Source organism: Pedobacter sp. SL55, from assembly GCF_026625705.1.
Lineage (GTDB): Bacteria > Bacteroidota > Bacteroidia > Sphingobacteriales > Sphingobacteriaceae > Pedobacter.
This window is the reverse complement of sequence record NZ_CP113059.1, coordinates 2,362,421-2,477,763: the sequence shown is the minus strand read 5'-3', so window position 1 is coordinate 2,477,763 and position 115,343 is coordinate 2,362,421. Positions and strand designations below refer to the sequence as shown.

Sequence of the window (115,343 nt, the reverse complement as noted above, 5' to 3'; positions counted from 1 at the left end):
CGTACAAACAGACGCAAGTGGAAATTACAGCATCAGTGCGCCAGGTAATGGTACTTTGGTATTTTCTTTCATTGGTTTCAACAACCAAGAACTACCAATTAGCAACAAAACAACAATTAATGTAACCTTACTGGCCTCTACTAATGATTTGCAACAAGTAGTAGTTGTGGGTTATGGTACGCAAAGAAAAAGGGATGTTACAGGTACAATTGCCAGTGTTAAAGGCGAAGAAATTGAAAAGCTTACAGCAACTAACCCTATCAACGCCCTGCAAGGAAAAGTACCTGGCTTAACTATTTCCAACAACGGAGCGCCTGGCGCTGCCCCTACTGTACGTATTAGAGGTATCAATAGTACTGGTGGCGGCGCTGTAAACCCTCTTTATATTGTAGATGGCCAGATGCAAGAAAACATCGACTATTTAAACCCTAATGACATTGAGAGCATTGATGTTTTAAAAGATGCCTCTTCTGTAGCTATTTATGGTTTAAAAGGTGCAAATGGTGTAATTGCAGTAACTACCAAAAGAGCTGCTAAAGGAAAAACCACAGTAAATCTAACCAGTGCAGTAGGTTTACAGCAGATTAATGATAGAATTGATATGGTAGATGCTGACGGTTTCAAAAAACTATACTCAGCACAGCTCGCTAATATTAATGCGGCACCGTTTGATTATACTAACTATAATGCAAATACCGATTGGCAAGATTTAATCTTCAGAAGTGCTGTAATTAATACTAATAGCTTAAGTATTTCAAATACTGGCGAGAAAAGCACTACTTTAATTAACCTAGGTTACAATGATCAAGATGGAGTAATGAAGTACAGCAATTATAAGAAGTTTATTGCTCGTTTAAATGAAGAGATCAGAGTAACCGATAAAATTAAAATTGGTGCTAACTTAACTGGATTTCACTGGAGAAATGAGCCTAATACATCGGGTATTACCAACGCTCTGTGGGCAGCACCTATTGTTCCTGTACAAACTAATGGCCTATACAACACCATGCCATCTTTCCAAAGAGCACAAGTGGGTAACCCTGTATACGCTATGGAACGAAATAGAAATACTTCGATACAAAGAGGTTATAGAGTTAGCGGAAATTTATTTGCGGAAATTAGATTTCTGAAAGATTTTACGCTTAATTCTACCGTTTATACCGATTTAGGTTTCAACAACTCTAGAGGCTACTCGCCTCTTCCGTTCAGAACTGTTAATTTGGGCGAAGGAGCTGCACCTACGGAAACAGTTATAGACAATTCGGTAAGAACTAGTGTTAACCAACGTGCAGACGAATATAGAAAATACCAACAAGATCATACCATTACTTATAACAAGGAATTAGCTGGCGGTCATAAAATTACAGCGGTTGGAGGTTTCAACTCGGTTTACGAGTCTTTCACTAGGCTTAGTGGGAGCCGTAGAGATACCACCATTAATGTTCCAAACAATCCAAACTTATGGTATCTAAACGTAATTAACCAGAATAATCCACTAGCCAACAGCGGCGATGGAGAGGAAGAATCTAACGCTGGTGTGTTTTTTAGAACAAGTTATTCTTATAAGGACAAATATCTTTTTAATGGTACGATCAGAAGAGATGGAAACTCCAAGCTAGCTAACCAAAATAGATGGAAAACATTCGGAAGTATTGGTTTAGGTTGGGTAGCTAGTGAAGAAACTTTCTTTAAAGAAAACATTAAAGGAATTAACTTCTTAAAAATCAGAGGTGCTTATGGTTCACTTGGAAACGGTGGAAACATTCCTAACAATCTCTTCGAAGTTGGTCTGACCACTTCAAGTAATGCAGTTTTTGGCGATCAAATTTACACTGCTTTAGATAGAGCATATCGCGTTAATCCGAATTTACGCTACGAAACCATACAAGGCTTGGATTTAGGCTTGGATTTAAAAGCTTTAAACAACAAGTTGAGTGCAGAAGTAACCTATTTCGATAAAAAAACGAAAGATTTGCTTACTACATACACACAGTTGGGTGAAACTGGCTCCTATACATTCTATGATAACTTAGGTACCGTTACCAATAAAGGTGTGGAAATAGCACTAGGCTGGAATGATCAAATAGGAAAAGATTTCAGCTATAGTATTAATCCAAACTTCAGTTATACTGCAAATAAAGTAGTTGCGATAGGAAATACAGTCAATTTCCAAATTACCAACGGAATAAACGTAACTGAAACGGGGAAATCTATTGGATACTTTAGAGGTTACAAACAAGTTGGAATTTATCAATCGGCAGCAGACATGGAAAAAATGCCAGTGATGGCAGGTTCACAAATTGGTGATATCGCTTATGCAGACATCAATGGCGACGGTGTAATCAACACCGATGACAGAACTTACTTAGGTTCTCCTTTCCCTCCTTATGCTTACGGTTTAAGCATTACACTTAATTATAAAGGTTTCGATGCTACAATTGATGGACAAGGGTTTGCTGGGCATAAAATCTACACACAACGTAGAACACAGGTTTTTGCAACCTTAAACTACGAAGCAAACAGATTGAATGCATGGACAGCTCCAGGTTCAACCAATATTGAGCCTATTTTAGACAATACTAGGGCTAACAACTTTTTATTTAGTGACTACTACGTTGAACCAGGTGATTATTTCCGTTTGAGAAACGTACAATTAGGCTACACGTTTAACCGAGAACTTTTGAGTAAAATTGGAGTGTCTAAATTAAGATTGTTCATGAGTGGCCAAAATTTAAAAACTTGGAGCAAAACAACAGGTTATTCTCCCGAAGCTATTCTTGGCAACCCGACTACTTCTGGTGCAGATAACGGGCTTTACCCAATTACCGCAGTTTACACTTTTGGCTTAAATGTTACTTTTTAATTAAACCTTTATAATTATAATTAGAATGAAAATATTTGTTAAAAAAACTAGAAATTTCTCACTCGTAGTGGGAGCATTTACACTAGCCATTATAGGCTCGGGTTGTAAAAAATTCCTAGATACGCAAAAACAAGGAACATATTCTACAGAGACCTATCCTTTCTCTACTGGAGTTGGCGACAACCCTTACGACCAGTATATTTTTAGTGCCTATAATGAGCTAAGAAGCTATAATGTTCATGTTGATGGATTTTTAGTAGCCACCAGTATTAGAAGTGATGATGCTGACAAAGGCAGTACCCCTACTGATGGTGGAGCTGATGTGATTGGCATGGACAACTTTACAATCGTACCAACTAACGGTAGGGCAAATGCCTTATGGACGGGTTATTTTAGCTTAATTTCAAAAGCTAACTTAATTTTGGATCAGGTAGAAAATAACAAAGAAATAATTGCCACCGATGCTGCAAAAATACAAGCACAAGCAGAAGCAAGATTTATGAGAGGCTATGCTTATTTTATGCTAGTGAGATTTTTTGGACGTGTGCCTATTGTTGAAAAATTTACAGGCGGCCCTGCTAGTACCAATACACCACAAAGCACGCCTGCTCAGGTTTACACGTTTATCGAAGCAGACTTGCAATTTGCTGCAGCTAACTTACCCGTTTCATGGCCATCTAAATTTGTTGGACGTTTAACCAAAGGTGCTGCAAATGGCATCTTAGCAAAGGTCTACCTTACCCAGCAAAAATGGGCTCCAGCAATGGCTGCCGCTAATATGGTAATGACATCAGGCCAATACGACCTATCTGTTTCTTATGATGTGGTTTTCAGAGAAACTGGCGAAAATAGTAAAGAGTCGGTTTTTGAAGTTCAAGCCACTGCGAGTGCGCAGGTGCAAACTGCAAACGGAATACAGACTACTAGTCACCAAGGAATTAGAGGTAGTGGAATTTGGAACTTAGGCTGGGGATGGAATACCCCAAGTACGATGTTAGAAGCTGCCTACGAGCCAAACGACCCTCGTAAAGCCAGAACCATTTTGTACACCAGTACAGCAGGAGATATTCGTCAAACCATATATGGAGAAACACTTCCTGTAGGCTTACCAAATCCAAGATATAACAACAAAGCTTATACTAACCCTGCAATTAGAGCCTCTGTTGGACACAATTTCGGTTATTGGATGAACGTTCGTATCCTTCGTTACGCAGATGTGGTATTAATGTATGCAGAAGCGGCCAACGAAGTTGGTGGTGCAGCAAATACAACAGCAGCATTAGCAGCATTAAACAGTGTAAGAGAAAGAGCTAGACGTGGAGCACCAACAGGTACGCTACCTAACGTTACCGTTACAGATCAAACTTTGTTGAGAAATGCGATACAACACGAAAGACGTATTGAGTTAGCTATGGAATACGATCGCTTCTTCGATTTGATTAGATGGGGATCTACCGTAGCTGGTGCCGCAATGACAGCCGCTGGAAAAACAGCTTTTAATTACGATAGAGATAAATATTTACCTATTCCTCAAGCACAGATAGATTTGAGTAAAGGTGTATTAACCCAAAATTTTGGATATAATTAATAATTTTTGATATGAAATTTATTAAATTAAATAAAAATAAACTAGCTATTCTGCTTGCATCAAGTTTAATAGTTAGTGCGTGTAAAAAAGACGGCAATCCAAACAACCTACCAGATGTAGATGCTGCTGGGTATGCTGGAAAAATTGACGGCTATGCTAATGCAGATGAGGTTTATTCTAGCAATTTGGTGGCCTATTGGTCTTTTGACGATACCAATAACGAACTAAAATCAAATTCGGCACCTACAACAGCTGCTAATGCTACCTATATTACAGGAGTAAAAGGCAAGGCCATAAAATTTGCCGCTGGCTATTTGTACTATGCTAAACAGTTTGATGCACTGAAAACAGACGCACTAAAAAGTTTTACCATTAGTTCTTGGGTTCAAATTGCTAATAATGGTTCTAAAAAAACCATGTTGATGACAATTGCTCGTCCCTCAACGTTTTTAGGAAGCTTAGATTATAGATTGAATACAAACTCAAGTTCAACAACTATGTTGGGTATTGGCCCAAGATTTACAACCTTAGGTGGTGGTAGCCAAGACAACTTGAACCAAAACTTATCTCCTGCATTTGGAGCTAGTGTATGGACACATCTTGTATTAACATATAACGGTACCACTGGTATTTTTAAAATATGGGCCGACGGCAGAGATATTGGTTCTTACAATAGCCGTGGTACTGGAAATAATGTTTTCAAGGCTTACGAACCTGGAGAACTCATAATAGGTGCTCATTACAACAACATCCCAGGTAAAGAAATTGCTGGTTCTGCGGCTGATTTTGTTGCTATGACTGGAAGTATAGACGAACTGAGAATTTACAATACAGTTCTTCAAGATGCGAGTATCAAAGCCCTTTACAACTTAGGTAAAGCTGGCAAGTAATTCTTACGACAAATATTAAAGGCACAGCCATAGACTGTGCCTTTTTCTCACCTTCAAAACCATAAGTAATGAAGTTTCCTTTGTGCTCTTTTAAAATAAAAACTTGCCTATTATTTGTTTCACTAATCGTAGTTTTAACCTCGTGTAAGAAAAACAATACCGATTCTCCAGTAAGTACAGACACTTCATTATACTTTACAGTTAATGGCACCAACAATGGTAGCTTAAAATACACTAACCTAACCGGTAAACCAGTTATCAAATTTACTTTCACTGAACCTGTAAATACCGCAACGATAACCAGCGGTATTTTGTTAAAAGACGAAACCGGAGCAACAATTACAACTACCCCTACTTACGAAAATGGTAATAAAATCATCAACGTAAGTCCACAAAATAACCTTGCCTCTTTTACTACTTACACGCTTTCAGTTAACGAGCAACTTAAATCTGCCTCAGGTGGAAGATTGATTAACCCCGTAATTATCACATTAATGTCGGGCATAGACGATACCGACAAATTTCCCCGCATAAGCGACGAAGAACTCCTAACCTTAGTTCAAAAACAAACCTTTAAATACTTTTGGGACTTTGGCCACCCTGCAAGTGGCATGGCCAGAGAAAGAAATACCTCGGGCAACACTGTTACTTCTGGCGGTTCGGGCTTCGGCGCAATGGCAATCGTAGCTGGTATTCATCGCAATTTTATAAGCAGAGCTGATGGACTAGCCCGAGTACAACAAATGGTAAACTTCCTAAAAACTGCCGACCGTTTCCATGGTGCATACTCGCATTGGATTAACGGCAACACTGGAAAAGCTATTGCATTTAGCGCAAAAGACAATGGCGGCGATTTGGTAGAAACTTCGCTACTGATGGCCGGCTTGCTTACTGCTCGTCAATATTTTGATGGTGCTACTACAGCAGAAACTAATTTAAGAAACGACATCACTACACTATATAATCAAGTAGAATGGAGCTGGTACCGCAATGGAGCCAATTCACTTACTTGGCATTGGAGCCCAGATTTTAATTGGGACATCAACTTAAAAATACAAGGTTGGAACGAATGCTTGATTACCTACGTTCTGGCAGCTTCATCTCCTACTTACACTATACCAAAATTAGTTTACGACGAAGGTTGGGCAAGAAACGGAGCCATGAGAAATGGAAACACTTATTATGGTGTGCAATTACCTTTGGGCAGTGCCAATGGCGGCCCTTTATTCCTGTCACACTATTCGTTCTTAGGCATCAACCCAAATGGATTGACTGATGCTTACGCCAATTACGAAACTCAAAATAAAGCCCATGCCATGATTAACTACAATTACTGCGTGGCTAATCCCGCAAAACACAATGGTTACAGTGCCGATTGTTGGGGCTTAACCGCAAGCGATATCCCTGGTGGCTACACAGCCAGTTCGCCATCTAACGATAGAGGCGTAATTGCACCAACAGCAGCTTTGGCCTCGTTTCCATACACGCCAACACAATCTATGGCAGCTTTAAAGTTCTTTTATTATAAACTTGGAGACAAAATTTGGAAAGAATATGGATTTGTAGATGCATTTAATCTTAACGACCCTTGGTTTGCTACTTCGCACTTAGCGATAGACCAAGGTCCAATCATCATCATGATAGAAAACCACAGAAGCAAATTACTTTGGAATTTGTTAATGAGCGCACCAGAAATTAAAACAGGAATGGCGAAACTTGGTTTCTCAAGTCCTAACCTATAACACAACACCACACACACATGAACCCGAAATGATACAATTAAAGCCAAAAACTTTAATAATCTTGAGGCTCCATTTAACAACTGAAAATAAAACATACACAAATGAACCTTAAATTATTAATCCCTCTTCTTGCCCTATTAGGAAGCTGCTCTGTCAATAAAACTACTGACAAAATAAAAAAGTTAAGCGATGACGAGCTGTTAACCGAAGTGCAACGTCAAACCTACAAATACTTTTACGAAGGTGCAGAACCAGTATCGGGCTTATCAAGAGAGCGTTACCATAGCGATAACGTTTATCCGCAAAACGATAAAGATATTATTGCTACCGGAGCAAGCGGCTTTGGCATTATGGGAACTATTGTAGCTATAGAACGTAAATTTATTACTAGGGAACAAGGTTATCAGCATTTAAAAAAGGGAATAGATTTTTTGGCAAAGGCCGATCGCTTTCATGGTGTTTGGGCACATTGGATGTATCCTTCTGGCAAAGCAAAGCCCTTTAGCAAAGGCGATGATGCCGGAGATTTGGTAGAGACTTCCTTTCTAGCTCAAGCCTTGGTAACACTAAGACAGTACTATACCACTGGCAATGCCGAAGAAAAAGCACTAGCGCAAAAAGCAGATGAGCTTTGGAAAGGCATCGATTGGAACTTTTACAGGAAAAATAACGAAAATGTATTGTACTGGCATTGGTCGCCAACTGTTGGCTGGAAAATGAACTTTGCCATTACCGGTTACAACGAATGCTTAATTACCTACATCATGGCGGCCTGCTCCCCTACCCATGGCGTGCCAGCCGAAGTTTACCACCAAGGCTGGGCAAAAAGTGGCAAAATCAACACAGATATTAACTTATATGGTCATCCTATTAAACTAAAACACAATGTAGTGGGCGAAAGTGTTGGACCACTGTTTTGGGCGCACTATTCTTACCTCGGCTTAAACCCGAAAGGCTTAAAAGACAAATACGCCGATTATTGGCAAGAAAACAGAAACCAAACCTTAATTAATTACGATTATGCCATTGCCAACCCAAAAGGCTATAAAGGCTATGGCAAAAACTCGTGGGGAATGACGGCGAGCTACTCGGTAAAAGGCTACAAAGCGCACATGCCGGACGAAGATTTCGGGGTAATTAGTCCAACAGCGGCACTTTCATCTTATCCGTATACGCCAAAGGAAAGCATGCAAGTGATCAGAAACTTGTATGAAAACATGAACGATAAGGTTTGGGGCGAATTTGGATTTTACGATGCTTATAGTGAAACTGAAAATTGGTATCCTAAACGCTATATTGGCATTGATCAAGGACCAATTGTAGTGATGATAGAAAACGGACGCACTGGACTGCTTTGGAACCTTTTCATGAGCGCACCAGAAATACAACAAGGATTAACAAAACTAGGTTTTACCTACTCAAAATAGATATACATGAAGAGAATATTCGTAGCATTTACCTTAGCTTTAACTTTGCCCGCTTTTGCACAGAAAAAAGCGGCGCCAACTGAAAAACAAAAGATGGACAGTTTCATCAACAACCTTTTGTCTAAAATGACGGTTGATGAGAAAATTGGGCAGTTAAACTTGGTTACTGGTGGCGAAGCTACCACTGGTTCGGCGGTTAGTACCGGTGTAGAAGCTAAAATTGCCAAAGGCGATGTAGGAGGTATCTTCAGTTTAACTACGCCGCAAAAAATCCGCAAGGCACAAGAGATCGCTATGCGCAGCCGTTTAAAAATCCCGATGATTTTTGGTCAGGATGTGATACATGGCTACAAAACCACCTTCCCTATTCCACTGGCTTTGGCCGCCAGTTGGGATCTGCCAATGATAGAAAAAACTGCTAGAATTGCTGCGCAAGAGGCAACTGCAGATGGTTTAAACTGGACTTTCTCGCCCATGGTCGATCTGGCCCGCGACCCACGTTGGGGACGTGTAGCCGAAGGTAGTGGCGAAGATCCATTCTTGGGCTCAGAAATTGCAAAAGTAATGGTAAAAGGTTATCAAGGCAATGATTTAAAAGCCATTAACACCATGATGGCTTGCGTAAAACATTTAGCTTTATATGGCGCAGCCGAAGGCGGTAGAGATTACAACACTACCGATATGAGCTTCGACAGAATGTACAACGAATATCTACCACCTTACAAAGCAGCAATTGATGCAGGTGCTGGTAGTGTAATGGTTTCTTTTAATGATATCAATGGTGTTCCAGCAACGGCAAACAAATGGTTATTAACTGATTTACTACGTAAAGAATGGGGTTTTAAAGGCTTTGTAGCCTCAGATTATACTGGCGTAAGCGAGCTTATTGCTCATGGTTTAGGTGACTTGAAAACTGTATCTGGCTTGGCGCTAAAAGCAGGGACAGACATGGATATGGTAAGTGAAGGTTTTTTAACTACCTTAAAACAAAATCTTAACGAAGGCAAGGTAACCATCGCTCAAATTAATTCGGCTTGTCGCTTAATTTTAGAAGCCAAATACAAGTTAGGCTTATTTGATGATCCTTTTAAATATTGCAGCGAGGAAAGAGCAGCTAAAGAAATTTTAACAGCCGAAAATCTGAAGTTTGCCCGCCAAGCCGCAACTAAAACCTTTGTATTGTTAAAAAACGACAATCAAACTTTACCTCTACAAAGAAAAGGAACTATTGCTTTAGTTGGCCCATTAGCCAACACTGCCAGTAACATGCCCGGCACGTGGAGCGTAAACGCTGATATGTCTAAAGTACCTACACTATTGCAAGGTTTAACCCAAGTAGCTGGCGATAAAGTGAAAATTGTACACGCACTAGGTTCAAACTTAATTGGCGACCCCAACCAACAAATTTGGGGAACGGCACATGGTAGAGATATCCCTCGTGACAATAGACCTGAAAGCGAAATCATTGCCGAGGCGGTAAAAGTTGCAGAAAAAGCTGATGTAGTGGTTGCAGCCTTAGGCGAGGCTTCTGAAATGAGTGGAGAAAGCTCTAGCCGTACCGATATTGGCATTCCAGACACGCAGAAGAGGTTATTAGAAGCTTTATTGAAAACTGGAAAACCTGTGGTTTTGGTGTTGTTTGCTGGCCGACCAATGACGTTAACTTGGGAGCAAGCCAACGTTCCAGCAATCTTAAATGTATGGTTCGGTGGTGTAGAAGCTGCAAAAGCAATAGGCGATGTTTTGTTTGGCGATGTAAACCCATCGGGTAAAATCACTATGACTTTTCCGCAAAACGTAGGGCAAATTCCATTATATTATGCACATAAAATGACTGGCCGACCGCTTGGCGACAAACCTTGGTTTACCAGATTTTGGTCTAATTATTTAGATGTAACTAACGACCCTTTATATCCTTTTGGCTTTGGTTTAAGCTATACTACTTTTACTTATGGCGATGTAAAAATTAGCAGTAGTACGTTAAAACCCGGACAAAAAATTAACATAACTACAACGATAACCAATAGCGGCTCTATTGCCGGAGAAGAAGTGGTACAGCTTTACATCCGCGACTTAGTTGGTACCAGTACCCGTCCCGTAAAAGAGTTAAAAGGTTTCCAAAAAATTAATTTACAGCCCGGCGAAACCAAAACCGTTACCTTTGCAATATCAGAAGAGATGTTGAGGTTTTACAACAGTCAATTGAAATTTGTATCAGAAGCTGGAGATTTTAAAGCTTTTGTAGGCACAAATTCTAGAGATGTAAAAGCGGTAGATTTTAAATTGGTAAAGTAATTTAAGCACGCCGTCATCTCGACCGTAGTGAAGAGATCTTAATTTGCGATTAACTCCGTCCTTTCGACGAAGAATGAGGAGAAATCTAACATGAGACTAGATTTCTCGCTATGCTCGAAAGGACGGATGAGTTTACAAAAAATTATCATCATGAAAAGAACAAGCATATTCCTCGTATTATTCTTCCTAAGCATTACCGCCTTTGCTCAAGATCTTTCTCTTTACAAAAAAGATGAATTTGTTACCAACGGCGATACACTAAAGTACAGAATTCTGTATCCAGAAAACTTTGATGCGAGTAAGCAATATCCAGTAATCTTATTTCTTCATGGTAGAGGAGAGAGTGGTAACGACAACCAGAAACAACTGGCTAATGGCGGAAAACTATTCTTGAATGAGAATTTTAGGAACAGCAATGAAGTGATTACTATTTTCCCTCAATGCAGCCAAGATAGTTATTGGGCTAACGTAGAGATTGAAACAGTAAGCAATAAACGTTTTTTCACGTTTGTAAAAGGTGGTAAGCCTACAAAGGCGATGGATTTGTTAGTTCAGTTTACAGATCAGTTTTTTAAAAATACATTTGTAGATCCAAACAGAATTTATGTAGGTGGCTTATCGATGGGCGGCATGGGCACATTCGAAATTTTAAGAAGAAAACCAAAAACATTTGCCGCAGCTTTTGCGATTTGTGGCGGCGATAACCCTGCAAATACAAAAAAATACAAGCACGTTCCACTTTGGATTTTTCACGGTGGCTTAGACGATGTGGTTACCCCTCAGTTTTCGTATGGCATTTACCGAGAAAGAAAAAAATTAGGCAACGAAGCTAAGTTTACACTATATTTAAAGGCAAATCACAACAGCTGGGATAGTGCTTTTGCAGAACCAGAACTGCTGCCTTGGCTGTTGTCAAATAAAAAATAGCGAAACTATGCTGTAAAGACGCATTATTATGCGTCTCCACCATGTATGGACTCAACAAAAAATATGGATCTACCTAATATCTTTGCAAAAGAAGTCACCGAAGGTGTAATAGAAAGAATAAACAAGCTAACTCCAAATTCGCAACCCTTATGGGGCAAAATGAATGTTGCACAAATGTTAGCGCATTGTAATGTCACTTACGAGATGGTTTATACCGATCAACATCCTAAGCCAGGCTTTTTAATGGGCTTTATCTTAAAAAATTTTGTAAAAAGACTAGTGGTAAGTGCAAAGCCCTATCCAAAAAACAACAAAACTGCGCCTGCATTTTTAATTACCGAAGAGAAAGCCTTTGAAGTAGAAAAACAACGCTTAATTGATTATATCCTCGAAACAGAGGTGCTGGGTTCTTATATTTTTGATGGAAAAATGTCGCACTCTTTTGGCCCATTGAGCGCTAACGAATGGAATAATATGTTTTACAAGCATTTAGATCATCATTTGAAGCAATTTGGTGTTTAATATTTAAAACAAAGTTTATAAAACCGCACTGACATAGGGTTGTCACAAGTGTGATTTAAGTTTGCTCCGTATTCAATTATAAAATAAGAACATGAGCAATCAAATTATTCAGAAGTTTTACGTTATCGGTATTTCTATTAGAACAACCAACGAAAATGGCCAATCTGCCAAAGATATTGAAAAGTTATGGGGCAAATTTTGGGAACAAGAAATTCAAAAGCAAATCCCTAACAAACTGAACGAAGACATTTACGCTGTTTACACAGCTTACGAAACAGATTTCACCAAACCTTACACTACTGTTATAGGGGCTGCAGTAAGTTCATTAGAAAATATTCCGAGCGGTTTTGTTGGCATTACCATTGAAACTACAGCCTACCAAAAGTTCATTTCTAAAGGAAAAATGCCTGAAGCTGTTTTTAACACTTGGCTAGAAATATGGGGCGATGATGAACTAAACCTGCAACGTTCTTACAAAGCTGACTTTACCATCCACGGTAAAAAATACTACGATGGAGATCACGCAGAAGTAGAAACCTATATTGCTGTGAAAGAATAAAGATAGATAATAGCACAATCTACTCTAGGGACTTTCGGCGAAAGGGTTTTTACACGTTAACGGGCACGCCAACATAGCAAATCTCCAGGGTTGGCGTGTGCCCGCCAAAGCTTGAAACTTATATTAGTGTAAAAGCATAAACGGCAGCACATGATTTGCCAAATTAGCCCTGATAGTAGCGAGCATCCCGACGCTAGATCGGGATAAAGCGGAAAGCGGGACTTTCGGAACCGATGAGTACAGGCCTTGCGCTTCAAAAAATATTAAGACATAAAAATGCCTCGTAAATTTAAAACCTACGAGGCGCATTTGTTATTTGCTAAAGGTAATTACTCGGCCATGTTATGATAAACCGCTTGAACGTCATCGTCCTCTTCCAGCTTATCAATCAGTTTCATCACATCCGCAGCTTGCTCTTCAGTTACTTCGTGGTGAGATAAAGCGATACGCTCTAATTTAGAACTTTTCAATTCCAGACCTTTTTCTTCCAAAGCTTTTTGTAGCGAACCAAAGTTTTCGAAAGCACCTTGTGCCACTACCACATCGTTACCTTCTTCGTCAGCTTCTACGTAAAGCTCTTCTAAGCCTGCGTCAATTAATTCGAACTCTAATTCTTCTAAGTCAAGCTCGTCTGTTGGGGCAAACCTAAAAATAGATTTACGGTTAAAAACAAAATCTAGAGAACCGGTTTTGCCCAAAGAACCGTTAGTTTTGTTGAAATAACTACGCACGTTAGCCACGGTACGGTTAGTATTATCGGTTGCAGTTTCAATTAAAACAGCTACGCCGTGTGGTGCGTAACCTTCGTACACAATTTCTTCGTAATTGGCCAAAGTTTTATCGGTAGCACGCTTAATTGCCGCTTCTACCCTATCTTTTGGCATATTTACGGCCTTGGCATTTTGCATGGCAGTACGCAAGCGAGAGTTGGTTTCTGGGTTTGGCCCAGACTCTTTAACCGCCATTACAATATCTTTACCAATACGTGTAAACTGCACGGCCATTTTAGACCAACGCTTAAATTTTCTTTCTTTTCTAAATTCGAATGCTCTTCCCATTTTATTAGTATTGAGATGTGAGATATGAGATATGAGACCTTATGCCTTAAACCCTAAACCTCAAACCTTATTTATTTCTTTAAATTCATTAACATATCTGCTGTCAGTTTTGCAATGTCAAACTCAGGTTTCCAGCCCCATTCATTTCTTGCAAAACTATCATCTATAGATTTTGGCCAACTATTTGCAATATCCTGCCTTGGATCATTTTCTGCGTAAGTTAATTTAAAATCGGGAATGTGTTTCCTAATTTCTGCAGCTAAAACTTCTGGTGTAAAACTTACTCCGCCAAAATTATAACTAGAACGAATGCTTAACTGATCTGCTGGAGCATCCATTAACTCAATCGTACCTCTAATGGCATCGTCCATGTACATCATTGGTAATTCTGTTTCTGCCGATAAAAATGATGAGTAACTTCCTTTTTTCAAAGCTTCGTGGAAAATATGAATGGCATAATCCGTAGTTCCACCGCCTGGCGCTGCTTTCCAGCTTATTAAACCAGGATAACGGATACTTCTCACATCCAAACCGTATTTCTGATGATAATACTCGCACCAACGCTCGCCTGCCAATTTACTAATGCCATAAACCGTATTTGGATCCATGGTGCAAAACTGTGGCGTTTTATTTTTCGGAGAGTTTGGACCGAAAACAGCGATAGAACTTGGCCAGTAAACTTTTGCAGTTTTGTAAACCAATGCCAAGTCTAGTACATTTAGCAGGCCGTTCATGTTCAAATCCCAAGCTAATTTTGGATTTTGCTCTCCGGTTGCTGAAAGTAAAGCCGCTAACAAATAAACTTGTGTAGGTTTATATTTCTCGAAAATGGTCTTTAATATGTCTTTATCTAATACGTTCACAAACTCAAACGGACCAGCATTTTTAATTTCGTAATCTGGTCTGCGAATATCGCAAGCTACTACGTTATCGCTACCATAAGTAACGCGAAGTGCGGTTACCAATTCGGTACCTATCTGACCATTTGAGCCTAAAACCAGTATTTTATCAGTCATCTGTAAATTAAAATTTGACAAAGGTAAAAAAATGAATGCAACCTAGAAATTTCCGAACAACGGATATTTATCTATTAAAAATTATTTTGCAATAAGGTCGCTAAACACTCTTAATTGCTATAGCTTTACACTAACCAAATAACAAAACAAACGGATGTCAATTGATAAAGAAGGTTAGACCCAGACTTTCTTCGTTTAAAAGCAGATGATGTGCTTGCCTATGAGCTTATTTATAATAAATATGCCAAGCTTTTATTGCGCCATGCTTTTAGCAAAACAGCTGATAAAATTGTTGCGGAAGAATTGGTTCAGAATATCTTTATCTCTCTTTGGGAAAATAGACAAAAATTAGAAGTAGTTAATGGGCAGAGCTATTTGTTTACTGCATTAAAATTCAGCATCATCAATCATTATCGTTCTTTGGTAGTGCAAAACAAGTATGAAGACTATCTTAAAGTAAACGCACCAATAACCGAAGATACCGCCCTACAAAACTTTGAAGAGAAAGAACTTTCGCAACAAGTTGAACTTGCTTTAAACCACCTCCCAGAAAAAACACAAGAGGTTTTTAGGCTAAGTAGAATGCAACACCATAGCAATAAAGAGATTTCCTCTAAGCTTAACATATCAGAAAAAGCGGTAGAATATCACATTACCCAATCTTTAAAATGGCTACGCCAATTCCTAAAAAAAGGTGTGCTTTCTATTTTTTTTTATAACTGAATATCAGCTATTTAAAAATTATTTTAATTTTCCTTTAGGGATATACCCTGTTTAAGTGACTTACTTTATATAACCAAATATTATGAGCAAAACATCATTTTTAAATTTGCTTAGTAGATATCAATCTAACACCTGTACCGAAACCGAAAAGAAAATGGTGGAGGAGTGGTATGATATGCTTGGTCAGGATTATGATCAACAGCTTTCTGATCTGGAGCTTAACGCCATGCACAATCGCATTTGGGAAAATGTTACACCGCAGGTAAAAACTGTTAAGCTTTCTTCGAGATGGAAATACATCAGCATTGCTGCTTCTATTATTATTTTATTGGTTAGTGGCATTCTATTCTTAGCAAATTATAACAACAGCGAGAGGTATTTCAAAAAAGCAGTTTCTTACTCTTCTTTATCAACTTATAAAAACAATACAGATAAAACGGTAGAATTAGTATTAAGCGATTTGTCTGTAGTTACGCTTAACCCAGGTGCAAGGATCGAATACCCAAGCCATTTTGCTGGTGCTAAAAGAGAAGTTTTTTTAAATGGCGATGCTTTCTTTAAAATCTCTCATAACCCACAAAAACCTTTTTACGTTCACAATAAAGATATCATTGTAAAAGTATTTGGCACTAGTTTCTACATTAAAGAAACTGAAAAATCTGCCGAAGTAGCCGTGAAAAATGGAAAGGTAATGGTAAAAGAGAATATTCACGCCTCGTTGCTTGGTCAGAAGACGAATTATCCCAAAGTTTTAATTACTGCCAACCAAATGGTAGCTTTTGATAAAGAAGATAAAAAATTACAAACTTCAATTATAGAAAAACCTTTGCCGCTATATGAAGCTTATGATTTGCCTAAACCGACAAACTCAATAGAAAGTCAGAAATTTTACGACACGCCTTTAGACAAAGTTTTCGCTATGATTTCTAAAACCTATGGCATTGAGATTAAGCTTACCAACGACGAACTAAAAAAATGTACGTTTACTGGCGACATTAGCAACAAAGAACTGAAAGAACAACTGAACTTAATTTGTCAATCTATTTCTGGCACTTACGCTACCGAACAAACTACCATCTACATCAAAGGTGGTACCTGTAACTAATCAATGAACAAATAACCAAATATTAAATCCTTCAATTATGAACCACAAATCTCTACAAAACTCCTCTTAGGCTAAGAAATCGACTACTTCTCGATTATTTAATGATATGATACAAAAAAACCGACAATGGTGCGCATTGCCGGTTAAGCACAAGTACTAATATCATGCGTATTTTTTATGCCCGAAATTTCTCTTTAACGAACACAAAAAACTAAGTTATGAAAAAAAATGAAATTATTTCATTAGCTAAACTTGCTATGCGGATTTCTTTATATCAATTTTTAATTCTTGCTATCTTTTCTTTCGCTGCCTCTGCCTACAGCGTGAAGGCTCAGGGCGCTTTAGACAAAGAAATAACGCTTTCCGCAAAAAATCAGAATATAAAATCTATTATCGATAAAATTGAATTATTAACGAGTGTAAAATTTGTTTACAGTCCAAAATCTATAGATGCATTAAGAAAAATATCTATTAATGCGAACAAACAAAAACTAGGCGATTTATTAAACGATTATTTAGAACCTCACGATGTAGGCTTTAAAGTAGTGGATGATATAATTTTATTGTATTCTATCAGCGCTGCTAAAGAAAATGGATTGATATTGCCAAGGCCAGAAATGCGTAGAGATGGTGTAATTATCGGAACAGTAACTGATGGCAAAGGTGGCCCCATTGTGGGTGCAAGTGTACAAATCAAAGGTACAACTACTGGTGCAACTACAGATGCTAACGGTAAATTCGTCATCAAGAAATTGGAAGCTGGGAGTTATACCATTGTGGTTACTTATGTGGGCTTTATTTCTAAAGAAGTTACCGTAGATATAAGAGATGAAAACAAAACTTTAGATGTTGCTTTATCTGAAGACAACTTACAGTTAGAAGGCGTAGTAGTAACTGGAGGCGGCAACCCGAAAACTAAACTAGAATCGAGTGTGGCCTTAACCTCGGTAAGTAGAAAAGATATCGTAAACCGTGCACCACTTAACAGTACCGATTTATTAAAAGCTATTCCAGGTTTAACCGTAGAAAATGCTGGTGGCGATGGCCCGGGTAACGTATGGGTACGTGGGTTTCCACAACAAGGTGGTTATATCTACTTAGGCATCCAAGAAGATGGTTTACCACTATTACCTACTGGTTTTAATACCAACCCGTCTGTAGATCAATACTATAAAACCGACTTAACGATACAAAACATTGAAGCTATTAGAGGGGGTAATGCATCCATTCTGCAATACAATACGCCTGGTGCAGTGGTGAATAATTTGACTTATACAGGTGCCGATCAGCAATACGGTTCTTTTAAGCTTACCTCTGGTTTTTCACAAGGTCTGTATCGTTTTGATGGGAACACTGGCGGTGCCATTAGCGAGAATGTAAAATACAACATTGGTGGTTTTTACAGAACAGATCAAGGTGTGGTTGATCCAGGCTATAGCCCTGCTAATGTGGGTGGACAAGTAAAAGGTAATGTTACTTTCGGTTTCAAAAACAAAAAGGGATTTATCAGATTATACGGTAAATACCTAAACGATATTACCCAATTTTTACTAACCAGTTACTACCCTTATGATGGTACGGGAAAACCAACCACCTATAAGGGATTTGATATGGTAACCATGTCCATGTCGCCAATAGATACTAAATGGGCATTTACAGATGCCTACAGCGGTAATAGCTATAATTTCAACCTAGAGCAAGGTATGCATACCAAGCTTGGCTCAGGTGCTGTGCAGTTCAATTACACAACGGATAACGGTTGGAGAATAAACAATACTTTCAAATATCAAAAAACAGCTACCGATGCAAATTATTCGGCACCAAATGGTATTGCTGCCCGTGCCGCTGCAACGCAATACTATTATATAGATGGTACGGCCGCTCCTTTCTCAGCCAGCGACCAAGTAATTACCACAGCCTCTAATGCTCAGTTAAACCGTGATGTACAAATTGTAAATTACCTCGATTTTAAAAAGCAAGTAAAAGATCATGCCTTGTTTTTCGGAACAGGTATCCATCAGTACAACAGAGATGATTTGCGTTAAGCTTTCAGAACACAATCGGAATTTAAAGAGAAGCCACGTTTGCTAGTTACCACGGCCACCCCTACAACTGCTAATGGCAGAACGGTTCAAACCAAAACAACAGTAATTGGCGATACTCGTGCCCTATCTTTGTACGGTGGTGATGAGTGGAAAATTTCCGAAAAACTACGTTTAGACTTAGGCTTACGTTTAGATAATCAAAACGTGGATGGCAGAAGACCTTATTATGGATTACTGGCCAACGGCAGTCCAAATATCTCAGCAGCATCATCGCCAAACATTTTAGGTTACACCGATTATAACATCACCACCACCAATTGGGCTGCGTCAATTGGCGCTAATTACAAAGTTAGTCCTACAGCAAGCACTTTTGTGAGAGTTACAAAAGCGTATAATATGCCAAACATTGGAGATTACAATGCTTCAGCTTACAATCCTGATAATATTAAAAGCCGACCAGTTTATTTAGCAGAAGTGGGTTATAAATATGCTAAAAACAACTTAGGTGTTTTCGCTTCTGGAAGTTACTCAACCATCAAAAACGCTTCTTTAACTATCAACGTACCAACTACAGCAGCAGGTTTACAATCTTTAATTGCCTTTGGTTCTACCAGAACTTGGAGTGCAGAATGGGAAGTTTCTTATAAATTAGTGAAACCGTTAACATTAAGGTGGACAGGTACCGTTCAAGACTCTAGATACACAGACTACTCTGCACCTACCAGCAGAAACGCGGCGGTAGCGGCAGAGTATGGCGACAGAGTATACAGTTTCACTGGCAACAGGACAGAACGAGTTCCTTCGCTAAATACAGAACTCTCTGGAACATTAGACATTCAGAAATTCAATTTATTTGTTGCTGCAAATTATGTTGGAAACCGATTTACTTCACCAGCAGAAAGCTACAAATTGCCTGCTTACGTAGTAATGAAAGCTGGTGCTGGTTATAACTTCACCAAAACATTAGCTTTTAGAGTTTGGGCCGATAACTTAACCAATGCCAGGGTATTAACCGAAGGCGATGTTAGGGGAGATCAGTTCCGCGACTTTGCCAATGTGGCTCCTGGCACGCTAATGATTGGCAGAACCTTATTGCAAAGAACGTTCTTCGGATCTTTAGCATATTCCTTCTAGTTATATTTTTAATACAAAGCCGAACCAAAAGGTTCGGCTTTTTCAACTCAAAACACCATGACTTCCAGAAGAGATTTTATAAAAAAATCAGGTATCGGCTTTGCCGGACTTTTGATTACCCCTTCCCTATTCAATAACGTTTTACTAGATAGCAAACAAGAAATCGGCATCCAATTATTTACCGTTCGCGAACAGCTAAATAAAGACGTAAAACTTACCTTAAAAAGAATTGCAGATATAGGTTTTAAACAAGTAGAAACCTTTTACGGCTACGGCGAAAAAATGTCGGGCAAAGGATTTTGGGGCTTAGATGCAAAAGAACTAGCACAATTGCTAAAAACTTACGGATTAAAATCTGGTAGTGGCCACTACAATACAATGCAATACCTAACTGATGGTAACACCGATATTTTAAAGCAACAAATAGAAGTAGCCAATACCCTATCGCAAAAATACTATACCATACCGGCGATGGCGCCAAATGTGAGGCAAAATGGTACAGTAGATGGCTATAAAAAAATGGCAGACCTTTTCAATAAAGCTGGAGAGTTATGCAAAAGCAACGGATTAACTTTGGCTTATCATAACCACGCTTTCGAATTTGTACCGCTAGAAAATAAACAAACAGGTTTCGATATCCTACTCAAAGAAACTGATGTAAAACTGTTAAAATTTGAATTGGATATTTTCTGGGTAGTAAATGCTGGTATAGATCCAATTACCTTATTCAAACAAAACGAAGGTCGCTTTGCGATGTGGCATGTAAAAGATATGGATAAAAATGACAGTAAAGTTTTTACCGAGGTGGGTACAGGCAGAATTGATTATAAAACGATATTCGAAAATAGAAAACTAGCAGGAAACAAGTACATTTTTGTAGAACAAGATTTAATTAAGAAAGATCCATTTGAAAGCATAACCGAAAGCTTCAATTACATAAACAACAACCTATTGAAATAAACGAAACAAAAAACAACTTCATTTTATTTTGTTTAAAACATAAATGTTGTTATAAATTTCGTTCATGTGGTCAATTACTTTATTTTTATTGCAGCATAAAAATATAGTTTATCCATAAAAAAATAAAAACACAGGCCATGAGACTTAAAACTGTTTGCGCATTTATATTATTTTTCTGTTGCCATTTTATTGGCTACGCACAAAAATCGGAAATTACCTATTACGATGCCCGTAAATTTTATTTGTATGGAAAAGCATTTAACAACCAACAACAATACCACAGAGCAGACACTGCCACTTACAATGAGTTGCCAGCAACGGTTAAAAACCTACTAACACATTCGGCAGGTTTAGCCATAGTTTTTAAAACAAATAGCAAATCCATTAGTGCAAAATGGTGCGTAACCGATAAAAAGCCGGGCAACAACATGACACTTATTGCCCAAAAAGGACTAGACCTTTACATTAAAAGAGATGGCAAATGGCAATTTGCTGGTGTTGGCAGGCCTAGTAGTAATATTTGTAGCGAATTTACACTGGTTAAAGCTATGGATAACACCGAAAAAGAATGCATGATTTTTTTGCCGTTGTATGACGAATTGAAAAGCTTAGAAATTGGTGTGGAAGCGGGAAGTAGTATTGTGAGTTTAAACAATCCTTTTAGAAAACGGGTAGTGATATACGGTTCTAGCATTGTTCATGGTGCATCGGCTGGTAGACCAGGCATGGCTTACCCTGCTATCCTATCAAGAAGCACAGGATTGTACTTTATGAATTTGGGTATAAGCGGCAATGCCAAGATGGAAAAATCTGCAGCCAAAATGGTAAGTGATATCGAGGCAGATGCTTTTATATTAGATTGCGTACCCAATCCATCGCCACAACAAATTAAGGAAAGAGCCGAAGATTTTGTTAAAACCGTTAGAGCAAAACATACCAAAGCGCCTATTATTTTGATACAATCGATATTTAGAGAACAAGGAAATTTCGATTTGGAGGTCAAAGAAAGAGTAAAACAACAGAACGTGGAAATAACCGCTGCTTTCAACCGTTTAAAAAGTGCAGGTGTAAAAGATTTGTATTTAATTACATCAGAGAACCTTTTAGGCGATGACCATGATGCAAGTACAGACGGCGTACATCCAAACGACTTAGGTTTTTACAGGATGGCAGCACAATTGGGACCACAAATCACTAAGATTTTGGGTCAGTATAACATCAAATAAGTGAAGTTTTAACTAACAAAAAGTTTAAAATCTGATAAAAGAGTTAGAATTAGCCAACAATATTGTACCAATTTTATCACAAGCATTGACAACAAGATATATAATTGCTATAATTACATTTTACATATAGTGTAAAAATCACACTTAGAAACCAAAATTAAACCAGAATATGGACAGAAGAGCAGCACTCAGAAATGTAGCCATCCTTCTAGGAACCGCTATTTCTGCTGGAACAACGGATATCTTGTTCAGTAGTTATACCATACCTGAAGCAGAAAAAAATGCAGTTACCTTTACGGCAGAACAACTAAAAGCACTTACCGAAATTGCGGATGTAATTATCCCAACCACCAAATCATCTCCTGGGGCAAAAGCAGCAGGCGTAGGCAAATTTATCCCTATGATGATTAAAGATTGTTACCCTGCTAAACAGCAACAATCTTTCTACAACGGATTAGCGGCTTTTGAAGCAAGAGCAAAAAAAACCTACAACAAAAGTTTTGCGTTAATTCCTCTAGCAGAACGTAAGAAAATGTTAACCACGCTTAGACAAGAAACGTTAGACCAAAAATCTAATAAGCTTCCAGAAAAAGCAGACATCACTTACTTCTTCACTGTAGTGAGAGATTTAACTTCTTTAGGTTATTTTTCTTCGGAAATTGGATGTACCCAAGCTCGTGAGTATTTAATGATACCTGGAAGTTACGATGGTGCCTATCCATTAAAGCCGGGTCAAAGATCTTGGGCTACCTAATTAACTTCTTCCCCTAAACAAAACAGAACGAACAAAATGAACTTAAATATAAATCTAAAGGCCGAAAATACTTACGATGCAATTGTAGTAGGTTCGGGTATAAGTGGTGGTTGGGCTGCTAAAGAACTAACCGAAAAAGGTTTAAAAGTATTAATGCTAGAAAGAGGGATGAACATTGAGCACATTAAAGATTACGATGGCGCAATGAAAAACCCTTGGGATGTAAAACACGCAGGCAGGTTAACTGAGGAGATGAAAAGAACTCACCCTGTGCAAAAAAGAGATTACCCTTACAACGAAGTAACCGAAAAATGGTGGGTAAACGATTTGGAATGTCCTTATACGGAAGTTAAAAGATTTGACTGGTACAGAGGTTTTCACGTGGGTGGAAAATCGTTGATGTGGGGCCGCCAGAGCTACCGCTTTGGAGATGTTAACTTCGAAGAAAATGCTAAAGATGGCTACGGCAACGATTGGCCTATCAGATATAAAGATTTAGCACCTTGGTACGATTATACCGAGAGATTTGCGGGCATTAGCGGGCAAAACGAAGGTTTAGAAGGTATTTTACCTGATGGGCAGTTTCTTCCGCCAATGGATTTAAACATCGTTGAAAAATCGGTAAAAGAAAGTATCAAACAAAAATGGGGCAACGAACGCTTGTTAACTATTGGTCGTGTAGCGAACTTAACCGTGCCTCACAATGGCAGAGGTAATTGCCAATACCGCAATTTATGTAGTCGTGGCTGTCCTTTTGGTGCTTATTTCAGCACACAATCTTCTACCCTACCCGCAGCAGTAGAAACTGGAAATTTAACCCTTCGCCCTTATTCTATCGTAAACCATATCATTTACGATAAAGATACCAAAAAAGCAAAAGGTGTAGCGGTAATTGATGCTTTAACCAACAAAACCATGGAGTTTTATGCCAAAATCGTTTTCGTAAACGGTTCTACTTTAGGCACTACTTTCATTTTATTAAACTCAACTTCAGAGGCGCACCCTAACGGTTTAGGAAACGGCAGCGGCCAATTAGGGCACAACTTAATGGATCATCATTTCCGTTGTGGCGCTAATGGCGAGTTTGAAGGTTTCGATAAGTTTTACACCTACGGCCGTCGTGCAAATGGTTTCTACATTCCTCGTTTTAGAAACGTAGGTAGCGATAAACGCGATTACCTAAGAGGTTTCGGTTATCAAGGAAGTGCTTCGAGACAAAACTGGCAAAACGATGTAGCCGAATTAGCTTTTGGTGCAGACTTTAAACAAAAAATGACTACACCAGGAGCGTGGAAAATGGGTATGGGAGGTTTTGGCGAAATGCTACCTTACTACGAAAACCGTGCTTATATCGACCATTCTAAAAAAGATAAATGGGGACAATCGGTATTGGCAATAGACTGCGAATACAAAGAGAACGAGAAAAAAATGCGTCAAGATATGATGAATGATGCTGCCGAAATGCTTGAAGCTGCAGGTGCTAAAAACATCAAAACTTACGATAACGACTGCTATCCTGGTATGGCTATCCACGAAATGGGAACCGCAAGAATGGGTAAAGACCCTAAAACTTCGGTGCTTAACGAGTGGAACCAAATGCACGAAGTGAAAAATGTTTTTGTTACCGACGGTGCATGTATGCCATCTATCGGATGTCAAAATCCTTCGTTAACGTTTATGGCGCTAACAGCCCGTGCAGCAGATTTTGCGGTAAAAGAATTGAAAAAAGGAAACTTATAAAGGAAAAAGGTACTAGGTGTTAGGGTTTAGGGCAAATAGTACTTATACCTAACACCTTAAACCTAATACCTCAATAACATGAAAGAAAAAATAAGAATGGGCATGATTGGCGGCGGCAAAGATGCATTCATCGGCGCTGTACACCGTATTGCTGCTAATATGGATGGGTTAATTGAGCTTTGCTGTGGCGCATTGAGCGTTAATCCGGAAACTGCCTTAGAATCAGGAAAAATGTTATTTCTTCCAGAAGATAGAATTTATCTCAATTACGAAGAAATGATCAAAAAAGAAAGTGAACTTCCTGAAGATAAGAGAATTCACTTTATCACTATTGTGACGCCAAACTTTGCTCACTTTGCCCCGGCAATGATGGCTTTAGAGCACGGTTTTAACGTAGTAATAGAAAAACCAATGACTTTAACTTTAGAAGAAGCAAAATTGCTACAACAAAAAGTGGAAGAAACTGGGCTAACTTTATGCCTAACTCACACCTACTCGGGCTATCCAATGGTAAAACAGGCCAAAGAAATGGTAAAGGATGGCGCTTTAGGTAAAATCAGAAAAATCATTGTAGAATATCCACAAGGTTGGCTAAATACTTTAAGTGAGCGAGAAGGAAATGCACAAGCGGCTTGGCGTACAGACCCTAAAAAATCGGGCAAAAGCGGTTGTATTGGCGATATCGGTACTCACGCTGCGCATTTAGCCGAATATATTTCTGGCTTAAAAATCACTCAAATTTGTGCCGATTTGAATATTGTTGTAGAAGGTAGAACCATTGATGATGATGGAAATATCTTATTGAAATTCGACAACGGTGCCAACGGTGTTTTAATTGCATCGCAAATTGCCGCTGGCGAAGAAAATGCGCTTAATATTAGGATTTATGGAGAAAAAGGGGGCTTAGAATGGTTCCAACACGAGCCAAATACTTTGTTGGTTAAATGGTTAAATAAACCTACCGAAATTTACAGAGCTGGCGGTAGTTATTTAGGCGATTTCGCTAAACACAATACCAGAACTCCAGGAGGTCACCCAGAAGGATTATTGGAAGCTTTTGCCAACATTTACAGAAACTTTGCATTAACCTTAGCAGCAAAAATAAATAACGAAGAACCAACGCCACAGATGTTAGATTTCCCTAACGTTTATGATGGTGTAAGAGGCATGGCACTCATTGAAAATGCAGTAGCCTCAAGCGAATCTGACAAAAAATGGCATGATTTTATAGTATAAACAAGAGATTAGGTATCTCAGTGGTTGGGTATCAGTTTACTGAACAACAGAGAGCGGAGAACGGAGAACGGAGAACGCATAGCGAAGAACTAAGAACAACCAACCAAGAGCGAAAAACGAACAACGAAAAGAACAAATGACTACCATACAAGGACCTGCAGTATTTTTAGCACAATTCATCAGTGATGAAGCACCTTTCAACTCCTTAGATTCGATTTGTAAATGGGCAGCCGATTTAGGTTTTAAAGGCATACAAATGCCAACCTTAGACACTCGGTTTATTGATTTGAAACTAGCCGCAGAAAGTAAAACCTATGCTGATGAGCTGACTGGCAAAGTAGCTGTACACGGTTTAAAAATTACCGAACTTTCTACGCACTTGCAAGGTCAGTTAGTGGCGGTACACCCTGCTTATAACGAACTGTTCGATGCTTTTGCAGCGCCAGAAGTGAAGAATAATCCAAAAGCACGTACAGAATGGGCTATACAACAATTAAAATACGCAGCAAAAGCTTCCCAAAATTTAGGATTAAATGCTCACGCTACATTTAGTGGTTCCTTGTTATGGCAATTCTTCCACCCTTGGCCGCAACGCCCAGATGGTTTGGTAGACGAGGCTTTTACCGAGTTAGCCAAACGTTGGTTACCAATCTTAAACGAATTTGATAATTGTGGCGTAGATGTTTGCTATGAAATTCATCCAGGTGAAGACTTGTTTGATGGTGTTACTTACGAAATGTTCTTGGATAAAGTAAATCAACATCCTAGAGCCTGTTTGCTTTACGATCCATCACACTTTGTATTGCAGCAATTAGATTACATCCAATACATCGATTTATATCACGAAAGGATCAAAGCTTTCCACGTAAAAGATTCGGAGTTTAACCCTACAGGAAGACAAGGAACTTTTGGCGGCTACCAAAGTTGGGCTAACCGTGCAGGCCGTTACCGTTCGCCAGGAGATGGCCAGGTAGATTTCAAAACCATTTTCAGTAAATTAGCACAATACGATTATAAAGGTTGGGCCGTTATGGAATGGGAATGTTGCATTAAAAACCAACAAGATGGTGCTCGTGAAGGTGCCGAGTTTATCAAAAAACATATCATTAACGTAACCGATAAAGCATTTGATGATTTTGCCGCTGCCGGAAGCGATGCCACTTTTAATAAAAAAATACTTGGTCTATAATTTTTTGTTTTAACTTTTTACTTTATACTTTTAACTTAAAACACACACACATGAAACGAACTCTTTTAATTCTTGGAGTAACATCAGTATTCGTTGCTTCATTATCAGCATTTAAACCAGAACCAAAAACAGAACCTGCAATAACCATTGCTGCTCCTGCAATTCCTAAAATTGCAACTATGCAAATGAGCGGCGGCGAGCTGTTAATCGCTAAATCAGACTGTATCGGTTGCCACCACAAAATCAATAAATTAATAGGCCCGTCTTACACTGATGTAGCTAAAAAGTATCCTAAAAACGATAAAAGTATAACCTACCTTGCCGATAAAATCATTAAAGGTGGCTCTGGCGTTTGGGGTAAAATTCCAATGACACCACATCCAAAAATTTCGCAAAGCGATGCTAAATTAATGGCAAAATATATCCTTTCGTTGAAAAAGTAGTGGCTAGGGATCAGTGGTCAGGTATCAGTAAAGATAAAGACCTAATGAACCATTGAACAAATGAACCAACCAAAAACCAAAATATAAAATGAACCACAACAACAACCAAAGCAGACGTAACTTCCTCAAAATGGGAGCCGTTGCGACTGCTGCGTTTACCATTGTTCCGCGTCACGTATTAGGTGGCAAGGGCTTTCTTGCACCAAGCGATAGACTAATTGTAGCGGGTATTGGCGTAGGCGGCAAGGGAGATAGCGATTTACGTTTAATTCACGAAAGTGGCAAAGCCGAAATTGCCTATTTATGTGATGTTGATGCTAGAAGAGCGGCCAATAGTGTAAAACGTTTCCCTAAAGCTAAGTTCTATAAAGACTGGCGTGAAATGTTCGATAAAGAACATAAACATTTTGATGCCGTTACCGTATCAACGCCAGACCATAACCATGCGATACAAACTTTGGCCGCAATGCAATTACGTAAACACGTTTATGTGCAAAAGCCATTAACACACGATATTTACGAAGCCCGTATTTTAACAGAGGCTGCCAAAAGATATAAAGTGGTAACACAAATGGGCAACCAAGGTGCCAGTAACGATGGGCCTCGTTTGCTTAAAGAATGGTATGATGCTGGCTTAATTGGCGATGTACATACCATTTACGCTTGGACAGACCGACCAGTTTGGCCACAAGGTATTCCTTGGTCGGCAAATAAAGCAGAAGTGCCTAAAGATTTAGATTGGGATTTATGGTTGGGCACCGCTCCTTACAAAGATTATGTAGAAAAACTAGTTCCTTTTAACTGGCGTGGCTGGTGGGATTATGGTACTGGCGCTTTAGGCGATATGGGTTGTCACTTATTAGAAACCCCTTTCAGCGTGCTCAAATTAAAATATGCTACAGAAGTAGAAGCAAGTGTGGGTTCGGTTTATGTAGACGAGTTTAAACGTGGATATTTCCCTGAAAGCTGTCCTCCTTCTAGCCATGTAACCTTAAAATTCCCTAAAACAGAAAAAACGCAGGGCGATGTTACTGTGCACTGGATGGATGGCGGTATACAACCTACTCGTCCAGAAGAATTAGGAGCAGACGAAGTATTTGGCGATGGTGGTAATGGAACTTTATTTATCGGTACCAAAGGCAAAATGATGTCTAACACTTACGGCGATAAAGCAAGATTACTTCCGCTTTCACGCAACGAAAATTTGAACGTAGCACAAAAGTTTGCTCGTGTACCTGGGCAAGCTAATGGCCACTACGGACAATGGGTAGAGGGTTGTATTGCAGGTTATGGCAAAAAAGAGCTAAGCTCTCCTTTTGAGATTGCTGGTCCTTTAACCGAATGCTTGTTAATGGCTAACTTGGCTATTAGAGCTACCGATATTAAAAAGATAGACGACAAAGGCAAAACAAGTTTCCCTGGCAGATACAGAAAACTACTTTGGGATAACGACCAAATGAAAGTAACCAACTTCGACGATGTAAATCAATTTGTGAAGAGAGATTACCGCGAAGGTTGGAAATTAGGAGAGAAATAGGCACTTCGTCATTCCCGCGTAGGCGGGAGTCGTAATGCGATTTTTAATAAAAAACACCCCGCCTTTTAGGCCCCCCTCTAGAAGAGGGGAATTGCGTGCTGCATTCCTTTCAATATATCGGAACGTGGTTGAAGACCGGAGTGTTTATTAAAACGTGATATATTAAAATAAAATGAAAAAAATATTAATAGCAGCACTTATGCTTGCTTCAATTAGCGTTAACGCACAAAAGAAAAAAGGCTTCACTCCTCTTTTCGATGGAAAAACAACTACCGGTTGGCACACCTATGGTAAAGATGTTGCTGGCAAAGCATGGAAAGCCGAAGACGGTGTACTCCACTTCGACCCAAAAGCCAAAGATCGTGGAGATTTAGTTACAGATAAAGAATACAGCAATTTCCATCTTAAAATAGAATGGAAAGTTGCGCCTAAAGCTAATAGCGGAATTATCTTCTTTGTACACGAAGATCCAGCTAAATACAAGCAAACCTACTTAACTGGACCAGAAATGCAGGTATTAGATAACGATGGCCACCCAGATGGCAAAATTACCAAGCACCGTGCTGGAGATTTGTATGACATGATAAAAAGCAAAAGCGAACCAGTTAAACCTGTTGGCGAGTGGAATTTAGCAGAAATTATTAGCAATAACGGCAAGCTAACACTTAAATTAAACGGTAAAAAAGTTGTAGAAACCACCATGTGGGATGAAAACTGGAAAAACCTAATTGTAGGCAGCAAGTTTGCTAAATGGAATGGTTTTGGAACTTACAAAACTGGAAAAATTGCATTGCAAGACCACGGCGACGAGGTTTGGTTTCGCAACATAGAAATTAAAGAATTATAACAGGGAACAGGTGTAAGTGGTCAGGTATTAGCCCAGTATGGGCTGACTAGAAAACTAACATAATCCAAAGAACCAACCCCAAATGCTTTTCTCTCCCTTTTGGGGAGAGATGCCAAAGGCATAGAGGGACCCTAAAACCAAAAACTAAAACATGAACGCAACAACACGCTTCAAGCTATCCTTTATGATGTTCCTCGAATTTTTTATTTGGGGCGGATGGTTTGTTACCTTAGGCACTTTTCTTGATAAAAACCTAAGCGCTTCCGGACCAGAAATTGGCTCGGTATTTTCTACCCAATCATGGGGAGCTATCATCGCACCATTTATCATAGGATTAATTGCCGATAGATATTTCAATGCTGAAAAAATATTAGGCGTGCTTCACATTGTTGGTGCTATTTTAATGTATCAAATGTACAGCGCAACTGATATCAGTGTGTTTTACCCTTATGTTTTTGTTTATATGGTGTTGTATATGCCAACCTTAGCACTGGTTAATTCTGTATCTTTTAATCAAATGGGCGACCCAGAAAAAGAGTTCTCTAATATCAGAATTTGGGGCACCATCGGATGGATTTTAGCAGGTGTTTTAATCAGCTATTTCTTCCATTGGGATTCTCAAGAAGCATCAGCTAACGGCGCATTAAAAAACACTTTCCTCATGTCGGCAGTAGCTTCTTTAGGCTTAGGTATTTTCAGTTTCCTATTACCTAAAACTCCGCCAAAAAATAAATCTACAGAAAAGATTAAAGTGTCGGAGATATTAGGTTTAGATGCTTTGAAATTGCTTAAAGATAAAAACTTCCTTATTTTCTTTATTTCATCTATTTTGATTTGTATCCCATTAGCATTTTACTATCAAAACGCCAACTTATTTTTATCAAAAATAGGTATGGATAATCCAACAGGAAAAATGACAATTGGCCAAGTTTCTGAAGTTTTATTCTTGTTAGCAATCCCGGTTTTCTTCAAGAAATTCGGTTTCAAAAAAACCATATTGGTAGGTATGCTAGCTTGGACAGTAAGGTATTTATTCTTCGCTTTTGGAAACGCTGGAGAGCTTAGCTTTATGCTGATTTTAGGTATCGCCCTGCATGGTATTTGTTACGATTTCTTTTTCGTATCAGGACAAATATATACTAACTCTAAAGCTGGCGATAAATTTAAAAGTTCGGCACAGGGTTTAATTACTTTGGCTACTTACGGAGTAGGCATGCTTATTGGCTTTATTGTGGCAGGTCAAATCACTGAAATTTACAAAACAAATGGTGTAGAAGACTGGAAAATGATTTGGAGTATCCCTGCGGGCATAGCGTTTGTAGTGTTCTTACTTTTCAGCTTATTATTTAACGACAAAACAAAAACAGAATCTGTTTAACCATGACCACAAGAAGAAATTTTATAAAAAACACAGGTTTACTGGCGGCAAGCTTAGCAATAGCACCCTCGTTAACCAATGCTTTTGCACCCGCTAAAAGAGCAGTAGGTATACAGCTTTATAGTTTAAGAGACATTATTGGTAAAGATGTAAAGGGCGTAATTGAAAAAGTTGCCAAGGCTGGTTTTAAAGAAGTAGAATCCTATGGCTATGCACCCAATGGCAGTTTTTGGGGGCTAACTCCAAAAAATTTCAAGGCGTTGCTAGACAGCAATGGCCTATATTCTCCTAGTGGGCATTTCGGTTTTGATAATTATATCAGTTCGGGCAATTTGGATGATATAAAATCTTACATTGAAGCCTCGAATGTTTTAGGCGCCAAATATGTAGTGGCACCGTGGTTGGGCGAAGACCTACGTAAAACAGCAGATGATTATAAAAGAGTAGCCGAACGATTAAATAAGGCTGGCGAATTGTGTAAGAAATCGGGTATCAATGTAGGCTACCACAACCACGGTTTCGAGTTTGATAAACATGGAGACACCACAGGATTTGAAATATTATTAGCAGAAACAGACCCTAAATTGGTTTATTTTGAATTAGATTTATACTGGGCAGTTTTTGCTGGACATAATCCAGTAGATCTGTTTAAAAAATATCCTGGCAGGTTTAAAATGTGGCATATAAAAGATATGGATAAAACTAAAAAAACTTGGAATACCGAAATTGGAAATGGTAGTATCGATTTCAAATCTATTTTTGCAAAGGCCAAACTTTCTGGTGTAAAGCACATTTATTTAGAGCAAGAAACCAACTACAAGCCAGATCATATTGGTTCTATTAAAACAAGTATCGACTATATTAACGGTAGTTTGTTAAAATAAACTCTCGTCATTTTTACTGAAATGTTAACGTAACGGAGAAATCTTTGGATTGATATAAGATAAAAAACCTTTTCAAAGATTTCTCTCCACGTTCTAATAGCGTACGATCAAAGGATTAGGTTAATCCAATTTTAGTCGTCAAATACCCAACCCACTCTTTAATCAATAGCTCCCATCCCATTATCGCTTCGGCTTGCGGTAATAAACAATCTTCAAAAGAATAATTGTCACTTAAAGAATTAGTAGGGTAATAAGTTACATTTTTAAGCCCCTGCTTTTCGGCAAGCAACTTAGTTCTTGGAATGTGCCAAGCACTGGTAATTACCAAAATTTCAGCATCAGGTTTGTTCAATGCCTTTAAAAGCTTATCTGCATAAGCAAAGTTTTCCTTCGTATTTCGGCTTTCTTTTTCAATAATTAGGGCACTATCTGGCACACCTACTGCGTTCAAATATGCTGCTGCATATATCGCCTCTGGCGGATTTCTCTCTAAGAAACCACCACTGCCGCCACTCATCAATACTCTATCTATTTTTCTTTGATGATAGAGCTTAACCGTTTGTGCCAATCTATCTCCAGAATATTCGGCCTTTAATGATTTAGTTTGTTCATTATAACTAGAAAAACCACCTAAAAGTAGGCCTACATCGTAATGCGCTAAAACTGGTGCTTTAGGTTCGTATAAACCTGCTACTTTGCCAAGAATGAACTGATTAGACATAAAAAGCAACAACACAATTAAAACTGTTAATGATCTTTTCTTATTGCGCTTACTTTTAGAGCACAAACTATAAATGGCCAATACAGATATCCATACCAATGGACGGATAATAAACAACAAAAACTTAGACAGAAAGAAGGTCATTAGTAATTTTAATTTAGCTTCGAAGCCAATACACAAGTTTGTTTAAAGTGAGTTGTATTACCAGCAAGATTAAAAAGATCTGTTTTAATTACATACAAACCAACCTTACATAATTGTCCGCCATCATTTAAACCATCCCAATTAATAGTTCCTTGTGTAGACATAGTTACATTTCTTGCCAATCTACGCACTAAAACACCTTTATCTGTGTAAATATTAATGGTAGCTAAGTTGCCGTTTTCTTTAAACTGATAGTTGATTTCCAACAAATCTTCGAAACCATCGTTATCTGGGGAAAAAGTTTTACTCGCTAAAGTCATTGAGTTTTTCACACTTGTATCTTCATTTTGTGAATTTTGATAAGTTGGCGTAGCAAAACCAACAGAGGCCGCAGCAGACTGTAAGTTACCAGGCTCGTTACCACTCTTGCTGAAAGATACTCGTTCTAGAGAAACTCCTTTTACTTCTTTAAGCAAAGCATGATGCATTTTTTCGGTATAAGACAATTCATCTATTGTGGTATCGTCTTTCCATAGCTTAACCGTGCCGCTCTCGTTATTAAACGCTGGCATACTGGCTACTTGTACCATTTGAGTTGGATTTTTAACCTCATAATGCTGTTTTGTAATTTCTGGATTGGCTGTTAATACCCAATAAGTTTTTGGCCGAATGAATACGGAAGTTGTTGATATAGTCCTTTTTGTGGTACTAGAAGCCGCTGGGTTAGAAATTGTCAATTCCTTTAAATCGAGAATTTTATTAGTAGCATTATAAACTTCAACAAAATCTGCACCACCTGTTTTTATGTTAAAAAGTAAATTTCGCTGATTAAAATATCATTAGGCTCTATAGTTCCAGGAAGTAAAATTGGCGCCGTATTGGCATTTGGATCTACAACCAAACCCGTATAGTCTGTTACGTTGCTTACGGTAAGTATACTTTCAACACTTGCCACTATTGGGTTAGCCAAAGTTAATATTACACTGTTGCCAGCGGTTCCATTTAGCTGTACTTGCGATGGCTTGCCTATCCCATTGTTAATGTTATAATTGTTCACATCTAAAATTAGCGCATCGGGCATAGGTTCACTAAAATTAACCTGCACCGAAGTTGGCGAAAGAACAGTAGCATTAGTAAGTTTAGGGGCTGTAACATCTACATAAGGTTCAATCTTAAAATCATCAAACTTAAACATATTGTACCTAGATGCAGTGCTATATCTACAATAGACCCCAAAATAAGAAGTATTGGTGTAAGTATTATCGGTTATGCCTCCATCGTAGGTAAAGTTTCTACCTCCTGTAAAATCGGTATAAATAGCCCATCTACCTGTAACAGTACGCTCTACCCTAACCCGTACATTTACACTACTTACTGGACTTCTGGTTTTATCTGGTAAAGCTAAAATGGTGGTTAACATTGTTCCGTTTTGGCGCACCAATGAGAAATTTTCTGCACTTGTACTAGAGCCCAATTGTAAATAATAAGCTTGTTTACCAGTAGTGGCAGACAAATCTTCCTGATTGGATATCAAGTAAATACGAGGATAATTGGTTGTGCTTGGATCAAAAGCCAAATTTACCAAAAACTCCCAAGCAGTATTACCAGCTAAAGAATTTGGAGTAGAAAGATATAATGTACTTGTAGACTGCGGTCCGTTAGAAGTTAAAACGCCGTCTATAACTTGAAAGGAAGCTGTTGAGCCTCCCCAAGCTGGATTATTGGTAAAATCTCCGTCAGAAAAATTGTCATTTAACTGAGCAAAAGTAAGTTTAGTGCATAATAACAATAAAAAGAGTAAAGTTTTTCTCATATTTGGGAATTGAACATTTAATTTTAAATATAATATAAATAATCAAAAAAAATGAAAATTGCAGTTGTAGGTGCCACTGGACTAGTAGGTACTGTTATGTTAAAAGTATTGGAAGAAAGAAATTTTCCGTTGACAGAATTAATACCAGTAGCTTCTGAAAAGAGCGTTGGTAAGTTAATTAAGTTCAAGGGTAAGGAGTATCCAATTGTTAGCATTGACACTGCAATTGCTTTAGCTCCAGAAATTGCTATTTTTTCTGCTTAGGTGGTACTACTTCTTTGGAAGCTGCGCCTCGTTTTGCTGAAGTTGGTACAACTGTTATCGACAATTCTTCGGCTTGGAGAATGGACCCGACTAAGAAATTGGTAGTACCTGAGGTAAATGCACACGTATTAACCAAAGAAGATAAAATTATTGCTAACCCAAACTGTTCTACCATACAAATGGTGGTAGCTTTACAGCCTTTGCACAAAAAGTACAAAATCAAACGTGTAGTGGTTTCTACTTACCAATCGGTTACTGGCACCGGTGTTAAAGCCGTAGATCAGTTAATGAACGAGCGTAAAGGTATTGATGGGCCAAAAGCATATCCTTATGAAATTGACTTGAACGTGTTGCCTCATATTGATGTTTTCCAAGATAATGGTTACACCAAAGAAGAGATGAAAATGGTTAAAGAAACCAACAAAATCATGGGCGATGATAGCATTAGAGTTACGGCTACTACGGTTCGTATCCCTGTAATGGGCGGTCACTCAGAATCGGTAAACGTGGAGTTTGAAAATGATTTTGATTTAGCTGAAGTACGTAGCATTTTGGAAGCAGCTCCAGGTTTAATTGTGGTGGATGATGTAGCAAACTTGAAATACCCAATGCCTAAAGATGCACATGAGAAAGACGAAGTATTTGTAGGTCGTTTACGTAGAGACGAATCGCATGATAAAGCTTTAAACATGTGGATTGTTGCTGACAACTTGCGTAAAGGTGCTGCAACAAACACAGTGCAAATTGCAGAATACTTAGTAGAAAACAAGCTGGTATAAGCTTTGAGACCATAATAAAAAAGTGATGTGAATAGCATCACTTTTTTTACGACCAAATTTTTCGAAACTATTAATAGACTTATCTTTCAAACAATGAAGAAAATAATTGTTTTACTAATTTTTACCACTCTATTTTATGCTAAGTTAACTTTCGCTCAAGATAGTTTGATAACTACTTTAGCAAAAAAAAATCAGACCAGTTTTGCAAAGGATGCGAACCAACTAAAAGGATTAGGCTGGGATAAAATCATTAAAAAAGCGAAAGAAAGTAGTAATGTATTAATTGGCGAGGATCATTTCACTAATGAGATCCCATTCTTTGTGTCGAAAATTGCCGAACAGATTAAATTTGATAATTTCTTCTGTGAGATTGACCCATTTACAGCGTATATTTTTGAGCAAAAGATCAAGACGCTTTCAGCAGAAGCTCTAAAGAAATACACAGCCGATTATGGAAATACCTTTTCGTTCTATGCTTTCGAATCAGAGTTTGACTTACTTAAACAACTAATAAAAGGCAAGACTAATATTCGTGGTACAGATCAAATTTTATTAGTGGCCGATCGTCTAATTTGTAATGAATTGATGCAATCGACCAAAAATAAAAGAGCAAAAGAAATCTACCAAATTATCAGGGATCAATCAAAAGCACATTTTTCAGCATTTCTAAAAGATCAGAAAAATCCGTTTTATTTACTCACAGAAGATTTCGAGAAGAAAATTAATGAGCTTGCCACATTAAAATTAAGTACCCAAGAAAACAAAATAGTAAAAGCTTTAAAACTAACTGCTAAAATTTACAAATCTCAAGACCACCATCTACGCATACAGCTGATGAAAAACCAGTTAATGGCTGATTACGATAGCTGGGCAAATAAGAAAAACCTCTACAAATACGGTGCTAACCATGCCGCTAAAGGCGAAAGTTTGTTAGAGATTTATGATATTGGCAATTTGGTTAATAATGTTGCAGACAGTCAATTCGCAAATTCTTTGCATATCATGATTGTTGGAATGTCAGGCTTCCAGGCTTCACCATTCCAAGGATTTCCAGCATCGAAAATTGATGAAAATGAAGGCTCTTTAAAAACACTAAAACCATTCTTCAAATTAGTTGATGGAAAGGAATGGCAATGTTTCGATATGGTTCCTATCAGAAAAGCTGTTGAAAGTGGTAAAATCAAAATAACCGATATCAAGTTATTACGCATTATCCAAGGTTTCGATTTGCTTGTGATTATTCCAGAAGTTACAGCTAGTCAATTCCCAAAATTATAAAATCTACTTTTGTAAGTCATATTATAAACCCCATTCTTAACCCCGTATGTTGATGAAAAGAATTCTGATCCTCTTATTATTTACGCTACCTCAACTTGCAAATGCCCAAACCACAGCTCAAAAACTAGAAAAAGCTTATCAAATCTTAGTTAAGGATGAGCAAGCTAAATATGCCATTACATCGCTCTGCGTACTCGATGCCAAAACAGGAAAAGTAATTTTTGCAAACAACGAAAATATTGGCTTGGCAACCGCATCAACCTTAAAAACCATAACCTCTGCTACTGCTTTTTATACTTTAGGTAAGGATTTTCGCTATGAAACCAAACTTTCTTACACCGGAAACATTACTGCCGACGGCACTTTACAAGGCGACATCATTATTACAGGTACAGGCGATCCAAGCTTGGGTTCGTGGCGTTACGAGCAGACTAAAGAAAACAACATCCTGAACCAATTGGCAACTGCCATTAAAGCTGCTGGCATTAAAAAAATTGAAGGAAGTGTAATTAGTGACGACAGTATTTTTGGTACTTCTACCATCCCAACCGGATGGATTTGGCAAGACATTGGCAATTACTACGGCGCAGGTGCAGGTTCTATCTGCTGGCGAGAAAACCAATTTGATGTGCACCTTAAACCGGGCTCAAATATTGGCAGCGAAGCAGAAATTTTAAAAACAGTACCACAAACACCATACATTAAACTAGTAAACGAACTTAAAACTGGCGCAAGTGGTAGTGGCGACAATGCTTACGGTTTCTTGGCTCCGTATACCAATATTGGCTATTTACGTGGCACTTGGGGAATGGGAATTAAAAAATCTGGAATTTCATTATCATTACCCGATGCAGCTTTTGATGCTGCTTATCGCCTACAAGACACCTTGAAAAGATTGAGTATAGCATGTAGCAATGCTCCTAGCTCTAGCCGCTTACTGGCATTGGAAAACAAACAAATTAGCAGCGAACAAAAACCTTTACTAAGTATATTTTCGCCTACTTTAAGTGAACTGGTATATTGGTTCCAGAAAAAAAGTATTAACCTTTATGGCGAGCAATTGCTAAAAACCATAGCCTTTAAACAAGGTAAAGAAAGCAGCACTAGAAATGGAGCAAAAGCGGTAATAGATTTTTGGGGAGGTAAAGGCATCGACAAGAACGCACTGAATATGATTGACGGTAGCGGGCTTTCTCCAGGCAACCGCATCACAACAATGGCCATGGCCTCTATCCTATTCCAAGCGCAAAAAGAAGAATGGTTTGCTGACTATCTCAAATCGTTTCCAGAGTACAATGGCATGAGCATTAAAAGTGGAAATATCAACGATGTCACTGCTTACGCTGGCTACTATACTGCCAAAAATGGAAACAAATATGTAGCCGTAATCAATATCAACAACTATAGCGGTTCTGGAATTAGCAGAAAATTGTTTCAGGTATTGGATGCTTTGAAATAATGTATTTTACCACCTCAGACACCTTAGAAAACCTAAGTTCTATAACTATTCCCTAAAGTGTACTTAGGTGTCTAAGGTGGTTATTAGAATATTAGCTTACTTTATATCGCATTTGTACCCAAATCCGAGTTTTTAATATTTTTTAATAATCAATTGCCTAACTGCTTTGTATTTGGTAAATTGCCATTTCACACGACCAAAATATAACATGAAACTACTCCTTTCGTCTTTCCTAATTTCCTTCTCTCTAGGTGCAGTAGCGCAAAATACCGTTGTGGCTACAGAGGATCTAAGCCTAAATCAATCTGCTAATCATGCACATAGTGAAATTGCCATCATTCCAGAACCTGTAACCATTACCAAACAAGAAGGTCATTTTGTATTGCCCCAAAGCATACTTATCCAAGCGGTAAAATCTAATGAGCTAAAACAATCCATTACCTTTTTACAAGAGCGATTAGGCATACCAACTGGATATTTTATAAGTGCAACCGCAGCGGCTTCAAATACATCAAATATTAGGTTGGTACTTACCGATAAAAACGATGCGGTAATTGGTGCAGAGGGATATCATCTACAAGTTACTCCGAAACAAATTGTAATTACTGCTAATAAACCGGCTGGTATTTTTTATGGCGTACAAACGCTGATACAACTGTTGCCAAAAGAGATTGAAAGTAAGGAAGAAGTAAAAGATGTGAAATGGCAAATCCCCTGCGTAAATATAACCGATTATCCGCGTTTAGGCTGGCGAGGTTTAATGTTTGATGTAGCTAGACACTTCTTTACCAAAGATGAAGTAAAACAGTACATTGATGCAATGGTCCGCTACAAATACAACATTCTGCATCTACACCTAACGGATGACGAAGGGTGGAGAATTGAAATCAAAGGTTATCCTAAACTAACCGAGGTAGGTGCTTGGAACGTAAAAAAAGTTGGAACGTTTGGCAATTTTATTCCACCAAAACCAGATGAACCTCGTAATTACGGTGGTTTCTATACGCAAGAAGATTTGAAAGAATTGGTGGCTTACGCTAAAGAACGCTTCGTAAATATTTTACCAGAGGTAGATGTTCCGGGACATAGCTTGGCCGCAGTAGCTTCTTACCCAGAGCTTTCTTGTACGCCAGACGCTGTTAACTACAAAGTTCGTAGCGGCGAACGCATTATGGATTGGAGCCGTGGTGCGCCACCTTTAGCTATGGTAGACAATACGCTCTGCCCAGCCAACGAGAAAGTTTATGAGTTCTTAGACACTGTGGTGTCGCAAGTGGCTAAAATTTTCCCGTTCGAATATATGCACATGGGTGGCGATGAAGCGCCTCATAATTTTTGGGAGAAAACTCCGCAAATTCTTGAACTAATGAAGCGTGAGAATTTAAAAAACATGCACCAAGTACAAAGCTATTTCGAACGTAGGCTAGAAAAAATTGTAGCCAAACATGGTAAACGTTTTATGGCTTGGGACGAAGTTTTAGAAGGTGGTGTATCGCAAAGTACGGCAGTGATGAGTTGGAGAGATATGAAATATGGCATTCAGGCGGCAAAAAACAAACATGAAGTAGTGATGAGCCCTACACAATACGCGTACCTAGATTACATGCAGGCCGATGAAATTACGGAACCCAAGGTTTACAAAGGTTTGAGGTTAAGCAAAACTTACGAGTTTGATCCAGTTCCAGATGGCGTAGATCCAAAATACATCAAAGGTGGGCAAGGTAACTTATGGACTGAGCAGGTTTACAACATACGTCAGGCAGAATACCAAACTTGGCCCCGTGGTTTCGCCATTGCCGAAAGCGTTTGGAGCCCTAAAGAGAAGAAGAATTGGAAAAATTTCTTTGCCCGCACCGAACAACATTTCGAACGTTTAAACATTGCAGAAACCAAATACGCACCAAGTGTTTACGATCCAATTTTTGCAGTTAAACGCACCGCGGATGGAAAGCTTTTGGTAACATTGAGTAAAGAAGTGGAAGATTTAGATATTTATTACAGCTTCGACAACTCGTTCCCAGATCATTTTTACCCAAAATACAATGAGCCTTCAGTGGTACCGATAGATGCCAATATGCTGAGGGTAATTACTTATCGCGGTAAAAAACCTATGGGTAGAATGATGAATATGCCCATTGAAGAACTGAACAAAAGGGCGCCGTTAAAGAAATAGGTAAAAAAACCTCGCACTTTCAGAAAAATGCGAGGTTTTTTTTTGCGTTTCAAATCAGTTATCTAAATGCGAATTATGATACAAAATTCTTCATTTCGAACGTAGCGTGCAATTTACCAATTTATCGACAGCATGTGTAGAACCAAAAATCTACAAAGTAAAATCCTTAAATAACCATCTTTGGTAAAAGTCATTCCAAAGATTTATCCTATCATCAAAATAATACCCCTTTTTATAACTCAAGTAGCAAAGAATCTTTGCAAAACGAGCTATTGTTATTAAGTATCTTTTTTCTTCTTATTAAATAAGCCTTTTAGCTTGTTGCCAATTTCGGTAGTTGCTTTTTCAACCGCTTGCTTTTTTAGGGTGTCTACCTTTTCTTTGGCTTTAGTTTCTAGCTCTGCCTTTTTCTCTGCTACTACCTGGTTAACTACCGTTTTTGCAGCACTTCCAGCGGTTCCTTCGCCAGCACCATATTTAAGCTTAATGTTAGGTTTTAAAAATGTGCCCAACAAATCGGCGTTAATTTTAATGGTTTCGCCCATGGCTACGTTGGTACCTAGCTTACTATTTAAAGCTGCCATTGCAGAGTTAGCAGCATTATTAGCGGCACTTCCCAACATGGCACGTGGTACATTTAACACCAAATCGTAATCCATAGTTTGGTCTATACCATTTGAACCAGCAACGTTCATTGCCACACCTTTTACCTTGATATCAAAAGGAGCTACAATTAAACGGCCATTGTCAATTCTAAATTTAGTTTTTAGGTCGTTTACCTCTATTTTTTTCATTTCGGTAACGCCCAAAGTATTTGCCAATTTAGTTACCGGCTCAAAACCATCTACCACCGCTTGGATAATATTAGCCAGACCTTCTGCGTTAATCGAAGAATAAATCGGCATCATTTTCTCATCCAAATCAGAATTGAATTTTAAATTGGTAGAAAAAGTTCCTTTGGCATACTGCGCAATTGGCGCTAACAGTTTCACGGTGTTAAATGCATTAAAGGCTTGTTGAATGTCCACTTTTTCTAACCCAAAATCTACATCAACTTTTGGTTTTTTAGGATTAACGGTTGCATAAGAACCGTTCATTTTAATGGTTCCTCCAACCATATCTAAACCCAAATCTTTAAAGTAAACCGTTCTATCTTTTACTTGCAAAGCACCTTTTGCGTTTTTTATATCGTATTTGTCGTATTTCAACTGGCTGGCTTTTAAAGCCATATTGAAATTGATATTCGCAGGCACTTCAAACACAGTCAAAGGCACTTCTTCCTTCGATTTTGTTTCTGCGGCTACGCTTGGCCCCATCAGCTCGTTTACATCAATATAGTTAGACGAGAGGTTGAAATTACCTTCTAACAATTGATTTTTCTTGAAAACATAATTCAAATAATTATTAATAGAACCATTAGCTGCAAAATCACTTTTTCCAAGTTTAGCAGAAAGGTTGCTTAACGTAATATTCTTCGGACTGAAAGTCATTTTTGCCGATGGAATACTTACCGGCATTGGCACACTGGCACCAGCATACACAAAATTAGTGGCCTGCATTTGGCCAGATGCTTTAAAATCTTGGTACTGGCCTTTATCTACCGATGATTTTCTACCCGCAGCCTGAACGTCAGCATTTAACACCCCAGAAATAGTCATATCTTTTAGTGGAAAAATGGTAGTCAACTGCTTCAAATCTAAGTTTCCCTTCAAAGCCATATCCACAAAAGGATCGCTCATTGGGTTTTTAACCAACAAACGCCCATCTAATGGAGCTTTGCCAAACTCTAAATGAAAAGCCGGAATGTTAACCACCGTATGATCTAAAACACCATCTGGATTGGCAATATTTGCTTTAACCTGAATATTATTAATTGCAGATGGTAACGATGGGTACTTAATTTTACCATTGGCTATAGCCAAGTTCAAATTAAATGTTGGTATAGTTTTTTCATTGTAAGTACCCTTTACCACACCGTCTACGCCAAACTTGCCTGTGGCTTCCATATCTTTAAAGTTGGCCGCATAAATGGCAGGAATTAACGATAAAAAGTTCTTTAAATCCGATTGTTGCGCATCAAACTTTAAATCCATTACCATATCGGTTTGGTTAGGCATGGCCAAGTAACCTACCGCAGAAAGCACCAATTCGTTCAATTTAATTTTATTCTCGCCAAACGTAAACTTCATCTGCTTCATGTCCATTTCCAATGGCAAACTAGCATCTAAAACTACCCCGTTTAAATAAGGAATACCGCCGTATTTAACCGTCAGTTTTTTAATATCAGATAGTGTGGTTAACGTAAAAATATCTTGCGTAAAATTACCTTTGCCGCTATGGTTTAAATTTTCGGCCTGCAAAAAGAAATTTAGCGAAGCATCATCGTACGTAATTTTACCTTCTTCAATCGAATATTTTTCTAAGGCGGCTTTAAAAGCAGTGCTCGCCGTATCAGTAGGCTTTGCGGCGCTATCTGGCTTCATAATATCCCAATTGGCTTTGCCACTTTTTAGCACCTTTGCAAAAATGGCAGGTTGCTGCAAGCTAACGGCATTAATTTCGTACGTTTCTCCCTTAATTACACTCATCAAATTCAAATCTAGCTGTAACTGTTTAATATTTGCTAGCGTATCTTGAGCAAAACTATCTACACCTACTACCGTTAAATCGTTTAGTCTGATGCCCATTTTGGGGAATGAGCGAATTAAAGTCAGATCAAACTCTTTAAAATCTACCTTGGCATTTACCTTTTCGTTGATCACAGATTTTACTTTTGCAACAATCTGATCTTTAAAAAGATACGGAACCGCTGCCGCCGAAATCAGCAAAACGGCAAAAACAATAGCGATAGTAATTAGAACTTTTTTCATGGGATGTAATTTATAAACAAAAATATCAATTTGGATGGTTAATTGTTTAGTTTGTTAGATGTTTGGCTCATTAGTACGCGTAATTTTTAATGATTTAGCTATTTGGTTTATCTTTTTGAAAAGCAAAATACGCATTACTATTTAAGCAAGTCCTGCTGTACATTACAAGTCCGCACTCGTGCCTCGTTTGCGGGCTTTCCATTGCCATCAGGTTTATAAAACGTAAACCTGTGCAAAATACCTGCCAACTAAACCCGATAGCAGCGAAAAGCGTTTTCAATGTCAGTCTGAGCTTGTCGAAGACTATTGAAAAACTTGTAGCGCATAGCGGGACTATTTTTTAATAGTAGCATTGCCCTTGCTTTTCATATCTTTTTGTAAACAGCTATATATTTTTTGATTATTAATTCTTGGAGTTTGATTATTAGTTACTTTTGCGCTCTACAACATTAAACATGAAAAAACTACTTTTTATTGTATTGACTGCAGTAACTTTAAATGCTACAGCACAAAGCCAAAAAGAACAATATTTTAAGTTAACCAGAACTGGTTTTAACGAAAAGAATGCTTTTACCACAACCGCATTTGTGGAGCAATTTTTCCGTTTGCCGGGGAATAAGGGCTTTGATGCCAGTATTTACCGAGTAGAAGAAATTTTGAAAAAGGCAGGTTACGTACTGCAAAGCAAAGATGAATTTGAAGCGCCCCTAACCTACCGCATCGAAAAAAGAAAGATGAAAAACGATGCTTGGGAGCCTGTAGATGCAAACATCAGTATTGTTGGAGAAAGTATGCCACTGCAATCTTTTAAAACCAATAGAAACATGATCCCAATTAACTGTGTTTCTACCCCTGCCGAAGGCGTAACTGCCGAAGTTATTTTTATCAATAAAGCTAGCAAAGAGGACCTAGCTGGCAAAGATTTGAAAGGAAAAATTGTTTTTGGAGAGCTACCTGCGCAACGTTTAGCAAGCTTTGCAGCCAAAGCTGGTGCTGTTGGTGTTTTGGGCTTTACGCTTCCAAGCTATAATCAACCTACTAAACATACCACTTCCATTCAGTTTAGTGCTATGCAACCAAATGCGGGTATATGGGTTTTGTTTTTATCTTACGCATCGAAAGAGCGTTTAAAAGAAGCTTGCTTGAAAGGTAAAGTGGAATTAAAAGTAAATATCACTACTAAAACCTATCCCGCAGAAGAATTAACCATTGTGGCTAATGTTCGTGGCAGTATAAAACCACAAGAGCGCTTTGTTTACAGCGCTCACGTACAAGAACCTGGCGCAAATGATAACGCATCGGGTGTGGGTACTTTGGCCGAAATGGCTCGCTTAACCGCACAACTCGTTAAAAATGGCAAGCTAAAACCTCAACGTAGTTTAACTTTTTTATGGGGCGATGAAATTACTTCTACACGTAGATACATAGTAGAAGATAGCACTCGTGCCAAAGGCATTTTGTGGGGAATGAGTTTAGACATGGTTGGCGAAGACACCGAAAAAACAGGTGGAACTTTCTTATTAGAAAAAATGCCAGACCCTTCTGCCATTTGGACCAGAGGCGAAGATAAACACTCTGAATGGGGCGCTGGCGATGTAAAAGAGAAAGATTTGTTCCCGCATTATTTTAACGATTTTGTATTTGACATTTGCAAAGCGCAAGGCAAATTTGCCAATTGGACGGTAAAATTTAACCCCTTTGAAGGTGGTAGCGACCATACGCCATTTCTGCAAAATAAAATACCAGGTTTATTGATGTGGCATTTTACGGATGTTTTTTACCATACCGATAATGATAGAATTGACAAGGTTTCTCCAAAAACAATGAAGAACGTTGGTGTAAGCGCCTTAACCGCAGCCTATACTTTAATTACCGCTGATGAGAATACAGCGTCGGCTACGGTAACCCAAATTAAGGAAGATGCTTTAACTCGCTTAAAAACTGAATTTGAACTGAGTAAAAAGGCAATTGCCGAAGGTAAACCTGCAAACGATGAAAAGCATATCATTGAGGTTTGGGGCAAATGGTATGTAGATGCACTGGCTACCATTGGGAAGTTAGCGGTTAACCCACAAACTACTCGTGTAGGTTCTAGCATTAAGGTGGCAACACTGGCTATAGAAAAGCAAACTCAAGCATATTTAGAGCAATTAGGCAAGTAACAAGTAGATTGAATAAATATTTAAAACGCCACTGCATTCCAGTGGCGTTTTTTGTTTTTATAGGTTTTTGTTATTTTTAATTACTACATCTACCTAAAACAAAATGCATTATCAATTTAACAGGCAATCCATCAGATTGCGAGGTTACGACTATTCTAAAGAAGGACTGTATTTTATCACGATTTGTTGTCAGGATAGAATTCATCGTTTTGGCAAAATCGTTAATGGTAAAATGACGTTGAGCAATGCGGGTAAACAGGCAGAAACGTGTTGGTTTTCAATATCCGAACATTTCACGAATGTTGTTTTGCATGATTTTGTTGTGATGCCCAATCATATTCATGGTATCGTTTAAATTACCGCACCTCCCGTAGGGACAAATCATCATTTGTCCTTCGCAAATCATCATTTGTCCGATTATGATGAAAAAAACATTTTGCATAATGGGGCGAAAAATGTTTCGGGTAATCGGGCGAAAAATGTTTCGCCCCTACCGCATGGCACGTCACGAACCGTTGGTTCCATTGTTCGCGGTTTTAAAATTGGCGTTACCAAATGGTTCATCAAAAATTATGACATCAAAAATATCTGGCAACGTAATTATTATGAACACATTATTCGCGATGAAAATGCCTATCAAAATATCTCCAATTACATACAAAACAATCCACTAAGCTGGGAGAAAGATAAATTTAGGTAATTGTTATACCAATCCATTTATCATCCAATTGTAAACCAAAATAAAAATATTTGTATTTTAATCAATCGATTGATTAAATTTGTGCCATCAAAAAATAAATGATGGAAAAAACCGATAAAAAGACCGATATACTGCTAGCCGCCGAAAAGCTGTTTTGCGAAAATGGCTTCGAAGGGACTTCTACCCGTCAAATTGCAGCCGAATCTGGCGCAAACATGGCCATGATTAACTACTATTTTGGAAGTAAAATGGGCGTTTTCAAAGAGATTTTGGAAGAGCGGGTTATGGGTTTCAAATCGCAATTGAACCAAATTAAGGAAGAAAATATCCCTGCCAAAGAAAAATTAATGAAAGTGATTGAGAAATATGCAACGCGTATTTTGAGCAATGCAAATTTCCATAAAATGATGTACAGAGAGCTTTCACTTTCTCTCCGTCCCGAAGTTTTTGATCAGATTAAAGGCGCCATGGGACAGAACCTACTGGTGATCGAAGACATTATTAAAGAAGGAATAGCTTGTGGCGATTTTAGAGAGGTAGATATTAGAATGACGATTGTGAGCGTGATGGGTACGATCTCCATGGTCACCACATCGCCTAATAAAGTTTCTCCAGACAGCAGCTATGATTTAGATAACGAAAAAGACAGAGAAGTAATTAAAACACGATTGATTGCTCACCTGCAAGACATGATACTTACGCATTTAACACCCAAACAATGATACCAATAACCCCTAATTCCCCTAAAGGGGATTTTAATTTCTCGGTAAAACTCAAGCTGTTTTTACTGAGTTTGTTTTTTATTCCTACAGCTTTACACGCACAAAATGTTAAGCAATTAAGCCTACAAGAGGCGATAGATTTAGGCATTGCCAATAGCAAGAACCTAAAACTATCTCAACAAAAAATAGATGAAGCCGTTGCCAAATTAGCCGTAGTTAAGGATAATGCCTTACCAAGCGCTACTGCAAGCTTCATGTATAACCATGCCGAAATCCCTACAAATACCTTAAAAATTGGCGAAGGAAATCCTATTAACTTACCCAAAAGAGCAGATGCTTTTGTTGGAACAGCAGCCGTACAAGAATTAGTTTACGGCGGCGGTAAGCTGAAATATGCACAAGAATCTACTAAGCTTTTGAAAGAAATTGCTTTATTAGATGCCGACAAAAACAAAGAAGAAGTAAGCTACGCTGTTGTAAATGGATATTTCTCGCTGTACAAATTGTTGCAAAGCAAAAAAGTGGTAGCACAAAACTTGGCTGCTATTGCTAAACAGTTGAAACAAGCACAACGGTTTTACGAACAAGGCTTGGTAACCAAAAATGATGTATTGAGGTTTCAATTACAACAGGCCAATGTTTCTTTAACTGATCTAGAGATCGAGAGTAATAGAAAGGTAATTAATTACAATCTTGATGTACTTCTAGGTTTAGCAGAAAATACAGATATCGAAATTAAAGAAGCTGATGCGGCATTACCACAATTAACTTCTTTCTCTGAATATTTAACTACTGCTTTATCCACCAGACAAGAATTACAGCAGTTCGATTTACAACATAAAGCAGCAGATTATAATATCAAATCTATTCAAGCTAATACAAGGCCTACGGTAGGTTTAGGTGCAAATTTGTACTATGTTAATCCAAGTGGAAATTTCATCCCTAGCAACCAACAATTTGTAATGCCAATTACTTTAGGTGCTACTGTTTCTTGGAACATAGGCTCTTTATGGACCAACAAAAACAAAGTTGCCGAAGCCAAAGTGCAACAATTGGAAATAGATACGCAAAAAGAAATTTTTACGGATAATGTAAAAACCGAATTGAACAGAAATTACCAAAACTATCAATTGGCCGTTCAAAAAATCAACGTACTAGAAACTTCTATTGCCCAAGCTACAGAAAATGATAGGTTATTAGAGTCGAAATATCAAAACAACATTGCTTCTGCAACAGATAGAATTGATGCAGAAACCTTATTGTACCAAGCTAAAATTAATTTAGAACTAGCCAAGGCCGATGCACAATTAGCTTATTACACCTTGTTAAAGTCAACAGGAAAAATTACACAATACAACTAAACATAACATGACACAGCCCACAAAAAAGAAAAACAAAGTAATTCCTATTATTTTAGGAGCATTTATTGTTATAGGAGCCATATTTGGTTTCACTCAATATAATTATTACAGCAAACACGTAGATACAGACGATGCTCAAATTGATGGCGATATTAGTCCGGTAATTGCAAGAGTAAGCGGTTATGTAAAAGACATCAATTTTGAAGAAAACACCGAAGTGAAACAAGGCGACGTGCTGGTAACTTTAGATGATAGCGATTATCAAATTAAACTAGAACAGGCAAAAGCTAGCCAATCTGGTGCTAATGCAGGAGTTGGCGTTTCTCAAGCTCAAATTATTGCTACTTCGGCTAACACGGCAACCGCAAAAGCAAATATCGAAGCTGCTAGAGTGAAATTAGATTTAGCCAAAAAAGATTACGATAGATATGAGAACTTGGTAAAAGATGGTTCGATTACTAGACAAGCATTTGACCAAGCCAAAGCACAAAAAGAAACTGCACAAGCTGCTTACGATGCAGCAGTAGATCAATATCATGCTGCTGTAAAACAAGTGGGTACTACGCAATCGCAATTAAATGTGAGCAATTCTGGCGTTACCCAACGCCAAGCCGAGGTTGATTTTGCCAAACTGCAACTTTCTTACACACAAATTAAAGCACCAACTACAGGTATTGTTGGTAAAAAAAGTGTGCAAAAAGGCCAGTTGGTACAAGCAGGGCAATCGTTATTCTCTATCGTTAATGACAACAGCATTTACGTAACGGCCAATTTTAAAGAAACGCAGTTAGAGAAAATTCACGCTGGGCAAAAAGTAAAAATTGATGTTGATGCTTACCCAGACCAAGAAATTGAAGGCGAAGTATACAACTTCTCTCCTATTACTGGAGCCAAAGGCTCGTTATTACCACCAGATAATGCTACAGGAAACTTTGTAAAAGTTATACAAAGAGTGCCAGTAAAAATCAAAATCATTAATAAGGATAAAACTATACTAGAGAAATTGCGCCCAGGAATGAGTGTAAAAGTATCTGTTGCTATATAAAAGCCCACCCCTGCCCTCCCAAAGGGAGGGAGATTTGGAGTAAATTTACAATATGCTTCTCCCCTCCTTTGGAGGGGTTGGGGGAGGCTTCAAGATCAAAAAAATGGCCGAAGTAGGTTTAAAAAAATGGATAATCACGATTACGGTAATCACAGCAGCGCTATTAGAGCTCATTGATACCACCATTGTAAACGTAGCATTACCACAAATACAAGGTAACTTGGGCGCCACGCTAGAAGATGTGGCCTGGTTATCTACAGGCTACGCAGTAGCCAACGTAATTATTCTACCCATGTCGGGCTGGTTAGGCAGTAGATTTGGGCGTAAAAATTATTTCTTATTTTCTATCATACTCTTTACCGTTGCCTCATTTCTTTGTGGTAATGCAGATAATTTATGGGAACTGGTAGCCTTCCGTATTTTACAAGGTTTAGCTGGTGGCGGTTTAATTTCTACTGCACAAGCAATTTTGATTGAAACTTGGCCGCGAGAAGATGTAGGTATTGCTACTGCCCTATTCGGTTTAGGTGCCGTTGTTGGCCCAACTATTGGACCAACCATTGGTGGTTATATCTTAGAAATTACCACCTGGCCTTGGATTTTCTACGTAAATATTCCAGTAGGAATTCTAGCCGCTTATTTAACCTATATGTTTGTTAGAGAAACGCCTAAGGATGGCAAAGGTGCACCTATCGACTGGTGGGGAATTGTACTGCTTGCCATTGCCATTGGTAGTTTACAAACTGTTTTGGAAAAAGGCGAAAGCGAAGATTGGTTTGCCACGCCTTACATTACGGCCCTGGCGGTAGCCTCGGTATTTGGGCTTTTACTTTTCATCTGGAGAGAATTGAGCACCGATCATCCTATCGTGAATTTCAAGATTATGAGGCATAGAAGTTTCTCCATTGGGATGATTACCTCCTTTGTGCTAGGATTTGGCTTGTACGGTTCAGTATTCGTATTTCCAATTTTCTGTCAGAACTTGCTAGGTTTTTCGCCACTACAAACTGGAGAACTTTTCATTGCTGGCGGTATTTGTACCATTGCGATGATGCCTTTTATTGGTATTATGCTTAAAAAAGGCGTACCAGCTCAAATTATGGCTACCGGCGGGATGATTTTATTCTTCGTCTTCTGCCACATGTTGAGCAAATCTACATTATCATCTGGTACAGATCAGTTTTTCTGGCCATTGGTAATTAGAGGTTTTGGAATGGCTTTATTATTTGTTCCGCTAACCACTTTGGCTATACAAGATTTAAAAGGTGCTGAAATTGGGCAAGGTTCTGGTTTAAATAACATGATGCGCCAATTGGGCGGCTCATTTGGTATTGCTGCGTTAACTACCTTAATCCACGTTCGCCAAGGATTTCACCGTAGCAATTTGTTAGTAAATGTGAATGAACAAAATCCTGCATTTACAGAAAGACTAAATGGCTTGATGCACAATTTTATGGCAAAAGGAGCTTCATTCTTAGATGCCAAATTAATGGCCATGAAAGCCATTGAAGGTGCGGTAATTAAACAAACCATGTTACTTACTTATAGCGATGCTTATTGGGTGGCAGGTGCAGTAATGCTTTGCTCTATTCCTTTGTTGTTCTTACAGAAATTTAAGAAAAATACTAACATCCCAGTAGACGCACACTAATTTTAATACTCCTACACACAATAACCATGAGGTCAGTGATTTTTTTCACTGGCCTTTTTTCATCAACAAGCAAAAAAAAAGCCGGAAGAAAACCTTCCGACCTGTTTAACTCCTTGTGGAGTTTTTATAATGAGTTAATCCACTTCACTAACTCTTCTCTACCTTTCCCAGTTTTTTGCTGTAATTTCCCCAATAACTCTTCATCTTTTCCCTCCTCGTGTTTTAAATCGTCATCCGTTAAATCGGCATAAGCTTGTTTAACTTTACCTTTTAACTCATTCCATTTTCCTTTTAATTCTAACTTATCCATAATGTACTTTTTAAAATTAATTTATGATTGAGTTAGAAGAACAAATTTACATCCACTATGTTTCAAAAAATGTAATTAAGCTATATGCAAATATCATTTGGCTGATGTAATGCTTATAGAAGCAAAACAACCATAAACACAGACTAAAAATCTGATTTACAGCCAAAAATAAATTTGAAGTAAAACAAAAAGGGCAAGTTAATTAAAACCTGCCCTTAATTATAATATGATGCTTCTTAAGCTTTTGCAGCAGCTATAATCTCGTCTACTACCGCTGGATCTAACAAAGTTGAGGTATCGCCCAAGTTTGAAGTATCGCCTTCGGCAATTTTTCTCAAAATTCTACGCATAATTTTACCAGATCTGGTTTTTGGCAAGCCAGATACAAACAACATCTTATCTGGTTTGGCAATAGCGCCAATAACCCTAGTTACAGTTTGTAGAATATCTTTTTTAGTTAGTTCTGCATCTTGATGATGATTTGGATAGATGATAAAGGCGTAAATCCCTTGTCCTTTTACATCGTGAGGATAACCCACTACCGCACTTTCTACCACACCAGCATGCATATTAATGGCATTCTCTACCTCGGCAGTACCAATTCTGTGTCCAGAAACGTTCAACACGTCATCTACCCTACCTGTAATTCTGTAATAGCCATCCTCATCTCTCAAACAGCCATCGCCAGTAAAATACATTCCCGGATAGGTAGAAAAATAAGTCTGTTTACAACGCTCATGGTCTCCATAAGTGGTACGCAGCATACCCGGCCATGGAAATCTAATGCAAAGATTTCCACTTACACCATTGCCTTCTATTTCTACACCGTTTTCATCTACCAAAATAGGCTGTATACCCGGTAAAGGCAAAGTAGCAAAGCTAGGTTTGGTTTTAGTTACCGTAGCTATTGGCGAAATCATGATACCACCAGTTTCGGTTTGCCACCAAGTATCTACAATTGGCGCCTTTCCGCCACCAATTTTTTCATCAAACCAATGCCACGCTTCTTCGTTAATTGGCTCCCCCACCGAACCTAAAACCCTTAACGAGCTTAAATCTTTTCCTTTCAATGGCTCATCACCAAAGCCCATTAAAGATCTAATTGCCGTTGGCGCTGTATATAATGTGTTTACTTTGTGTTTTTCTACGATATCCCAAAAACGAGAAGGTGTTGGATAAGTAGGTACGCCTTCAAAAATTAATGAGGTAGCTCCTTGCGAAAGTGGCCCGTAAACAATGTAAGAGTGGCCAGTAATCCAACCTATATCTGCCGTGCAGAAATAAACCTCATCTGGCTGATAGTTGAATACATTACTAAACGTATAACCAGCATAAACCATATAGCCGCCACAAGTATGTACTACACCCTTAGGTTTACCAGTAGAGCCCGAAGTATACAGTATAAACAGCAGATCTTCGGCGTCCATTTCTTCGGCCTCACAAACAGCATTTACGTGTTTCAATTCATCTTCCCACCACACATCTCTACCTTTTAACATACTTACAGGTGTTCTTACATGGGTAAGTACAATTACTTTTTCTACAGTAGGGCAACCAATTAAGGCATCGTCAATTACATCTTTCAACGGAATAGGTTTGGCACCACGGTATACACCATCGGCAGTAACTACCAATTTACATTGCGAGTCGTTAATTCTATCGGCAATAGATTTGGCAGAAAAACCACCAAAAATAACAGAATGTACTGCCCCAATACGAGCACAGGCCAATACGGCTATCGCCAATTCTGGCACCATTGGCATATAAATACAAACCCTATCTCCTTTTTTTGCACCATTGCGCTTAAGCACATTTGCAAAGCGGCAAACCCGCTCGTGCAACATTCTATAAGTAATGGTTACACTATCTTGCTCTGGGTCATTTGGTTCCCATATAATGGCTGGTTTATTTCCATTATGTTCTAAATGTCTATCTAAACAGTTCTCTGTGATGTTAAGTTTAGCTCCTTCGAACCATTTGATGGTGGGCTCTTCAAAATTCCACGAAAGAACTTTGTACCAAGGTTTTCTCCACTGAAAGTTTTGGGCTACTTCGCCCCAAAATTGCTCTGGATTTTCAATACTTTTTTTGTAGCTTTCTTCATACTGCTCAAAAGATTTGATTTGCATAGTATATCTATAATAGGTTTTGGATTTGTTCGATTGCTAAATTAAGTAATAAAATGCTATAAAAACATCAAAATCGTTTCAATTTTATAAACATACTCTTAAAAAACGGCTGATTTTATTTCGAGTTTACCAATTCTCGATAAGAAAGAAAAAGCCTCTGCTTTTGGCAAAGGCTTAATTAGAGCTTTCAACTTAGTATTATATCTTTAACTATAAGCCCAATGGCTTTATTTGTTCAATATAAAATTGCTAACAAAAATATGGCTTATAGGAAACACTTAAAATACTTAGAACTTGGTATTTTAATGAGAAAAATGCTTGTTATAGCTCAATTTTATCGCATAGCTGATGTATTTAACTAGTAGCCTAACAGCTAATAACCTAGCTATTTTTAATACGCAAAAAAATATCTCAAAATATTTTTACGACACACTTGACGGTTAGAAAAATTATTCTGATATTTGCAGGCTCTTAAAAAGAATTAAGCGACGAATAACAAATAACAAAATAAAGTCATGTCAAGAGTTTGTGATTTAACAGGAAAAACCGCGATGAAAGGACATAACGTTTCTCACTCGAACGTTAAAACTAAGCGCAAGTTTTATCCTAACCTACAACTTCAGAAATTTTATATCCCTGAAGAAGATCGTTGGATAACGCTAAAAGTATCTACTTCGGCTATTAAAACCATCAATAAAATTGGTGTTTCTGAAGCGATTAATCGTTTCATGAAAAAAGGATATTTGTAAAAACATTTACCGATTTTTCGGTATAAATAGATAAAGAAATGGCAAAAAAAGGTAACAGAGTTCAAGTTATTTTAGAATGCACAGAGCATAAAACAAGTGGTATGCCTGGTATGTCTAGATATATTTCTACTAAAAACCGTAAAAACACTACTGAGCGTTTAGAGTTGAAAAAATTCAACCCGGTTTTAAGAAAAGTAACTGTACACAAAGAAATTAAATAAGGATTAAAGGTTGAAGGTGTAAGGCAAATAATAGTCATAGATTATGAATTGTCAACAGTCACATTCTCTCATTAAATTTTAAAAACATGGCAAAGAAAGTAGTTGCAACCCTTAAAACAGGTACTGGTAAAGAATATTCAAAAGTGATCGCAATGGTTAAGTCTCCAAAAACAGGTGCTTATTCATTCAAAGAATCAATTGTTCACAATGATCACGTTAAAGATGCTATTGCCGCTGCAAGCAGCAAATAAGAATATTTAAGAATAGCTTAAGAGCCGTTCCGTATTAACGGAAGGGCTTTTTTTATTTTATCAAACTATGGGTTTATTCGATTTTTTCAAAAAGAAAGAAACCGCCCCTGAAGCTCAGGAAGCGCTAGATAAAGGACTAGAAAAAACCAAGGAAGGCTTTTTCAGTAAATTAACCAAAGCCGTTGCCGGAAAATCTACCGTAGACGATGATGTTTTGGACAACTTGGAGGAAGTGCTAGTAACTTCTGACGTTGGTGTAAGCACTACCTTAAAAATCATTGAACGCATTCAAGCACGTGTAGCAAAGGACAAGTACCTCTCTACTACAGAACTTAATGGTTTACTGAGAGATGAAATTCAGTTACTTCTTGCTGAAAACAATAGTAATGATTTCAGAAATTTTGAATACGGCGACCATAAACCTTACGTAATTATGGTAGTTGGTGTAAATGGTGTGGGTAAAACTACTACTATCGGTAAATTGGCGCATAAGCTAAAAAACGAAGGTTTAAATGTAGTACTTGGCGCCGCCGATACTTTCCGTGCCGCCGCTGTTGATCAGATTAAACTTTGGGGCGAACGTGTTGGGGTACGTGTAGTTGCACAAGCAATGGGCTCTGATCCTGCTTCAGTAGCTTTCGATACTTTACAATCGGCAGTTGCCAATAAAGAAGACGTGGTAATTATTGATACCGCTGGGCGTTTGCACAACAAAATTGGATTGATGAACGAGTTAGGTAAAATCAAAAACGTGATGCAAAAGATTGTACCTAATGCGCCTCATGAGATTTTATTAGTATTAGATGGTTCTACTGGACAAAACGCTTTTGAGCAGTGCAAACAGTTTACCGAAGCTACCGACGTAAATGCTTTGGCTATTACCAAGTTAGATGGCACAGCCAAAGGTGGCGTAGTAATTGGCATTTCTGATCAATTCAAAATTCCGGTTAAATACATTGGCGTAGGCGAAAAAATGGACGATTTGCAATTGTTCGATAAACGTGAATTTGTAAGTAGTTTATTTAAATAACTACGATTATACAGATTTTAGGATTACACCGATGTTATGGAACTGGAAAACAAATCTAAACATGATGATTTAACGAGAATAATAATTGGATGTTGCTTCGAAGTCCATAATACCCTCGGTCCTGGCTTTCTTGAAAAGATCTATGTAAATGCTCTAAAAATTAAATTACAGCAAAAAGGATTAACATTTGAAGCCGAAAAAGAGTTTATTGTAGAATTTGAAAAAACGGTTATTGGCAAATTCAGATGCGATTTACTAGTCGAAAATAAAGTCATTGTAGAACTAAAATCAGTTACAGGTTATCAACCTAAACTATTTCAAAATCAGTTAATTTCTTACTTAAGAGCAAGCAAAGTTAAAACTGGACTATTAATAAATTTTGGTAATACAAGCTGTGAAGTAAAACGCTTATCAGTATAATAATAAATCGGTGTAATCTTCTAATCTGTGAAATCAGACCGAAGGAAGAAAATCGGAATAATCATCCCGAAGGAAAAAAATGAAAGTAAAAAAGGAAAAATCATTATACCAACCTAAAATTAACGTAATTACGCTTGGTTGCTCTAAAAACACTTACGATAGCGAGGTATTAATGGGACAATTGAAAGGTAACAATCTAAATGTTGAGCACGAAGCAAATAAATTAGGGAAAGATGACATTGTAGTAATTAACACTTGTGGTTTTATAGATAATGCAAAGCAAGAATCTATCGATACCATTTTACAATACAGTCAGTTAAAAGACGAAGGCAAAGTCGGAAAAGTGATTGTTACTGGCTGCCTTTCTGAACGTTACAAACCAGATTTAGAAGCAGAAATCACCAACGTTGATGCTTTTTTTGGCACCAACGATCTTCAAAACATCTTACATACACTGGGTGCAAATTACAAGCACGAATTAATTGGCGAGCGTTTGCTAACTACGCCATCGCATTTTGCTTATTTCAAAATTGCTGAAGGTTGTAACCGTCCATGCTCTTTTTGTGCAATCCCGCTAATGCGTGGCAAACACGTTTCGAGAGATATGAACGAGTTGGTAAACGAAGCCAAGATATTAGCAGCTAACGGTACTAAGGAACTGATTTTAATTGCTCAAGATTTAACTTATTACGGTTTAGATATCTACGGCAAGAGAAATTTAGATGAACTTTTACGTCGTTTATCTGACGTAAATGGTATAGAATGGATCAGGTTACAATACGCCTATCCTGCTGGTTTTCCAATGGAAATTTTAGACGCCATGAACGAGCGTGAAAATATTTGTAAGTATTTAGATATGCCGTTGCAGCACATCACGGATAACATGCTTAAATCCATGCGTCGTGGTACTACCAAGCAAAAAACCATTGATATTGTTAACGAAATTAGAGCTAAAGTTCCAAACATTGCTATGCGTACCACTTTAATTTGTGGTTATCCGGGAGAAACTGAGCAAGATTTTGAAGAAATGTACCAATGGGTTGCTGATACTCGTTTTGATCGCTTGGGCTGCTTCACGTATTCTCACGAAGAAAAAACGCATGCTTACGATTTAGTGGACGATGTTCCGGAAGAAGTAAAACAAGAGCGTGTAGATGCCATTATGGAATTGCAACAGGGTATTTCTTACGAAATCAACCAAGAAAAAGTGGGCAATACCTACAAAGTATTGGTGGATAGAAAAGAAGGCGATTTCTTTATTGGCCGTACCGAGTTTGATAGCCCCGAAGTGGACAATGAGGTTTTAATTGATGCCAATTCTGGCTATGCCGCTATAGGGAGTTTTGTAAACGTAAAAGTAGACAGAGCAGAAGATTTTGATTTGTACGGGCGAATTGTGAAATAGTTTATATTTGTCTACATGACGGACAAAAACCTTTACATAATTGCTGGTTGTAACGGTGCAGGAAAAACTACCGCATCTTTTACCATCCTGCCCGAAATTATTTTCTGTAAAGAGTTTGTCAATGCAGATGAAATAGCGAAGGGTTTATCTCCTTTCCAACCAGAAAAAGTTGCATTTGAAGCTGGTAGAATAATGCTAAATCGAATTAATGAACTGTTGAAAAACAATGAGAGTTTTGCATTCGAAACCACGTTAGCTACAAAAAGCTATAAAGGTAAAATAGCAGAGGCCCAACAAAAAGGTTATACAGTTACTTTGTTATTCTTTTGGTTGCAGAGCATAGAATTAGCAAAAGAGAGGGTAAAAACTAGGGTTATTGAGGGTGGACATAATATTTTACCAGAAGTAATTGAAAGAAGATATGTACGAGGTATCGAAAATTTATTCGATATTTATTTGCCAATTGTTGACGGCGCTTTTATTTTTGATAACTCAAATGGTAATCATGAGCTTTTAGCGCAAAAAACTATTGACGACAACCTAATTATTATAGACGAGTATAAGTTTAACAAGCTAAAACTATCATTATGACAACCGTAGAGAAACAAATGGAATTAAAAAACAAACTGTTGCTCGGTCTCGAAAAAGTCTACGAAAAACTGATTGAATTTAAGAAACAAAAAAACTCGGAGTTGGTAATATTAAAAGATGGCAAAATTGTAAAGATAAAGCCATAATCAATTAAAAAGTATTTTTTAAGTCGAGATTTTCATCTCGACTTTTTATTTATTGTACCATCTTATTTAATACTCATAGGTGGACAAATTGTAAAATAAACCGAACGACTACTCTTGTTTCAAAATTTAATTTAATTTCGAAATGTGAAGGCTAAATACATTTCTTATCAGGATACACACTCATTCTCTAAACTGGTTTTAGATTATGTAAACGACGTCGAATTTCTAAGATCTTTCTACAGTTACAGACCAGACCTAGAGGGCTTAAAAAAAGCAGTAGATGCCCACCAGTTTACTGGAGACAGAGCCGTTTTGGTTAAGGCACTTCAACAGCAATATCAGTCGATAAAGGTTAACCCAGCTGTGAGTGCAAATATTGATTTGCTAGCTGATAATGATACTTATACCGTAACTACGGGACATCAGCTCAACCTTTTTACTGGCCCATTATATTTCATTTATAAAATTGTAACTACCATTAATTTGGCTCTGGAGTTAAAAATAGCTTATCCAGAAAAGAATTTTGTACCCATTTACTGGATGGCTACCGAAGATCATGATTTTGAAGAAATTAACCATATCAACGTAGATGAAAAAAACATCAGTTGGATACAACAGACCAACGGTGCCACGGGCAGGTTAAGCACCAAAACAGTAGCAGCAGCAGTGCAAGCGTATAAAGGTTATTTGGGTATCAGCCAAAATGGCAAAAAATTAGGTAAGTTGGTAGAACAAGCCTACTTAGCAAATGAAAATTTAGCCGATGCTACCCGAGTATTGGTAAATAGCTTGTTTGAGCAATATGGCTTAGTTATTATTAATGCAGATGATGTTGCTTTAAAGGCACAGTTTGCAGACATCATTAAAAGTGATATTACCCAACAAAACAGTGCAAGATTAACAGAAGAAAGCAGTAAAACCTTAGAAGCGAAGGGCTATAAAACCCAAGTTAACGGTCGCGATATCAACTTCTTTTATTTAAAAGAAAATCTTCGCGAAAGAATTATCAAAGAGGGAGATTTATATATAGTTAATCATACTGAAATTAAATTTACAGAAGCTGAATTACTTAATGAGATAGAACAATATCCGGAAAGATTTAGCCCTAATGTGATTATGCGCCCACTTTACCAGGAAGTGATTTTACCAAATGTTGCTTACATTGGCGGCGGTGCCGAAGTTTCTTACTGGATGCAATTAAAAGCAAACTTCGATTTCTACAAAGTAAATTTCCCAGTACTTTTACTTCGAAACTCTGCATTAGTTATAGATAAAAGAAGTTTTGCAAACCTAAATAAGCTAGGCTTTAGTTTCGAGGATGTTTTTTTAACCACAGAAGAACTACAAAAACGTTGGATAGAAGCAAATAGCAATGCTGTGCTTCATTTAAACGACGAAAAAGCAAACATTAAATCTGTTTTCGATAAGATCAAATTAAATGCTTTTAAAATTGACAAAACTTTAGAAGTATCCGCCGATGCGGTGTTGACAAAAACAGAAAAGCTATTAGAAAAGTTAGAAAAGAAGTTTTTTAGAGCAGAAAAAAGAAATCACGAAGTTTCTATTACACAAATCGAAAACTTAAAAAATCGGTTATTTCCTGGCGGAACTTTACAAGAAAGAATTTCTAATTTAGCACCTATGTACGTAGAATACGGCGATGACTTTATTTCATCATTAATAGAAAACTTTGAACCTTTAGGTGGAGATTTTACTTTGATACTTGCCTAAGAGAATGATTGAGTTTTGAATGAGTAAATGATTGAATATTTTTCAGTTGGCAATTGACAGTTTACAACCTTCCAACTTTAAAACATTTCAACTTTCCAACAATAAAGCAATTTAACAATACAACAATTTAACCATGCACCTCACTTTCACCGAAGAAAAATTAAGAACCTTTACCTACGATGTTTTTAAAAAGATGGGCTGTTCTGATGAGCACGCTACTTTAGCAACAGATGTTTTAGTTCGTTCGGATTTAAGAGGAATTGATTCGCATGGTGTAGCAAGGTTAAGTGGTTATTATCGCCTTTGGGAGAAAAATAGAATTAATGCTACACCTAACATTCGTATAGTACATGAAACACCAACCACCGCAACAGTAGATGGCGATGCAGGTTTAGGTTTAGTGGTTGCTCCATTCGCCATGAAGGTAGCCATAGAAAAAGCAGAAAAATATGGTAGCGGCTGGGTTTCGGTTAAAAACTCTAACCATTTCGGTATTGCAGGCTACCATGCTTTAATGGCAGTAGAAAAAGATATGATTGGCATTAGCATGACCAATGCTAGTCCGCTGGTTGCCCCTACTTATGCAAACGAACGTTTGCTTGGCACCAACCCAATGTGTTATGCTTTTCCGGCAGGTAAATATCCTGCTGTGGTAGTAGATATGGCTACGGCTGCCGCTGCCAATGGCAAGTTAGAGATTGCTCAGAGAGCAAATGCGGAAATTCCAGATGGCTGGGTACAAGATAAAGATGGCAACCAATCCATCAATCCGAATGAATTAAAAGCTGGAGGTTCATTACTTCCATTAGGTAGCGATAAAGACCATGGCAGCCACAAAGGTTACGGCTTAGGAGCAACGGTAGATATTTTATCAGCTGTGCTTTCTGGAGCCAATTATGGGCCTTGGGTGCCGCCATTCGTGGCTTTTTTAGAGCCAGATCCAAACCCGGTAGGCGAAGGAATTGGCCACTTTTTAGGTGCAATGCGAGTAGATGGTTTCCGCCCTGCGCAAGACTTTAAAGATCATTTAGATAATTGGATAGAACGTTTCAAAAACGCAAAAACTGTGGATGAAAGCAAACAAGTCATCATTCCAGGAGAGCCAGAATATCAATTTGAGTTGACACGTAAAACATCCGGCATTCCGTTAATAAACGCTGTAGTAGAAGACCTTAATAACTTGGCCAAAAAAATAGATGTAGAGCCGTTATTAATACCGTAAAATACGGAGTAGTTCTTACTTAAAACTGCTTAGTTTTGACAAACTAGTGCAGCGTGATGAAGGTAACAAAAAACGATATTTTATTTAGTATAGCTACCATTTTTGCATTTTGGTTTGTTTGTACAGGCTACATCTGGATTTATTGGATGGCGGCAATAATCTCCTACCCTTTTGGCATTGCCAGCTTTTTAACTTGGCTTTACATAAAAAATGACGGCAAAAAACGCAATAAAATCATTCTAATTTTGCTTCTTGTTGGGTTAACATTATCAATTAGTGTACTGCTAATAGCCTTATTGCGCAACTAAATTAAATACCCATAAATACGGATAAATTTGCCACGCAGCACCGCTATATTTGGTTAAGTAAACCTTCGCAACCATGAAAACGATATTAAATCAGATCATTCTACTTTTGCTCATCAGCAATGCCTTTATTGTAAAAGCTCAAGATGTAAACAATTTAATTAGCAAGGGCACGCAGCTTTATAACGCTGGAAAATACACAGAAGCCATACCGATTTTCAACGAAGTGATTGGCAAATCGCCAAACAGTGTTAATGCTTGGTACAATCGTGGACAGTGTTTTTATAAAACTGGTAATTACGATATGGCTATTCAAGATTACTCACAAGTTTTAAGAATAAACCCGAAGTATGTAGACGGATGGTTTCAAAAAGGTTTATGCAATAACTTAAGAAAAAACCATAATGCTGCCGTAGCCGATTATAGTGCAGGCCTGGCAATAGCACCCAACGATGCGCAATTACTATACAACCGCGGTATTGCAAATGCAGATAGGAACAGCTTAGACTCGGCGATGTTAGATTACAATAAAGCGATCTCAATAAACCCTAACTATACTAAAGCCTATCTTAACCGAGGAACGGTATTTTATAGAAAAAAAGATTTTACCAGCGCAGTAAAAGATTTCAGCAAAACGATTTCGCTAGATGCCAACATTTCGGAAGCTTGGACAAACAGAGCAATAGTGTACACCGCACAGTTTTTTTACGACTTGGCACTGGCCGATTACAATCAGGCTCTGAAAATTAGCCCGAATAATGTGAAGACATTACTAAATAGAGGAATTTTGTATAATAAGAGAAAAGAAAATAATTTGGCTATCGCCGATTTAACCGAAGCCATAAAAATAGATCCAAATTACACTTCTGCCTATATCATGAGGGGCGCCATTTACTACGACACTAAGCAATATGAACTCTCTAGAAACGACTTGCAAAAAGTGTTACAGCTGGCGCCGAACAACAAATTTGCTACAGATTTAATGGTTAAGATAAATGCGCTACCACCAAAACAATAACTTACTTTTTTAACTTAAACAATCTGAAATTTTCCTTATAGGTTAAGAAGAAAGAGTGGTTAAACTGCAAATTTTTCTCTGCCTTGTCAAAATCAACGTGAGGTTCAAAACGTACATCGAGGTATAAATTTGGCAGTAATTGCTTCTGATAAACATATCTCAACATCAAAATATTACGCTGTTTTTGCGTAAAACCATAACTGTTCAAATTTTCGGAAACTGACTGATATAAAGGCATACCTTTAATGGTAACAAACTGATTGCCTTTCCAATAAGATGCTGCCAAATTGCCCCAACGTGTATCAGCGCCGGCATTTAGCCACAAGCCAAAACCTCCGCTGTAAGCACGTAGTTTAGTTGGCGAAAAGTCTTTATAAGCAGCAACGTAATTATTGGTATACACTTGCATTACATTATTACCAATTTGCTTGCTCAAGGTAAATCCAGTAGCGCCGTTAAACAAGGTAGATATCGAAATATTGTCCAACACATCTATCTGTCCGCCGGTATGATAAAATAACGACTGCACAGGAATGGTCATTTTCCAATCGCTACTTTTAAACAAAGTAAAATCTGAAGTAAAGCCACCTACAATACGTTCTTTTGCGGCATCTCCTTTGTAAATCATCTTTTCCCAAGCAATCCAAGCATCTAAACTGAATTTCTCCTTATCTATCAATAATTGCGTGCCGTACTCTATTGGAGTAGTAATTTTACGTTCAAAATTATAGATAGGTTCTATGTAGTTGTGCTGTATATTTCCTTCTAAACTTCCAAAAACCAAGGTTAAATTTTTCTTACTATACTTGATGCTCAATAATGGTTTTGCTTCGTAAAAACCGTCCTCGCCAAAATCCTTTCTTAAATAAGCCCCACCAGTAATTGCCAAGTTGGGATGGGCATAATAAACCAGTTGCGGCTCTATTTGCGTTCCATAAAGTGTGTAACCATCATGAAAATCATTGCTATACTCATAATTTCTAACGTAATTGAAGTTATAGAAATTAAGATGCAATTCTTTAGTTAAGCTATCAGCCGGACGAATGCGATTATAGAGGTAGCTGTTGTTTAGTTGCGCTTTCGACGAATAAACTGTGATCAAAATTAAGGTAAAAAGTAAATATTTTTTCATTAATAGAATTTGCTTAGCGCTTTTGATATTGCTTATTGGCCTCTGTTTTCTCTATATTTCTTATACAACTTTACGGCAAGCATAATAATTAAAGCAATGCCCATAATGCCTACTAGACCATAAATCCAATCTAGTGTGTTTTTAAGTATCACTACAAATACAATAGCAATCATAAAAATGGTAGCTAACTCACGCCATAAACGTAGCTTAAAACTGCTCCAATTGTATTGGTTGTTCCTTAAACGAATGATAATTCTGCCACACACAAAATGATAAATTAGCAAGCCAAATACAAAAGCAAGCTTTACCCACATCCAATCCATTTGAAGTAACCCTGGATTTAAATGAAGCATACTTAAACCAGCTAATAAAGAAATAATCATCGCAGGCTGACAAATGATTTTCCACAATGTGGATTCCATTTTTGTAAACTGTGCTTTCAACACACTTTTCTCTGGTTCTAATTTGTCATTTGCTTCGGTATGATAGATGAATAAGCTCAAAAGATAAAAAAGCCCAGCCATCCAACTGATGACGAATACTATATGCGTTGCTTTGATATAAAAATATGCTTCCATTTAACTGTTTACTTTTTTAAGGATATAAGTGTCTATCCACGAGGGAACAGATAAATTTGTAAACTCAGCTATTCCCGATTTTATATTTCCAATAAATTGATGTTTTTGGCCAGAGTTATCCCAAAGATAAGTTTCGTCTACCCTCTTAATCATTTCTAACAGCAAATCCATTGTTAAAAAATACCGCTGCTCTATTTTATCATTACTTACAAAATGACCTCCTTTTACCACCCTATCTTTAACACGCTCTAAGTTCATTTTCGGCGTTTCTGTGCCGATAAAGTAGAGATAAACTTTATAACCATTATCTTGCGCAAGAGTAATAAGATCAAGTTTTGAAGGATGAGAAAATACCGTTTCGAAAGAATATGATTGCTTACTCTTAATTAAAGCCGTTCGAAGAAAATCAGCGATTATAGCAAAATGATAAGAAGTGTGTTCAACTTCTTTGGCCATGGCTGCAACTAAAACGTTCTCCCTTACAACTAAACCCCAATTCTGCACATTAAATCCAGCCTTTTTATATAGGCCGCTAGCCGAACAAAATTCATCGAACTCTTTGGCTTGCACAACCAAGTTAAAATCAGAAAAATTGATAAAGCTTGTTTTCTTAAATTGCTCTTCAAGCAAATCTGCATTAATGAAGAGACGGGTAGAGAAATAAACAGATTTGATAGATTCGAACAAAGTTGTTTTTCCAGAACCATTAGGCCCGGCAAAAATTCTTAGCTTCGGATTAGAAGACATTAAAACAATTTAATTCTCTTGCTAGGAATACGCTTCTTTCTAAAATCACCTGTTGCCACTCTTATCATATTCCCATCGTTAAACGTCCGATAAACGCCATCAGGCTTAACTTCTGTTCTACCTAAATTTAAAGCATCAACTACACGAAGAATATCATCCATCTTTTTATGAACTAACTTAACCACTTTACTTAGCGGCAATTTATCTTCGTCTCTTAATGATTTAACGGTCATTTCTCTTTATGCTGATATTCAAATATAACCAAACCTTAATTGCTATCCAAATGTTTGTTTGACTTGAATTAATATCTAAACTCTTTCACTACTTCGATAGCATATTTTACATTATCGAAAGGAATATCAGGCATGATGCCGTGACCTAAATTGAAGATAAATCCATTTTCGCCACGCATACGCTCAAATAATTTATGGATTTGCGCTTTGATTACTGGTTGGTCCGCATATAAAATGTGAGGGTCTAAGTTGCCTTGTACCGCAATTCCGGCTGGTAAAGCTTTTTTGATATTCAACAAATCTGCATTCCAATCAACAGAAATCACATCGGGTTTAGCTTCTGCCATAATTGGCGCAAAAACAGAGCTTCCTTTACAGAAAGAAATTACTGGAAGGTTGGTTCTGTTTAAACCTGCAATAATTTGTTGGTTATATTGATGAGAAAACTCTTGATAATCGTTCCAAGATAAAGCCAAAGCCCAGCTATCAAACAATTGCAGTGCATTTACACCCGCTGCAATCTGTAAGTTCAAATAATCGGTAGTTACTTTGGCAATTTTTGCCAATAATTTGTGTGCTAATTCTGGATGATTGTGAATTAACAGCTTAGTTAACTTGAAATCCTTTGACGAGCCACCTTCTACCAAATAACTCATTACCGTAAATGGTGCACCAGCAAAGCCAATTAGCGGGATACTGCCATTTAAACGTTGCTGAATTACTTTAATCGCATCTGCAACATATTGTAATTTATCTAAGCAGTCAGTTGCTAAAGCGTCAATATCTGCCTCGTTACGCACCGGATTGGCGAATTTAGGGCCTACGCCTTGGGTAAAGCTTAAATCTCCGCCCATCGCTTCGCCAGTTACCAAAATATCCGAGAACAAAATGGCGGCATCTATGCCCAACAAATCTACAGGCAACATGGTAACATCGGCAGCAATTTCTGGGGTTTTGCACATCTCTAAAAAAGAGTATTTGTTTTTGATTTCCCAATATTGTGGCATAAAACGACCGGCTTGTCTCATCATCCACACCGGTGGTCTTTCTGTCTGTTTTGAAAATGCTGCGTCTAAAAATAAATTGTTCTCCATGTTTGTTAATTTGCCAATTTGTTGGCCTCTGTCTCTATATTTTTTATAATTTCTATTGCTCTAGATGAGGTCGCTAATTCTTTAGCTTTTTCTGTATACACCAAAGCTTTTCGTCCGTCTCTTTTTCGGAGCGCTAAGTTAGCTAAATGAATTAAAACGTAAGCCTTATCATTTTTTCCGCCTAGAGGATAACGACTAGCAATTTGGAAATGATGTTCGGCTATATCAAATTGATCACGTTTTAAGGCAATGTTGGCACGCATAAATTCGTAAAAACCCCTCCTACCTTTCGATAGCATATCTGGCCGGTCTACTTCATTTAAAATCTGCTCTGCTCGCTCGTAGTCAGAATTTTTGAAATGTTTTGATGCCAGTAAAACCGAACTTTGCTTAATGTGGCTCCATAAAATGAAAGCACTCAAAGTTGCAGAGATTAATGCCAACTGATATTGATAAAAGTAAAAACTTACCAATGCCGAGAAGGCAAAAATTGCCATCAATACATACCTACCTAGCTTGTTATACATTAGTGAATATCCGTAAATTTATAGCCAACCCCTCTAATAGAATGGAAATAAACTGGATTTTTTTGATCTGGTTCGAAATATTTACGGAAAGTTAAAATGAAATTATCTATCGTTCTTGTAGATGGATAAACATCATAATTCCACACTGTTTCTAAAATCTGCTCACGAGAAACCGCATCGTTTTTACGCTCAATTAAAAGCTTCAACAGCATGGTCTCTTTTTTGGTTAAAGGAACTACCGTACCATCATCTTGTTTCAACTCAAAAGAGTTAAAATAAATGGTTTTATCTCCAATTTTGTAAGAATTTAGTTCCTTTAAATCGTCTGATTTTAAACTACGTTTCACTAAAATACCCACACGTAAAATCAGTTCTTCTAGGTTAAAAGGTTTTACCAAATAATCATCGGCTCCTTTTTTCAATCCCATTACCCTGTCTTCGCTAGTGTTTTTGGCAGTTAAGAACAAAATAGGTACTTCAGTATTTTCTAAACGAATAGTTTCACACACTTGAAAACCATCCATTTCTGGCAACATTACATCTAAAATTACCAAGTTAAAGCGTTCTTCCTTAAACACTTTAAGCGCAGTTTTCCCGTCTTTAACGGCATGAACTTTATAACCTTCTAATTCGAGGTTTAATTTGATGGCGTCTAACAAATGATCTTCGTCTTCAACCAATAATACTCTTAATTTTTGTGACATATTAATTAAATGTTACTTCAAAAATTGCACCGTGAGGTACGTTATCTTTAACGCTAATATCGGCGTCGTGGTTTTGTAATACTTCCTTAACAATAAATAAGCCAAGTCCGGTGCCTTTACTTTTACGCACATTTTCATCGCCCACACGGTAAAATTTATCAAAAATATGCATCTTTTCACTATCAGGAATGCCCAAACCCTTATCCGAAACCACTAATTTAGCCTTACCGTCATTTTGGCACAGTTCTACTGTAATTTCGGCACATGGACCAGAATATTTTACCGCATTTTCTACCAAGTTGGTTACTACCGATGACAGCGCAAATTGGTCTCCCTCAATTTCAATATTGTCTTCTATTTTTGTAGAGATAATCTGCTCACATCCACAAGAGTGTACCTGTAACCTATCCGAAATTCGTGTAACCAATTCTGAAAAATTAAATTTCTCTTTCGGGAACGAATAGGTTCTGCTCTCTATTTTGGTAGCCAACAACATGTTCTCCACCAAATCATCTAATCGTTCTACATCTTTCAGCGAATTTCTAATTAAAGTAGTACGCTGCTCTTTATCCAATTCTCTGCGTACAATGGTTTGCAGCGATAGTTTTATAGCTGCCAAAGGCGATTTCAACTCATGTGTAATAGACATCAAGAAATTTTGCTGTTGTTCTTTTAAACGATGTTCTTTCTTGATAGAAGCATGAATAAAGTAAGCGCCAATACCTAAAAGGAACAAGAAAACCGCTCCCTCGCCCATAATCATTGGCAAACGACTGGCATCAATTTTTACCACCAAAGCACCCCAGCTAATGAGCTGGCCCAAAGCGTAAAACAGTAAAATATAAAATATGATAATGGATTTCTTCATAACCCCAACCCCTCAAAGGGGCTTTTAAATTTAATTATTATTTTTTGAAAAGCAGTTTCTGTAATGCTTCGGTTATTTCAGTCCCGCTTTTTGTTGCAATCTTTTTGTTTACCTCTGTCATCCTGAGCTTGTCGAAGGATCTATTTCATATCTCACAACGCTTCGATAAACTCAGCGAGACACGTCATTAAAGGATAACTCCTACAAAAAGTATCTCCACTTCAATCGGGTTTAGTTAACTTCCGTTTATGCACAAACCTAAATCCTCCCCCTACCCCCTCCAAAGGGGGACACGTGGTTATTTTCGTCATTGCGAGGAACGAAGCAATCTTACAACACCAGAAAAAGAACTAACGCTTTAAGATTGCTTCGTCGTTCCTTCTCGCAATGACAACCGCTCATACCTTCATTTCGACGATAGGAGAAATCTTTTTTTTTGAGCTATACTACTACTTCATAGATTTCTCTTCGTCGTTCCTCCTCATCGAAATGACGAGCGATATTTAGGGGAACACCACCTCCAAAGCTTCAAATATCGCTTGTTTTGCTTTATCTAGCTCTAATGCCGTATGTGCTGCACTCACAAAACCAACTTCATAACCCGATGGGCCAAAGTAAATCCCTCTGTTTAACAATTCACGGTGCATGATTTTAAATTTCTCCATGCTTGCCGGGTCAATATCCTCCGCAGTTTTAATGTGTTTATCAGTAAAAGCAAACCAAAAGATAGAACCAACGGTAAAAATATTCAATTCATAGCCCTTATCAGCAATGTGCGCTTTTAAATCGTTCACAAAAGTTTGCGCTTTAGCATTTAATTCTTCGTAAAAACCTTCACTGCTTAAAATGGTTAACGCCGCAATACCTGCCGCCATGGCCACTGGATTTCCAGAAAGCGTACCCGCTTGGTAAACACCACCATCAGGAGAAATGTGCGCCATAATCTCGCTAGATGCACCATACATTCCTACTGGCAAACCACCACCTATGATTTTCCCATAAGTCACAATATCCGGCCTAATGCCGTAATGCGCTGCAGCACCTTCAAAACCTACCCTAAAACCAGTAATTACTTCATCGAAAATCAATAAAGCACCATTGGCGGTACAAGTTTCACGCAAAAACTCTACGTAATCTTGGTCTTGAATTAGCAATCCGTTGTTAGCTGGAATACCTTCAATAATTACCGCAGCCACATCATCTTTAAATTGAGCAAAAGCTTCGGTTACGGCATTTTTATCATTCAAAGCAATCACAATAGTTTCATCAGCAAATGCTTTAGGCACACCTGCCGAAGAAGTTTCCCCGAAAGTTACTAAGCCGGAACCCGCTTTTACTAAAAGCGAGTCGCTATGACCGTGGTAACAACCTTCAAATTTGATGATTTTATTCCTGCCAGTATAACCTCTAGCTAAGCGAATGGCCGACATTACTGCCTCAGTACCTGAGCTTGTGAAGCGAATTTTTTCTACAAAACGATTGTTCTTGATAATCAGCTCGGCCAACTCATTTTCTAATGCCGTTGGTGCGCCGAAGCTCATGCCATTTTGCATCACTTCGGTTACTTTTTCTCTAATTTTAGCATTATTATGCCCTAAAATTAGCGGCCCCCAACTTGCACAAAAATCAATAAATTGGTTACCATCTGCATCCCAAATGTATGCACCATTGCCCTTTTGGATAAACAGAGGCGTACCATAAACAGATTTAAAAGCACGTACTGGCGAGTTTACCCCACCAGGAAAATAAGTTTTCGATTTCTCGTATAGTTCTGCCGATTTGGCTCTTGATATGTCTTGCATTTATTTTAGGGGTTAGGGATTAGAGGTTAGGAATTAGGGATTTTGACTGATGATACCTAGTCCCTAGCTCCTAATTCCTTTAAATCCATTTATTCTCTACAATATCTCTAATGTGGTAAGTAGTGATGATGCTTGCTCCTGCTCTGGCAAAGGCGTACATGGTTTCCATTACTACTTTTTGTTCGTCTATCCAGCCTTTTTCTGCTGCCGCTTTAATCATCGATACTCTCCCGATACATTGTAAACAGCAATAGGCAATTTGGTATTTTGTTTCAGCCTTGCAATTACATCTAAATAGGCCAACCCTGGTTTTACCATTAGCACATCCGCTCCTTCCGCCTCGTCTAATAATGCTTCTCTCACTGCTTCATCTGGATTACGGAAGTCCATTTGGTAAGCTTTCCTATCGCCTTTACTTGGCGCACAATCTGCGGCTTCTCTAAACGGACCATAATAAGCCGAAGCAAATTTAGTAGCATGGCTCATTACAGCCACATTTTCGAAACCATTGCCATCCAACTTTTCGCGGATTGCCGCTACCCTACCATCCATCATATCTGACGGAGCTAACATATCTGCACCAGCTTCAGAATGCGTTAAAGCCATTTTCGCAATTAATTCTACCGAAGCATCGTTCTGGATATAATCGTTGTGCATGATACCACAATGACCGTGGTTGGTGTAAGAACAAACGCACACATCAGTAACGATATACAAATCATCGCCAAATTGCTTTTTCAGTTCTCTTACCGAAACCGGCACTAAAGAATTGCCATCGTAAGCAGATTTTGCATCAGCGCTTTTTTCATCGCCCACACCAAAAAGCATAATTTTATTTACGCCCAAGCTTAATCCTTTTTCCACATCTTTCAATAAAGTATCGGTAGAAAAGTGGCTGATACCCGGCATAGCTTCAATAGGATGAATAACGTTATTTCCTGGCACTACGAAATACGGATAAACGAACATGTCTTTCGATAACTTCGTTTCGGCAACCATTTCTCTTACAACGGGATTTTTTCTTAGCCTACGTGGTCTGTGCATAATTAGTAGTTAGTATCAAGTAATTAGTAGTTAGACCTACTAACTTTATATTTTTCTTTTTTTGAAAAGCACCTGCTCTGCAATAATTCAATTCAGTTTAGCTTGCCCCGAATCTACTTCGGGGCTATCCGTTTCATCTTTTTGTCTCCTCATTCCGTCATTTCGAACGTAGAGAGAAATCTGTACATAGACACTATAAACTTTGAGTTTCTCCTCGTTCCTCGTCGAAATAACACCAACAAAAAGGATTTCACTGCTATCGGGTTTATTTTACAGCGTTAATGCTTTCTAACACAACATCTCTATACTGCAAAAATGCAAAGACAGAAGCACTATTATCTGATGCTTCTGTCATTTGTAAAGTCTTTACGTTTGGTTAACAATTTGTGCTTTTCCTTCGCTTTACGATTCCCGCCTACGCGGGAATGACGGCACGCTTAGGATGACAAAATGTACAAAATCAAACGGTCATTTGTGGATCTAGACTTAAAACTTATAACTCATAACCCCCAACTCTTTTATATCCCAAAAACAGCCTCAGCCAATCCAATTTCATCTGGCGAATATGGCAGGGCGTACCTCACACCCATTTCATCAAATTTCTTCCCTGTAGAATTACCGATGGCAATCACTTTTTGTCCGGGCTCTAATAGGTTCTCGGCAAAATAAGCATCTACATTGCTTGGGCTAGTAAACACCAAAACTTCAGCTGAAGTGCCATCTACACTCTCTTCTATTACCGTTTCGTAAATAGGCAAATCGATGACTTTGGTTGCTGCTGTTAAAAACTTCTGCATGGTAAGCAATGAGTCTTGCGCACGAGGGAAAACTACGGTTTGCCCATCTGCCACTTTGGCAAAATCTTCCGCAACTTCTTCAATCTCGCCACCCTCGCCTACAAAACTGGCCAAATGACCAAATTTGCGCAACGAGTCTTCAGAGCCACGACCTACCACACCAAACTTCACTTTTTTAGGTAAAACCGGATTTAATTTAAAGAAATATTCCACGCCATTTCTGCTGCTAAAGAAAATCCAATCCGCATTTTTAAGGAAGAAATCATCCAGTTTATTCACAATAGGGAATGTTCGGATTAAAGAACGGCCATCAATCTCTATGTTATTTTTCGCTAAAGCTTTACGGAAATAGCTATTCTCGCCAACTTCTCTAGAAATAAACACTTTAGCTGGCAACTTTCTATCTGCACTAAATTTGGCCACAATTTGTTCTGCTAATCCTTCGGTTGATGCTGCTCTTAAAAACAAACGATCCGGGAAATCTTCTGCAGTTTCTGCTTTAGAAGTCCATACCTCAAACTCGCCATCTTCTTTTCTGCAAAAACAACCTAAAGGCATGTGGCATCCACCTTCGAAAAGATTTAACACTTTTCTTTCAACCGCAATGGCTTCTACAACGGAAGGATCATTTATTTTTTGAAGCTCGTTGAAAAGCTCTGTATCATTTTCTCTAATTTGGATGGCCAAAGCTCCTTGCGCTGGTGCAGGTACAATCTCCGTTGGATCGATTACTTCTACATGAAATTCGCTTAAATCTAAACCTAAACGATTAACACCTGCTCTTGCTAAAACAATAGCGTCATAATCTTCATCACGCAATTTTTGGATACGTGTTGGTACATTTCCACGCAAATCTTCGATATTCAAATCAGGTCTTAAAGCCAACAATTGTGCTTTACGACGGTTGGAAGACGTACCTACCATGGCTCCTTTTTTCAAAGAAAGTTTATGGCTTACATCTACACAATCTTTTAAAATCAATAATAATTCTGCTGGATCTTCTCTTTCTGGCACTGCAGCTATGATTAATCCAGGAGGATTGGTTGTTGGCAAATCTTTATGGGAATGCACGGCAATATCAATTGTGCCGTTTAACAGTTCTTCTTCCAACTCTTTGGTAAAAAAGCCCTTTCCTTCCAACTTATCTAAACGAAGATTAAGGATTTTATCGCCCTGCGTTTTAATGATTTTAAGTTCTGCATCTATGCCAATGCTGGCTAATCTGTCTTTGGTGTAGTTGGCTTGCCAAAGGGCTAGATCGCTACCGCGAGTTCCGATAATTACTTTCTTCACTTGATATTAAGATTTTGCGCTAAATTAAGAAATTTTGATGATGTGAGGATTTGAGAATGTGATAATTCGATGATTGGGCTTCGACAAGCTCAGCCTGACAACGTAATCTTCAGACTTCAGACATCGGACTTTTAACTATTCTTAACCAGAATATCTTTAGCCATCAACATGGGCACGCTGATGTATTTTTTTTCCATGTAGCTAATTACCTGCTCTAAAACAGCCTTGGCATCATCATCAAGTGCGTTTATTTCGTTGGCAAAAACTGTGTTTACCGCCTTTTCTTTAATAGCTTTGATTTTCTGCGGCACCTCGCTCATGGCCAATTCAATACGACGTTGGCGTAATACAGATTCAAATTCTTTAATATTATCTGCTATAATGTGCTCTGCATGAACAAGCTCGTCATATCTTTCTTGAATATTTTTGCGGGCAACCTCTTTTAAAGACTCTACTTCGATGTAATGAATGGGGAAATTCTCTCTCACCTCTACCGCAGTATCATTTGGGATAGCTAAATCTACGATTACTTTTTTACTGGTTTCGCCGTTCAATAGGCTCTGATAAAGTTCAGTAGTAATGATTGGCTCCGTTGCTCCAGTACAAGTTACAATTACATCAAAACCGTCTTTGTAATTGAATAGTTCTTCTAGAAGAAAAGCCTTACCGTTAAGCTCTTTAGCCAAACTTTCTGCCTTTTCTAATGTTCTGTTAAATACCGAAAAGTTAGAGCATTTGTGCTTTTTAAGATATTGTGCAATGTTATTGTTGGTTTCGCCTGCGCCAATGATGAGCAAACGAGAATTAGCGCACATATTTAGTTCACGTAGTTTTCTATAAGCTAGAGAAACTACAGAAACTGGATTTCTTGAAATATTGGTATGGGTATAAACTTCTTTCGCTGTTTTTACCACACGGCTCATGATCATACGCATATAATCGCCAGTAAAACCTGCCTTTTTGGAAGCCTCATAAGCTTTGCGTACCTGTGCTAAAATTTCTTTTACCCACTACTAAACTTTCTAAAGAACAAGAAATACGTAACAAGTGATTAAAAGCCTCTTCTTTCTCATAAGTAGAAACATTGTTGATGAAGTTTTCCATGTACTTTTCGGGCAAACCCATATCAAGTACATGCAAAAATTTAGAGATAAAAGATTTGTCTAACTGCCCAGGAGCGGTAAATATAAATTCTACCCTGTTACAGGTGCCTACGTAAAATATCTCTTTGATATTCAACTCAGATTGGACATTACGCAACCTATCATCCAACGTTTGCTCACAAATAACTAATTTACCTAACGACTTTAGGTCAATTTGTTGATGTGTAAATGCAATAATCTTTAAATATTCCAAAATGGTTAGCCTGTTCTTTTTAGCGCAACAAAAGTAATAACGGCACGGGGTTTATCTGTCATTGAGCTGTAATTTAGGCTAATTTAGAACGGTTTTAAATTACATGCTTTACAAATTGTTTTATTATTGTATTGTTACATTGGTACACACAGTTCATCTATTTGCTCAACATATTTACTTATCAAATCAAATGATGTATCATCAAGAACAGTTTTCATTAGTTGGGGCGGCAGGCAAGCCCATACACGGCGACCTTAGTTACGACACGCAAAACACCAATACGCCCCTAATAATTTTTATTCATGGTTTTAAAGGTTTTAAAGATTGGGGAGCACATAATTTAGTGTCCAGATATTTTGTTCAGAATGGTTATCGCTATCTTAAGTTTAACTTATCTCATGGCGGCGTAGATCCACAAAAAAACAATGATGTTACTGATATGGAAATTTTTGCATCGAATACGTTTAGCAAAGAAATGACAGATATCAATATTGTGATTGATCATGCTGTAAAATATTTAGGGGTTGATGGAGTTTATTTAATTGGCCACAGCAGAGGTGGTGGGTTAAGTATTTTACAAACCGCTAATGATCCGTATGTAAAAGGTTTGGTTACTTGGAGTGCTATTGCTAATTTTAGTATTTTATGGAAAAAAGAACAAGAAGAAGAGTGGCGAAAAAATGGAAAAATTGGCGTTTACAATGCTAGAACGAAAGAAACTATGCCCTTAAATGTGACTTTACTGGAAGATTTTGAGGAGAATGGTGAGCAGCTTAATATTCTTTCGGCAGCGAAAAAAGTGAACGTACCTTGGTTAATTGTGCAAGGCGATGATGATGTAAATGTGCCTTTTGAAACTGCCGAGAAATTGGCAAATGCTAACTTAGCAAGTAGATTGGTAAAAATTGATGGCGCTAATCATGTTTATGGCGCCGTGCATCCCTATCCAGGCGAAACTTTACCACCGCAGTTGTTTGAAGTTTGCGAAAAGAGCTTGAAGTTTTTGGATGGAATATTTTGAGTATACACCAAAAATATATACTTTTGTTTTTATCTTAGCTACAGAGGCAAAGATTTTATTTATTGAGTTTAGATAAACTACAGAATTATTTGTGGCTATAATTTAAAAAAAGAGATGAAAACACTTTCTTTAAAACTAGATGACGATATTTTTAACGAAACCGAAGAAGTAACGGATAAATTAAAAATTGCTAGAAACCGTTACATTAATGAGGCACTGAGAGTTTTTAATGAATACCAAAAAGCGGAAATTATTAAAACACCAGCTACTGCAAGAGTCTAAAGTTGCCTACGGCAACTCTTTGGATGTACTGGAAGAATTTGAACGGATTTTAGATGCAGATTAAGCAATTTGATATATGGCTGGCCAACCTTAACCCCGCCAAAGGCACAGAACCAGGCAAAACACGCCCGGTGGTGGTGGTACAAACCAATTTACTAAACGGCGTGCATCCATCATCTATTATTTGCCCAATTACTTCTAATGTGTTGCCCCAGCTCGAAATTTTACGTGTACACTTAAATACCTCTCAACTAGATAAAGCAAGTGATATTTTAATTGACCAAATGCGTGCCATAGACAACCGTAGGTTAATTTCTAAATTAGGCGAACTGACCAAAGAACAGGTTAAGTTGGTAAAGCAAAATTTAAAAGTGGTGTTGGATTTGTAATTGATAGTTCTTCCGAAAAACTTATCTCATCTCCAACCGCACCAACGTACTGCAAATAATTCGCCAATCCCTCCTCTCCCCACAGCTCTTTAATGTTACCGCTTTTGTATTGGGTTATCACATGAGCATCTGCTTTGGCTATAACGCAATATGCAAGAATTGGGCTTTCGCTGATTTTAAATTTCTCATTAGTCCACAAACCTGTATTTGGGTTGGTAAACAACGGCATAGTAATGGCTTTTCGGTTATTGAAAAAATTTAGTAAGGTGCTTAAATCCTTTTTATATGCTGGATACGAGAATGGTACGTATTCTAGTTCTACTACAGCAACTATTTCCTTACTACGATGATTTACAATGATCAAATCAGGGATTTTACCGTGTAAATTTTCACAAGTATTTTGATCAACGCGTGGCCCTATAAATACAGTATAGACCGAGCTAAAACTTATGTTATTTTTAAGCAAGCTAAAGATTTCGCTTTGCAGATGCCTTTCGGAGCATATTAAACCAGATTTATAGACAAGTTCAATTTCTTTCCAAACGCCATCGAAAACCTCTTTAATAATCATTCTTTCACTCATAATGCGCAATGGCTCTTTTAAACCTATCCTTAACATTCTCTACCAATTGTTGAGGTTCTAAAACCTTTACCTTTTCTCCATAAGACAAAATTTCCTTCACAAAATCGAAGGTAAGATGTACAAAAAGTGTTATGGTTAAGCCATTTTTATCCTCACTGATTATCTTTTGACTTTTATGCAAGGGCAAAGATTTCACATACTTGCACTGCTCTGAATCAAACCATAGCACAACTTTTATGGGTTTGCTATCACCATCCTTCGCTATAATACCGAAACTGTCACCAAAATATGCTGTAGGCTGCTTGGGTAACACAAATGTCTTTTTGGTTATCTCCACATCCTTTATACGATCGAGGGCGAAAGTGCGCATTTCGGCAATTTCTATATCTTTGCCCACCACATACCAACGTCCTTTAAATTCCTTTAAAAAATAAGGATGAATTTTTCGCAGCCTAGGGATAACTTCATAATAGCTATGATGGGTAATATGCAACTGCAACCTATTTTTAATGGCGTGCAGTATGCCATGCAAATATTCGGTACCGCCAGCGTATTGCTCAAACACCATACAATCTGCATAACCTACACCAGCCTTTAATGCGTTAACGGTATTGTAGGCATCAATTAGGCGGGTGTTAAAAACTTCATCTTCGGTGTTTTCTATATAGTACTGGTTGTTGCTTTTGTTACAAACAATGGAAATGCCATACGTGGTTAAAATATCGGCAATATCACGCTGAATGGTGCGTGTGCTTACTGTTAAATTGCATCCGCTCAATTCTGACTGTATGGCCAAATACGCATTAATTTCTTTAAGTGTAGCCGGCTTTTGCTTTAACTTGTTAATGAGGGCGTTTTGCCTTAAATTAATTTCTACTTTAGACATGACATTTTGTTTAGTTAAAACAAAGATGAAGATAGGTTAGGACAAAATGTGGCGTGGTTAAGTGGCATGCAAATTAGTTATCCAATCTATAATCATTTAAAATTTCAATAAGAGGAATTAATTCCTCAATTAAGTTTTCACAACTTAAAATATAGCAGTTACGCTCCTCATCAAATTTAAAAGATGAATGATTGAATTCTTTACCCAAATTGTAAACAACCCAATTGTTATTGATTTGTTCTAATTCAACACCATTTTTTAAATGTAATCTGCTAAAATTTGAGTATTGAGCACAAGATTCAGCTTCATTAATGTGAACTCTAACATATTGCGGGCTATGATATCTGAACCAATATATAAATGGATTATAATGATAAGAATTCAAGCTTTGGTTATAAAAAATTTCAACTCTATTCTTATCATTTTTTGTGTAAATAGTATAGTCAAGTGTAGTTTTATATTTTGGGTTTAAACAATACCATAACCAACTATCTTTATGACTTTCTATATTTTCTGAAACTTTGGTTTCAATGAAATTATGCCAATCGCTAATGTTTTCTTGTGAAAATATTTTAAATAACTCCTCAAAATTTGGCTTTATTTCTCCATCTGGTGATGCTAAAACCCGATGCCATTTTTCTTTTTGTCCGAAAAATCTAAATTCTCCTAAATTTGAGTACCCTACATTTATGGAATAATCCCCGAAACACAATAATAGACGGATAATATCTTGATAAACTACTTCTCTATACAAGCTGTAAAAATTATCTGTAATTTTTTGTAGCTCAGCATTGGTATATGAATTAAGATCAAAATTGAAAATCAACCCTCTTAAGGTTGAATGGTCTTCAAACTCGAAAATTAAATCTTTTCGAGAAATATCATCTTGAAAAAGATTGTATTTTGCTATCTCATATTGAATATACTCTTTTCTAAAAGATACTGATGTAATATTCAGATTTTTAAATGGATTAGATATTGATAAAGAAAAAATAGTGTTTAATATATCATTGTAATAATCTGTTCTTAGTTCTGAATCTAAAGATGTTTTATTTTTCTGATTGACATTGTTGATATAATTTCTAATAATTCGTAAAAAGTCTTTTAAATCAGAGGTGATATTTATAGAATTTGCTCTTGTGATATAATTTAACCACGCAAATAATAAAAGATTTTCAAAATGCGAAAAATTCTCATTGTTAAAGATTTTCAGAATAGGATTTAGCGATGGCTGGTTAATTGCAATTCTGTCTTTCTGGAATTTTTCAGAGAAAATATCATCAAAATAATGTACCCATTCTTTGTACCCAAGCCCAATTATTAAATCGAAGGTTTGAATTAATACTTGTAGGTTTTCTTCTTTTGAATAAATTATGTCAATAGCTATATCATTGAATTGATAATTTCTATCAATATTATCTTTATAGTATAAATATTCGGTTATTTTTTTGATAAATGAAAGCATCAATTCATCACATCGCTTCGTGAATTTAGAAACATCTTGTTCTACATCGATAGGTTTATTGAAACTTTCGGTAGTAAATTTCCAAAAAACATCTAACCAGATGCCATCTATTTTTTCTATAAAAATTTTAGATGAGTTGTTTGATGATATTACATTTTCAAAAGAAGCTTTAAAATTTTCAAAGTCTGAAAGAGGTTTTCCTCTTGCATTCATTTTTATGTAGAGATTATCACCTAATCCATATTCATTAATTTGCAAAAAATGAAAATTAACAGGTCGTTTTTCTTTTAATGTAGTAAATGAAATATCTGAAAAAAGTATTGATACATCTTTCAATGTTTGCAGAATACCTTTTACAGTTGGGTCATAATTCCAGTTAAGATTGTACCATGGTTGATTTTTTATTGTATAAACTATTTTTTGCAGGTTTTCTTCTGTCTCAATTCTTATTTTTTCTATATTTTCATCTTTGTTTAATGATTTTAAAAATTCTTTTGCAGATTGTCTTGTCTTGTAACTAAATAGGTGCAAACCATTTTCATAAAAAGAGACATTGTCTTTAAAAGCAAGAAACCAATAGATAATATATAAAGTGGTTAATCTTTGCTGACCATCAAGAGGAATAAAAGTTGAATTTTCAATATAGCCATACACAAAATCTAAATTCAGATGCTTATCACTTCCGTTTTGGCTTTCTCGCATGACGAAATGTAAATCTTTAAGAAATTTTTCTCTGATATAAGTCGTTTTTTCATCACTTCGACCTTGAGCGTAATCTCTCTGAATCATTGGGATTTCTATTCCGTTTTCGATTTGAAGGAGCTCCTTTGAAACATTTTTATAAATAAAGATTTTGTTGGTTAATATATCTAAAAGGGTATAATTAATATTCATAAGTTTCTAAATTTTGGGTTTTTACAAAATTCATCTGCTCTTGAATTTTGAATAAATATTCATCTCTGTCCTCTAAAGTCCAATAATTAAGGCACTTTGGATAATCTGAATAATACTTTAAGAAAGAGTTTTTGGTTGCGTTTGGTATATAAAATCCTTTTAACTCAAAATCAATTATTGACTTTCTTTTTACTCCAAAGGCACTGTTTCCTAATGAAGAATTTTTTTTCGTATCCAACAATGCCATATTAGAAATATGATGTTCACCAATCAATTTTTCAAATGGTATTTTTGATTTTTTACTGATACTTTCCCTGTTGTTCTCTTTGTAATCGAGATTTTCTAAAACTTCTCTGGATAAATCTTCAAATTGTAGTCTAAGGTTTTTTGCATTTATTTCTTTTAATTGTACAATAAGATTTTCTATTCTATCAGTTAATTCATCATCAGAACCTATTGCTCTAAGAACTTTTTTGTGGTCTTCAAGCCATTGTGAATACTCACTTTGTTTTACATCTAGAGCATTTTGTGGATGGATGTGTTCCAAACTCCATTTAATTTCTTTAACTTTCAATTGTTTGAAAGGAAATCTATTAGTTTTGGAACGATATACTTCCATAACATTAAAAAACACTAATGTCCTCTCAACTTGATTGTAAGAATTTATATAATCTAAATCTTCAACCTTTATGTTACAAAAACGATTTCCTATTTCTTCGAAAAGATATTTGACAAATAATTTCTTATTAGATTCTTGATACTCTCTTATAAGAGCCAATTCATCAGCACCATCCCAAATAAGTAATCCTATCAAATGATAATATTCATGATTTGAATACCAATCTTGAAGGATGGTAAAATATAAATCAATTTCATTCCAATTTGATTCAATAAAATCATATTCTTTAGATTCTCGAGATTTTACATAAAGCGGATAGTAATATCTAAAGACATCAAACTTCTCTTTTATTTCTAAATTTTTATTTCGTACAATTAATTGAAATATATAATCTATTCTGGTTGCTAATTTGTTTTCAGACTTATTAATAAAATTCCAGAAGTCATCATTTTGTAAGGCATTTTCTATCTGATTCCATTTGTTAGAAATATCCAATTGATGCGTATATACATCTTTTGATTGATTTTCAAAATTTGCTTTACTCAAAAACAAAGCTTTTATCAATTCTGCATTAGTTAAACCTATTTTTCCACTATTCAATCGGGTAAATACTTTTACCAGTTCTTCTCTATTGCTTTCTTCAACATCATACCAAATTACTTCAACTCTTTCTAACAAAGTTTGAAAAATATTCATTTCGACATTGGAATCAACTTTTGTTTCTTTCTTAATATTCAACCAAGAATCAATTACTTTGTAAGCATTTGATATGTGCGCAAAATCGGGATTAGAGTAATCAAAACTTCCTCCGTCTAATCTTTTAAAAAAATCTACACAATTTTGCCTAACTTCAAAATCCAATTGGAATTTTTCATCAATAAATCGTTTGAATCGAGTCAGTAGTATGTATATGGTTGTTAATCTCTGCTGCCCGTCAATTATTTCATACTTGTTTTCTTCAATTTTACTTACTACAATAGGTTGCAAGCAATACGACTCTTGTTTAGTCAGATATACTTCATAGATATCATCTAAAAGTTCTTCAACTTGCTTTCTATCCCAACGATAGCCTCGCTGATAGGAAGGGATAAAATAAATATTATCCGAGAAATTTATCTCTTTAATTTTTTTTGGTTCTATCATACTAATATATTATCTAAATTCTAAACACACCAAACTCAAAACACCCTCATCGCAATATATGCACAAGCCTCGGCATCTGCCAAAGCATTGTGATGATTTTTGAGTTTAAATCCTAAATGTTCTGAAACCGTGTTTAGTTTATGGTTTGGTAATTCCGGGAACAAACTTTTTGATTTCCTGTAGGTACAGAAAAACTGGTTTTGATGCACAGGCAGTCCGTAAGCCGCTAATGCAGCCTTTAAGCATCCCGCATCAAAAGCACTGTTATGAGCCACCAGAGGTAAATCTTGAATTTGACTTGCTAGAGCGTTCCATATATCGGGAAATTCCAAGGCTTTAACAGTATCCCAATATTTTATACCATGAATTTCAGTTGCCCAATTGCAATAAAAGTTTGGCATTGGCTTAATCAGCTGATAAAAGCTATTTTTAATTTTAGCATTTTCTACAAATACCAAACCTATACTGCACACACTACTTCGGTGCTGGTTAGCCGTTTCAAAATCAAGAGCGACAAAAGATTTCATTGAGTGTTTTTATCTTGCAGAACGTGTATTTATTTTCTTGCCGGTATTATCATACGTCTCAAGCCAAGCCCCATTTCTTAACACAAATGTATTTCCAGATATAGAAATAAAATCGCCAATGCTTTTTGCAAGAGTTTTATATTTTCTTCCACTTTCGTCATAAAGCTCATACCAAGCTCCTTTAGATAGAATAAAGAAGTGAGCACTAAACCCTTCAAGTTCTCCAAGACTTGCAGCTAAAGTTTTTGTTTTCTTGCCTTGTTCGTTGTAAACCTCATACCAAGAACCCTTTCTTTCGATATTTGAAATTGCCATATTTTTTTGGTCTATATTATGCCTACTCTATAAAGTTTTTTACTACGCTTGTTGTTAACACAAACCTAAGCCGAGGCTCTGTCAATCCGTGTCGCAGTTAAAAAACTATAAAAATCTTCTCGGTCTTTAAAGAAGGGGTTATCCATTAACAAAGAAGGCGCAAGACCATTAGACCTATATCAATGATAAGCTCTGGACAAGCTTGTGTTGAATACAAGGAAAAACAGCTCACGCCTTTGGGATATATAAAGCACCTGAGTGCCGTATATGAAAACCAAAGAAGAACGTTCCCATTATTCCCTCAACACAATTGAATTGTCCAGATTCATCAATGAGGAATAAGCTAAACGCTTTCCAATAAAAAAACCTCAATTGCTTAAGGCTTTTCAAATATAGAAATAATTTAGTTCAAGGTTCTATCGTGAGCTGTAATACCATTATAGATTTAACAATTTAATTCTTTTACGGATTAACCTATTTTATTCAAGTTAAATCAAATAGATTTCAGTCTTACAATGACAAACCTATCTTCCAAGCACGCCAAAATATGTCGTCATTTATTTTTTCCAACCAGCATACCTCAACGTCACACTTTGGCGTAATAGCAACTCAATTTTGCATAAACTTTTTAATTATGCTAAAAAACAACTTCAAAAAATCTTTTCACGAAGAAATGAATGAAAACCTAGAGGAAATGCACCAAGTATTTTCTGACATTGGAAAAGCTGCCATACAATTAACCGCAAGAGTAAAGAAGCATGAGGATGAATATAGCTTACGTTGGCTACAAACTTTCGAAGAGAAACTATTTGGGGTAAGAGAAAAGATTGAAGGATTAAACCTTTCGTTTAAACCCATAATTTACGAATATATGGATACCGTAAATAATTGTTTGGATATAGAAACCAGAAGAATTACTATTTTAAAAGACCTTTTGGTTAATAAGCAAGCGTATGAATATACAGCCCAATTACGTGATATTGAAAAGAGAATAGAAGAACTTCGCATACTTATAAAAGTTGAAAACAAATAGCTGTATACTTTGAAAAAACTAAAAATCAACTTATTTGGCGAAGGTATTGGCATAGAAAAATTGGTCATTAAAAACCAAAACAATTTTAAACAATTCTCATCCTACCAAACCAATGATTTTAATGAAGCCATGCAATCGCCTCCTTATTTGGATCTTGTAAACAACCTACCAACTCATACGCTTTTACGTGGGTTGCTAAACACCTATAAAAACCAGATTGAAATATGGTTTGCAGGTAAAAAAGCGATAAAACTAAAAATGGCAGATCTAAATGCAGATTATCTTCTGTTTCCTTTATATCAATACCAAATGGATGAAACTCCTTTAAATTTTGAGAGTGGAATTTATTGTAAAACGCAAGAAATTGGGTTAATTGCTTCCTACGAAACTTACCTCAATTCTCTCGATATTGACAAGCTTGTGTTTCAAATTTCGATATTAGAAAACCAAACTTTATTAAGTGGATTTACCTACGATAACCAAAAAATTTCAGTTAATAAAACTGATACTTTGATTACAAATAGGATTTATTTTAAGGGATACCATTAACTTTACCCTATGCAATTCCTCCAAAAACAAACAGCCCTCCGTTCCCGCAGCCGTGGTTTTCATCTCGTAACAGATGAAATACTACAAGCCATTCCAGAAATTAAAAACATTAAAACAGGTATGCTGCAAGTGTTTATTCAACATACCTCGGCTTCGCTAACCATTAACGAAAATGCAGACCCAACAGTAAGAATAGATTTTGAAACTTGGATGAACAAGGCTGTACCAGAGGGCGATCCTGATTATGAACATGATTACGAAGGCGACGACGACATGCCTGCACACATCAAATCTTCGTTAATGGGGGCATCGGTTTTAATACCAATTACCAATGGAAAATTAAATTTAGGCACGTGGCAAGGCATTTACCTCTGCGAACACCGCAACTATGGCGGTAGCAGAAATGTAGTGATTAGCGCTTGGGGAAGCCCCTAAATCCCCAAAGTAGACTTAGCAATTTGTACAAGCGGAAAATTGAAAACTATTAACTGCCAACTGGAGGTATCCAATTCCCATCTTCCTGAATAATACCGATCAATTCATCTATGGCATTGGCAGTTTTTACGTTTTTCTTTACCACTTCTTGTCCGCGGTAAAGCGTAATTCTATCTACACCAGCACCTACGTAACCATAATCGGCATCAGCCATTTCTCCCGGACCATTAACAATGCAACCCATAATGCCAATTTTAATGCCTTTGAGGTGAGATGTTCTCGCTCTAATGGCTTGGGTGGTTTCTTGCAAATCGAACAAAGTACGACCGCAGCTTGGGCAAGAGATATATTCAGTTTTCGAAATTCGGGTACGTGTAGCTTGTAAAATACCGAAAGAAGTGGAGTTAATTACCGACAAAGAAATTCCATCGGCATTGATAAAAATACCATCGCCAAAACCATCGATCAATAAACCACCTAAATCGGTAGAGCTATACAATTGAAAATCTTCTAAGCTCAACCCATCGAAATTACGTTCGATAATTATTGGAATTTTTAAATCTGCTGCCAGTAACTTAGTAAAAGCATGGCGGATGGTTTGCATCGCATTTTCTGCCGCTGTTGTTAGCATGAGAACCACCTTATCTAAACCTATTAATTGTTCAACTTCTAAATCTTCAGCTAAAACTTTCACGAAGTTCAACTTATCATCTTTAACTTCCGCACTTCTAAAATCAGCTAGATTAAACAATGGATGACAATTTTGCTGATCTGCCAAACCTAACCAAGTTTGGTAATTGTAGAGTTGTTTTAATCCTCCCGGGAAAGAGAATGAAGGTAAGGCATCGCCCAAATAAACCATATCACAAGCTTGGTCGCTAAGGTTGTACTTGTCTAGCAGAGCCGAATAATTAAAACCTACCGCATTTAAAATAGCTGGGTCTTTTAAGTTTTCCTTTTCTAGGTTGATGATTACTCTTGGTACTTGATGGCCACCTAGGTTTTCTACTTCTGTAGTGGTTCTTCTGTGGTATTGGAAGGGGTTGTAGGTTACGAGTTGTGGGTTATGAGTTATGAGCTCGCTTTCTAACGTTCCGACTTTCAAACTTCTCGACTTTTCAAAACGATTAGCCAATGCTCTAGCCACCGGCGCTTCAAACTCTGGATCTTCAGTTAAGGAAACTCTAATGGTATCTCCCAAACCATCGGCCAATAAAGTGCCAATACCTACTGCAGATTTGATCCGTCCATCTTCGCCATCGCCGGCTTCGGTTACACCTAAATGCAAAGGATAGTTCATCCCCTCTTTAACCATGGTTTGCACCAATAAGCGGTAAGCTTGCACCATCACTTGGGTATTACTAGCTTTCATCGAAATCACTAAATTGTAGTAATTCAAATCTTCGCACATGCGGATAAATTCCATTGCAGATTCTACCATTCCAAGTGGTGTATCGCCATAACGGCTCATGATCCTATCAGACAAAGAACCGTGATTTGTGCCAATACGCATGGCTGTTCCATATTCTTTACAAATTTTTACCAATGGCGAAAATTTATCATAAATTCGGTTCAGCTCGGCTTGGTATGCTGCATCGGTATAATCTATGCTTTCGAATTTCTTTTTATCTGCGTAGTTACCAGGATTAACACGTACTTTTTCTACAATACGAGCGGCAACTTCAGCAGCATTTGGGGTAAAATGAATATCGGCCACTAGAGGGACATTATATCCCCGCAAACGCAATTCTTTCTTAATATTGCCCAGATTTTCGGCTTCTTTAATGCTTGGCGCCGTAATACGAATATATTCACAACCGCTTTCTACCATGCGAATAGTTTGTTCTACCGTTCCAATGGTGTCCATGGTATCGGTGGTGGTCATTGACTGCACACGAATAGGATGATGAGCACCCATTGGTGTATCTCCTATCTGTACTTCTCGTGTTACAAATCTCGAATATTGGGTTAAGCTGTTGCAATAACCACCGTTTAACAAAATCGCTTCTTTTTGCATGATGTACAAAGGTAAGTCAAAAGTTTGAAATTAGGGATTAGTAATCAAGGGGTAGGTATTAGGAAAATGAGTTTAAAAATAAATTTGACATCAAGAGAAGTCGAAAGTAAAAGTTTTAAAACCAACTGACTACTAACCACTGATACCTATTGCCTTATTAAAGTAATCTATCCTTTGTCACTAGCGTTCCAGCAATTACATCGTGCAAACATTGGTTCTTTTTATTAAAAAAACAATAGATATAGCCAAACCCTAAAGTGGCATTTGATATAATTTTAGATAAATTTCTAACCAGCGATGAGGCAAAGGTTAACCTCACGCCGTGATCATCGGTTACCTTAATATCCATTAATTTCTTACCTATTGTACCTTGCATTTTAGAACAATCGGCAATTATATCATAAATAAATTTAGTGAGGGAAATTAAACCAAAACCAACAGTTACTATAATTATCCGCTTTTCCTTTTCTTCCACAAAAACTATGGTTACGGCCATAACAATTGCATAAAAAAGAGTAATAAAAAAGTAATCTATCGCAAATGCCATTAAACGCTGATCGAAACTGGCAAAATACTGAGGGGTATGTTTGGGTTGTAAAAATCCAAAAAGTTGCCGAAGCTCTTCTATTTCATGGGCTTCTTTATAGTCGTCCATACCGGGCTTCCTTACAAACGTATCTGGAAATATCTCCAGTTTTCTCAGTTCTTCTAAAGAATAAGGCCCTTGCGGTTTACCTTTTACAACAATGGTGTACAAAATGGTTAATTGTTTAAACTGTGTAATTGTTAAATTGCTGAAAGTATAAAGGTAAATAAAGTTGAGTGCTACAAATAAAAAACTCCTAATAAGTTTGGCTCATTAGAAGTTTTCTACTTTTTATCCCGATTTTCAGGATTTCGCTTTGCTCAACTTTTAACCTAGTAAGTGTCTACTTCGAAGTTACTTAAACCACCATCCAATTTAATAAAGACCTTATTTTTAGAAGTGTTGTAGTTAGGTGTTTCGTAGTAGCCATCGTCTTTTTTCACAAAACCTTTGAAATCTTTAGAAGCTAAGCCTGTGTGGGTTTTAATTCTACAGCCAGAGTTAGCAGGCACTTTAATTTCTACATTGGCTACACCAGTTTTCACATTTACATCAGCTATTGGAAGCAAGTCTCCTATTTTGATTTTTAAATCTGCAGCGCCACCGTCAAAATTCAATGTTCTAATTTTAAACTTGGTTAAATCAAAATCCAGCTCGCCAGCTCCCATACTTAAATTCATGGTCCATTGCGGCGTTGTGTTGATGCGAACGTCTACTTCGTTACCTCCAGCATTAAATGTCCAATTGTTTTTGTTGCCTTTATAATGTCTGTCGTTCATTTTAAAGGTTAAAGTATTGGTCGTATCTGTAGTAGTTTTGGTAAGCGAGAAATTTCCCTTCTTTTTGTTCACGCTTGCTTCAAACAAGCTATCGGTAGTTTCATTTAATTTAAAAGAAGTACCACCACCCGATAAATTGAGGATGGTCTTCTTGGCGGTATCGGCGGTATTAAGCACTTCCGAAAATTTCACACCGTCAAATTTACGGCCTCCATTATGCTCATCTTCCCAGTTGATATCGGCATCTATGTTTTTATCTCGCCAAAACCCAATCCAACTGCTATGTTGTGGCTTTTTTTGTCCTTTAATAAAAAGGAGCGATAAAGTTATAATTAATATAGCAAGCGAAACGATACTGCCTGTTTGCGAACCATTTCTATTTAAGAGCAAGTTTACGCCACCAATAATTAAGAATATTGGCCAAAAGCCCCACACGTTTCTCCAGTAAAACTCTATCACATTTAAGTTTTCTAGCAAAAGTACGCCGCCCACAAAAAGCAACAGCACTCCCCAAATTATTCTTTCGTATTTCATTTCAGGTTAATTGTTAAATTGATTAATTGTTTAATTGTTTAATTGTTGGTTAACCGCTAACCAGAAGTTAATATTTGTTCTCGTTTGAAACATCATTAACAGATGAAGAACCTTGTTGGTCATGTACAACATCTTCGCTTTCTCGCTTATTTTGTGCTTCTTCTGTGGTTTTTTTAAACGTTTCCCATTCGTTTTTGCGTTGGTTTTTAAAAATTAAGCTTACACCCAAAGCAACAATTGCCAAAGGCCATAACTTATATATTTTAAAGATATTAAACCATTCTGGAACAAAATCAAGCTGTCTTAATAAGAAATAAACACCAAGCACCAATAATATTAAGCCTACTACTGTTTTACCTGAGTCGTTAGTTTTTACTGGTTTTGGTTCAAACTTAGAAAAGCTATCTGCATTTGGTGTATTCCATTTGGTTTGTTGTGCTTGTTGTGCTGGATTACCAAAAGCCTCTGGCGAATTAAACACCGAGCCTCCTACGGGATTTTGTTGGTAGTAATCTTTAAACTTCTGATACTTTACCGCCGGGTCATTGTTTACTGGTGCTACAATCCATAAAACAATATAGGCCAATATGCCGCTACCTGCCAAAAAAATGGTAGTTAATACAAACAACAGCCTAACAATGGTTACGTCAATTTGCATATAATCGGCTAAGCCCGAAGCTACCCCCGCTACTGCTTTGTCATGTTCGTTTCTATATAGTTTCTTTTCCATTTGTATCTCTCCTTTCTTAAAAATTGGAAGGGGTTATGGTCAGCTCATCCACATTTGTACCATCACTTAAACTTAAAATGGTGTCTATGGCCTTTGCAACATCTTCTGGTTGTACAAATTTCGCTTTATCTAGGGTTGTTCCTTCCCATGAAGCAGTATAGGTAGCACCCGGAATAATTGCAGTAACCTTTACGTGGTATGGCGCCAATTCCTTTCGCAATACATTATTAAGACTTAACATCGCTGCTTTTGTTACACTGTAACTTCCAGCATTTTCTACGGGCATTTTACTAGCTACCGAGCAGATGTTAAAAATATACCCAAAACTTTGCTCACGCATCAATTTACCTATGCTTTTGGCGATATAATAAGTAGCATTTACATTGGTTTGCTGCTGCATTTCAAAAACATCATCGGCTTCATCCAGCAAACTTCCCGGATAAAAAACACCCACGTTATTTACTAAAACATCTACCTGTGGCGCAAAAGTTATTGCCTTTGCTATAAAATCCTGCACTTCTACTTTTTTACCCAAATCAGCCTTGATAGCCAATACGTCTACATCATAACTTTTCATCTCGGTCTCAAAACTAGCCAGCTCAACTTCGTTTCTGGCACAGCCGATAATGTCATATCCCTTTTTTGCTAATGCTACAGCTATTGCTTTGCCTATTCCCTTGGTTGCTCCTGTAATAATTGCTCTCATATCCGCATAATTTGTAATTGCAAAAAAGGTAATAATATTTCAATCCATAATATTTTTTCAATAATTAGCGCTTGCCAGAACATTTTTGTTGTTTCTTTGTATAATATTGAGTTAAATAAACAAATCGTTTACTAAATGAACTTTACCAATTTTGGCCGATATATCTTGTTGCTTAAAGCAGCGTTTAAAAGGCCCGAAAAAATGAAAATATACATGAAAGCCATTTTTCAACAGATGGATTTCATTGGCGTAGGCTCTCTAGGGCTAATCAGTATCATTTCTACATTTATTGGAGCGGTAATGACTTTACAGATTGCTTTCCAGTTGGTAAGTGATTTTATCCCTAAAACGATTATTGGTTCTGTAAACCGCGACTCGTCTATTTTAGAGCTTAGTCCAACCATCAGTGCTATTGTACTGGCTGGAAAAATTGGTTCGGCTATTTCATCAGAAATTGGCACCATGAGGGTAACAGAACAAATTGATGCTTTAGAAATTATGGGTATCAATGCACCAGGATATCTGATTTTACCTAAAATTATCGCTGGTATTACCATGGTACCCGTTTTGGTTATCATTTCTATGGTATTAAGCATTACTGGTGGATATTTAGGTGGTACTTTATCAGGTGCAGTTTCTCCTGCAGAATATATTCAAGGTATTACTACAGACTTTAACCCTTTTACCATCTCTGTAGCTTTGGTTAAGGCGTTCGTTTTTGGTTTCATTATCACATCGGTACCGGCTTACGAAGGTTTTTATGTTAAAGGCGGTGCTTTAGAAGTGGCACAAGCAAGTACACGTGCTGTAGTGGTAAGCTGTATCAGCATTTTAGCCTGCGATTACATTGTAACCCAATTAATGTTATGATCGAGATTAAGGATATACATAAATCGTTTGGCGATAACGAAGTTTTAAAAGGGATTTCAGGAAAGTTTAAGCCCGGAATTACCAACTTAATTATTGGTGGCTCGGGTTCTGGAAAAACTACACTTTTAAAGTGCATGATTGGCTTACACCACCCAGAGCAAGGCAGTGTAACCTACGACGACAGAGATTTCACACAGTTAAATACTGAAGAACGTATAGAGATCAGGAAAGAAATTGGTATGCTTTTTCAAGGTTCTGCCCTTTTCGATTCGATGACCGTAGAGGAAAATATCATGTTTCCTTTGAACATGTTTACAGACCAATCTAGAAGTGAAAAATTAGACCGCGTTAATTTCTGTCTAGATAGAGTAAACTTGGATGGAAAGAACAAACTTTTCCCTGCAGAATTATCTGGAGGCATGAAGAAACGCGTAGGTATTGCCCGTGCTATTGCCATGAACCCGAAATACCTTTTCTGCGACGAGCCAAACTCTGGCTTAGATCCAAAAACTTCTATCGTTATTGATGAATTGATCAAAGAGATTACGGAAGAATACAATACCACGACCATAGTAGTTACCCACGATATGAACTCGGTAATGGGCATTGGCGATTACATTATGTTCTTACACGAAGGCAAGAAGTTTTGGGAAGGTTCTAATAAAGAGATTGCCAAAACTGATATCGTTGAGCTTAATGACTTTGTATTTGCCAGCCGTTTTATGAAGGCTGCGAAAGATAAATTTTAAAATTCTTACCTTTGCCTTCTGTCGTCATTTCAAACGTATATGATATTGATATATTATCATTTACTAAATGAAATATCTGGCAATTTACAAACTCTCGCATTAAGATTGCTTCGTGCCTCGCAATGACGAATTAGATAATACTACATGATACAACTGCTTACACCAACCCACTGGAAAGATTACGAATTAATTGATTGCGGCGATTTTGAAAAATTAGAACGCTTCGGCAATTTGGTTTTATCTAGGCCAGAACCTCAAGCAGTTTGGAAAAAAGTTATGTCTGCAGAAGAGTGGAAGAAAAGAGCGCACATTACTTTCCGTGGCCGCTCGGCTACCAGTGGCGAATGGGTGCGACATAATAAAAGTGTTCCAGATCGTTGGAATGTAAACTACCAAAACAACGAGGTAAGCATTAACCTTCGTTTGGGTTTAACTTCGTTTAAGCATGTAGGTGTTTTTCCAGAGCAAGCGGTAAATTGGGATTATATTTCCTCTTCTATCAAAAGCTTTAAAACACCTACGCCAAAAGTATTGAACCTTTTTGCCTACACTGGCGCTGCTTCTTTAATAGCTAAAGCAGCAGGTGCTGATACCACACATGTAGATTCGATTAAGCAAGTAGTAAATTGGGCTAACGAAAACCAAGAGCTTTCTAAATTGAAAGATGTGCGTTGGGTAGTAGAAGATGCCTTGAAATTTGTGAAAAGAGAATTGAAGCGTGGCAAAAAATACAACGGTATTATACTAGATCCACCGGCTTATGGTCACGGTCCTAATGGCGAAAAATGGAAACTGGAAGACCATATCCAAGAGATGATGCAAGATGTAGTGCAGTTGTTAGATCCACAAGAGCATTTTTTAATCTTAAATACCTACTCCTTAGGTTTCTCTTCTGTAATTGTAGAAAACTTGATTAAAACTTCTTTCCCTCAAGTAACTAATTTAGAAACTGGAGAGCTTTTCTTACAAGCTACTTCTGGTATCAAATTACCTTTGGGTGTGTTTGGTAAGTTCAGAACTACTTAAATCTAACCAGAACATATTTTTTAGCCTATCCCCAAATTCACTTGTGAACATCATTTAGGAAATAAAAGAGAAGCCTCCAAATCCATGAAGGCCATCCCTAAACAAAACAAACTATTAATAATTGAGCTGAATAAATCCGTGCTAGTTATTTTAGCAGGATTACACTACAATATTAATAATTATTTAGACTAATTATAAATAATTATTAGAATTTTTTCAATTTTCACGATAATTGCCTGAAAAACAATTTTTTGATATTACATGTATTTTTTTATTTTTAATGTTGATAAGTATGATTAGCTACTTATAGCAAATGATGTATTTTTGAAATTTGAACATATCAACTGTGAAAGCAGATACCTTTGAAAACATTTAACTAAAAAACCAATTAAATAGAATGAAATTAACCAAGATAGCAAGCATGGTTTTGGTAGCTGGAGCTACCGTATGTACATTTACCCATTGCACCTCTGATGCCAAAGACAAAAAAGGCCAAAATGGCGTAAAAGGGGCTGACTCTACCATAGCTACTGAAGAAGAAGTTACCACCATTACTCCAGTTGATAGCGCCAAGTACAATGAATTGGTTAAGGCAAATGCCAATGGCGATACCACAGGCAAATGGCCAGTAAAAAACCAGCCTATTCCGCTAGATGGAGCTATACTACCTTTTAAACGTATTGTGTGCTATTATGGAAACCTTTACTCTAAAAAAATGGGGGCTTTGGGCGAATACGAACCTAAAACCATGCTTAATATGCTAGATAAAGAGGTAGCTAAATGGAATAAAGCCGACCCTTCTACGCCTGTACAACCTGCATTGCATTATATTGCTGTTGTTGCTGCCGGCGATCCTGGCAAAGATGGAAAATACCGTAACCGCATGCCCTTTAAACATATCGACTCGGTTTTAACCATTGCCAAAATGCGCAAAAACATGATTGTGTTTTTAGATATTCAAGTGGCATTAAGTACCATTCAAGCAGAACTACCTTTATTAGAAAAATATTTAATGATGCCTAACGTACATTTAGGAATTGACCCAGAATTTTCGATGAAAGGTGGAGTATTACCAGGGAGAAAAATTGGAACCTACGATGCTAGCGAAATCAACTATGTTTCTGGTTACCTGGCTAATTTGGTAAAAAAATACAATTTACCTCCAAAGGTATTTGTGGTGCACCGTTTTACTAAAAAGATGGTTACCAATTCTCAAAATATCAAATTACGTCCAGAAGTACAAGTGGTAATGCACATGGATGGTTGGGGCGAACCAGATTTGAAATTAGGTACTTACCGTCATTTTATTTACAGCGAACCTGTACAGTTTACTGGCTTTAAATTATTCTATAAAAACGATTTGAAAAAAGCACCAAACAGGTTAATGACACCAGAAGAGTTGGTTAAGTTAAAACCGAGACCAATCTACATTCAATATCAATAGACAGCTTTGTCTTATATAAAAAAGGTGTTGAATTAATTTTCAGCACCTTTTTTATTTTGTGGGCTTGTCGTCATTTCTACGAGGAACGAGGAGAAATCTAGCAACTTTACAATAAATCGACTGCTAAAACAAAAAGTACGAAGAGCAAAAATGTTTTGTCTATAACAGAAAATTCAAAGATTTCTCCATTTCTTTGCACTCCAGTTGAAAAGACGCTGGGATGAGCAAGCTAAAAAGTCAACAGCGCATGCTGACTAGCAGTATGTAAATCCCGCCAAACCCTATTCAATTCTGTTTCTCGTTTTGCGGCCTCTAAACCAGCGTAAGGATATAAAGTATCCACCACCCTTCTAGATTGATGAGCCAAGGCTCTGCTTAATCTACTCACATCGCTCAGCAAGGCTTCATCAATTTCTCCTTCATAAATTAGCTGATGCCAAGACGTATCAAATGCTTCGTAAAAATGCTCTCGAATAGTACTTAAGGTATGCTTACATTTCATCAATTCGTCCTCAAAAAACGAAACTTGTGCTGGCGTGTATCTTTTAAAGCCCGAACGATTAAAGAAGCTATCGTTAACTAAGTCTAAAAATCGACGAGCCATACCCAAACTGTTAACAGCCAAAGTAGTTTCTGCCAATTGTAAAAAAGGATAATCAAAACCTTCATCAGCAACTTTTGGTTCATTAATTTTAAAAGAACGATTAGCAGGAACTTCAACATTATGTACATCAAAAGCATGGCTGCCTGTAGCTACCAAGCCAAAATAAGACCAACCAGATTGTATTGCTACTTCATCTCTTTTTAAGATAAAAGATTTAACAACCTGATTTCCGTGTTCATCCAAAACATACTCTCCACTTTCATCTTGCAACACGCAATTTGCAGTAAAAATAGTAGCATGTAAAGCACCGCTGGCATATTTCCAATGTCCGTTTATGCGGTAACCATTTACTGTTTTTTGAGCCGTACCGCCAACAGCACCACTGCCAGCGAAACAAACCTTTCTATCTGCAAAAACCTCTTTAGCCAGTTCCTCATCTAAGAAGCCAGCAAACCAACCAGCGCCACTACAAAGGGTAACCGTCCACGCTGTGCTACCATCTACGTAGGCCAAATCTTCTTCCAATCTTAAAATTTCTGGCAGTTTTTTACCTGGCCCACCGTAAGCTATAGGTACATAAAGTTTAAACCACTCTTGCTCATAGGCAATTTCCAAAACATCTGGATGTAGTTCTCCTAAAGCTTCAGATTGAGGTGCTAATTTCAAAATGGCTTCTTGCCAAGTTGGTGTAAGTTGTTCCATTTCAGATATGAGTATTGAGATTTGTGCAATAAGCACTAGACTTTTTACTTTTTACTTTTTACTTTTTACTTAATAATTGTTTTTTATAGATTTTCTTCCAGTCGAAATAGCCAAAAATAGCTACGATAAATAAAAATAGCGTGAGCAAAGCAAACATCACAAAGTTTTTATGCCACATGAGTGGGATGGCAACAATATTTGAAACGTTTAGAAAGATCCAGTTTTCTATTTTACGACGGGCTAAAAGCCACATCCCGGCCCAAGCCACAGACGAGACAAAAGCATCTAAAATAGGTACATCAGAATCTGTAAAGTTGATTAAAGCAAAGTATAAGATAAAGTATCCGCCAATGGCGATGGCAAAGGCAATTTGCAGTTCTTTTTTGGTAGTCCAACTTACTGGCAAAGCAGCCTGTTTGTTTGCTTTCCGCTTTGACCAAATTACCCAGCCATAAATACTCATGACCAAGTAGTACATACTCAATAAGCTTTCGGCATATAATTTAGCGTTGAGCTTTAAATAAAGCGATAACAATATAGCTATGATACCCATTGGGTACAAACCAATATGGTTGCGCTTGGCTAATAATACTTCGGTAATGCCAAAACCTACGGCCAACCACTCTAAAATAGATGTTGCCCTAACCTGCTCCACAAACAAGCGAAGATATTCCTGAATTTCCATTCTCAATATTTTGCCAAAAGGCGATTAATAGTTTAGCGGATAGCGTTGGGCGTTGAGCCTTAGCATGCCGTAAATTCAAAATAAAATCATTGAAAACTGCTTTCAGGGCGAAACAGTAATTGGCTTAAACCTCTAAATAAATCCCTACGTCGGTATTATCCGCATCAGGTGCTTTTGAAAGGTATAAGGTTTAAAGTTAAGGCGTGAGGTAAAAACCTTACTCCCTAAGCTTTTAAGCTTATGCCTCCAAAATGGGTATAATCTCAGCCTGCTAAAAATATTGGGTATTTAACAAGCACCCCTTTGAGTTGGGCAAAGATATAAAAATATGGCGATTGGAGACTTACGAAGTTTTAAAAACTTCGTAAGTCTTAGTAGAAAACATATCAATGCAAAGCGAGAGGCAATGAAAGACTGAGTTTTAAAACAACGACCCCTGCCCTTTATCATCTATCTTAATATCTCCCGGATTAGTAATCTCGAATGATATTTTCTTTTTCTGCACAATAGGCTCAGCTGGTTTTTCACTTTCGGCTTCCGTTTTAACCTCTTCCTTCTTCGGTTCTTCTACCACTAAAGGTTTAGCAGCAGATTTAAAACTAGGTTTCGGTTTCTTAGGCTCCTCAGAAGCTTCAAAAGTAGGGCTTTCTTCATTGGCCTCTGGAGTTACTTCGTTAACATGAATTTCATTAACCGCTTCAACGTCGCTATCATCTTCTTCTCCATTTGTTGCGGGGTCACTGTGCACTTCGGTTACTTCAAAATGCGACTCCTCCAGCTCCGTTAAACCAATTTCTAGCTCAGCATCAACCAAAGCAACTTTTTTTACCGTATGTGGTGTCAATCGGTTTCCATTAGCTTTCCAACCCTTTACATCAATTAAGCTCGCCAGTTCTAGCTCTAAAGTTTCAGGAGTTTTAGTTTTACCTTTTTCTACATCAACGGTTAGCTTGGCATCGGTTTTACCTGTAATGAAAACCATTTTAGAGCCGTTTTCTTCACTAATGAAACTCACTACTTTCCCCACGGGCTGCACTTCAAATACAAATCGTTTTACGAAATAATTTTTAGCTTTGCCATCGTAATGCACCACACCATACACATGCTCTGGGTTGTACTTCTGCATTAAAACAATACCCGGATCAAAGTGGTTGCTCAGCTCGAAGGTACTCAGTTCGTAAGTTCCATTCTCGTATACTTGCAAAATCTTATCATCGCCATCAAACTCGCCTAAATACTTGCCTCTACCGTCAACATTTAAACGTTTTAAGATATCATCGTACCAAATTTTAATGCCCGCCAAAGTAGAAATCCCTTTGGTTTTTAACAGCACTTTTTTAATTGGAAATTTCACTACAATATTACCCATAGAACTGCGGCCTTTGATAGCCACATTGGCAAAATCTATGTCGATAACCAGTTTTTTCAGCTTCGAATGAGGTTTCAGTTGTACCGAAACTACCTCGGCCTCGCCGTTTGGATTAGCTGTAAAGTATAACACTTTGGAGCCTTTGGTGCCTTTAGTCAAATCGTACTCTTTATCGCGGGTTACCCCTAAAACAGAAAAACGTTTGATATAGCTAATTCCGCTACCACCGTCTTTGTAAATCATGTTGTACACCGTACGCTCATCGCCTTTCTTAAAAACTTGAGCATGGATAATATGCTTACCTACGAAAGTTTTATCGGCCACTTTGGTTACAATAAAACGTCCATCCTCACGGAAAACGATGATCTCATCAATATCTGAACAGTCACCTACAAACTCATCCTTTTTTAAACCAGTACCAATAAAACCATCCTCACGGTTCATGTACAGTTTCACGTTGGCCAGCGCCACTTTAGCCGCTTCTACCCTATCAAATAACCTAATCTCAGTTTTACGCTCACGCCCTTTACCGTACTTAGCTTTAATTTTTTCGAACCAAGCAATCGTGTAATCCGTTAAATGGCGCAGATGACCTCTTACGGTTTTCATCTCATCTTCCAAAGCTTTCATCATCTCATCTGCCTTTTTCACATCAAAACGAGTGATGCTACTCATCGGCTTGTCGATTAGCTTTTTGAAATCTTCCGGCTGTATTTCGCGATATAAAGAAGCTTTGAACGGATCAAACAAACGATGTAACACTTGCACAACCGTATCAAAATCACCAGAATTTTCGTATTCTGGGTTCTTGTACATCCCTTCTTGGATGAAAATTTTCAGTAGCGAACTAAAGAACACACGTTCTTGCAACTCATGCAAACGAATTTCCAGTTCTTGCTTTAATAAAGCTTTGGTAAACTTTGTATTTTGCTCTAAAATATCGTTTACGCTTAAAAAATGAGGTTTATCATCCTTAATTACACAAGTATTTGGTGATATAGAAACCTCACAATTGGTGAAAGCATATAGCGCATCTATGGTTACGTCAGGAGAAATACCTGGTGCCAAATGCACCACAATTTCTACATTTGCAGCGGTGTTATCTTCAATCTTCTTGATTTTGATTTTGCCTTTATCATTGGCAGACAACACACTATCAATCAAAGAACCTGTGGTGGTACTGTATGGAATTTCGGTAATCACCAGGGTCTTTTTATCCCTTTCGGTAATTTTAGCACGCACCCTAATTTTACCACCACGCTGACCTTCGTTATAGTTCGAAAAATCGGCCATACCTCCCGTAAAAAAGTCGGGCAGAATGTTTGGACGCACGCCTCTCAAAACTTCAATAGAAGCATCCAACAACTCGTTAAAGTTATGTGGCATAATCTTGGTGGCCAAACCTACGGCAATACCTTCTGCTCCCTGCGCCAACAATAACGGAAACTTCACTGGCAAAGTTACCGGCTCGTTATTACGCCCATCGTAACTTAACGACCAAATGGTAGTATCTGCATTAAAAACCACATCGTTCGCAAACTTCGACAGGCGAGCTTCGATGTAACGTGGTGCAGCGGCACTGTCGCCGGTAATCGGGTCGCCCCAGTTACCCTGACAGTCAATCAATAAATCTTTTTGGCCAATTTGTACCATCGCATCCCCAATAGAGGCATCCCCATGCGGGTGGTACTTCATCGTATTTCCAATCACGTTGGCAGCTTTGTTAAAACGGCCATCGTCCATCTCCTTTAACGAGTGCATAATACGGCGCTGTACGGGTTTAAAACCATCGTTAATGTGCGGTACGGCCCTATCTAGAATTACATACGAAGCATAATCTAAAAACCAGTTTTCGTATAAGCCATTAATTGGAATAACCGTGTGTTTTTGCTCTTCAACACGGCTTTCGCTATCTTGGTCTTCGGGTAAATTGGTTTCGTTTAAATCGTCCAGTTCTTCACTCATGTGCTAAAAAAAGTTTATGGGATGCGTAAATATAAGACTTGAAGCCCATTTTTACGACAGAAGTTTTTAACAATTGTCGTTAAGTTTTTGGTTTACAACAAGCTGACTGATTAGAAAAGCTAGGGCAGTAATTTTTCGCTTCCGAAAGTCCCGCTAATCGTTACAATCTTTTTGTGTTCTGCTGCCATCATTTCCAACGCAGAAAGCAGTAAATTGCTTCTATGTAACAGATTTCTCTCTACGTTCGAAATGACGCTCCAAAAAGTATTTACACTTTTATCGGGTTTAATCAACAAAGGTCTGTGCTACCATGAACTTTGACAAACCTATATCCCGTTTGCCAAAGGCTTGTAAAAGCTTATGCCCAACTTGCAAAAACCAGCAGAAAACAAAGGTTTGTACTACTATGAACCTTGACAAACCTTTATTCCGTTTGCTAAAGGTTTGTCAAAGCTAATAGCAGCACCGCCACAACCAATTTAAACCCGGTAGCAGCGAAAAGCGTTTAGTTCGTGAAGTTTGAGCTTGCCGAAGACAAATGGACTAAACCTTGTAGCGAATAACGGGGCTCACATTTTTATAGTAGCAATAGCACTGCTTTTCTAAATCGCAATAATTTCTCAATTTAACCATCAAACAATCCGCCAACTCCTTATCTTCGTATCATGTCTCTATTTTCGATAAAAGAACAAATGGATGCGCTGGTAGCCGAGCTTAACCAGCACACTTATAACTATTATGTTTTGGCTATGCCAACCGTTGCCGATTACGAATTCGACAAGAAATTGGAAGAATTGGCTCAACTGGAGAAGGAAAATCCAGAATTTGCCGATCCCAATTCTCCTACCCAAAAAGTAGGTGGCGATATCACCAAAACCTTTAATACGGTAAGACATAAATGGCCCATGCTGTCACTAGGTAATACTTACAACGAGCAAGACCTGAGAGATTTTGATGAGCGTGTTCGCAAAGCTATTGGCGACAATTTCGAATACGTTTGTGAATTGAAATTCGATGGTTTATCGATGAGCATCACTTACGAAAATGGCATCATTACTCGTGCCGTAACTCGTGGAGATGGTACGCAAGGCGATGAGGTAACAGCCAACATCAAAACCATTCATTCTATTCCGCATAAAGTAAAAGCCACTGACGTACCAGAGACTTTTGAAATAAGAGGCGAAGTTTTTATGCACCGAGCAGCTTTTGAACGTTTAAATAAAGAACGTGAGGAACTTGGAGAAGTACCTTACGCCAATCCGCGAAATTTTGCTGCCGGAACCGTGAAAATGCAAGACTCAAAAGAAGTAAAAAAACGCCCGTTAGATTGTTTCTTGTACGGTTTATATACAGAAAAACAGTTCTTCAAAACGCACTGGGATAGTTTAGAAGCAGTAAAAAGCTGGGGGTTTCATGTTTGTGAGCATACCAAGCTAGCTAGACATATAGATGAGGTTTTAGATTTTATCCATTATTGGGACACCGAACGTTTTAAGCTAAGCTACGATATTGATGGCATAGTAATTAAAGTAAATAGTTATGCGCAGCAACAGGAATTGGGTTTTACAGCTAAATCGCCCCGATGGGCCATTTCTTACAAATACAAAGCTGCAGAGGTACAAACCGTTTTAGAGAAAGTATCTTATCAAGTTGGGCGTACTGGCGCAGTTACGCCAGTTGCCAATTTAAAGCCTGTAGTTTTAGCCAGAACGACCGTAAAACGGGCAACCCTGCACAATGCAGACGAAATTACCCGTTTAGATTTACATGAAGGCGACACCGTTTGGGTAGAAAAGGGCGGCGAAATCATTCCGAAAATCATTAAGGTAAATTTAGAGCTGAGAAAACCTGACACCAAGGCCATTCACTTTATTGAAAATTGCCCTGAATGCGGTACGCCCTTGATTCGTAAAGAAGGCGAAGCTGCTTACTATTGCACTAATGATGAGGGTTGTGGCCCACAAATTGTTGGAAAAATTCAGCACTTTATAGGCCGCAAAGCGATGAATATTGATGGTTTAGGCGATGAAACTATAGAAACTTTTTACAAACGTGGCTTGGTTCGGCACATCAGCGATTTGTACAAGCTTCACGAAAAAGCAGATGAATTGAAAGCTATTGAACGTTTCGGTCAAAAGTCTATTGATAACATGTTGGCTGGCATCGAAAAATCTAAAGAAATGCCTTTCGAAAAAGCATTTTACTGTTTGGCTTAGGCATTAGATACGTTGGCGAAACTGTTGCCAAGAAACTTGTTAAAGGAGTTAAAACTATTGATAATCTGGCAGCCGCTTCTTTAGAAGATTTAACCGCTATCGACGAAATTGGTGTGCGTATTGCCGAAAGCATTAACGAATACTTCGCACAAAACAGCAACATTTTGCAAATAAACGAATTGAAAGATGCAGGTTTGTGCTTTGAAATAAAAGAAACACCAAATAAGGCTCAAAGCGATAAATTAAATGGAAAAACATTCGTAATTTCGGGCGTTTTCGAAAAATTTAGTAGAGACGAGTTAAAGAATTTGATTGAGGAAAACGGTGGCAAAATTTTAAGTGGCATCTCAGCCAAACTAGACTATTTAGTTGCTGGCGATAATATGGGTCCATCAAAATTAGAAAAAGCCACCAAGCTGAATATTAAATTAATTAGCGAAGAGGAGTTGACGAAAATGATTAAAAAAGAAATGACTGAATGAGTAAATTATTAAATGATTGAATAATTAGCAATGTCGCTAATCCATTCAAAATTCTATCATTCAATAATTCAATAATTAATATAAAAAAATGAACAAATTTCACGGAACAGGTGTAGCATTGGTCACACCTTTCAACACCGATGGCTCGGTAGATTATCAGGGTTTAGAACGCCTGATCAATCACTTGGTTAATGGAGGTATAGAATACCTCGTATCTTTAGGTACAACTGGCGAAACTGCCACATTAAGCAAGGACGAGAAGAAGAAGGTGTGGGAATTTACCGCTGAAATTAACAACGGTCGCTTGCCTTTAGTGGCAGGTATTGGAGGCAATGATACGTTAAGCGTAGCTGAAGAAATTAAGACTTTCGAAAGTAATGGCTACAGTGCTATCCTTTCTGTTAGCCCTTATTACAACAAACCAAACCAAGAAGGTATCTATCAGCACTACAAATATTTAAGTGAAACTAGTGCATTGCCTATTTTACTTTATAACGTACCAGGCAGAACAGGTTCCAATATGACACCTGAAACTACGTGTCGGTTAGCTCACGATTTCAAGAATTTGATTGGCATTAAAGATGCTGCTGGTTCTTTCGATCAGTTTAACCAAATTATGAGAGATAAACCTGCAGATTTCATGTTGATTTCTGGCGATGACCCTGTTGCTTTGCCGATGATGGCTATTGGTGCGGTTGGCGTTATTTCTGTAATCGGAAATGCGTTACCAAGACAGTTTTCTGACATGATTAGATTGTGCTTAGCTGGAGAATTTGCTAAAGCTACTCCAGCACATTTAAGCTTACTAGAATTTACGAGGTTATGTTTCGCAGAGGGTAATCCAGTAGGTGTAAAAGCAGCTTTAAAACAGTTGGGAATTTGTGGTGACGATGTTCGTTTACCTTTAGTTAAAGCAAGTACAAACCTTGATACCGCAATTGCAGAGCAACTGAAAAATTTAGCATAGTCTTTCTTTTAAAGAATGTACAAAAGCCCTGATTGGAATTCAATCGGGGCTGTCTTTTTTTGAACTATCGTCATTTCGATGAGGAACGAAGAGAAATCTAGCAATTCGATTATTTATTAATAACAGATTTCTCTCTGCGTTCGAAATGACGACCCAATATTATCAGTTTGCTTCCAAATTATATAAATAATCAATCATAAAAGTGTTACAAGCAATATCATTAAAATGTAATTGGTAGGCCTATTAATTGCTTATATTTAGGTACACACTTAAAACACACAGATGAAAAAATTATTATTAGTCCTTATTGTACTAGGTACAATGAGCTGCAACGTAGTGCAATACTACGAACCCAAGTTTTCACTCGGAATGGAAGAGCAAGAATTTAAGCGCTTCAACAAATCAGCGGTACAGGTTTACGGTGACCAAAATAGTTCGGCAGTAATTTACAGAACTTATAACCACATCACTGAAGCGTACAAGTTCTTCGTTTTTGAAAAACAAAAACTGGTAAAATTTGAGGAAGGCACTTATCCAGATGACCACAGATTTATACGATTGTAGCATCACAAAAAAAGCACCTTGGTCAGAGGTGCTTTTTTTTTGTTTTTTACAATGCTAGCAATTAAGCTTTGTTTTTAGTTTCTTGCACTTCTAAACGAATACTTTGTGCCAGATTTTTTAAATCTTGCATTCCTTTACGTACACGTGTTCCAGCTGCGCTGTTAGATTTAGAATAGAACTTGTCCACATCAGCTTCTAAAGCTGCTACTAGTGCTTTTACTTCAGCAAATTTTTTCATTTTAAAAATACTCCTATTAGTTTTTAAGGTTTTGATTAATACTCACTTACTAAAGTAAGAGGTTTATTTTAATAAAAAAATTTTTGTCAAAATAAATAATTCGGTTTTATGCGTTTTTTTTCCACAAAAGTGCTACTTATAAACAGCAAAACAACTGAATATCAAAAGATAACAGAAAAGGCCCCGATATAATCGGAGCCTTTTTATGAAAAAACAGCATATTTATTCGCCAGTTGGAAATAGGTTTTGCTGGTAATAGCCAGTTTTTAATTTATCTGCAACTTCGCTAAATGCATTTAAGGTAAGTTCAACATCGGCTAACGTATGTACTGCAGTTGGAATTAAGCGCAATTCTATCATCCCTTTGGGAATAACTGGATACATTACAATAGAGCAGAAAACACCATAGTTTTGCCTTAGATCGTGTGTAAGTGCGGTAGCTTCTGCCAAATCTCCTTTAAAAAATACTGGCGTAACCACGGTATCGGTTATACCAATGTCAAAACCACGCTCTCTTAGTCCGCTTTGTAGCGCTGTAGCAATGGTCCAAAGTTTTTCTCTTAACTCTGGGCTATTTTTAAGCAGCTCTAAGCGTTTCATTAAACCTATTACCATTGGCATAGGCAAAGCCTTTGCAAAAGTCTGAGAACGCATGTTATACCTAAAATAATCAGTTAATTGTTTAGTAGAAGCAACAAATGCTCCAATGCCTGCCATCGATTTTGCGAAAGTAGCAAAGTATACATCTACACCTTCAATGCTATCTTGTGCCTCGTGTGTACCAGCACCAGTAGCACCCATGGTACCAAAACCATGCGCATCATCTATCAACAAACGGAAATTGAATTCTTTTTTAAGCTCAATTAATTCCTTTAATTTACCTTGCGCACCAGACATGCCAAAAACACCTTCGGTAATTAACAGGATACCACCACCAGTTTGCTCAACTAATTTAGTAGCTCTTTGTAACTGTTTGCGGGCATCTTCTACGTTGTTGTGTTTGTACACAAAACGCTTGCCCATGTGTAAACGTAGTCCATCTAAAATACACGCATGCGATTCGCCGTCGTAAACTACTACATCGTTTCTGTCTAATAAAGCATCGATAATAGATACCATCCCTTGGTAACCAAAGTTTAAGAGAAACGCATCTTCTTTACCGACAAAGCTTGCCAAATCTTGCTCTAGTTGCTCGTGGTACTTAGAGTTTCCCGACATCATACGGGCGCCCATTGGGTAAGCCATACCAAAATCTGCAGCACCCTGCTCATCTGCTTTTCTTACTTCCGGATGATTAGCTAAACCTAAGTAATTGTTTAAGCTCCATACCAAAAGTTCTTTGCCGTTAAATTTCATGTGTGGTGCAATCTCTCCCTCTAATTTTGGAAAAGAAAAATACCCATGCGACCATTTTTGGTGTTGACCAAGGGGCCCCATGCGTTTTGCTACTTTATCAAAAATATCCAATGTGTTATATTTATTTGTAAAATGTTATTGTACTGTTTAAATTGAGCGCAAATTTACGGTTAAAATCACGATTTGGCAACCCTTAAAACCTGACGTTAGACACGAAAAAGCCTCGGTAACATAAATTACCAAGGCTTTTAACATTATTTAACGCATCTCATTAATCCACATTATCGTGCAAAAATGAGTTATTTGGTCTAATTCCTGTTTCGCCATCTTCGTCGTTAGTTAAGGTAAACCTAGAAACTTGCGACTCTGATGAGTGTTGGATTTGTTGCAACTGCATTTGCTTACGCTGATATGCAGGTACATTTTCCAACTCTTGCAAACCATTAGTAGTTCTTAATTTCATGCTTAAGTCTTTTAATCTTAAGATTCTCTCTTTAGATTTTCTAAGCTGTTCTTCTATCGATTCGTCTGTTTTATCTTGGTCTGCACCAAACTCTTCTTGTACTGGAGCAGCGGCAACAGGTCTTTCTTCAATAATTTCTTCTTGAATAGTTGCTACAGGTGTTTCGAAAACAAACTCAGTTTCTGCCACTTTTACTTCGAACTGAAAAGCAGGCTCTTCTACTTGTTTAGGCTCTTCTTGCGGCACCTCTTCTTCCACTAACTGATGAAAAACTACACCATTTTCTTCCGGAGCTGGTGCAGGCGCAGCTGCTACTGGAGCAGGTTTTGCGATGTTAAACAAATCTCCAAAAAGATCTGGTTGTTTAGCTTCCTCAGTTTGTACTTTTAAAACTGGCTCGTTACTTACTGGAGCTTCTTTTGGTGTAATGAACGAGTTAACAGGCTCTACAGGTCTTACCAAAGGTGCTTCCTCTGGTGTTAACAAAGAGATTTTTTTAACGTTTTGTTTGTCTTTCTCCCTTTGCTCCGTAGTTTGAAAACCAGTAGCAATGATAGTCACAGATATTTTATCTCCCAAATTCTCATCAATACAGTTACCCCAGATTAAATCGGCACTTAAACCTGCTTTATCTTGGATATAGTCTGTAATGATTGAGACCTCGTCCATGGTTACCTCTTTTACCCCAGAACTGATGTTTAAAAGGATATATCTTGCGCCCTCGATCTCATTATCTTTCAATAATGGAGAAGCTAACGCACCTTCTACTGCTGTCAAAGCTCGGTTATCGCCATCGGCAGCATAGCTACCCATGATACAAACACCACTTTCCTTCATTACGGTACGCACATCCTTAAAATCCACGTTGATATAACCCGGAACAGTAATGATTTCTGCGATACCTTTAGCTGCTGTAGTTAAAATATCATCTGCTTGTGCAAATGCAGAACCTAAGGTAAGGTTACCGAAAATCTCACGTAGTCTATCGTTAGAAATTACCAAGTAAGAATCTACGTATTTCTTTAATTCTTCTAAACCATCGTCGGCCTGCATCTTACGTCTTTTTCCTTCGAAAGAGAAAGGCGTAGTAATGATAGCTACCGTTAATATATCAAGTTCTTTAGCTGCCTTGGCAATAATTGGACTGGCACCAGTACCAGTACCACCACCCATACCAGCCGTAATGAAAAGCATTTTGGTTTGCGGGCCAAGCATGGTTTTGATGTCCTCTATATTTTCTATAGCAGAATTTTTACCAACTTCTGGGATAGAACCAGCACCCATTCCTTCGGTTAAGCTTGCACCCAACTGTACTTTATTTGGAATAGGGCTAAACTCCAATGCCTGCGCATCAGTATTACAAATTATAAAGTCTACACCAGTAATTCCTTGACGGTACATGTGGTTTACCGCGTTACCTCCACCACCTCCAACACCAATAACTTTGATAATTGAAGATTTATCTTTTAACATTTCGAACTTCATATTGTTATGAATCAGTAGTTTAAATTTCTAATTTTTGCTGTTCATTCCTTTTGTAATATTAACACTTTTTTAACAGTCGTTTTCCACAAGTGTTAAGAATGTGGAAAATTCCCGAATTGTGGAAAAATATTACGGCTTGATGTAATCTTCGTCGCTCACATTCATATCATCTTTGATAAATTCTGTAGCTTTTCCTAATAATTTATCGAACAAACCGCTTCTTTTAGCTTTTTCTTTAACTTCTTTTGGTTTCTCTACAAACACGCCAGGCTGTTTCATTTCTTCTAACAAATCCTCAGCTTTTTGAATACCCTTAATTAACAAACCTACAGAGGTGGCATACATTGGGCTCTTCAAATCGTCGTAGATATTTTTAGGCATTTCTTCGTATTTAGACAAGTGCTCGTTTGGATATCCCACACGGCAATCTAAACCTGTTACGTACTCTACCATTTGGTTCAAGTGTTTCAACAAAGCACCACCACCAGTAATTACCACACCACCAATTAAACGTTTTTCGTAACCCGATGATTTAATTTCGTAGTAAACGTGCTCTACAATCTCTTCCATACGGGCCTGGATGATGTAGGCAAGGTTCTTCACAGAAATTTCTTTTGGCTCGCGACCACGCAATCCAGGAACGCAGATAATTTCGTTCTCTTTGTTCTCTTCGGCTAGGGCAGAACCAAATCGGGTTTTTAGCAATTCTGCTTGGTTACGCATTACCGAACATCCTTCTCTAATGTCTTCGGTTACACTGTTACCACCAAATGGAATAACCGCTGTGTGACGGATGATACCTTCGTGGAAAATAGCCACATCGGTTGTACCACCACCAATATCAACTAAGCATACGCCGGCTTCCTTTTCTTCCTCGCTCAACACCGATTCAGAAGAAGCCAATGGCTCTAGAATTAATTCTTGGGTTTGCAAGCCTGCATTGGTTACGCAACGCATGATGTTTTTAACCGCAGTTACCTGACCAGAGATGATGTGGAAGTTAGCTTCTAAACGCACGCCTGCCATACCTACTGGATCTTTGATACCCGGTTCGTTATCAATTGTAAATTCTTGCGGCAATACATGGATAATTTCTTCGCCTGGAGGCATTACCAACTTAAACATATCGTCAATTAATTTATCGATATCTTTTTTGCTGATTTCGTTATTTAACTCCCTACGAGTTAAAATTCCACGATGTTGCAAGCTTTTAATGTGCTGACCTGCAATGCCCACATTTACTACACGTATCTCTACGTTTGATTGTGAGCTAGCAACTTCTACCGCTGCATTAATGCCCTGCACTGTTTTTTGAATATTAGAAACCACACCGCGGGTAACACCTGCAGATTCGGCCTTTCCAATACCTAGCACTTCTATTTTACCATGATTTGTTCTGCGTCCCACGATTACGCAGATCTTGGTGGTACCAATATCTAGTCCTACTACGATTGGAGATTGAATGGTAGTTTTTTCTTTGCCCATAACCATTATTATTTATTGTTGAGTATTTTTTTTCGTTGTTTGTATTTTGGTTTTTCGTTGCTCGTTATTTGTTGCTCTGTAAACAAAGAACGATAAACGATAAACTAATTTCTTTTTTCTTTAGTAGCTGTTTGCTTCTGCGAGAGCATTTCCGTTTTTTGTTCTCTTGTTTTTGTCTCTTTCTCTTTTTCTTTCTTTACTGTTTCCTTTACACCCTCTTTATTTTTAGAAGCTTTATTTTTATCTGTTGTATTCTCTGTTTTAGCAGGCGCTGATGTTTTCTCCTTTTTTTCTGTCTTATTTGTTTCATCGGCGGCCGCCTGTGTTGCCTTTCTAATTTCGTCTTGTATGGCAGACTGAACTTGTTGGTCAACAGCCTGACGCTGCATAGACACAGAATCGGGCAGCACAGGTTTTTCTATCTTTTTAATTGCTAACGAATCTCTTTTCTCGCAAACAATTTGATTAGTGTATTTCAAATTAATAGAACGATAAGCATTCCACCCAACTTTTGGCATTGCCTGTTTATAGAAAGCCAACAAATTGCTCATTTTAGTTTCTATATTTTTCGCATTACCTAAAATAATACGTTGGTTGCCCACCCTTGGCACCATTTCTATATCTGCTTTATCGTTAATGTATAACTGTTCTATTTGTGCATCCCATAAGGTATCTTTCTTTATAAATACAGCAGTTCTGTATAAGTCTTTCGCTGTAGAAGTCATTAAAGTATCTACCCTACCATTAAAACCTTCCAAAATGTTACCGGTAGCTACCAATACATTTGCTGTAAAGTTTGGTGAAATCGGCATTTTCAATCCATCGCTATCTACATAGTAATCTTGTCCGCCTGCATTTAAAATTCTCAATACTGGTTGGCGTTGTTTCACTTCTACAAACACAGTTCCATTCATATCTGCATAAACCTTTACAAAACCGATGTAAGGATTTGCTGCGATACTTTTCTCGATTTCGTGCAGATTAATTCCTTCTAAATTTCTACCAATTAAATCGCCCTGATTTTGTTTTAAGATGGCATCTATTTCTTCTATTTCGATAAAATTATCCGCTCCTGGAATTAATATTTCAATTTTTGCACATTTTACCGATTGTTTTTTATTATCGATAAAGCCCATCAATACCACTACGCCCGCCAAGCAGGTTATCCAGGCAAAGCCTTTAAAAATCGCCTTCCAGTTTATTCTTTTAAGCATGGGTTAAGGTGTTTTTTAAAGGTTCAATTAGGGTATCAATGTCTCCTGCACCAACGGTCAAAGTTAGTTCAGGATTTTTAATTTTTATCAATTCTACTACACTTTCCTTAGCGCAAATTTGTTTATGCTGATTTGTGATTTTATCCAACAACATCTGAGAAGTAACCCCTTCAATCGGCAACTCCCTAGCGGGATAGATCTCTAACAAAATCACTTCATCAGCTGTGCTTAACACTTTGGCAAATTCATCTGCAAAATCGCGAGTACGCGTAAACAAATGCGGCTGAAAAACAACCGTCAATTTCTTATCAGGATGTAATTGCCTCACGGCATCAAAACAAGCTCTTAGTTCTTCAGGGTGATGCGCATAATCATCGATATAAATATGTTGCTCGGTTTTAACAATGGTTTCGAACCTACGTTTTACTCCCTTGAAACTTGCAATTGCTTTTTTTACACTGTTTGGATGAATGCCCAAACTTAAAGCGGAGCCAATAGCCGCTGTAGCATTCTCAACGTTGTGTTTGCCCGGCATTGCCAGTTTCAAATCTTTGATGGTCGTATAACCATCTTCGAAATCGAAAACAAAGCATCCATCTTCTACTCTTATGTTTTTAGCATTGATGGCCGAATTTCCAGTCGCACTATAAGTGATTCCTGCAATTGGCAATCCATCCTTAATAAATAAGCGGCCGTTTTCTTTCAATTGGCCCGCAAACAGATTAAAGGATTCGTGCAAATGACTCTCATCTCCGTAAATATCTAAATGGTCGGCATCCATAGAAGTAATTACCGCTACATCTGGATGCAAGGTCAAGAATGAACGATCGTATTCATCAGCCTCAACCACAACCACATTGTTCTTACCATACAGCACATTGCTGTTGTAATTTGTAGTGATACCTCCCAAAAATGCCGTACAACCAAAACCTGTATCGGTTAAAATGTGGGCAATCATAGAAGAAGTAGTAGTTTTGCCGTGTGTACCAGCTACCGCCACACAATACATTCCCTCGCTAATGATGCCCAATACCTGCGAACGTTTCTTTAAATCGAAACCTTTGCTTTGGAAGAAATTAAGAATTTGCGAATTTTTAGGGATAGCTGGAGTGTACACCACCAACGTATCATCAAATTTTTCTCTAAAAGCAACAGGAATAGTTTCTTCTTCATCCAAAAATGAAATCAGAATACCTTCTTGCTCCAATTGACCAGTCAAAGCAGTACGAGTTTTATCATAGCCACAAACTACGCAGCCACGTTTTGCAAAATAGCGAGCAAGCGCACTCATGCCTATGCCACCTATGCCTACAAAATAAACTCTTTTAATGTTTGACAATTCCATTTATTTTAGATTTGAGATATGAGTATTGAGATTTGAGACTTTCCGCTTACCTATATCTACCGTTTTCTAACTAATGTTTGACGTTTCCGTCAACAACTTTTTACTTTCTACTTTTAACTTTTTACTTAATTAGCTTTAACACTTCTTTTGCTATTACTTCATCGGCGTTAGCAAAAGCCATCTTTCCTATATTCTCACTCAGCAATGCTGATTTTTCTTTATCGTTTAGCAGTTCTAATGCTTGTTTTACCAAAATATCTTCTGCGGCTGTATCTGCAATTAAGATAGCGGCATTCTCCTTTACCAAAGCCAGAGCATTTTTGGTTTGATGGTCTTCTGCCACATTTGGCGAAGGCACTAAAATCACTGGCTTTTTGATTAAGCAAAGTTCTGCAATGGTACCAGCTCCAGCTCTAGAAATAATCACATCAGAAGCAGCATAGGCCAAATCCATTTGGTTTAAGAACTCTAAAATTCTCACGTTTGGATGATGATCTAAACCTAGTCGTTCTGTAATTCCTTTGTAGTAGAACTTTCCTGTTTGCCAAATTACTTGCACATCTTGTGCGATGATTTCTGCCAAGTGTTTTTCTACGGCCTTATTTAAAGTTCCAGCACCTAAACTTCCGCCAGTAACCAAAATGGTTTTCTTCAAAGGATCGAGCTTTAGCAACTCGGCACCAGCATATCTTCTACCCTCTATGCTAACAATATTCTTTCTTACCGGATTTCCAGTTTTTAAAATCTTATCGGCAGGAAAAAAAGCTTCCATACCATCAAAAGCTACACAAATCTTAGCCGCCTTTTTGCCCAACAACTTATTGGTAATGCCTGCGTAAGAGTTTTGTTCTTGTATCAAGTAAGGTATATTTTTTAGGGAAGCCGCATATAGCAACGGACCAGAAGCATAACCACCAACTCCAACCACTGCATCGGGTTTAAATTCGGCAATTAAGTTCATCGCTTTGCGCACACTACCTATAACCTTAAAAGGCAGTCCAAGGTTTTTAAAAATTGAACCTCGTTGAATGCCACTTATATTTAGTCCCACAATTTGATATCCAGCCGCCGGAACTTTCTCCATTTCCATGCGACCTGTAGCTCCAACAAACAAGATTTCGCATTGCGGCGAAATTGCTTTTAGGGCATTAGCGATAGCAACGGCGGGGAAAATATGCCCGCCTGTGCCACCACCAGATATGATAATTTTTGGGAAATTATTCATGTTAATTAATTAATTTTAAATGATTGAATGACAAAATGAGTAAATATTACCGTCCATCGCTTGCAGTTTTCCTAGCTCGTGTTAAAATGGCAACAATCTCTCCAGCCTCTTTCATTAAATCTTTTATATCATTTACTACTATTCCTGACTCAACTAAAATTTCTAACCAAAATTGCGTTTCATCAGCTTCCTCAATTGTAATACTCAGTTTAGCATAGAACTCAGCTTTAGATCTTGCTCTACATGCCGCTCTGTAATTTGCACCTACTGAAGATGACGAACGTAAAAATTGCTTACCTAAAATTCGAGCTTCGTCGGTTTTTGGAAGTGATTGAAAAAGCTTTATTGAGCGTAAAACAAATTGTTTTGTTCTATTTTTTAAAGCAGTAACGAAGTCAATTTTATTATTCTCCATTGCTATTCAATCATTTTCTCATTTCATCAATTATTCATTTTCTCATTTCATTTATCCCATCGCAGGAATACTTCCCACCACCACCTTTTCTTCTTTTTTAACACCACTATTTTCTTCTACATCTCGGCTTACGCTTAAAATAATACCAAAGGCTATACTGGTAAAGATCATGGAAGTACCACCCATACTTACCAATGGCAAAGGCACCCCCGTTACCGGACCTAAACCTACCGCTACCGCCATATTTGCAAAAGCTTGTATCGTCAAACTAAAACTCAATCCCGCCGCCAGTAAAGCACCGAATGCCTTCGGACTTCGATTAACAATCCTGACACATCGGTAAAGCAATACCAGGTATAAAATGATAACTGCTAAACCGCCTACCGTTCCATATTCCTCAATAATAATGGCGAAAATAAAATCGGAATATGGATGCGGCAAGAAGTTTCTTTCCGTACTGTTGCCAGGTCCTTTGCCTAGCACTCCTCCAGTTGCCAATGCAATTTTTGCGTGGTCAGACTGATATGTTTTATCAGAGTGTTGTTTCTCTGGATGTAAAAACGTATCTACCCTAGACTTCCAAGTACCTGCCCTCTCAGTCGTTAAAACTAAGAAGAACATCATTACTACCCCTCCCAGCATCACCCAAGAAATCTGTTTAATACTAACCCTACCTACGATTAGAAGCAATATACTTACGCCAAACAACATTAAGCCTGTTGACAAATTGGCTTTAGCAATTAAGCCAAACACGACAACAACCGAACCCATTATTGGTAAAAATGCATTCTTTACATCCTTAATATTCTCTTGCTTTCTCGTTAGCATTCTAGCCAAGAATGTAATTAAAGAGAGTTTAGCTAAATCTGAAGTTTGAAACGTCAATCCAATTACAGGAATTTTTACCCAACGAGATGCCTCATTCAAATTCGCTCCAAAAATCAAAGTATAAAGCAGCAATGGTATAGTGATAATCATCAGTATTTTTGAAATACCAGCATAATATTTATAATCCAACAAGTGTGCTATATAAATCATCACAATGCCTAGTATCACGAATATCACGTGTTTAAACAACAGGTACTTCTCTACCGAAATGCCTTTTTTGTACGCAATAGCTCCAGTGGCACTATATACTACCATGATAGAAATCATCGAAAGCAATGCGATAATGATCCAAATCCAACGATCGCCTTTGGTACGTTCTAGAAGTGCGTTGATGTTAAACATTTTTTTAATTTATTGATTACACAGATTTTGTGATTACACCGATTATAATTCTCGACTTATTTGAAGTCTTTGTTCTTTATTCCTTACTCTTTGTTCCTTCTTATAGTTCTTTCACAGCTGCCTTAAATTGGTTGCCACGATCTTCATAGTTTTTAAATAAATCGAAACTTGCACAAGCTGGAGACAACAACACCGTACTGCCCTTTTTAGCTAAATGGTAAGCGACCTGTACAGCTTCCTCTGCAGAAAAAGTATTCACAATTACATCTACATCATCTTCAAAAGCATCGTGTATACGTTTGTTATCTTTACCTAAACAAATAATTGCTTTAACTTTGCTTTTTACCAAATCCTTCAGCATCTCATAGTCATTGCCTTTATCAACACCACCCATAATTAGCACCACATCGCTGTTTACACTTTCTAAGGCGTACCAAGTAGAGTTCACGTTAGTAGCTTTAGAATCGTTGATGTAAGTAACATCATTGATCTTTGCTACAAACTCTAACCTATGGTCTATGTTTTTAAACTCACCCATGCTCTCGCGGATAGTTTCGTTGCGCAACTCTAATACCTTTGCTACGATGCCAGAAGCCATTGAGTTATAAATGTTGTGCTTACCTTGTAAGGCTAAATCCGAAATTGACATGGTTAATGTGTTGTTTAAATTGGTGTTGATATAAATGTTATTGTCTTCTAAATAGGCCCCTAGTTCTACTTTTTTAATAATAGAAAAAGGATAAGCTTGCGCTGCTATATTTGCTGTTGCTAAAACTTTATTCGTTTCTTCATCGTCTGCACAGTAAATAAAAGCATCG

At 37.5% G+C, this 115,343-nt stretch carries 97 protein-coding genes and 4 pseudogenes (2 of these 101 running past the window's edge); 57 read left to right on the top strand and 44 right to left on the bottom strand.

The features are described from left to right. The 9 genes from OVA16_RS11165 to OVA16_RS11125 form a co-directional block, all read left to right on the top strand. Positions 1–2,863: the 3' portion of a SusC/RagA family TonB-linked outer membrane protein gene (locus OVA16_RS11165; RefSeq protein ID WP_267759360.1), read on the top strand. Its footprint begins 164 nt before the window's first position; only the last 2,863 of its 3,027 coding nucleotides appear in the window; its start codon lies off the left edge, out of view; its stop codon occupies positions 2,861–2,863. 25 nt (positions 2,864–2,888) lie between these two features. Further along, positions 2,889–4,451, top strand: a complete 1,563-nt coding sequence (locus OVA16_RS11160) for a RagB/SusD family nutrient uptake outer membrane protein (protein WP_267759359.1) — start codon at positions 2,889–2,891, stop codon at positions 4,449–4,451. 11 nt (positions 4,452–4,462) lie between these two features. Continuing rightward, positions 4,463–5,341 (top strand): LamG-like jellyroll fold domain-containing protein, encoded by an 879-nt coding sequence (locus OVA16_RS11155; protein ID WP_267759358.1) that lies wholly within the window; start codon positions 4,463–4,465, stop codon positions 5,339–5,341. Positions 5,342–5,409: 68 nt separating this feature from the next. Next, on the top strand, positions 5,410–7,083 hold the full coding sequence (locus OVA16_RS11150) for a glucoamylase family protein (RefSeq protein ID WP_267759357.1): 1,674 nt from the start codon (positions 5,410–5,412) through the stop codon (positions 7,081–7,083). A gap of 101 nt (positions 7,084–7,184) precedes the next feature. Continuing rightward, positions 7,185–8,510 (top strand): glucoamylase family protein, encoded by a 1,326-nt coding sequence (locus OVA16_RS11145; RefSeq protein WP_267759356.1) that lies wholly within the window; start codon positions 7,185–7,187, stop codon positions 8,508–8,510. Between the two features lie 6 nt (positions 8,511–8,516). Further along, the gene (gene bglX / locus OVA16_RS11140) at positions 8,517–10,805 is read left to right on the top strand and encodes a beta-glucosidase BglX (RefSeq protein ID WP_267759355.1); all 2,289 of its coding nucleotides are present in this window, start codon (positions 8,517–8,519) and stop codon (positions 10,803–10,805) included. A gap of 150 nt (positions 10,806–10,955) precedes the next feature. Further along, a complete protein-coding gene (locus OVA16_RS11135) occupies positions 10,956–11,732 on the top strand; it encodes a prolyl oligopeptidase family serine peptidase (protein WP_267759354.1) in 777 nt (258 codons plus the stop codon). A 63-nt stretch (positions 11,733–11,795) separates the two neighbouring features. Next, complete coding sequence (locus tag OVA16_RS11130; RefSeq protein ID WP_267759353.1) at positions 11,796–12,254, top strand: DUF1569 domain-containing protein; 459 nt, start codon at positions 11,796–11,798, stop codon at positions 12,252–12,254. A 91-nt stretch (positions 12,255–12,345) separates the two neighbouring features. Next, positions 12,346–12,813: a GyrI-like domain-containing protein gene (locus tag OVA16_RS11125; protein ID WP_267759352.1), complete on the top strand. Its 468-nt coding sequence runs from the start codon at positions 12,346–12,348 to the stop codon at positions 12,811–12,813. 329 nt (positions 12,814–13,142) lie between these two features. Here the strand turns inward: OVA16_RS11125 and OVA16_RS11120 are convergent, their stop codons facing one another. Beyond that, positions 13,143–13,871, bottom strand: a complete 729-nt coding sequence (locus tag OVA16_RS11120) for a YebC/PmpR family DNA-binding transcriptional regulator (RefSeq protein ID WP_267759350.1) — start codon at positions 13,869–13,871, stop codon at positions 13,143–13,145. Positions 13,872–13,942: 71 nt separating this feature from the next. Further along, positions 13,943–14,887 (bottom strand): NAD-dependent epimerase/dehydratase family protein, encoded by a 945-nt coding sequence (locus tag OVA16_RS11115; RefSeq protein ID WP_267759347.1) that lies wholly within the window; start codon positions 14,885–14,887, stop codon positions 13,943–13,945. A 210-nt stretch (positions 14,888–15,097) separates the two neighbouring features. Between OVA16_RS11115 and OVA16_RS11110 the strand changes: the two genes are divergently transcribed. The 15 genes from OVA16_RS11110 to OVA16_RS11040 all read left to right on the top strand — a co-directional run bounded on the left by OVA16_RS11110 (position 15,098) and on the right by OVA16_RS11040 (position 32,088). Next, positions 15,098–15,610, top strand: a complete 513-nt coding sequence (locus tag OVA16_RS11110) for an RNA polymerase sigma-70 factor (RefSeq protein WP_267759345.1) — start codon at positions 15,098–15,100, stop codon at positions 15,608–15,610. An 82-nt stretch (positions 15,611–15,692) separates the two neighbouring features. Continuing rightward, complete coding sequence (locus tag OVA16_RS11105; protein ID WP_267759344.1) at positions 15,693–16,715, top strand: FecR family protein; 1,023 nt, start codon at positions 15,693–15,695, stop codon at positions 16,713–16,715. A gap of 218 nt (positions 16,716–16,933) precedes the next feature. Then, the gene (locus OVA16_RS11100) at positions 16,934–18,760 is read left to right on the top strand and encodes a carboxypeptidase-like regulatory domain-containing protein (protein ID WP_267759343.1); all 1,827 of its coding nucleotides are present in this window, start codon (positions 16,934–16,936) and stop codon (positions 18,758–18,760) included. Between the two features lie 39 nt (positions 18,761–18,799). Next, complete coding sequence (locus tag OVA16_RS11095) at positions 18,800–19,894, top strand: TonB-dependent receptor domain-containing protein (protein WP_267759341.1); 1,095 nt, start codon at positions 18,800–18,802, stop codon at positions 19,892–19,894. A gap of 57 nt (positions 19,895–19,951) precedes the next feature. Further along, positions 19,952–20,854, top strand: a complete 903-nt coding sequence (locus OVA16_RS11090; RefSeq protein WP_267759339.1) for a sugar phosphate isomerase/epimerase family protein — start codon at positions 19,952–19,954, stop codon at positions 20,852–20,854. A 137-nt stretch (positions 20,855–20,991) separates the two neighbouring features. Beyond that, complete coding sequence (locus OVA16_RS11085; RefSeq protein WP_267759337.1) at positions 20,992–22,080, top strand: SGNH/GDSL hydrolase family protein; 1,089 nt, start codon at positions 20,992–20,994, stop codon at positions 22,078–22,080. Between the two features lie 169 nt (positions 22,081–22,249). Next, on the top strand, positions 22,250–22,834 hold the full coding sequence (locus OVA16_RS11080) for a gluconate 2-dehydrogenase subunit 3 family protein (RefSeq protein ID WP_267759335.1): 585 nt from the start codon (positions 22,250–22,252) through the stop codon (positions 22,832–22,834). A 36-nt stretch (positions 22,835–22,870) separates the two neighbouring features. Next, a complete protein-coding gene (locus OVA16_RS11075) occupies positions 22,871–24,574 on the top strand; it encodes a GMC oxidoreductase (RefSeq protein ID WP_267759328.1) in 1,704 nt (567 codons plus the stop codon). A 78-nt stretch (positions 24,575–24,652) separates the two neighbouring features. Then, complete coding sequence (locus tag OVA16_RS11070) at positions 24,653–25,810, top strand: Gfo/Idh/MocA family protein (RefSeq protein ID WP_267759326.1); 1,158 nt, start codon at positions 24,653–24,655, stop codon at positions 25,808–25,810. A gap of 136 nt (positions 25,811–25,946) precedes the next feature. Beyond that, complete coding sequence (locus tag OVA16_RS11065; protein WP_267759324.1) at positions 25,947–26,999, top strand: sugar phosphate isomerase/epimerase family protein; 1,053 nt, start codon at positions 25,947–25,949, stop codon at positions 26,997–26,999. Positions 27,000–27,049: 50 nt separating this feature from the next. Then, positions 27,050–27,442, top strand: coding sequence for a c-type cytochrome (locus OVA16_RS11060; protein WP_267759322.1), 393 nt, complete (start codon positions 27,050–27,052; stop codon positions 27,440–27,442). Positions 27,443–27,530: 88 nt separating this feature from the next. After that, entirely contained in the window at positions 27,531–28,979 is a 1,449-nt protein-coding gene (locus tag OVA16_RS11055) for a Gfo/Idh/MocA family oxidoreductase (RefSeq protein WP_267759320.1), read from the top strand. Between the two features lie 172 nt (positions 28,980–29,151). Continuing rightward, entirely contained in the window at positions 29,152–29,826 is a 675-nt protein-coding gene (locus OVA16_RS11050; RefSeq protein ID WP_267759318.1) for a 3-keto-disaccharide hydrolase, read from the top strand. Positions 29,827–29,977: 151 nt separating this feature from the next. Beyond that, complete coding sequence (locus OVA16_RS11045; protein ID WP_267759316.1) at positions 29,978–31,204, top strand: nucleoside permease; 1,227 nt, start codon at positions 29,978–29,980, stop codon at positions 31,202–31,204. A gap of 2 nt (positions 31,205–31,206) precedes the next feature. Beyond that, positions 31,207–32,088 carry a TIM barrel protein gene (locus tag OVA16_RS11040; RefSeq protein WP_267759314.1) on the top strand — a complete coding sequence of 294 codons (882 nt, stop codon included), beginning with the start codon at positions 31,207–31,209 and terminating at the stop codon, positions 32,086–32,088. A gap of 115 nt (positions 32,089–32,203) precedes the next feature. Here the strand turns inward: OVA16_RS11040 and OVA16_RS11035 are convergent, their stop codons facing one another. From OVA16_RS11035 to OVA16_RS11025, 3 genes are all read right to left on the bottom strand, one after another. Next, the gene (locus tag OVA16_RS11035) at positions 32,204–32,953 is read right to left on the bottom strand and encodes a YdcF family protein (RefSeq protein WP_267759312.1); all 750 of its coding nucleotides are present in this window, start codon (positions 32,951–32,953) and stop codon (positions 32,204–32,206) included. 8 nt (positions 32,954–32,961) lie between these two features. After that, the gene (locus OVA16_RS11030) at positions 32,962–33,690 is read right to left on the bottom strand and encodes a hypothetical protein (protein ID WP_267759310.1); all 729 of its coding nucleotides are present in this window, start codon (positions 33,688–33,690) and stop codon (positions 32,962–32,964) included. A gap of 65 nt (positions 33,691–33,755) precedes the next feature. Then, positions 33,756–34,766, bottom strand: a complete 1,011-nt coding sequence (locus OVA16_RS11025) for a hypothetical protein (RefSeq protein ID WP_267759308.1) — start codon at positions 34,764–34,766, stop codon at positions 33,756–33,758. A gap of 51 nt (positions 34,767–34,817) precedes the next feature. Between OVA16_RS11025 and OVA16_RS11020 the strand changes: the two are divergent. The 4 genes and pseudogenes from OVA16_RS11020 (at position 34,818) to OVA16_RS11005 (ending at position 40,719) form a co-directional block, all read left to right on the top strand. Continuing rightward, positions 34,818–35,809 (top strand): annotated as a pseudogene (locus OVA16_RS11020) (aspartate-semialdehyde dehydrogenase). Positions 35,810–35,836: 27 nt separating this feature from the next. After that, the gene (locus OVA16_RS11015; RefSeq protein WP_267759306.1) at positions 35,837–37,087 is read left to right on the top strand and encodes a hypothetical protein; all 1,251 of its coding nucleotides are present in this window, start codon (positions 35,837–35,839) and stop codon (positions 37,085–37,087) included. A 52-nt stretch (positions 37,088–37,139) separates the two neighbouring features. Beyond that, a complete protein-coding gene (gene dacB, locus OVA16_RS11010; protein WP_267759304.1) occupies positions 37,140–38,546 on the top strand; it encodes a D-alanyl-D-alanine carboxypeptidase/D-alanyl-D-alanine-endopeptidase in 1,407 nt (468 codons plus the stop codon). 208 nt (positions 38,547–38,754) lie between these two features. Beyond that, positions 38,755–40,719: a beta-N-acetylhexosaminidase gene (locus OVA16_RS11005; protein WP_267759302.1), complete on the top strand. Its 1,965-nt coding sequence runs from the start codon at positions 38,755–38,757 to the stop codon at positions 40,717–40,719. A 278-nt stretch (positions 40,720–40,997) separates the two neighbouring features. On the opposite strand, the gene OVA16_RS11000 is transcribed toward OVA16_RS11005, so the two are convergent. Continuing rightward, on the bottom strand, positions 40,998–43,589 hold the full coding sequence (locus OVA16_RS11000) for an AsmA-like C-terminal domain-containing protein (RefSeq protein WP_267759300.1): 2,592 nt from the start codon (positions 43,587–43,589) through the stop codon (positions 40,998–41,000). 455 nt (positions 43,590–44,044) lie between these two features. On the opposite strand from OVA16_RS11000, the gene OVA16_RS10995 reads away from it, so the two are divergent. From OVA16_RS10995 to OVA16_RS10970, 6 genes are all read left to right on the top strand, one after another. Beyond that, a complete protein-coding gene (locus OVA16_RS10995) occupies positions 44,045–45,751 on the top strand; it encodes a M28 family peptidase (RefSeq protein WP_267759297.1) in 1,707 nt (568 codons plus the stop codon). A 436-nt stretch (positions 45,752–46,187) separates the two neighbouring features. Further along, complete coding sequence (locus tag OVA16_RS10990; RefSeq protein WP_267759294.1) at positions 46,188–46,451, top strand: transposase; 264 nt, start codon at positions 46,188–46,190, stop codon at positions 46,449–46,451. A 101-nt stretch (positions 46,452–46,552) separates the two neighbouring features. Continuing rightward, on the top strand, positions 46,553–47,173 hold the full coding sequence (locus OVA16_RS10985) for a TetR/AcrR family transcriptional regulator (protein WP_267759292.1): 621 nt from the start codon (positions 46,553–46,555) through the stop codon (positions 47,171–47,173). Continuing rightward, complete coding sequence (locus OVA16_RS10980; RefSeq protein WP_267759290.1) at positions 47,170–48,534, top strand: TolC family protein; 1,365 nt, start codon at positions 47,170–47,172, stop codon at positions 48,532–48,534. The genes OVA16_RS10985 and OVA16_RS10980 overlap by 4 nt, the downstream gene beginning before the upstream one ends. Before the next feature lie 7 nt (positions 48,535–48,541). Then, entirely contained in the window at positions 48,542–49,579 is a 1,038-nt protein-coding gene (locus OVA16_RS10975) for an HlyD family secretion protein (RefSeq protein ID WP_267759288.1), read from the top strand. Positions 49,580–49,682: 103 nt separating this feature from the next. Further along, positions 49,683–51,230 carry a DHA2 family efflux MFS transporter permease subunit gene (locus OVA16_RS10970; RefSeq protein WP_324288606.1) on the top strand — a complete coding sequence of 516 codons (1,548 nt, stop codon included), beginning with the start codon at positions 49,683–49,685 and terminating at the stop codon, positions 51,228–51,230. Between the two features lie 124 nt (positions 51,231–51,354). On the opposite strand, the gene OVA16_RS10965 is transcribed toward OVA16_RS10970, so the two are convergent. Both OVA16_RS10965 and acs read right to left on the bottom strand, forming a co-directional pair. Next, positions 51,355–51,540, bottom strand: coding sequence for a CsbD family protein (locus OVA16_RS10965; protein ID WP_097133002.1), 186 nt, complete (start codon positions 51,538–51,540; stop codon positions 51,355–51,357). A 236-nt stretch (positions 51,541–51,776) separates the two neighbouring features. After that, entirely contained in the window at positions 51,777–53,669 is a 1,893-nt protein-coding gene (gene acs, locus OVA16_RS10960) for an acetate--CoA ligase (protein WP_267759283.1), read from the bottom strand. 515 nt (positions 53,670–54,184) lie between these two features. On the opposite strand from acs, the gene rpmB reads away from it, so the two are divergent. From rpmB to OVA16_RS10910, 10 genes are all read left to right on the top strand, one after another. Then, positions 54,185–54,418: a 50S ribosomal protein L28 gene (gene rpmB, locus OVA16_RS10955; RefSeq protein ID WP_097132999.1), complete on the top strand. Its 234-nt coding sequence runs from the start codon at positions 54,185–54,187 to the stop codon at positions 54,416–54,418. A 38-nt stretch (positions 54,419–54,456) separates the two neighbouring features. Next, the gene (rpmG, locus tag OVA16_RS10950) at positions 54,457–54,639 is read left to right on the top strand and encodes a 50S ribosomal protein L33 (RefSeq protein ID WP_015809322.1); all 183 of its coding nucleotides are present in this window, start codon (positions 54,457–54,459) and stop codon (positions 54,637–54,639) included. Between the two features lie 86 nt (positions 54,640–54,725). Next, positions 54,726–54,890, top strand: coding sequence for a DUF4295 domain-containing protein (locus OVA16_RS10945; RefSeq protein ID WP_267759271.1), 165 nt, complete (start codon positions 54,726–54,728; stop codon positions 54,888–54,890). A gap of 67 nt (positions 54,891–54,957) precedes the next feature. Beyond that, on the top strand, positions 54,958–55,920 hold the full coding sequence (gene ftsY, locus OVA16_RS10940) for a signal recognition particle-docking protein FtsY (protein ID WP_267759269.1): 963 nt from the start codon (positions 54,958–54,960) through the stop codon (positions 55,918–55,920). 36 nt (positions 55,921–55,956) lie between these two features. Continuing rightward, a complete protein-coding gene (locus OVA16_RS10935; protein WP_267759266.1) occupies positions 55,957–56,340 on the top strand; it encodes a GxxExxY protein in 384 nt (127 codons plus the stop codon). 79 nt (positions 56,341–56,419) lie between these two features. Then, on the top strand, positions 56,420–57,745 hold the full coding sequence (gene rimO / locus OVA16_RS10930) for a 30S ribosomal protein S12 methylthiotransferase RimO (protein WP_267759264.1): 1,326 nt from the start codon (positions 56,420–56,422) through the stop codon (positions 57,743–57,745). A gap of 15 nt (positions 57,746–57,760) precedes the next feature. Then, on the top strand, positions 57,761–58,336 hold the full coding sequence (locus OVA16_RS10925; protein ID WP_267759262.1) for a zeta toxin family protein: 576 nt from the start codon (positions 57,761–57,763) through the stop codon (positions 58,334–58,336). 290 nt (positions 58,337–58,626) lie between these two features. Further along, the gene (gene bshC / locus OVA16_RS10920; protein ID WP_267759260.1) at positions 58,627–60,213 is read left to right on the top strand and encodes a bacillithiol biosynthesis cysteine-adding enzyme BshC; all 1,587 of its coding nucleotides are present in this window, start codon (positions 58,627–58,629) and stop codon (positions 60,211–60,213) included. Positions 60,214–60,346: 133 nt separating this feature from the next. Continuing rightward, positions 60,347–61,435 (top strand): Ldh family oxidoreductase, encoded by a 1,089-nt coding sequence (locus tag OVA16_RS10915; RefSeq protein WP_267759258.1) that lies wholly within the window; start codon positions 60,347–60,349, stop codon positions 61,433–61,435. Between the two features lie 381 nt (positions 61,436–61,816). After that, positions 61,817–62,758 carry a tetratricopeptide repeat protein gene (locus OVA16_RS10910; RefSeq protein WP_267759255.1) on the top strand — a complete coding sequence of 314 codons (942 nt, stop codon included), beginning with the start codon at positions 61,817–61,819 and terminating at the stop codon, positions 62,756–62,758. Position 62,759: 1 nt separating this feature from the next. Here the strand turns inward: OVA16_RS10910 and OVA16_RS10905 are convergent, their stop codons facing one another. From OVA16_RS10905 to hemA, 12 genes and pseudogenes are all read right to left on the bottom strand, one after another. After that, positions 62,760–63,890 (bottom strand): hypothetical protein, encoded by a 1,131-nt coding sequence (locus OVA16_RS10905; RefSeq protein ID WP_267759253.1) that lies wholly within the window; start codon positions 63,888–63,890, stop codon positions 62,760–62,762. 32 nt (positions 63,891–63,922) lie between these two features. Further along, on the bottom strand, positions 63,923–64,468 hold the full coding sequence (locus OVA16_RS10900) for a CopD family protein (protein WP_267759251.1): 546 nt from the start codon (positions 64,466–64,468) through the stop codon (positions 63,923–63,925). Next, positions 64,469–65,215 (bottom strand): zeta toxin family protein, encoded by a 747-nt coding sequence (locus tag OVA16_RS10895; RefSeq protein ID WP_267759249.1) that lies wholly within the window; start codon positions 65,213–65,215, stop codon positions 64,469–64,471. Then, positions 65,215–65,448: a hypothetical protein gene (locus tag OVA16_RS10890; protein WP_267759247.1), complete on the bottom strand. Its 234-nt coding sequence runs from the start codon at positions 65,446–65,448 to the stop codon at positions 65,215–65,217. The genes OVA16_RS10895 and OVA16_RS10890 overlap by 1 nt, the downstream gene beginning before the upstream one ends. 68 nt (positions 65,449–65,516) lie before the next feature. Next, positions 65,517–66,542, bottom strand: coding sequence for a uroporphyrinogen decarboxylase (gene hemE / locus OVA16_RS10885; protein WP_267759245.1), 1,026 nt, complete (start codon positions 66,540–66,542; stop codon positions 65,517–65,519). Positions 66,543–66,547: 5 nt separating this feature from the next. Next, the gene (locus OVA16_RS10880) at positions 66,548–67,069 is read right to left on the bottom strand and encodes a hypothetical protein (protein WP_267759243.1); all 522 of its coding nucleotides are present in this window, start codon (positions 67,067–67,069) and stop codon (positions 66,548–66,550) included. Beyond that, positions 67,069–67,773, bottom strand: a complete 705-nt coding sequence (locus OVA16_RS10875) for a response regulator transcription factor (protein WP_267759241.1) — start codon at positions 67,771–67,773, stop codon at positions 67,069–67,071. The genes OVA16_RS10880 and OVA16_RS10875 overlap by 1 nt, the downstream gene beginning before the upstream one ends. Position 67,774: 1 nt before the next feature. After that, on the bottom strand, positions 67,775–68,641 hold the full coding sequence (locus OVA16_RS10870; protein WP_267759239.1) for a sensor histidine kinase: 867 nt from the start codon (positions 68,639–68,641) through the stop codon (positions 67,775–67,777). Between the two features lie 503 nt (positions 68,642–69,144). Then, positions 69,145–70,443, bottom strand: a complete 1,299-nt coding sequence (gene hemL, locus OVA16_RS10865; RefSeq protein ID WP_267759237.1) for a glutamate-1-semialdehyde 2,1-aminomutase — start codon at positions 70,441–70,443, stop codon at positions 69,145–69,147. Between the two features lie 79 nt (positions 70,444–70,522). Continuing rightward, positions 70,523–71,442 (bottom strand): annotated as a pseudogene (gene hemB, locus OVA16_RS10860) (porphobilinogen synthase). A gap of 563 nt (positions 71,443–72,005) precedes the next feature. After that, complete coding sequence (gene hemC / locus OVA16_RS10855) at positions 72,006–73,577, bottom strand: hydroxymethylbilane synthase (protein WP_267759234.1); 1,572 nt, start codon at positions 73,575–73,577, stop codon at positions 72,006–72,008. Between the two features lie 131 nt (positions 73,578–73,708). Next, positions 73,709–74,933, bottom strand: a pseudogene (gene hemA / locus OVA16_RS10850) (glutamyl-tRNA reductase). A 190-nt stretch (positions 74,934–75,123) separates the two neighbouring features. Here hemA and OVA16_RS10845 point away from each other — a divergent pair. The 3 genes from OVA16_RS10845 (at position 75,124) to OVA16_RS10835 (ending at position 76,625) form a co-directional block, all read left to right on the top strand. Beyond that, positions 75,124–75,954: an alpha/beta hydrolase family protein gene (locus tag OVA16_RS10845; protein ID WP_267759232.1), complete on the top strand. Its 831-nt coding sequence runs from the start codon at positions 75,124–75,126 to the stop codon at positions 75,952–75,954. A gap of 114 nt (positions 75,955–76,068) precedes the next feature. Then, positions 76,069–76,236: a hypothetical protein gene (locus tag OVA16_RS10840; RefSeq protein WP_267759230.1), complete on the top strand. Its 168-nt coding sequence runs from the start codon at positions 76,069–76,071 to the stop codon at positions 76,234–76,236. Positions 76,237–76,289: 53 nt separating this feature from the next. After that, entirely contained in the window at positions 76,290–76,625 is a 336-nt protein-coding gene (locus OVA16_RS10835) for a type II toxin-antitoxin system PemK/MazF family toxin (RefSeq protein ID WP_267759229.1), read from the top strand. On the opposite strand, the gene OVA16_RS10830 is transcribed toward OVA16_RS10835, so the two are convergent. The 6 genes from OVA16_RS10830 to OVA16_RS10805 all read right to left on the bottom strand — a co-directional run bounded on the left by OVA16_RS10830 (position 76,582) and on the right by OVA16_RS10805 (position 83,057). Then, positions 76,582–77,208 (bottom strand): hypothetical protein, encoded by a 627-nt coding sequence (locus OVA16_RS10830; RefSeq protein ID WP_267759227.1) that lies wholly within the window; start codon positions 77,206–77,208, stop codon positions 76,582–76,584. The two genes, OVA16_RS10835 and OVA16_RS10830, sit on opposite strands and share 44 nt — an antisense overlap. Next, positions 77,201–78,094 carry a helix-turn-helix transcriptional regulator gene (locus OVA16_RS10825; protein ID WP_267759225.1) on the bottom strand — a complete coding sequence of 298 codons (894 nt, stop codon included), beginning with the start codon at positions 78,092–78,094 and terminating at the stop codon, positions 77,201–77,203. The genes OVA16_RS10830 and OVA16_RS10825 overlap by 8 nt, the downstream gene beginning before the upstream one ends. 73 nt (positions 78,095–78,167) lie before the next feature. Beyond that, positions 78,168–80,453, bottom strand: a complete 2,286-nt coding sequence (locus tag OVA16_RS10820; RefSeq protein WP_267759223.1) for a DUF262 domain-containing protein — start codon at positions 80,451–80,453, stop codon at positions 78,168–78,170. Continuing rightward, positions 80,443–82,215, bottom strand: coding sequence for a DUF262 domain-containing protein (locus tag OVA16_RS10815; RefSeq protein WP_267759221.1), 1,773 nt, complete (start codon positions 82,213–82,215; stop codon positions 80,443–80,445). The genes OVA16_RS10820 and OVA16_RS10815 overlap by 11 nt, the downstream gene beginning before the upstream one ends. Before the next feature lie 35 nt (positions 82,216–82,250). Further along, positions 82,251–82,742 carry a 3'-5' exonuclease gene (locus tag OVA16_RS10810; RefSeq protein WP_267759220.1) on the bottom strand — a complete coding sequence of 164 codons (492 nt, stop codon included), beginning with the start codon at positions 82,740–82,742 and terminating at the stop codon, positions 82,251–82,253. 9 nt (positions 82,743–82,751) lie between these two features. Then, positions 82,752–83,057: a hypothetical protein gene (locus OVA16_RS10805; RefSeq protein ID WP_267759218.1), complete on the bottom strand. Its 306-nt coding sequence runs from the start codon at positions 83,055–83,057 to the stop codon at positions 82,752–82,754. Between the two features lie 634 nt (positions 83,058–83,691). On the opposite strand from OVA16_RS10805, the gene OVA16_RS10800 reads away from it, so the two are divergent. Genes OVA16_RS10800 through OVA16_RS10790 form a run of 3 tightly spaced genes read left to right on the top strand, consistent with a single transcriptional unit; the run spans position 83,692 to position 85,074 of the window. Beyond that, a complete protein-coding gene (locus OVA16_RS10800; RefSeq protein ID WP_267759216.1) occupies positions 83,692–84,090 on the top strand; it encodes a hypothetical protein in 399 nt (132 codons plus the stop codon). 9 nt (positions 84,091–84,099) lie between these two features. Continuing rightward, on the top strand, positions 84,100–84,639 hold the full coding sequence (locus tag OVA16_RS10795; RefSeq protein ID WP_267759214.1) for a hypothetical protein: 540 nt from the start codon (positions 84,100–84,102) through the stop codon (positions 84,637–84,639). Positions 84,640–84,648: 9 nt separating this feature from the next. Continuing rightward, the gene (locus OVA16_RS10790; RefSeq protein ID WP_267759211.1) at positions 84,649–85,074 is read left to right on the top strand and encodes a secondary thiamine-phosphate synthase enzyme YjbQ; all 426 of its coding nucleotides are present in this window, start codon (positions 84,649–84,651) and stop codon (positions 85,072–85,074) included. 49 nt (positions 85,075–85,123) lie between these two features. Here the strand turns inward: OVA16_RS10790 and ispG are convergent, their stop codons facing one another. The 5 genes from ispG to OVA16_RS10765 all read right to left on the bottom strand — a co-directional run bounded on the left by ispG (position 85,124) and on the right by OVA16_RS10765 (position 90,426). After that, entirely contained in the window at positions 85,124–87,091 is a 1,968-nt protein-coding gene (gene ispG, locus OVA16_RS10785) for a (E)-4-hydroxy-3-methylbut-2-enyl-diphosphate synthase (protein WP_267759209.1), read from the bottom strand. A gap of 157 nt (positions 87,092–87,248) precedes the next feature. After that, the gene (locus OVA16_RS10780; RefSeq protein ID WP_267759207.1) at positions 87,249–87,848 is read right to left on the bottom strand and encodes an RDD family protein; all 600 of its coding nucleotides are present in this window, start codon (positions 87,846–87,848) and stop codon (positions 87,249–87,251) included. 161 nt (positions 87,849–88,009) lie between these two features. After that, positions 88,010–88,990: a LiaF transmembrane domain-containing protein gene (locus OVA16_RS10775; RefSeq protein WP_267759205.1), complete on the bottom strand. Its 981-nt coding sequence runs from the start codon at positions 88,988–88,990 to the stop codon at positions 88,010–88,012. 67 nt (positions 88,991–89,057) lie between these two features. Continuing rightward, on the bottom strand, positions 89,058–89,720 hold the full coding sequence (locus tag OVA16_RS10770) for a PspC domain-containing protein (protein ID WP_267759203.1): 663 nt from the start codon (positions 89,718–89,720) through the stop codon (positions 89,058–89,060). A 16-nt stretch (positions 89,721–89,736) separates the two neighbouring features. Continuing rightward, on the bottom strand, positions 89,737–90,426 hold the full coding sequence (locus OVA16_RS10765; RefSeq protein ID WP_267759201.1) for an SDR family NAD(P)-dependent oxidoreductase: 690 nt from the start codon (positions 90,424–90,426) through the stop codon (positions 89,737–89,739). Between the two features lie 135 nt (positions 90,427–90,561). On the opposite strand from OVA16_RS10765, the gene OVA16_RS10760 reads away from it, so the two are divergent. The 4 genes from OVA16_RS10760 to OVA16_RS10745 all read left to right on the top strand — a co-directional run bounded on the left by OVA16_RS10760 (position 90,562) and on the right by OVA16_RS10745 (position 94,515). After that, entirely contained in the window at positions 90,562–91,296 is a 735-nt protein-coding gene (locus OVA16_RS10760; RefSeq protein WP_138728889.1) for an MlaE family ABC transporter permease, read from the top strand. Continuing rightward, on the top strand, positions 91,293–92,045 hold the full coding sequence (locus tag OVA16_RS10755) for an ABC transporter ATP-binding protein (RefSeq protein ID WP_267759197.1): 753 nt from the start codon (positions 91,293–91,295) through the stop codon (positions 92,043–92,045). Before OVA16_RS10760 ends, OVA16_RS10755 begins: the two co-directional genes overlap by 4 nt. 144 nt (positions 92,046–92,189) lie before the next feature. After that, positions 92,190–93,071, top strand: a complete 882-nt coding sequence (locus OVA16_RS10750) for a class I SAM-dependent methyltransferase (RefSeq protein WP_267759195.1) — start codon at positions 92,190–92,192, stop codon at positions 93,069–93,071. 397 nt (positions 93,072–93,468) lie between these two features. After that, on the top strand, positions 93,469–94,515 hold the full coding sequence (locus OVA16_RS10745) for a hypothetical protein (protein WP_267759193.1): 1,047 nt from the start codon (positions 93,469–93,471) through the stop codon (positions 94,513–94,515). 229 nt (positions 94,516–94,744) lie between these two features. Here OVA16_RS10745 and OVA16_RS10740 read toward each other — a convergent pair whose 3' ends face one another. The 3 genes from OVA16_RS10740 to OVA16_RS10730 form a co-directional block, all read right to left on the bottom strand. Further along, a complete protein-coding gene (locus OVA16_RS10740) occupies positions 94,745–95,821 on the bottom strand; it encodes an acyl-CoA dehydrogenase (protein ID WP_267759191.1) in 1,077 nt (358 codons plus the stop codon). Positions 95,822–95,879: 58 nt separating this feature from the next. Then, positions 95,880–96,506 carry a nicotinamide riboside transporter PnuC gene (pnuC, locus tag OVA16_RS10735; RefSeq protein WP_267759189.1) on the bottom strand — a complete coding sequence of 209 codons (627 nt, stop codon included), beginning with the start codon at positions 96,504–96,506 and terminating at the stop codon, positions 95,880–95,882. A 421-nt stretch (positions 96,507–96,927) separates the two neighbouring features. Continuing rightward, a complete protein-coding gene (locus OVA16_RS10730) occupies positions 96,928–99,840 on the bottom strand; it encodes a DNA gyrase/topoisomerase IV subunit A (RefSeq protein WP_267759187.1) in 2,913 nt (970 codons plus the stop codon). 665 nt (positions 99,841–100,505) lie between these two features. On the opposite strand from OVA16_RS10730, the pseudogene ligA reads away from it, so the two are divergent. From ligA to OVA16_RS10715, 3 genes and pseudogenes are all read left to right on the top strand, one after another. Next, positions 100,506–102,538: pseudogene (gene ligA / locus OVA16_RS10725) on the top strand (NAD-dependent DNA ligase LigA). Positions 102,539–102,626: 88 nt separating this feature from the next. Further along, positions 102,627–103,505, top strand: coding sequence for a 4-hydroxy-tetrahydrodipicolinate synthase (gene dapA / locus OVA16_RS10720; RefSeq protein ID WP_267759185.1), 879 nt, complete (start codon positions 102,627–102,629; stop codon positions 103,503–103,505). 282 nt (positions 103,506–103,787) lie between these two features. Further along, on the top strand, positions 103,788–104,069 hold the full coding sequence (locus OVA16_RS10715; protein WP_267759183.1) for a hypothetical protein: 282 nt from the start codon (positions 103,788–103,790) through the stop codon (positions 104,067–104,069). Positions 104,070–104,130: 61 nt separating this feature from the next. On the opposite strand, the gene OVA16_RS10710 is transcribed toward OVA16_RS10715, so the two are convergent. The 10 genes from OVA16_RS10710 to murD all read right to left on the bottom strand — a co-directional run. Then, positions 104,131–104,307, bottom strand: a complete 177-nt coding sequence (locus OVA16_RS10710) for a histone H1 (protein WP_097132956.1) — start codon at positions 104,305–104,307, stop codon at positions 104,131–104,133. A gap of 222 nt (positions 104,308–104,529) precedes the next feature. Further along, positions 104,530–105,774 carry an aminotransferase class I/II-fold pyridoxal phosphate-dependent enzyme gene (locus OVA16_RS10705; RefSeq protein ID WP_267759178.1) on the bottom strand — a complete coding sequence of 415 codons (1,245 nt, stop codon included), beginning with the start codon at positions 105,772–105,774 and terminating at the stop codon, positions 104,530–104,532. Positions 105,775–105,934: 160 nt separating this feature from the next. Then, positions 105,935–107,611 carry a cell division protein FtsZ gene (gene ftsZ, locus OVA16_RS10700; RefSeq protein WP_267759176.1) on the bottom strand — a complete coding sequence of 559 codons (1,677 nt, stop codon included), beginning with the start codon at positions 107,609–107,611 and terminating at the stop codon, positions 105,935–105,937. Positions 107,612–107,740: 129 nt separating this feature from the next. Beyond that, on the bottom strand, positions 107,741–109,096 hold the full coding sequence (ftsA, locus tag OVA16_RS10695; protein WP_267759174.1) for a cell division protein FtsA: 1,356 nt from the start codon (positions 109,094–109,096) through the stop codon (positions 107,741–107,743). 104 nt (positions 109,097–109,200) lie between these two features. After that, a complete protein-coding gene (locus OVA16_RS10690) occupies positions 109,201–110,310 on the bottom strand; it encodes a cell division protein FtsQ/DivIB (RefSeq protein WP_267759172.1) in 1,110 nt (369 codons plus the stop codon). Next, positions 110,303–111,655, bottom strand: a complete 1,353-nt coding sequence (murC, locus tag OVA16_RS10685) for a UDP-N-acetylmuramate--L-alanine ligase (RefSeq protein WP_267759170.1) — start codon at positions 111,653–111,655, stop codon at positions 110,303–110,305. The genes OVA16_RS10690 and murC overlap by 8 nt, the downstream gene beginning before the upstream one ends. Positions 111,656–111,776: 121 nt before the next feature. Further along, positions 111,777–112,880, bottom strand: a complete 1,104-nt coding sequence (gene murG, locus OVA16_RS10680; RefSeq protein WP_267759168.1) for an undecaprenyldiphospho-muramoylpentapeptide beta-N-acetylglucosaminyltransferase — start codon at positions 112,878–112,880, stop codon at positions 111,777–111,779. Positions 112,881–112,926: 46 nt separating this feature from the next. Continuing rightward, a complete protein-coding gene (locus tag OVA16_RS10675; RefSeq protein ID WP_267759166.1) occupies positions 112,927–113,295 on the bottom strand; it encodes a four helix bundle protein in 369 nt (122 codons plus the stop codon). 51 nt (positions 113,296–113,346) lie between these two features. Continuing rightward, a complete protein-coding gene (locus OVA16_RS10670) occupies positions 113,347–114,525 on the bottom strand; it encodes an FtsW/RodA/SpoVE family cell cycle protein (RefSeq protein WP_267759164.1) in 1,179 nt (392 codons plus the stop codon). A 100-nt stretch (positions 114,526–114,625) separates the two neighbouring features. Next, positions 114,626–115,343: the 3' portion of a UDP-N-acetylmuramoyl-L-alanine--D-glutamate ligase gene (gene murD / locus OVA16_RS10665; RefSeq protein ID WP_267759162.1), read on the bottom strand. The gene runs 674 nt beyond the window's last position; the window shows 718 of its 1,392 coding nt (coding positions 675–1,392); its start codon lies off the right edge, out of view; its stop codon occupies positions 114,626–114,628.

Excerpts from the sequence above, each read along its gene's own strand:
- OVA16_RS10710 (WP_097132956.1), bottom strand. The coding sequence starts at position 104,307 with ATGAAAAAATTTGCTGAAGTAAAAGCACTAGTAGCAGCTTTAGAAGCT.
- OVA16_RS10980 (WP_267759290.1), top strand. The coding sequence starts at position 47,170 with ATGATACCAATAACCCCTAATTCCCCTAAAGGGGATTTTAATTTCTCG.
- OVA16_RS10810 (WP_267759220.1), bottom strand. The coding sequence starts at position 82,742 with ATGAAATCTTTTGTCGCTCTTGATTTTGAAACGGCTAACCAGCACCGA.
- bglX (WP_267759355.1), top strand. The coding sequence starts at position 8,517 with ATGAAGAGAATATTCGTAGCATTTACCTTAGCTTTAACTTTGCCCGCT.
- OVA16_RS10915 (WP_267759258.1), top strand. The coding sequence starts at position 60,347 with ATGCACCTCACTTTCACCGAAGAAAAATTAAGAACCTTTACCTACGAT.
- OVA16_RS10870 (WP_267759239.1), bottom strand. The coding sequence starts at position 68,641 with ATGAAGAAATCCATTATCATATTTTATATTTTACTGTTTTACGCTTTG.
- hemL (WP_267759237.1), bottom strand. The coding sequence starts at position 70,443 with ATGCAAGACATATCAAGAGCCAAATCGGCAGAACTATACGAGAAATCG.
- OVA16_RS10675 (WP_267759166.1), bottom strand. The coding sequence starts at position 113,295 with ATGGAGAATAATAAAATTGACTTCGTTACTGCTTTAAAAAATAGAACA.
- OVA16_RS10800 (WP_267759216.1), top strand. The coding sequence starts at position 83,692 with ATGCTAAAAAACAACTTCAAAAAATCTTTTCACGAAGAAATGAATGAA.
- dacB (WP_267759304.1), top strand. The coding sequence starts at position 37,140 with ATGAAAAGAATTCTGATCCTCTTATTATTTACGCTACCTCAACTTGCA.
- OVA16_RS10880 (WP_267759243.1), bottom strand. The coding sequence starts at position 67,069 with ATGTATAACAAGCTAGGTAGGTATGTATTGATGGCAATTTTTGCCTTC.
- OVA16_RS10835 (WP_267759229.1), top strand. The coding sequence starts at position 76,290 with ATGCAGATTAAGCAATTTGATATATGGCTGGCCAACCTTAACCCCGCC.
- OVA16_RS10775 (WP_267759205.1), bottom strand. The coding sequence starts at position 88,990 with ATGAAATACGAAAGAATAATTTGGGGAGTGCTGTTGCTTTTTGTGGGC.
- OVA16_RS11075 (WP_267759328.1), top strand. The coding sequence starts at position 22,871 with ATGAACTTAAATATAAATCTAAAGGCCGAAAATACTTACGATGCAATT.
- OVA16_RS11125 (WP_267759352.1), top strand. The coding sequence starts at position 12,346 with ATGAGCAATCAAATTATTCAGAAGTTTTACGTTATCGGTATTTCTATT.
- hemE (WP_267759245.1), bottom strand. The coding sequence starts at position 66,542 with ATGGAGAACAATTTATTTTTAGACGCAGCATTTTCAAAACAGACAGAA.
- OVA16_RS11120 (WP_267759350.1), bottom strand. The coding sequence starts at position 13,871 with ATGGGAAGAGCATTCGAATTTAGAAAAGAAAGAAAATTTAAGCGTTGG.
- OVA16_RS10690 (WP_267759172.1), bottom strand. The coding sequence starts at position 110,310 with ATGCTTAAAAGAATAAACTGGAAGGCGATTTTTAAAGGCTTTGCCTGG.
- OVA16_RS10765 (WP_267759201.1), bottom strand. The coding sequence starts at position 90,426 with ATGAGAGCAATTATTACAGGAGCAACCAAGGGAATAGGCAAAGCAATA.
- OVA16_RS10970 (WP_324288606.1), top strand. The coding sequence starts at position 49,683 with ATGGCCGAAGTAGGTTTAAAAAAATGGATAATCACGATTACGGTAATC.
- rpmB (WP_097132999.1), top strand. The coding sequence starts at position 54,185 with ATGTCAAGAGTTTGTGATTTAACAGGAAAAACCGCGATGAAAGGACAT.
- OVA16_RS10975 (WP_267759288.1), top strand. The coding sequence starts at position 48,542 with ATGACACAGCCCACAAAAAAGAAAAACAAAGTAATTCCTATTATTTTA.
- ispG (WP_267759209.1), bottom strand. The coding sequence starts at position 87,091 with ATGCAAAAAGAAGCGATTTTGTTAAACGGTGGTTATTGCAACAGCTTA.
- OVA16_RS10875 (WP_267759241.1), bottom strand. The coding sequence starts at position 67,773 with ATGTCACAAAAATTAAGAGTATTATTGGTTGAAGACGAAGATCATTTG.
- OVA16_RS10740 (WP_267759191.1), bottom strand. The coding sequence starts at position 95,821 with ATGGAACAACTTACACCAACTTGGCAAGAAGCCATTTTGAAATTAGCA.
- OVA16_RS11045 (WP_267759316.1), top strand. The coding sequence starts at position 29,978 with ATGAACGCAACAACACGCTTCAAGCTATCCTTTATGATGTTCCTCGAA.
- OVA16_RS10825 (WP_267759225.1), bottom strand. The coding sequence starts at position 78,094 with ATGTCTAAAGTAGAAATTAATTTAAGGCAAAACGCCCTCATTAACAAG.
- OVA16_RS10755 (WP_267759197.1), top strand. The coding sequence starts at position 91,293 with ATGATCGAGATTAAGGATATACATAAATCGTTTGGCGATAACGAAGTT.
- OVA16_RS10820 (WP_267759223.1), bottom strand. The coding sequence starts at position 80,453 with ATGAATATTAATTATACCCTTTTAGATATATTAACCAACAAAATCTTT.
- OVA16_RS10890 (WP_267759247.1), bottom strand. The coding sequence starts at position 65,448 with ATGACCGTTAAATCATTAAGAGACGAAGATAAATTGCCGCTAAGTAAA.
- murC (WP_267759170.1), bottom strand. The coding sequence starts at position 111,655 with ATGGAATTGTCAAACATTAAAAGAGTTTATTTTGTAGGCATAGGTGGC.
- OVA16_RS11080 (WP_267759335.1), top strand. The coding sequence starts at position 22,250 with ATGGACAGAAGAGCAGCACTCAGAAATGTAGCCATCCTTCTAGGAACC.
- OVA16_RS11025 (WP_267759308.1), bottom strand. The coding sequence starts at position 34,766 with ATGAGAAAAACTTTACTCTTTTTATTGTTATTATGCACTAAACTTACT.
- OVA16_RS10760 (WP_138728889.1), top strand. The coding sequence starts at position 90,562 with ATGAACTTTACCAATTTTGGCCGATATATCTTGTTGCTTAAAGCAGCG.
- OVA16_RS11115 (WP_267759347.1), bottom strand. The coding sequence starts at position 14,887 with ATGACTGATAAAATACTGGTTTTAGGCTCAAATGGTCAGATAGGTACC.
- OVA16_RS10830 (WP_267759227.1), bottom strand. The coding sequence starts at position 77,208 with ATGAGTGAAAGAATGATTATTAAAGAGGTTTTCGATGGCGTTTGGAAA.
- OVA16_RS11035 (WP_267759312.1), bottom strand. The coding sequence starts at position 32,953 with ATGACCTTCTTTCTGTCTAAGTTTTTGTTGTTTATTATCCGTCCATTG.
- ftsZ (WP_267759176.1), bottom strand. The coding sequence starts at position 107,611 with ATGAAGTTCGAAATGTTAAAAGATAAATCTTCAATTATCAAAGTTATT.
- OVA16_RS11070 (WP_267759326.1), top strand. The coding sequence starts at position 24,653 with ATGAAAGAAAAAATAAGAATGGGCATGATTGGCGGCGGCAAAGATGCA.
- ftsY (WP_267759269.1), top strand. The coding sequence starts at position 54,958 with ATGGGTTTATTCGATTTTTTCAAAAAGAAAGAAACCGCCCCTGAAGCT.
- OVA16_RS11050 (WP_267759318.1), top strand. The coding sequence starts at position 29,152 with ATGAAAAAAATATTAATAGCAGCACTTATGCTTGCTTCAATTAGCGTT.
- OVA16_RS10905 (WP_267759253.1), bottom strand. The coding sequence starts at position 63,890 with ATGAAAAAATATTTACTTTTTACCTTAATTTTGATCACAGTTTATTCG.
- OVA16_RS10925 (WP_267759262.1), top strand. The coding sequence starts at position 57,761 with ATGACGGACAAAAACCTTTACATAATTGCTGGTTGTAACGGTGCAGGA.
- OVA16_RS10805 (WP_267759218.1), bottom strand. The coding sequence starts at position 83,057 with ATGGCAATTTCAAATATCGAAAGAAAGGGTTCTTGGTATGAGGTTTAC.
- OVA16_RS10900 (WP_267759251.1), bottom strand. The coding sequence starts at position 64,468 with ATGGAAGCATATTTTTATATCAAAGCAACGCATATAGTATTCGTCATC.
- OVA16_RS11145 (WP_267759356.1), top strand. The coding sequence starts at position 7,185 with ATGAACCTTAAATTATTAATCCCTCTTCTTGCCCTATTAGGAAGCTGC.
- OVA16_RS11005 (WP_267759302.1), top strand. The coding sequence starts at position 38,755 with ATGAAACTACTCCTTTCGTCTTTCCTAATTTCCTTCTCTCTAGGTGCA.
- OVA16_RS11100 (WP_267759343.1), top strand. The coding sequence starts at position 16,934 with ATGAAAAAAAATGAAATTATTTCATTAGCTAAACTTGCTATGCGGATT.
- OVA16_RS10670 (WP_267759164.1), bottom strand. The coding sequence starts at position 114,525 with ATGTTTAACATCAACGCACTTCTAGAACGTACCAAAGGCGATCGTTGG.
- OVA16_RS11055 (WP_267759320.1), top strand. The coding sequence starts at position 27,531 with ATGAACCACAACAACAACCAAAGCAGACGTAACTTCCTCAAAATGGGA.
- OVA16_RS10790 (WP_267759211.1), top strand. The coding sequence starts at position 84,649 with ATGCAATTCCTCCAAAAACAAACAGCCCTCCGTTCCCGCAGCCGTGGT.
- OVA16_RS10910 (WP_267759255.1), top strand. The coding sequence starts at position 61,817 with ATGAAAACGATATTAAATCAGATCATTCTACTTTTGCTCATCAGCAAT.
- OVA16_RS11160 (WP_267759359.1), top strand. The coding sequence starts at position 2,889 with ATGAAAATATTTGTTAAAAAAACTAGAAATTTCTCACTCGTAGTGGGA.
- OVA16_RS10935 (WP_267759266.1), top strand. The coding sequence starts at position 55,957 with ATGGAACTGGAAAACAAATCTAAACATGATGATTTAACGAGAATAATA.
- OVA16_RS11085 (WP_267759337.1), top strand. The coding sequence starts at position 20,992 with ATGAGACTTAAAACTGTTTGCGCATTTATATTATTTTTCTGTTGCCAT.
- OVA16_RS11155 (WP_267759358.1), top strand. The coding sequence starts at position 4,463 with ATGAAATTTATTAAATTAAATAAAAATAAACTAGCTATTCTGCTTGCA.
- OVA16_RS11135 (WP_267759354.1), top strand. The coding sequence starts at position 10,956 with ATGAAAAGAACAAGCATATTCCTCGTATTATTCTTCCTAAGCATTACC.
- pnuC (WP_267759189.1), bottom strand. The coding sequence starts at position 96,506 with ATGGAAATTCAGGAATATCTTCGCTTGTTTGTGGAGCAGGTTAGGGCA.
- OVA16_RS10995 (WP_267759297.1), top strand. The coding sequence starts at position 44,045 with ATGAAAAAACTACTTTTTATTGTATTGACTGCAGTAACTTTAAATGCT.
- OVA16_RS11130 (WP_267759353.1), top strand. The coding sequence starts at position 11,796 with ATGGATCTACCTAATATCTTTGCAAAAGAAGTCACCGAAGGTGTAATA.
- OVA16_RS10985 (WP_267759292.1), top strand. The coding sequence starts at position 46,553 with ATGGAAAAAACCGATAAAAAGACCGATATACTGCTAGCCGCCGAAAAG.
- OVA16_RS10815 (WP_267759221.1), bottom strand. The coding sequence starts at position 82,215 with ATGATAGAACCAAAAAAAATTAAAGAGATAAATTTCTCGGATAATATT.
- OVA16_RS11040 (WP_267759314.1), top strand. The coding sequence starts at position 31,207 with ATGACCACAAGAAGAAATTTTATAAAAAACACAGGTTTACTGGCGGCA.
- OVA16_RS10715 (WP_267759183.1), top strand. The coding sequence starts at position 103,788 with ATGAAAAAATTATTATTAGTCCTTATTGTACTAGGTACAATGAGCTGC.
- murG (WP_267759168.1), bottom strand. The coding sequence starts at position 112,880 with ATGAATAATTTCCCAAAAATTATCATATCTGGTGGTGGCACAGGCGGG.
- OVA16_RS11065 (WP_267759324.1), top strand. The coding sequence starts at position 25,947 with ATGACTACCATACAAGGACCTGCAGTATTTTTAGCACAATTCATCAGT.
- OVA16_RS11105 (WP_267759344.1), top strand. The coding sequence starts at position 15,693 with ATGAGCAAAACATCATTTTTAAATTTGCTTAGTAGATATCAATCTAAC.
- acs (WP_267759283.1), bottom strand. The coding sequence starts at position 53,669 with ATGCAAATCAAATCTTTTGAGCAGTATGAAGAAAGCTACAAAAAAAGT.
- ftsA (WP_267759174.1), bottom strand. The coding sequence starts at position 109,096 with ATGGGCAAAGAAAAAACTACCATTCAATCTCCAATCGTAGTAGGACTA.
- OVA16_RS10895 (WP_267759249.1), bottom strand. The coding sequence starts at position 65,215 with ATGTCTTCTAATCCGAAGCTAAGAATTTTTGCCGGGCCTAATGGTTCT.
- OVA16_RS10840 (WP_267759230.1), top strand. The coding sequence starts at position 76,069 with ATGAAAACACTTTCTTTAAAACTAGATGACGATATTTTTAACGAAACC.
- OVA16_RS10945 (WP_267759271.1), top strand. The coding sequence starts at position 54,726 with ATGGCAAAGAAAGTAGTTGCAACCCTTAAAACAGGTACTGGTAAAGAA.
- OVA16_RS11090 (WP_267759339.1), top strand. The coding sequence starts at position 19,952 with ATGACTTCCAGAAGAGATTTTATAAAAAAATCAGGTATCGGCTTTGCC.
- OVA16_RS11000 (WP_267759300.1), bottom strand. The coding sequence starts at position 43,589 with ATGAAAAAAGTTCTAATTACTATCGCTATTGTTTTTGCCGTTTTGCTG.
- dapA (WP_267759185.1), top strand. The coding sequence starts at position 102,627 with ATGAACAAATTTCACGGAACAGGTGTAGCATTGGTCACACCTTTCAAC.
- OVA16_RS10745 (WP_267759193.1), top strand. The coding sequence starts at position 93,469 with ATGAAATTAACCAAGATAGCAAGCATGGTTTTGGTAGCTGGAGCTACC.
- OVA16_RS10845 (WP_267759232.1), top strand. The coding sequence starts at position 75,124 with ATGATGTATCATCAAGAACAGTTTTCATTAGTTGGGGCGGCAGGCAAG.
- OVA16_RS11150 (WP_267759357.1), top strand. The coding sequence starts at position 5,410 with ATGAAGTTTCCTTTGTGCTCTTTTAAAATAAAAACTTGCCTATTATTT.
- rpmG (WP_015809322.1), top strand. The coding sequence starts at position 54,457 with ATGGCAAAAAAAGGTAACAGAGTTCAAGTTATTTTAGAATGCACAGAG.
- OVA16_RS10965 (WP_097133002.1), bottom strand. The coding sequence starts at position 51,540 with ATGGATAAGTTAGAATTAAAAGGAAAATGGAATGAGTTAAAAGGTAAA.
- OVA16_RS10750 (WP_267759195.1), top strand. The coding sequence starts at position 92,190 with ATGATACAACTGCTTACACCAACCCACTGGAAAGATTACGAATTAATT.
- rimO (WP_267759264.1), top strand. The coding sequence starts at position 56,420 with ATGAAAGTAAAAAAGGAAAAATCATTATACCAACCTAAAATTAACGTA.
- OVA16_RS11060 (WP_267759322.1), top strand. The coding sequence starts at position 27,050 with ATGAAACGAACTCTTTTAATTCTTGGAGTAACATCAGTATTCGTTGCT.
- OVA16_RS10730 (WP_267759187.1), bottom strand. The coding sequence starts at position 99,840 with ATGAGTGAAGAACTGGACGATTTAAACGAAACCAATTTACCCGAAGAC.
- OVA16_RS10770 (WP_267759203.1), bottom strand. The coding sequence starts at position 89,720 with ATGGAAAAGAAACTATATAGAAACGAACATGACAAAGCAGTAGCGGGG.